A 115,343-nucleotide genomic window follows, 5' to 3' on the forward strand; every position below is an offset into this window, starting at 1 on the left:
TAAGTAATCTTGCGGTTGGAAAAGCTCTTGATCTCTCATATATTGCAGTGTTAATTGTGATTAGACACTACAATTTAACAAATCAAAAACCCCGAAAAAAGCTTTATCTAGCTAATTTCGGGGTTTTATTCTATAGATTAATACAGCTAATTACCTCTATTTTAGTGGGTTTTATTTAAAAGTGATGCCCTAAAAAAGCCGGAGAAAATCTTTCCGGCTTTTTTATTGCTGGCGTCTTTCCAGGACTGTTGTTACCTCTTCAGTATAATCTTTTGAGTAGATACTGTAGATTGATTAATAATCTTAACAAAATAGATTCCATCTTTAAGATGCGATATATCTATTGATTTTGAGCTGTCATTCCCGGCTTTATGCATTAAGCGCTGTCCATTTAAAGCGTAAATCTCTATTGAATCAAAACTTCCATCATATTTCAATGAGCCTTTACTAGGGTTAGGATAAAGGAAAAATTCGGGAGTTTGTTGTTTAGGTTTATTGGCCACGGTAACATTGGCTCTGTCAAAAACCGGCCTAATCATTACGCTTCCCTGAAAGAAAGTATTAGCTTCCCATGTGCCACTTTGGTTATAAAATAAATTGGTAGCACTGTTACTGTTTTTATCAAATCCTATAGAAACGGGTTCGTCATTTTCTTCTCTATAGCCAATAAAAATTTTGCCCCCCACATAAACCGGTCGCTCTAATATAAAACGCTGGAACTGATTGGTGCCCTGTGCAGGGTTTGCCAACACATTTTGAGCTGCAAGAATATTAGTTTCGCTATTGGTAAGCTCATCCCATACTAATAAAGTGATGTTTTTTGTACCTGCATTTTGACCTAAATTAGGGATATAAATATCAATAGCTGTCATGTAATTTTCACCAATAATGTCAAATTCCTGTGCTAGCAGGTAATTTTTGGAATTGAGCAAAATGCTAGATTCCGCTGTGCCATCATCTTGAGCATAGAAATTATGCAGCGGATAAATAGTTGATACAGTATCGTTTCTCCGGAAACTTAAGTCAGGATAATATACTGTAGTGCCATTAATGGTTTCAAAGAATAAGCTGTCTGTGGTGCCTAAGTTCAGTTGCAATTCAAGATAAACTGAATCTTCAGTTTCCTTTTCAGACAATAGATAAGTAATTAGCTGCTCTTTATTTCTTACTTGTGCTGTAAACTGAGCGGTATCTTGATTTTGGGTAAGGAAATTACCATTTATTTGAGCGGAATCAATAATCTGATTTTGCTTAAGTGTGTCAGTTAAAATCCCGAATATTTCTGTTGCAAATAAAGGATTATTCGCGTTTCCTGCCCAAAGGTTATTGTAGATAACTGTAGTAGATTGAATTTTTTCGCTTAACCATTCTTCAGTAAGGTGCTTTAGCGGTACTGCATAATAGTTGCTGAAGATGGTGCCAGGTTCTTTGGAGAATGTTCTGTCTTCGTAGGAATCGTAGGCATTATTTTGAGTGTTTACGGGAGTATTGCCTTCATTCAGATAAATATAGTCTACACTAAATACATCAAAATCTCCCGCCAAATTGCTGAATAACTGGAATTTAAACTGGAAACCGCTATGGAGAAACCTGTTTTGGTTGATAGCTTTAAAAACCTGGTTGAAGAGTACCAGCGTGTCCGAACTGTAGCCGCTGCCATTTTGCCTAAAAACTTCTTCCCATTCGTTATCGCTGTTTCTGAAACTTAAAATAAGATAGTCATCTCCATCTGGTGCTTGTTCGCCTACGCTTTCCTGCCAGAAGAAGCTTAAGAAAACATTGCTGCTAGTGGTATAGGAAGAAAGATCAATTCTTTTAGAAACCAGACTATCTGCTAATCCTTTTGCCAATATATTGGTAGAATAGGCATTGCCATTGCCGTCAAAAGCATCAAATATAGCAACATTATATGAGGGCGGTAAGTAAGATCTTGAGTTACTTACAAAGACATCTTTACCATGCAACCAGATAGTTGAATCAACGGTATATCTAACATTGGAGAAGTCATCCCAAAAGGGCAGATTGATAGTATCACTTTCTACCAAAGTATTTCTTCTTGTATTGGCTGAGTGCGATGAAAAATTTATTGGCAGTTCAGTAAGCTGAGCAATAGTAGAGCTAAGCTTAAGTAAAAAAAGAAGGATAGTAAAAGTGAATTTATATGTCATTAAGCTACTTTTATTGTTCCCGAGGTACTTCCAGTTCACTTTCTGATTTTGAAGCGACTACCCAAATATCAACTCTGCCTCCGGTTCTTACCGATTCGCCTGCATTAGGGTATTGTTGTATAACTAATCCTGCAGCTTTATCTGCTACGTCTTTTTGGTGAACAGTACCTAACCTCAGTCCGCTTCCCTGAATTATAAATTCTGCATCTTCCTGCATAGATTCTTTCAGGTTGGGCATGGAAAACGGTCTTCCTAGTCCATTACCAATCACAAGGTCAATTACAGAGCCTTTTGCTATATCGCTTCCTGCTTCTATTTCTTCACCGTCAATTTGTTGCTTTAATACTGCATTTTGAAATTCATGAGGTTCATAGATAATCTCTCCCAATTGCAAATCATAGCTTTCAAGGATCATTTGTGCATTCTTTAAAGAGCCGTCAACCAGTTTTGGCATTTTTACCAAAGGCGGATTTACCGCATTAATTGAGATATAAATTTTCCGATTCTCTTTTACTTTATCTCCTGGTTTCGGGGTTTGAGTCAGGACAGTAAAAGGAGGGTATTCTGCAGAATATCCTGAATCAGGAGTTACTTCATATCTTAAATCACGAGAAACTAAAAATTCATCCAGTTCTTGCAGTTGTAAACCTGATAAATCCGGAACTGTAATACTTTCTCCATGATTTGTAGTGGCAGGCAAATAAATGTAGAAAAATGAAGTGATAATAATAATAGCGAGGCCTATGATAATTCCTATATTAATCAATATTGCCTTTAACGAACTGTTTTTAATATTCATGTGTATGTATTTGTTCTTGCTTTGTAATAACTTATGCTATCCTGGTTATTTATTTCTAATAGAAACGTAGCAGTGTAGCTGTAAAATTTTGTTATCAATTATTTATACCGATGTTTTTTGAATCCGTTTCATACCAAATTCCAGAATTTTATCGATGAAATCATAAGGCTTGTACCCATTTATGGCTGTCTGATGAAAAATACAGGTGGCCGGGGTCATTCCTGGTAATGAATTAACCTCAATAATAATAGTTTCCGCTCTCAAATCATCATAAATTCTTACAAAAGCATCAATTCTTGCATACCCCTCAATGGAAAGCACTTCTGCCGTCTTTCTTAAAGTTTCTTTTACTTGGTTTGCCACTTTCTCATAATCTGATAAGCTTTTTGTATAGCGTGCTGGCGTAATATTCTGCCCTTCACCTGCAAGAAATTTCTCTTCCAGGCTTAACACTTCGCCACTAGCCAACGCTTCGGAAGGCTCAAATATTTCATATTGTATTTTTCCATTGGCATCAAAGTGGGTAAGTAAACCTCCTGTGATTTCCAGAAAATGTGCAGCATCTTTCTTTTCAATGAGTTCTTCCAATAAGAAAAATGTTTTTTGAGGAAATTCTTCATTTCGCTTAAGATGGAGCACATGAGCAAGCTCTTCAATAAATTGGGCTTCAGGCCGAAACATCATTCCTGCAAATGCTTCCAGTTCTTCTCTGTTTTTTATTTTTTTAACAGCTGAGCTACATCCATCATCAGCAGGTTTTGCTATGAGAGGATAACTTAGTTTTTCTTCAATTTCTTGTATAACTGTGTCTTTATTTTGATTCCATTCTTCCTCAAAAATAAGTTGATGATCAGCTACTAAAATACCATGCTTTCTCAGTTTTTCATTGGTTTCAAATTTGTTGATTGTAACCTGAGAACTTTCAACTCCGGATCCGTTATAAGGAATGCCTAGTTTTTCAAGTTCTGTCTGCACGGCACCATCCTCTCCCGGTCTGCCGTGGAGCGCTATAAAAGCGGCATCTATTTTATCTACAAGATCGCTATAAGCTATTTTTTGAAATTCAGTAATAGCATGGGCAGCATATTTTTGAGTGATGTCTTCGCATTCAAATTTAATCTGTTCTATTACCGGATGCACATGGAAATCACTCAATTTTTCTTTGATATCATCGGCATTATCCTTTAGCATGATGTTTATAGGCAACACGTATAATTCGTGTTTAGCCTCGTTACCGGTTAAAAAGATAGGAATTGGAAAATACTTAGTAGAGGAAGATAATTTCTCAAAAATATTTCTACCACTTTCTACAGAAATATGTCTTTCGGTAGAAAAACCTCCCATTATGATTCCTACGTTAATTTTTTTCTCCTCCTGTGTTTTCAGTGCCTGAAGCTTCTCATCTAATTGGATAATCATTTGCTGAATAGAGCGATGATTTTTCCCGCTCTTCAATCTTTCGGCTAGTGAGGTTCTGATAATATAACTCAAAAACTGTGAAGGATTTAGACCTATTTCTGCGGCCTGATGGAAAAAGAAAGAAGAGGGTAACATCCCCGAAGTAGTGTTGGGGTCGTTAAGGTAGATTTGTCCATCCTTACCAACAAAACCATCAATTCTGGCATATACGTTTACCTGCAATGCTTTAAATAGGCTGGAGCAGGATCTTCTGATGTTTTCTATTACATCTAAATCCTCATTAATGGGAGTAATTTTTCTGCTGATACCGGGCAGATATTTTGATCTGTAATCAAATACGTCCTTTCCTTTTCTTATTTCTGTAGGGGGTAAGGCAATAGGGTTTCCATTTTCGTCCTGGATTACAATACATGAAAACTCTTTACCTTCAATAAATGATTCAATTAGAAGTTGATCTTCCGTTTGTAAAGCTTTTAATTGAACCTCATCTTCCTGCTTATTTAGGTAGTTTATGAGCGCATCCGGAGTATTAATAAGTAGTTCATTTGCATAAACAGGTAAACCAACTCCTTCACGAATATCAACCAACCTTGCAATGAACTTAATTTTTTCTTCTTCTGAAAAGCTTTTCCACTCAGAAGGGTTAATCACCTGAATAAAGAAGCTTTTTTGAATTAAAGCTTCAAATTTACTGACATCATCGTCATTTAAAATACTTACTCCAATTGAAGAACCCTGATGTGGAGATTTAATCACCATCGGAAGCCCAATCTCAGCTTTTAATACTTCATATATCTTTTCCTTATTATTTTTATCCCAATCAGTTTTGGATAAGATCCGGCTCCTGGGAACAGCAAATCCAGATTGACTTATAAGTTGCTTCTGAGCTATTTTATTAATCCCAATTGCTGAAGGTAAAATCCCTGCCCCACTGTAAGGTATTCCATACCATTCTAAAAGACCTTGAATATTACCATCTTCACCATAAGGACCATGTAAAGCTAAAAAAGCGAAGTCAACATAGTGGGTGAGCTGATCCGGAGTTAATTTTTTTCCTACTTTAGAAATAAGTTGATCCCACTCTTCCTCTGTCAAATCAGTTAAAGAGTCCGCATAAATCTGTATAGGATTGTTTGAAGCAGGCATAAACTCCACAGGGGGATAGAAATCCCGAATTGTTCCTTTATAAATAAATTGCCAATCCAGCAGTATAAAGTGTCCAAAACTATCAATAAAAATGGGAACAGCTTCAAAAATGGATTTGTTTAGGTTGTCATACACCGTTCTTCCACCTGCAAAAGAAATTTCTCTTTCTCTGGACTGACCACCGAAAAATATACCTACTTTCATTTATATCTAATTGTTTTATTAGTTGAGGTTGGCAAGAAATGATAACCTTATCATTCTTAGTTAATTATCAATTCCTTACTCATACATATTAAGTTTTAAAAGTTATGAAAGCATCCTTTCTGTTTGAGTACTTTCATATTTTAAAGCATAAAAATACTGCTTAGCTACGGAATTCCAACGAAATTGATCATCTTGTCATCTAGCTGACTTATTCACCACAAAAGTAAGTGTTCTTTAGCACTTATCATTGTATTTAGGAAAAGGTTATCAATAGCAATGTTTTAATAGGATGGTGGAAAATAGAGGAACTATTTAGGAGCGAACAAGAAATTTAAAATTATCTTCTAACCATAAATTTTGCACTACTTCTTAAATTATCAGTTTGAATATGGATTATATACATGCCTACAGCAAGAGACGATACATCAAAAGTAAGGAATTGATTTAAGATTTTGGGCTCTTCAAAATCTAAAATTACATTTCCCTGTAAGTCAGTGATAGTAAATGAGCCTTGAGAGGCATTATCCAGATTTAGATGTAAGTTGATCCTGTCATTGGCAGGGTTCGGATATACAACAAATTCTCTGGTTCCAGCCGGGAAAGCAGGAGGAGGTGTTTGGCCTACAAAAAAGGATATATTCCTTAAATAAATATTCTGCCCATTATCATGAGAGGCTTTAAAAGCCAGTCTTATCTTTTCTTTATAAACAAAAGGGGAGAGATCAATAAATTCATTTCTCCAAACCAGCTTTTCTGATTCATTGTTTGTATAAGCTGTAGCTAGCGAGTCACCTTCTTTACTATAAATTGAAGTCGTGAAAACTTCTCCGTTTTCATCTGAAAGCAGTATTTCAAAAGCTTCACTTTGGCGGTAGGGCTTGTTATAGGCAATCTCAAAAATTAAACCTAAATAAATAACCCTGCTAACATCAAGAAGTGGAGAGATTAACCAATCCTCCTGTTGTTGAAGTGGAATAATTGAGGAGTTGCTGCTAACTACATCCAAATCCTTATCGTAAATCCAGGTGCTATTATTGTCAGGATTAAAAGTAAACCAATTGTCTCGTTCATTATTTCTTAGGGACAACCTTAAAGGGGGCAATTCAACGCTACAGTCTTCTTTAAAGGGGAAAAATATGTGTTTCTCAATTTTTTCACCCTCTTCAATAAGGGAGGTTACTACCTTTAAATTACCATTTGAGTTTCCGGTACTAAGAGGAGGGATTTCGACTCTTATGGGTTGGTCTACATAAAGTCCTTCTTCTATCTCCTCGGCATAAATTAAAGTACTACCCTCATACACTTCCACTAAAAAGGAGTTAACAAAGCTCCTGCTTGTATTCTTAACTTCTAATACACCGCTTATTGCTTCATCACAATAAAGAGAGTTGAAACTAATCCACCGGGTGGGTGTTACTTCCTTATGTGCATTAAGAGATTCAGAGATAGTAAATTTGTTCAGATATAAATTATTGGCATTTCTGTTTTCTGCCACCAGGTTAAAACAAACTGAGGAAACGTCTTTAAGATAATTCAAGTCTACTTTTATAGTATCCCAATCGAGTCTTTGAGTAGGAACGAAAGCTGTATCAACAGCATAAGCAGTAAGCATGCTTTCACTATTGCTGGAATACACCAGCTGATCAAAACTTTCTCCACAATTAAAAGAAGCGTAAATACTAAAACGGTGGGGTAGGGTATCTGCCGACTGAGAAAACACAAAGGAAAGCTCAGGAGAGTTTAGTTCTGTTAAATCAAATATTGGAGAAATTAATTGCTCTCTTTGTCCGATATTTTGTTTGTTTTCAAAAAATGGGATACCTGCATGTCCGTTTAAGATCATCCATGTATCTTCTCCATCTTCATTTCTTACTTGCCAGCTTCCAAAGCCTGAAGAAAATACCTGATTATAAGGTAAAGATTTTTGATCCAGTATCTGAACAAATTCTATTACTTTATTATTTCTAATTCTTTCATCCGGTTGCCCCTCTTCGGTAAACACCTCATAATCCAATTCGAAATTTCCCTTTTCATCAGGAGTAAAATTGATGGGAGTAAAATCCACTTCTAATGATTCAGCGGAGTCCAGTTCAGTATTAAATACAATTGTTTCTTTTACCACGTCATTCACTGATAGCACAACTTTATAATTGTTGGCAGGTAAAAGTCCCACATTTCTGATGGTAACTTTAGGTGCATAAGTACTTGTACAGCTACTGGTATACAGCTTGTTAACTCTAACTAGTGCTAAATCATTATCGAAAACAGGTGGAGGTTCCAAGCCTACCGAAGTAGTTAGGCTCAACCTTCTGGGGCTATTTTCCAAAACAGTTCTCATGCGCTGTTTCTGATCCAGCGTAAATAAATTCATGCAAACATCATCTGTGTAATCCATGAAATTCTGCACCATATCAAGTGAGCCACATGTAGTTTTGTTCAAATTACACCCTGAACTTTCCCCATTTGACTCTGGAGTGTCATTACAGTAATCATCTACAGAGCATCCACCATCACCCCAGATGTGCCTTAAACCAAAGAAATGCCCCATTTCATGCGTTAGCGTTCTACCTAAACTTTCAAAGCCCGGGCTAGATGGGTTTTCTCCAAAGAATTGATAATCAATACTTACGCCATCAATTAACCTATTATTACTTGCATCTTCCAAGCCGGGAAGATTGGAAACCGGAAACTCAGCCCAACCAAGGCTACTTGATAAATCTGCTACCCAAATATTTAAATAATCTTCTGCCGGCCAATAACTTTCGGCACTTAGAATTGCCCTGTTTGAATAACTATAGGAGGCTTTACTGCCCAGTATACGAACAATACCGTTTGTCTCGAATTCTTCCGGGTCCTGGCGGGCATAAATGAATTTTATTTCAATATTGGAAGCAAAGGGCAGGAATTGACTAAGTGTTTCGGTAGTGTCTTTATTGAGCCTGTTGAAATCTTCATTCAGAATCTCTAGTTGCCTGTCAATTCTTTCTTTTGAAATATTAGTTCCTATTCCAACCTGTTCACCTTTGTGAATTATATGAAAAACAACAGGGATTTCAACTTGTAGTTGTTGACTAGACCTTGATTGGAAGATGTTTTTCAAGGCTCTTTCCTGAACCTTCTTCTGTAACCAATTTTCAAATTCATCAGTTTTTAAAAAATGGTTTGATTTCTCTCTCTCTTCAATTAACTGTGGAACAGGGCATCTTTGGGCATGGAGAGAATAGTAATTTAGCAAGAGTAAAATAATTAAAAACCCAGTTGAATTTTTGTTAAAAAGCAAATAGGGTGTTTTACTCATGCTAAATGGTTTAAGGTTGATTTTAATAGAGGATTATTTGGGAATTTCCCTGCCTAAAACTTCCTAAAAATAATACATAATATCCTAATTTTCCTAATCTAAATAAGGAAATACAGTTTACAGAATTACTAATAAGACGTTCTCCTACCTCATAGTTTCAGGTAATTTTGCATTCGGGTCATCTGCCGAGGTTATATTAACAGCCTGTACCGAAGTAATTTCTGGTACGGCTCTCTTAACGGCTTCCTCAACACCAGCTTTTAAAGTCATAGTAGACATCGGACAGCTGCCACAAGCGCCTAATAACTCTAACCTTAACACTCCATCATTCACATCCAACACTTTTACATTTCCACCATCAGCTTCTAAATAAGGCCTAATGGAATCTAATGCTTTCTCAACTCTCTCTATAATCTCCATAAAAAATTAATTAGTCATTTCTACTTTTGTTGTTCCTGCCATATTAGCATTTCTAATAGCTATTTGCCTGGCCGCTTTTTTAGCTATTTCTTCAAATGCTTCTGAAGAAACATCATTTTTCATTGCTGAAGGATAGCCTGAATCACCACTTTCACGGATTGATTGCACCAAAGGAATCTGTCCCAGAAAAGGAATTTCATATCTTTCACTCAGCTTATATCCACCACCTTCACCAAATATAAAGTATTTATTTTCAGGAAGTTCTTCAGGGGTAAAATACGCCATATTTTCAACTAAGCCTAAAATTGGCACATTAATTTGAGGCTGTTTAAACATCGCAATTGCTTTTTGTGCATCAGCCAATGCCACTTTTTGCGGAGTGGTAACAATTAAGGCCCCAGTAACAGGAATAGTTTGCACCATGGTTAAGTGAATATCACTGGTTCCCGGAGGTAAATCAATTAATAAATAATCTAATTCACCCCAGTCTGTATCACCTAAAAATTGTTTAAGTGCAGAGCTTGCCATTGGGCCTCTCCAAACCACTGCATTATCCGGAGGCGTTAAAAAACCTATGGATATCAGCTTAATTCCATATTGTTCTATGGGAATAATTACGTTCTTGCCATTTATTTCTTTTACTTCTGGTTGCTCATGCTCACAATTAAACATGGTAGGTATCGATGGGCCAAATATATCAGCATCAATTAAACCTACTTTGGCACCTGACTGTGCAAGTGACACCGCAAGGTTAGCAGAAACAGTAGATTTACCAACCCCACCTTTACCTGAAGCAATCGCAATAATATTTTTTACATTGGGAAGTAAAGGAGCAGTACTTCTGGTTGAGGTAACATCTGAAGTCATATTAGGGAAAACCTGAAAATCAGCCCCTACATTTTTATGAATAGCATCTATGCAATCATTTTTGATAAGTTCTTTCAAAGGACAGGCTGGCGTGGTTAATACAACTGTAAAATAAATAGCATTGCCATCTATGCTAATATCTTTAATCATATTTAAACTGACCAAATCTTTCTTTAGGTCAGGATCCATCACTTGAGCTAATGCTTTTAATATATTATCTTGTGTAATTGCCATAAAATGTTTGCTTAAAAAAACTTACTTTTGCTAATCGCATTGCGAAGTTAAACTTATTCAAATTAGCTAACAATGTTAGACCGTAATTAGTTGTAAATAGCTTGCATTAAAGGCGAAAAAATCAGAGTAAATTCAGAAAATCGTTATCAGTTTGAGTTTATAACCCTTGCATAATTAACTATTGCTTAGGTTTGTTTAGACAAAGTAACTCCAACAATGAATTAAGTAATTACCAATGAATTTAAGTCAAAAAACTATTCGGGATGTACAAGAGCGTGTTGATATAGAGGAAGTAGTTTCTGATTTTGTACCGCTCAAAAAGAAAGGTCAAAACCTATGGGCCTGCTGTCCTTTTCATGAAGAAAAGTCTCCTTCGTTTTCAGTTTCTCCAAATAAAGGAATATATAAGTGTTTTGGTTGCGGTAAGGCAGGTGATGCCATTCAATTCATCATGGATTTGGAAGGGTTGAGTTTCCCTGAAGCTATTAAGCAACTGGCTGAAAAATATGGCATTGAAATAGAAGAGGATCAACTGATGCCTGAGGACCAGGTGAAATATAATGAAAGGGAAAGTTTATTCATTATCTTAAATTTTGCTGCCGAATATTTCAAGAACCTCTTACATCACCATGAAGAGGGACAGTCCATTGGTTTAAGTTATTTTAAGGAGAGGGGGTTTTCTAAAAATACTATTGAAGAATTTGATCTGGGTTATTCTCTCAATAATTGGGATGGCTTACTAAATGCAGCAAAAAAGGCAGGACATTCTGAGGAATTGCTGGAGAAAGCTGGACTTATTATTAAAAAAGAAGATAAAACCTACGATAGATTTAGAAACAGAGTCATTTTTCCTATACATTCTATTGCAGGTAAGCCTATTGCTTTTGGCGCAAGAATTTTAGTAAATGACAAAAAGCAACCTAAGTACATAAATTCTCCTGAGACTGAGGTTTACCACAAAAGCGATGTGCTGTATGGTATTTCGCAGGCCAAGCAACACATCCGAAACCTTGAGAATTGTTATCTTGTGGAAGGGTACACTGATGTGATTTCGCTTCATCAGTCAGGAGTAAAAAATGTGGTGGCTTCTTCAGGAACCTCTCTTACTACAAATCAAATTAAATTGATAGGGAGGTACAGTCAAAATATCACCGTCCTTTTTGATGGTGATGCTGCAGGAATTAAAGCCTCACTAAGAGGTATAGATCTTATTTTGGAAGGAGGGTTAAACGTTAAGGTAGTCCTTTTTCCGGATGGTGAAGATCCGGACAGCTATTCTCAGAAAATGGGAGAGGAGGCTTTTAAGAATTACCTCACTGAAAATGCTAAAGATTTCATTCGTTTCAAATCAGACTTACTGCTTCAGGAAACTAAAAAAGATCCGATTCGAAAAGCAGAAACCATTCAGGATATAGTTAGGTCTATTGCTAAAATTCCTGATCCTGTAAAGCGTGCCATCTATATTAAAGAGTGTAGTGATATACTTGAAATAGATGAGGCAATATTGGTGGCCGAGCAGAATAAGATACTACTCAGGGAAAAACAGGTTAAAGGTGATATTACACAAAGGCAGGCTAATCAATTGAGTGAAAGCTTTAGCCAGGCTCCTGAGCAGATTCAGAAGAAATATTCTCCTTTTGAGGTGGCCGCCATTCAGGAAAAGGAAAGTGTAAGACTTCTGCTTAGTTATGGAGATTTGCCGGTTGCTGAAAATACATTGGTGGTGGAGTACCTGCTTAAGGAGTTGAGTGATGCTGAATTTGTTCACCCGGTATATTCGGAGATCTTACAGGAATTTAAGTTGAATTTAGCAGAAGGTAAAATTTTGAATGAAGCTTATTTTATAAAAAATGGCTCTGAAGAAGTGAGAAAAGCTATATTTTCATTGTTTACTGATAGGTATACATTAAGTGAGAACTGGGAAAATAAGTTTCAGATTTATACAGTTCATGAAAAACATATTTTGAATGATTCAATTTATATTCATGTGCTGCGCCTCAAACATAGGGCTATTTTGCATCTTTTTGACCAGAATACGCAGAAACTTCGTGCTGCCACATCGGTAGAGGAGGAAAGTAAACTTTTGCAATATCAAATGCAGCTCAATCAGGCAAAGTTGGAGATTGGAAATCTTTTAGGAATGGTTGTGGTGAAATAAGAAGGCGTTGAACTTGATAAGTATAAATGCAGTACCACTATTTTTTGAACACTGATAGTGAGGATTCGTTAGGGAAGAGGCAGGGGACTAAAAATTAATAGTTACCTTTGTGGTTTAATAGTTTTTTAAGTTTATGATATCAGAAAATATCCCACTAGATAGTATAGAAGAAGCCATTCAGGCTATAAAAAGAGGAGAAATCATTATTGTTGTAGATGATGAGGATCGGGAGAATGAAGGCGATTTTATTTGCGCTGCCGAAAAAGTAACTCCTGAGATTATTAACTTCATGTCCAAGTACGGGAGAGGCCTCATTTGTGCTTCTATTACAGAGGAAAGATGTGATGAGTTGGGTCTGGAATTGATGGTGGGCAAAAATACAGCGCAATTTGAAACGCCATTTACAGTTTCTGTAGATTTAATTGGTCATGGAACCACCACTGGTATCTCTGCCAGTGACAGATCTAAAACCATTCAAGCTTTGGTAAATCCTAAAACAAAGCCCTCCGAACTGGGAAAACCAGGTCATATCTTTCCTCTAAAAGCTAAAAAGGGAGGTGTTTTAAGAAGAACAGGCCATACTGAAGCTGCTGTTGACTTTTCCCGACTTGCAGGTTTAATACCCGGAGGAGTTTTAGTGGAAATAATGAATGAAGATGGCACCATGGCCCGGCTTCCTGATTTAAGGAAAGTAGCAGACCAACATAAATTAAAGTTGGTAACAATTAAAGATCTTATTTCTTACAGACTGGAGCTTGAATCCCTGGTGGAGGAAAAAATAGATGTACATATGCCCACTGATTTTGGTGATTTTAAGCTGGTTGCTTTTGAGCAAACTACCACACATGAAAATCATTTGGCTTTAATAAAAGGAGAATGGGAAGAAGATGAGCCAGTAATGGTTCGTGTTCACTCTTCTTGTATTACAGGAGATATTTTTGGTTCATGTAGATGTGATTGTGGTCCGCAGTTACATCAGGCTATGGAAATGATTGAAAATGAAGGTAAAGGTGTGGTTGTTTATATGAACCAGGAAGGGCGAGGAATAGGCCTTATGAATAAGTTGCGAGCCTACAAGCTTCAGGAACAGGGAATGGATACTGTAGAGGCTAATCTTCATTTGGGTTTTAAAATGGACGAGAGAGATTACGGTGTAGGGGCGCAAATTTTGCGAAAGCTTGGAATTCGAAAAATTAAATTAATTTCTAATAATCCAACCAAAAGAGCCGGATTATTAGGATATGGCTTGGAAATTGTGGAAAATGTTGCATTAGAAATTCCACCTAATAAGCATAATGAAAATTATTTACGCACAAAAAGAGATAAGATGGGCCATACCATCCTTAAGAAAAGTTAGTTTGAAGAAGTCATTAGTCTTTATATTATTTTTATTTGGTTCAGTAGTTCTGCACAGTCAGGATTTACCTAATGAAATGTGGCATCCCGGGTTAGTTGTATTGGAAGAAGGAGACACGTTAAGAGGCCAGATTCAGTATGATTTCAAAACTAATCTGGTACAGCTGGCCATTGACAATAAAATAAAGACTTTTTCTTCTCAGCAAGTGCTTTTTCTGAACTTCCATTGCCAGTTTTTTAAGCGCTTCAGGTATTTTTATTCCATTCCCTACAGACTAAAAGGTTCTATGAACGTGCCCGTCTTCTTTGAGATATTAGCTGAAGGCAGGTTAACTTTAATGTCCAGGGAATATGTAGTAGTTGAAAGTATTAACCGCTATGGAAACCCAATGTACAGGCCCTTAGGTGTCGGGGGAACGAGGGAGATTCTCACTTATGATTATTATCTGCTTACGGATAATGGAGATATTAATTTGTATTTAGAGAAGAAAAAGGATTTACTACCCTACTTCGGCAGATATGAGGATGAAATGGCTAAGTATATCAGGAAAAATAAATTGAAAGTAGATAAGCAGCAGGACTTGGTAAGGATAGTGAATTATTATAATGAAATTGTTCAGGAGTAGCGGTTTTATGTGAGCATTTTTTTGCTCCCGATACCAAAAATTCATTAGATCACTTGAAGCAGGTATGCTGAATTAAGAGAAGTTAAAATTACAAATGAAAAGACCTTTAATACTTGTAAGTAATGACGATGGAATCACCAGTAAGGGGATTCGACATTTAGTAGAAACAATGAAAAGCCTTGGAGAGGTAGTAGTAGTGGCTCCCAACAGTCCTCAATCTGGTATGGGGCACGCAATTACTATAGGAAATACGCTAAGGTTAGATCCTACTGATATTTACGGGTCAGATGTACAGGCATATGAGTGCTCTGGAACTCCGGCTGACTGCGTTAAATTGGCAAAGCATCATGTGTTAAAAGATAGAAATGCTGATCTGATTGTCAGTGGGATTAATCATGGAAGCAATACTTCTATCAGCGTATTGTATTCAGGCACTATGTCGGCAGCAATTGAAGGAGCTGTAGAAGGAGTTCCTTCCATAGGCTTTTCATTGTGCGATTATGGGCACGATGCTGATTTTGATCATACTTTACCCTATGTAAAGGCAATTGCAGAACAGGTATTAAAAACAGGTTTGCCAAAATACACAACGCTTAATGTTAATTTTCCTCCTAAAAGAAATGAAGACTTGAAAGGTGTGAAAATCTGCAGACAGGCGCATGCCAAATGGCAGGAGGAATTCGATCAACGTTATGATCCTAATGGGAGAAGGTATTTCTGGATGGCAGGAAACTTTGTTAATCATGATAAAGGAGAGGATAATGATGAATGGGCTATTGCAAACAATTATGTTTCGGTAGTGCCTTGTCAGTTTGATTTAACAGCACATCATACCATCAGTGTATTAAATGATGAGTGGGATATAAATATAAAATAATAATTTAAACTAGTAAAGACATGGCTAAGAAGAAGGAGATAGGTTATGAGGAAGCGCTCAAATCACTGGAAGCTTTACTCTACAAAATTGAGAATGACGATATCCCGATGGATAAACTTTCAGCAATGGTAGATGAGTCAATGGAATTACTAAAAATCTGTAAAGCAAAGCTGAGAGGTGCAGAGGAAAAGGTAGAACAATCTTTTCACGAGCTGGATAATTAAGCTTTCGTAATTAGAACAAAGTCTCAATAAAATAATTTATGCCATCGATTAAAAAGTTACAGTCCCTAAAACTGTATAACACTTTTGGCTTTGATGTTTCAGCTGAATATTTAGTCATTATATCATCTGTAGAAGATCTAAAGGAACTATTTTTAACAAAGGAATGGCACTCTTACCCTCATTTGATAATTGGTGGAGGCAGTAATATTTTATTAAGAAGAAATTTTAGAGGATTAGTTGTAGTTAATGCAATTTCAGGAATTGAGGTGATCTCTCAAAATGATAACTTTACTTTAATAAAAGCAGGAGCCGGTGAAAATTGGCATCAATTTGTGCTCTACTGCATCAATAAAGGATTGGGGGGAATAGAGAATTTATCTCTGATCCCCGGAACGGTAGGAGCCGCTCCCATGCAGAATATTGGTGCATATGGAGTGGAGATTAAAGATACTTTTCATTCTTTAGAGGCTGTTGAATTAGCTACTGGTCAATTACATACATTTAATGCAGAGGATTGCCAGTTTGGTTATCGGGAGAGCATTTTTAAGCATCAATTTAAAGAGAAGTACTTTATTACTTCTGTTACTTTCAAATTGATTCCTGCAGAAAAACATGTGCTTTCCCTGGACTATGGCGCAATAAAAATACAGCTGAAGGAAGATGAAATTGAATCGCCTACCATAGAAGATGTAAGTAAGGCAGTGATTAAAATCAGACAATCAAAATTACCTGACCCAAAAGAAATAGGAAATTCAGGCAGCTTCTTTAAGAACCCTACTGTACCTAAGGAGAAATATGAAGAGCTGACAGGCAAGTATCCCGAAATACCCGGTTATATTCTTAATGAAGAAGAAGTGAAGTTAGCAGCAGGCTGGTTAATTGAGCAGGCTGGTTGGAAGGGCTACTGTGAAAACGGAGTGGGAGTGCATGCAAAACAGGCCCTGGTACTGGTTAATTATGGTGAAGGAAATGGTGAGGCAGTTGAGGAACTGGCAAAAAAAATTCAGGATTCAGTTGCTGAAAAATTTGGTGTGCAACTAAGTCCTGAAGTGAATTTTGTGTAATTTATTTGATGGCTTTCTTCTGGTTCAGTTACCTGATTAAGTTAATTATGAGTGAAACCTGTAAATTTTCGTCAGTGCCGTTCTCATCTAAATCCACAGCAATAGTTTGATCAAGCATAAGATTCATTGTGTTATCAGTAAGGTTGCTTACGCTGAAAATAATCTCCTCTTCATTATCCTCCTGAGAAATTACTAACTGATTGTTGCTGAACGAATAAGTAGCTTCTTCCTCAATATCTTCTTCTGATATGATTACTACCTTATTATCTTCACCAAACTGAATTTGAAAACTCTCAAACAGAGTGCTCGAGTTGGGGCTTAGCAATATATTAAGCAGCAGGCTTTCTGTTTCATCTAAACCCAATAATTCAGGTGGTACATCAGTAATATCAACACCATTAATTGATACATCAGGGTCTAACTCACTTATTGTCCATATACCAACAACTGTTTCAGGATCGGTATTTTTGTCTTCATCTTTGCTGCATGCCTGTAACATTAAAAGAGTGAGTGAAAATAAAAATGCACTTTTAATTAATTTTTTCATTTTATGTATATTTATATTAAATCATATGTGTAACATTCTGTAGATTTCCTTCATATTTTTCTACATCAACGCCAAATTTCTGCAAAAAGTCTAACCCCTCATCGGAAGCCAGCCCTTTATATTCTGCGTAGGAATTAAGATAAATTACCTTTTTTATCCCCATGCTAAATATAATGCGTGCGCAGGAAAGGCATGGAGATAAAGTTACATATAAAGTTGAATTTTCTACTGAAGCTTTATTTTTTACAGCGTACATGATGGCATTCTGTTCGGCATGGATGGCCAACATACAACTTCCTTTTGAATCACTTCCGCAGCCTTTGTCCGGAAATTCTTCATCGCAGTTATGTGTTCCCGCTGGTGGACCATTATAGCCGATAGAAATAATCCTGGTGTCCTTTGTAAGAACAGCACCTACGTGGCGTTTAATACAATGGGATCGTTTAGCCAGATTTACGGCTAATTCCATGAAAATATCTTCAAATTGTGGTTTTTCCATAAACAAATATAAAGCTTACTTAGTAGTAAGAAATGAAAAATTGTAAATTGCTTTCAAATATTATAAAAAAACAAATTAACCATGAAAAGAATATTAAGAACGACTTTTTTATTTTGCTTATTGGGGGGCATCTTAACTTTTGATGCACTGGCACAGGATGCTCTAAAACAAAAGCCCAGCCCGCTTGGCTTGGTTACTTATAAGTTTGAAGATGCCTATGTAAAGGTAACTTACAGCAGGCCACACCTTAGAGGCAGAGATGCTTTCAAAGAAAATTCTGAGTTGGCTCCATTAGGTAAAGTATGGAGAACAGGAGCTAATGAGGCTACTGAAATTACTTTAACAAAGGATGTTACGTTAGCAGGCAAAGCAGTGCCAGCTGGAACTTATACCATTTTTACAATTCCTAATGAAAAGACCTGGACTGTAATCCTTAATAAAGACCTGGGACAGTGGGGAGCGTATAAATATGATCCCGAGCAGGATTTTGTGCAGTTTGAAGTGCCTGTAAGTGAGGCAGAAGAGAGCTATGAGCCTTTTACAATTATGTTTGATCAGAAAAATGGTGAAGTAAGTATGCAGATGGTATGGGATAAAACTTTAGTTACTATTCCTATTGAGTTTTAATATCAAATAATATTTATATATTTAATGGAAGCTACCAATTTGGTAGCTTTTTTTATTTCTCAACAATTGGATAAGCTGTTATATGAAAATTGTTAAGGAGTTTAAAGAATTTGCCATCAAAGGAAATGTTTTTGACATGGCAGTGGGTATTATTATAGGTACTGCTTTTACCAAAGTGGTCAGTTCTTTTGTCAAAGATATTTTAATGCCTTTGTTGAGCCTTGCTATTGGAGAGGTAAACTTTACTAATTTAAGTTTAGTATTGAAGGAGGAAGTGAAAGATGATTCCGGTACTGTAGTTCAGGAATTAGTGGCACTTAACTATGGGGCTTTTATTCAATTTATACTTGATTTTCTGATTATTGCGTTTTGTATTTTTATGGTTGTGAGAATATTTAACAGGTTAAAGCGTAAGTCAGATGTAGTAGAAGTAGTTGAAGTGCCTACTCCTAAAGATATTGAACTTTTATCTGAGATCAGGGATTTACTGAAAGACAGGAAGGGATAGTAAAATGAGTAGGTATTGAAAAATACTGCTGTATATCCTTTTTCGATTTTATAACTCGTTTTTTCACCTGAATCTCACCAGATATGGCAGACAGAAAATACAATAGTTTTAAGGAGTTTTATCCTTACTATCTGACAGAACATCAGGATGCTACCTGCAGAAAGTTACACTTTATAGGCACCGGCTTATTATTTGCTATCCTGGCCTGGGTGCTTGCTACTCAAACATGGTGGGGTCTGTGGCTTATCCCTATTACTGGATATGGTTTTGCATGGGTGGGTCATTTCTTTTACGAGAAAAATAAGCCTGCTACTTTCGAGTATCCATTATGGAGTCTTGCTTCAGATTTTAAGTTGTTTTTTGATATTCTTGCAGGGAAACAACCCTTAAGCCCGCCTAACAGAAACTAACCATTGATGTACTAATACAAAAAAAACCGGACAGTTGGTAAAACTATCCGGCTTAGTATTGTTAACTCAATTATTGCTTATTTTCTTCTTCCTCCGCTACTTGCTTTTACACGAGGCCGACTTCCTGAACTTCTCTTACTGTCACCAAATCTACCTTTAAATCCGCTTTTGGCTCTTGGGCTTTCACCGCTTCCTCCAGAACTTCTTCTTCTGCGATCGCTGCCTTTTCTTTCTCCACCACCAGTTTTGGGTTCTGCCGAAACTTTTCTACCGTCAAACTCACTGTCATTCAATGCATTCATTACAGTTTTTTCATGCCGAGCCTCTACTTCCAGAAAGCTGAAATTCCTCTGAATGTCAATTTTACCAATATCAATTCCATTAGGGATTTCTTTTAATCCATTCATGAAACCAAGTAATGTGCCCGAGTTTAAATTATCTTTTTCTCCTATATTAAGGAATAAAGTAGCATAATTACCGCTCTTTCTACCACCACGGTCACCTCTGTCAGCATCTCTTCCCCCTCTTTCTCTGGTGTTCAGGTCATTAGAGTTTTTGTAGTATTCTAAAAACTTATTGAATTCTAAAGAAACAAATTTCTTAATCAGTTCCTCTCTGCTTAAGTCTGCAAACCTGTCACTAATGTTTTCCATTAATGGGTTTAATTGCTTTTCATCAACTTCAGTTTCAAGTACTTTATCAATAAAAGAAAACAATTGCTTTTCAATAACTGCTTCACCTGCCGGTACTTCACTCTTAACAAATGGCTTACCAATAATTTTTTCCAGCTGACGGATTTTGCCTGAATCTTTTGGTCCTACAATGGCAATAGAAATACCTTCTTTTCCTGCTCTTCCTGTTCTACCACTTCTGTGAACATAGGTTTCTAATTCGTCAGGGATGTTGTAGTTGATAACATGTGTGATATCAGTAACATCCAAACCTCTTGCAGCCACATCAGTCGCTACCAACATCTGTAAATGTCTTTTTCTGTAGCGCCCCATTACGGCATCTCTTTGTGCTTGTGACAAATCACCATGCAAACAATCTGCATTGTAACCATCAGATACCAAAGCATCAGAAATTTCCTGCGTTTCTCTTCTGGTTCTGCAGAAAATAATAGCATAAATATTTGGGTTCATGTCAGCAATACGCTTTAACGCCAAATACTTATCTCTTCCATTTACTACATAGTAATAATGCTCAATTTTATCAGCACCCTGGTTTCTTTTTCCAGAAGAAATCTCCTCTGGTGATTCCATATAATCGTTAGAAATTCTTAACACTTCTTTGGACATGGTAGCCGAGAAGAGTAAAGTCTGTCTGGTTTCAGGTGTGTGAGATAAAATAAAATCCAGGTCGTCTTTGAAGCCCATATTAAGCATTTCATCAGCTTCATCAAGTACAACCCACTGAATATCTTCTAATTTTAATTTTTTACGGTTGATCAAATCAACCACTCTTCCGGGAGTACCTACAACAATTTGAGCACCTTTATTCAAAGATTTTATTTGACCTTCAATGCTTGCACCTCCGTAAACCGGCAATACATCTAATTTCTTAGTGTATTTAGTAAAAGCATCAAAATCGTTAGCTATCTGAATGGCTAATTCACGCGTGGGGCATAAAATAATAGCCTGCGTTTTATTAGAGTCAGCATCAATCTGGTTAATTACCGGTAAACCAAAAGCTGCAGTTTTACCAGATCCTGTTTGCGCTAAAGCAATTAAATCTTTGTTAGTGTTTAATAAATGTGGGATTGTTTTTTCCTGTATAGGAGTAGGGTTCTCAAAGCCGATTTCTAAAATAGCTTTAAGAATTTCAGGCTTTAGGCCTAATTCTTCGAATGTTAGCATTTGTGTGTTTAAAAAATTTAAACCCAAAGCCATATATTCGAACCTTTCGACTAGCCCCGGATTTCAATATTACTGCAAAGGTAGGAATAGTTTTTCGATAAATAGCAAATGATTTCTCTAATTTATTTTTCACTTGCCTTAAACTCCTCTCCATTTATAATATAAATGGCTTTAGCAGTAACTAATAAAGCCATTATCGGTATTAATAAATAAGATATTGAGCAATAAAATGAAAGATATTTATCTCTGACTATTAGCTCATCTTTTATTCAATCAGGCAATCAACTATTTCAACTTATGTCACGACTTCTATTATTGATTATAAATACGATCACTCTTATTGCAGTAATTATTGTTAACGGATTAGCTGGTTCAGGTGCGCTTCAAGGGAAATCTGTAGGTGAAATAAGTCAAAAATATAGCTCTCTCATTACACCGGCTGACTATGCCTTCTCTATTTGGTGGTTTATTTATTTGTTACTCATCGCTTTTATAGGCTTCCAATGGTGGTCATACTACAAAAAGACTAATCTGGAAAGTATAGATCAAACAGGGAGTTATTTTTTTGTTTCCAACCTGGCCAATATGGGTTGGTTGCTTCTCTGGCTAAATGAGTATATAGGTCTTTCTGTAATCGTGATGTTTATTCTATTATTCACCTTGATCAGATTGGGTATCCGATTGAATTTGGAGATATGGGATGCTCCTGTAAGAATTATTGCTTTTATCTGGTGGCCTATTGGTATTTATTTAGGATGGATAATTGTTGCTTCGGTAACCAATGTGGCTGCTTATTTGGTTGCTATAGGTTGGGATGGCTTCCCTTTTACACCACAAGTATGGACTATCATATTAGTATTGATTGCTATGGGTATTTATTTATTCCTGATGTATAGCAGGAATTTAAGGGAATCTGCAATGGTAGGAATTTGGGCATTTATAGCAATAGCAGTAAAGCAATGGTCACTAAATACAGGAATTGCCAGCACAGCAATTGTGGCATCATTTATTTTATTGGTTGCCTCTATGTATCATGGGTATAAAAACAGGAGTACTGCACCAGATAAAAAAATGAAGAGGGGAGAGGTTTGAGAAAATTTTTTGCATTACCTAAAACAAAAAGCCACAACAAATTGCTGTGGCTTTTCAATGTGTAATGCTGAAAAGACATTTACCCTTTATAAGTCACTCTATAAATTAATCCTGCTTTATCATCACTAATAAGCATAGCACCGTCTTTAGCAATTAATACATCAACAGGTCTGCCCCATGCCTCTTGCTCTTCTTCATCCAGCCAGCCATCAATAAAGGTTTCGTAGGTAGGCTTACCATCTTCGGCCTTGTTAGATACCATTTGAATTCTATAGCCAATCTTTTTGGATCTGTTCCAGCTACCATGTTCAGCAATAAAAATCTGATTTTTATATTCAGCAGGAAACATACTGCCAGTATAGAATTTCAATCCTAAAGGAGCTACATGAGGCCCTAAATTTCTATACGGCTTTTTAAATTCTTCGCAACCTCTTAGCGTTCCGAATTCAGGGTCGGCTATCTCCCCGGAATGGCAAAAAGGAAACCCAAAATGCTGACCTTTTTCAGTAGCTATATTCAACTCACAGAAAGGTACATTATCACCCATTAGATCCCGCCCATTATCCGTAAAATACAGGTTGTTGTTTTCCGGGTGCCAGGTAAAACCAACGGTATTTCTTATACCTTCTGCAAAAATTTCGAATCCTGTTCCATCTGCATTCATCCGGGTAATACTTGCATACACATCCTCTTCAGGATTACAAAAGTTACATGGGGCACCCACAGGAACATATAATTTTCCATCTGGTCCAAATGCGATGTATTTCCAACCATGATGCTCATCCGTAGGGAATTCATCATAAACAACCGTATAGGAAGGGGGTGTCTCCAGGTTGTTTTCTATATCAGCGAATTTCAGAATTCTGCTGATTTCGGCAACATATAAATCACCATTTTTTAAAGCCACTCCATTAGGGGATTTCAGGCCTTCAGCGATTATATATTTTTTATCTGCAACACCATCATTATCTGTATCTTTCACAGCATATACTTTATCTTCTTGTCTGTTGCCAATAAACAAAGTACCACTCTCTGATAATACCATGGATCTGGCATTTGGTACTTCTGCATAAACAGAAATATGGAAATTTTCAGGCAAATTGATAGAGGCAAGTCTTTCATCACCGCTGTATTGTTTTACCTCCTGAATAGGCTCTTCTATTTCTTCTTCCGTTACAGTTTCTTTTTCTTCTGTCTTGTTTCCGCAAGACCACAGTATTGCTAAGAGTGCAATAGAATATATCTTTCTCATATGCTTATTTAAGTGCTTCATTTAAATTATAAATAGTTAATTATTGTGAGTAAAATTGAGTCTTATTCAACCTGGGAAAAGTTATTTCATAGGTTTAGCCCGCTAAACCTCTTCCGTTTCATCCATTAGTTTCTGCAGTATTTCGGCTGCAGCTTTGGCAATTACAGTACCGGGGCCAAAAACAGCAGCCACTCCTGCGTCATACAGAAATTGATAGTCTTTGGGAGGTATTACCCCACCTGCTATGATCATGATATCTTCTCTTCCTATTTTCTTAAGTTCGTTCACTAGTTTAGGAATCAGTGTTTTATGACCTGCAGCAAGACTTGAAGCACCTATAATATGCACATCGTTTTCGGCAGCTTGCATAGCTACTTCTTCTGGCGTCTGAAAAAGTGGTCCGATATCCACATCGAAACCCAGGTCGGCAAAGCTGGTGGCAATTACTTTTGCCCCTCTGTCATGCCCGTCCTGTCCCATCTTTGCGATGAGAATTCTTGGTCTTCTACCATCCCAGGCTGCAAATTTATTAGTCAGTTCCTGCGCTTTTATAAATTCATCGCTACTGCCCGCTTCTCCGGAGTATACACCTGATATTGAGCGTATGGTAGCTTTATGTCTTCCGAAAGAGTTTTCCATGGCGTCTGATATTTCTCCTAAAGTAGCCCTGTTTCTGGCTGCATCTATTGCCAGGTCTAATAAATTACCTTCTCCCGATGCAGCAGATTTTGCCAAAGCTTTGAGGGAAGCTTGTGTTTTTTCTTCGTCTCTCTCAGCTTTTAAACGTTTAATCCTTTCTATCTGAGATTTTAAAACTGCTGTATTATCTACTTCAAGTAATTCAATATCGCTTTCTTCATCTGTCTGATAACGATTGACACCCACTATTACATCTCTGCCTGAATCAATTCGGGCTTGTTTTCTGGCGGAAGCTTCTTCAATTCTCATCTTAGGAAGTCCGGTTTCAATGGCCTTAGCCATACCTCCTAATTCTTCTACTTCTTCAATGAGTTTGGAAGCTTTTTCCACTAACTGATTGGTGAGATATTCTACATAGTATGAGCCTCCCCAGGGATCTACTGTCTTGGTAATTTTTGTTTCTTCCTGAAGAAATAGCTGGGTATTTCTGGCAATTCTGGCAGAGAAATCTGTTGGCAGTGCTATGGCTTCATCTAAAGCGTTAGTATGAAGCGACTGGGTATGTCCTAATGCTGCAGCCATTGCTTCTATACAGGTTCGGGTAACGTTATTGTAAGGGTCCTGCTCTGTTAGGCTGTAGCCCGATGTCTGGCAATGGGTTCTTAAAGCAAGAGATTTCGGGTTTTCAGGGTTAAATTGTTTTACTATTTTGGCCCAAAGTAACCTTCCTGCCCTCATTTTAGCTATTTCCATGAAATGATTCATCCCTATAGCCCAAAAGAAAGAAAGGCGAGGGGCAAAGTCATCAATTTTTAGTCCTGCACTTAAGCCTGCTCTTATGTACTCTAAACCATCTGCTAAAGTATAGGCAAGTTCCAGGTCCGCAGTAGCACCTGCTTCATGCATGTGGTAGCCACTGATGCTGATAGAATTAAATTTAGGCATGTATTTGCTGGTGTACTCAAATATATCTGAGATGATCCGCATAGAAGGCTCAGGCGGATAGATATAGGTGTTTCGCACCATGAACTCTTTCAAAATATCATTCTGAATAGTGCCGGAAAGCTGCTCCGGCTTCACACCTTGCTCTTCTGCTGCAACAATATAAAAAGCCATAATGGGAATTACAGCACCATTCATGGTCATAGAAACTGACATTTTATCAAGTGGAATTCTATCGAAAAGCACTTTCATATCCAGAATACTGTCAATAGCTACTCCGGCTTTTCCCACATCGCCTTCTACGCGAGGATGATCGGAGTCATAACCTCTATGAGTTGCCAGGTCGAAAGCAACGGATAAACCTTTTTGCCCTGCCGCTAAATTTTTCCTGTAGAACTCATTAGAGGCCTCTGCTGTAGAAAAACCTGCATACTGCCGGATTGTCCAGGGCTTTTGGACGTACATAGTAGGGTAGGGGCCTCTCAAATGAGGCGCCTTTCCTGCGATAAAGTTCAGATGTGGTAAGCCTTCAATAGACTTAGCATCTAAAACGGGAGGAATGGTGATTTTTTCCGGTGTTTCCCAGGTTGCCACTTCTCCGGTCTGAGTCTGCCTGGCTTTTGGCTTGTTTAAGTTTACTTTAGAAAAATCAGGTCTCATATCTTATTTAATTCCTAAGTCCGTTAACAATTGATTTAAAAATTCTAATGTAGGGCTTTTGCGATGGATGCATCCATATATTCCTTTAGCCTTAAGCTGTTCTTCATCAGACTCCATTCCTGCAATCAGTACTTTCGCTGAACAGTTTGCTATACTTTCAGCCAGGTTTTCAGGCCGGTCTTTGTAGCATACTACGACTAAATCAGAAGAGCAATTTTGTAGGTTTTCTTTCAGATCATCCTCACTTTTTAAAATGGTTTCATCCTGAATGCCAATTCCGGCTATGCCTAAAAAGCTATAGCTAAAATCTGATTTTGCTTTTGCAACAGGGTCTGTATTAAGCAGTATGATAGTAGCCATTGGCCGCCCGGACTGACCTTTTTCTTTTACATGTTTTTCAGTTCTTGCCCGAAGTTTCTCTATATAGTGGGTAGCCCTTATTGGTTGAAGGTATTTATTAGGGTCAGCTTCCTGCTCCATAACCGGATACTCTTCTCCAATTAATTGAAAAGTATTAGCTCCAATAAAAATCTCTTTTCTTTCAGCTACAGCTTTAGCCATTGCCTGCTCATCTGCATTGATTTTTTCTTTTACATACCCGTCTTTAAATAAAGCAGAGTAGGAGCCTTTATTTTCCAATTCAAGAAACTGAGTCCAGGCTTTTTGCTCCAGAGTGTTTAAAATATTATCTAAATAATAGGTGCCTGATGTAGGATCAACAATTTTATCGAGGTAAGCCTCTTCTTTCAGTATACTTGAAACATTGAGGGCAATCCTCTTAAAAGTTTCTTTTGATTTTCCTAAGGAGGCATCATGTGGTTCCACCCATAAGCTATTGCAGCCGGCAAGAATGGCAGACATAGCTTCAGTACTGTTTCTCAACAAGTTTACATTAAAGTCCAGCACCGATTTACTTCTTTTACTGGTTTGGGCATGAATAATGATTTCATTAGCTGAACCTTCATGTTCATACGCACTCATTATTTTTAATACTGATAACTTAAAAGCTTTAATTTTAGCTATTTCAAAGAAATAATGCCTTCCGAAAGCAAAAGAAAAACTGGTGGCATTAAAAATGGAACTTGTATCCAGCTGAAGTTCAGTCAGCACATCAAGGTACTCTGTAAACTTTGAAAGTGTGAAACTCAATTCATGAACAATATTGGCACCAGCATTATGGTAAAGGCAGGCATCAATATGGAAAGATTTAAAGTGAGGAAATTCTTTGTTTAATGAGATAACAGAAGCTAATTCCTTATAACTTTTTTCAATGTCAGTGTCTACTCCTATATCACGACTGACTAAAATGTCATAGAAATAGGCGCCATTTATATTTTGTGCATTGTGTTTTTTAGTTTTAAGGAAATGAAAATAGTCTTTTATTAGGTTAAATTGAGCTTTTGTGGATTCAAATGATATGGCGCAAAATTCCGGTTGTATATTCTCTAACAACAGATTTAAATCAGGTGTCTTCTTATCGATATTAAAAATAATTCCGTCAGCCCCTTTATTAAGGGCTTCTAAAGCTTCGCTATTGGCAGCTTTTTCATCTGTAACAATAATTTTAAATTGGTTTATCCAATACCGAGGTGATAAACCTGGGTTTTCGCTTTGGAAAGGATTAGATATAAGCGGTTCAGATTGTTCTTCCGGAGTATAAAAAGGCAAAATAGGAATGCCTTCAGGCGTATCAGTTATTAAAGAGTTAAAATCTTTTCCTTTTAATCCTTTTTCTATGATTTCTTTCCATTCTGCTGCTTTGCTTTCCTTAAAATCTACAAACGGATTTACTTTACTCATACCTTTATATTTGTTTAATAGTTAAAGGTAATATAATTCTCATTTTTCTAAGAATGATAATTCTTTAAAAGGATTTTTATTTATTATATTTAACGATTAAACAGTGTGTTGAATGGGCTGAGACAAAAAAGCGAAATGAATTAATATGATTTTTTAAAGAAAATTCTTTTGATAATAGAAGATTAATTGTCCATATCTGATTTATTCCCCTGTCAAGTAAAAACGAATTTTTTTGTTCTCTATTTTTTCACCAAATTTGTCAGCCCGTTGAATATTAAGGGAATAAAAATACAATCCTACAAGCTTTTGTGTTAATGGTTAAAGACTGTCAATCAGTATGGAATAATTGTCTCCACTCAATAAAAGAGAGTGTGGGTGAACAAAGTTTTAACACTTGGTTCTCTCCTGTTGAGCCAGTGAAGTTGGAGAATAATGTATTGACTATCCAGGTACCAAGCCAGTTTTTTTATGAATGGCTGGAAGAACACTATGTACACATACTAAGAAAAGTGATTCATCAGGAATTAGGGCCTGAAGGTAGATTAGAGTATTCTGTGATTGTAGATAGGGGGAATGAAAAATATAAACCTTTTACAATCAACCTGCCTAATAATAATAAAAGTGATAAGCCAAAAGAGGTAAAGAAAGAACCTGCTTTCTCCAATCCTTTTACCTTAAATGGTGTGGATTTAAGCCAGCAGAGCTCTCAATTAAATCCTAACTATACATTTGACACTTTCATTGAAGGTGATTGTAACAGACTAGCCAGATCAGCCGGTTATGCGGTGGCTAAAAAGCCTGGAATAACCTCTTTTAACCCGCTCATGGTATATGGTGGTGTAGGTTTAGGTAAAACTCACCTGGTACAGGCAATAGGTAACGAAATTAAAAATACCCTGGAAGGTAAATTTGTATTGTATGTTTCTTCTGAGAAGTTTACGAATCAATTTATCGATGCCCTAAGGAACAATAAAATACAAGATTTTTCTAATTTTTATCTCCACATAGATGCTTTAATAATTGATGATGTTCAATTTCTAGGAGGTAAAGAAAGAACACAGGAAATTTTCTTCCATATTTTTAATCACCTGCACCAGAATGGTAAACAAATCATAATGACCAGTGATAGACCTCCGCGGGATCTGAAAGGTTTGGAAGACAGACTACTTTCCCGTTTTAAGTGGGGTCTTACTGCAGATTTACAACAGCCGGACTTGGAAACGAGAATTGCCATCATTCAAAATAAAATGCAAAGTGATGGCATTCATATCCCTAGTGATGTGATTGAATATCTTGCTTACAGCGTAGATACCAACATACGTGAATTGGAAGGGGTATTGATTTCTCTTATTGCACATGCCTCTTTAACCAGAAAGGAAATTGATCTGGAACTGGCAAAGCAGACTTTGAAGAATATCGTTCATGATATTGAATCTGAGGTAGGGATTGATTATATCCAAAAAACCATTTCTGAGCATTTTGCCGTAAAAATGGATGATTTAAAGGCAAAAACAAGGAAGAAAGAAATAGTAATTGCACGCCAGGTGGCGATGTTTTTCTGTAAAGAACATACCAATCATTCTTTAAAATCAATTGGTTATCATTTTGGTGGAAGAGACCATTCTACTGTTATTCATGCAGTACAATCTGTAAATGACATGATGCATGTAGATAAAAACTTTAAAGAACAGATGGAAGAATTGAAGAAGCGATTTAAAATGAAGAAGGTTTAAATCGCTTAATCTATTCACTATTAACCGGCTTTATTGAGTCTCACTTTTTGTTGCATCCATTCCTCTTTTTTGAATTTTTGATTGCCTTTGGTAGCTGATGGACTACTCAATATTTTATAAATTTCGGGGTGATCAGGAAATCTTTGTAGATAATTCTTCAGGTCTTCCCAGTCTGTAACCTGATCATTTTTATCCAGGAAACCATAACCCAGGTAATAACCGGCTTCTACCATAATGATACTCAATTCCTGTTCTGATTTTCCCTTGCCAATAAGAATGTAATCACTTTTTTCTGCATCGCACGCTTCAATAAACTGATCAACCTTTTTATTATGAATCTCTGCACTTTCCTTTCCTACACAAGCACCATCACATTCTTTAATTTTATAGTCGAAACACTCAGCCGGAGCCGACTGATAACCTGCCATTTTAGGACAGACATTTAATTGCTTACTTTTCTCTACCAGAAAGTGAAAAGCAGCTGCATGATTGGCAAAGCGCATTACAGTTTTCATTCCAGGTTGCTTTCTGCCAATCTGTAATCTTTTGTAACCTAGTCTGTCTTCATAAAGAAATATAGCGAATCCCGGATTATTGTTCTTTTGGGCACTGTTAAATCTGGGCCAATGCTTTCGTATTTCGTGAGACTCATGCAATAAGGCAATCAGTTCATTGCCTGTTAAGAGGTAATCCACATGATATATGTCTTTTTGAAATGATTGTTTAGTAACTTCGGCTTTCTTACCTCCAAAATGATTGCTTACTCTCTTTTTAATATCCTTTGCTTTGCCCACATAAATAATCTTATTCTTATTATTTAAGAAATAATATACACCGGGAGAATGGGGGAGCGCCTCAAAAACTTCTTTATCTAAATTTTCAGGAATATTTACATTGGTGGCGTTCTTTTTAAGCGTTTTTGATATTACATCTTCATGATCATTAGCAACTAACTGAGTAAATAACTCTGCGGTAGCAATAGCATCTCCATAGGCTCGGTGCCTATCATTTATAATAATATTTCTTTGGCTGCATAAGTTACCGAGGCTGTAGCTCTTATAGCCCGGGAAAATTTTTCTACTTAGGCGTACTGTGCATAATTTCTTCAGTTGGAGAGGAAAGCCCAACTCAGCAAAAGCTTTTTGTACAAAGGAGTAGTCAAAATTAACACTATGAGCAACAAAAATATTATCTTTAAGAAGTTCGTAGATGGTTTTTGCTTCCTCATAAAATTTGGGAGCATCTTCTACCATTGCATCACTTATGCCGTGAATGGCCTGCACCCCAATAGGAATTGCTCTCTCGGGATTAATCAGACTTTGATATTCCTTTACTACTTTTTCGCCATCATGCAAAATAATGGCGATTTCACAGATTCTGTTTCTTTCTGCGTAACCGCCTGTAGTTTCTATATCAACTATTGCGTACAAATTCTATTTTGAAAAATGCTAAAATTAGATTTACTCCGTCCAGCTCATAGGGTATTTTTTATCCAAAAACTCCTTACCCTCATTAGTGACAAACAGAGGCTTGAAAGTATCTAACATTACAGCGAGCTCTTCAGTTTCCTTTGCACCAATACTTTTTTCTACTGTGCCCGGATGAGGTCCGTGTGGTAAACCGCCAGGGTGTAAGGTAAAAGAACCTCTGTCTATCCCTTTTCTACTCATAAAGTTACCTTCCACATAATAAAGCACTTCATCGGAATCAATATTACTGTGATTATAGGGTGCCGGTATGGATTTAGGATGATAATCAAACAGCCTTGGTACGAATGAGCAAATCACGAAATTGTGGGCCTGAAAAGTTTGGTGTACCGGTGGTGGCTGATGAATTCGGCCGGTAATGGGTTCAAAATCATGGATTGATAGTGTATAAGGATACAAAAAACCGTCCCATCCTACTAAATCAAAAGGACTATGCTCATATATATAATGATGAATATAGCCGCCTTTTTTAATTTTTAAATGATACTCTCCTTTACTTTCTTCAGTAATTAATTCCTGAGGTGGGTGAATGTCTCTTTCACAATATGGAGAGTGTTCCAGCAACTGACCTAGCTGATTTCTGTATCGCTTTACTGTTTCAACAGGGCTTGCTGATTCAATTACCAGGTACCTTACTTCACCTGCATCCCAATCTAATTTGTAAATGGTTGTGCGTGGTATTACTACATAATCACCAGCCTTAATGCTTAATTTACCGAATTGTGAATACAAATGACCACTTCCATCGTGAATAAATAATAGTTCATCGGCTTCTGCATTTTTGTAATAATAATCCATGCTTCTACGGCTTGGCATACAGAGCGCCATTGAAACATCATTGTTCATCAAAAGTACTTTTCTGGCATCTAAAAAATCAGTACCTGTATTAGTGACTTTGGATGTATTTAAGTGAACCTGCTGTAAAGGGAAATCCTTATCCGGTGTAGCCCCATAAGCCACGGATTCTTTAATAGCTTTTACTCTGGTTGGTGGATTAATATGATACAGGTTGGAATAAATCCCTGAAAACCCTTCTGAGCTCACTAATTCTTCAGCATACAAACTTCCATCGGGTTGCCTGAACTGCGTGTGTCTCTTATGGGGGATATTTCCTTTCTTTACATAATACGCCATAAATTTTTATTTTTTAGCCAATGTCTCGGCTCTGTCAAAAAGTTTTAATGCTTCTTTAAAAATTTCATTTTGTTGATTAATGATAGGGTAGAAGCCTTCATTGTTCCATACATTTCTGGCTATGTAAGCCTTTGTATAGATTTTAATTAATTTTTTAGACTTTTCAAACTGGGCAGAGTCAAATTTCACATCATTGCTTTCTGCTAACTTCATCAAATCACTTAGCATTGTGTCAGTTACCTCAAAATTACTGATGTAATCTTCTTTACCCATGTTTTCCAACATCTTCTTATTTCTCTCATGGTAAGAAAAAGTGTATTGTCTCAAACTATTGCTGTAGAAAAGCTTGTTTAGGTAATCAGAATTGGCAGCAGTATCAAGCGCTACAAAGTAATCGGGCATTATACCCCCGCCTCCATATACCACCCTTCCTTTTTCTGTAGTGTACTTTAATGAGTCAGCAAATTGAATGCTATCAGCCACAAAATACTCCCCATGCTCATAGCGTTGCAGCATTTCTTTTTGATACTCTGCTGGGGTTTCTCCAAATGGTTTCTGAATTGACCTCCCACTAGGTGTATAATATTTAGAGATAGTTAAACGAAGTTCTGAGCCATCTTGTAGCGGAATTGGCATTTGAACAAGCCCTTTTCCAAAAGATCTTCTCCCAACAATTAAACCTCTGTCGTTATCCTGGATAGCTCCTGAAACAATTTCAGAAGCGGAGGCACTGCCCTCATTAATTAATACTATCAATGGGCTTTTCTCAAATATGCCCTCTTTAATAGCTCTTGCCTCTGAGTTGAATCTCTTCTCTTTTCCTTTTGTATATACTATCATAGCATTATTTGAAAGAAACTCATCGGCCATGCTAATCGCTTTATCCATATAGCCACCAGGGTTATCCTGTAAGTCCAGAATCAGTTTCTGAAGTCCTTTAGATTTTAAATCTTTAAGGGCCTCGATAAATTCTGTATAGGTAGTAGCAGAAAAACGGCTAACTTTAATGTAGCCTATCTCATCATCCACCATGTAGCTGGCATCCACAGAAAATTGTGGTATTTTATCCCTTACAATTGTGTATTGCATTGGGGCATCAGCATTCCTTCTTAAAATGCTAACTTCTACTTCACTGCCCTTTTCTCCTCTCAGATATTCATGAACCTGTCTGTTGGTTAATCCAATACCAGCAATATTTTCTCCATTTACACTAATGATTTTATCTCCTGATTGCAGGCCTGCAGATTCAGAAGGGCCACCACTTAATGGGGCCACTACGTAAAGAGTATCTTTAAAAATATTAAACTCTATCCCTATTCCTTCATAATTTCCCCTTAAATCCGCAGAAACCATTTCTAAATCTTTGGCAGGGATATAAGAAGTATGGGGGTCCAGTTTTTTAAGCATTCCCTCTATTGCGCTATTAACCAACTCCTCACTGTCAACTTCTTCAACGTAATTTTGATCTATCTGAAAAAGAATTTCTTTTATTCTGGAAATACCTTCAAGCACTGTACCTTTTGAGCTTTCAGGGTTGGCCATGGTTGCACCAATTAAAATACCTGCAGCCAGAGTACTGAAAACTATTAAAGGTAATTTCACCTGAAATGAACTATTATTTATCTTACTCACGTTTATAAAATTTTTATTCTAACAAATAACGCATAAATTTAGTAAATCGTTGAATTGAAAAGCCTTAAAATTTCAATTACCTTTGTACAATAGCTTAAATTAATAAAAGTGGAATATTCTCAAAAAAAGATAAAGGAATTAGTAGCTGAAAATTATGTTTTCGCCTCCGTTCTCTATTATCTGGGTGTGGATTATTATGAATATGAGGAGGATACTCTGGAGAAAGTATGTAATCTGAAAGGATTGCAGGTCCATCATGTAACTGATGAATTAGAGAGGATAACCTCTAACGAGGAAATAGCCAATCTGAAATTATTGTCATTTCCCATTGACCTGGTAATAAGCTACCTTAAGCACAGCCATTTCATTTTTATTAAAAAGGACCTTCCTTTTTTAGTGAAGCTCATTAATAATTCAAAATCGATGGATCCTCTCTTTGTGCCCATTGAGCAGGAGTTAAAAGACGTTTTCCCATTATTTGTTGAAGATTTCGTTCATCATATTTATGAAGAAGAAGATACACTTTTTGAGCATATTCTTCAGTTGAAGAAGATAGAAGAAAGAAAATTAAACCCTTCTACATTTTTCTATCAGAGAGCGCAGTTCAGTATGCAGAAATTTGCTATAGATCATGAAGTGCATGACGATGAGATGAAAGGAATCAGGTTTTTAATGGATCAGTATCCTATCACTCAAACCACTGAACTGAATACTAAGGTCTTGTTTTCTGAATTAGAGCGCTTTGAGGAAAAGCTAAAAGTGCATGCTAAAATTGAAAACGAGATTTTATTTCCTAAAGCTTTAATGTTGGAGAAACAGGTTAGAAAACAATTTGAAACTGTTATTCGAAGCAATTAAAAGTGGCTAGGATTTTAGCAATTGATTATGGAAATAAAAGAGTAGGGATAGCTGTAACAGACCCTATTAAAATAATTGCCTCCCCTCTGGACACTGTTCACTCTAAAGATGTTATATCTTTTCTTACAACTTACTTTTCCAAAGAAGAAGTTGAAGCAGTAGTGGTGGGGTACCCTACTAATGAAGAGGGGGAAGCAACTGATGCCACAAGGCAGGTTCAGGCATTTATTAATCTTTTCAGGAAGAAATTTCCAAATATGCCTTTACATTTGCAGGACGAAAGCTTCAGTTCTCAAATGGCATTGCAGTCAATGATTGCTGCAGGATCCAACAGAAAGCAACGGAACAAAAAGTCCGGCAATATTGATAAGGTAAGTGCCGCAATAATTTTACAACAATATTTAGAAGAAAATTAGTATGATTTACCCTATTGTGGCTTATGGCCATCCTATATTAAAGAAAAAAGCGATAGATATTGAAAAGGATGAACTTGATGTTAAAACATTGGTGGATGATATGTTTGAAACCATGTACAACGCCAATGGAGTAGGGCTTGCTGCTCCTCAAATTGGAAAGGGAATCCGATTATTTGTGATTGATACTGAGCCTATTGATGATAACGATGAGGCTAAAATTAAGCAAGCTTTTATTAATCCTGAAATATTATCTGAAGAGGGGGAAGAGTGGGCATATGAAGAAGGATGCTTAAGTATACCTAACATCAGAGAAGATGTTTTTCGTCAGGAAAAGATCAGGATAAGGTACAGGGATTTAGACTGGAAAGAGCATGAAGAAGATTTTGAGGGGTTTAATGCCAGGGTAATTCAACATGAATACGACCATATTGAAGGAGTGCTGTTTACTGATCATGTTTCTGCTTTTAAAAAGAGATTATTGAAAGGAAAGCTGGCTAATATTAGCAAGGGTAAGGTGAGTGCAGACTATAAAATGTTATTTCCTCAGAAAAAATAATCAAAATATATGAGAGAGATGTGAGAAACGTCTCATGTAATATTCCTCTTTAGATTATTCGATAATTGCAGAACTGATTATATAATTTTGGCAATGATAAGTCTAAAGTGATAACTCAAAAATGCTGGCAGCATTATTGTTATATTGATATTTTGAATCTTAGAGTAAAATAAAGCGCGCAAACAATGAATAGATTAAGGAAAGTGTTTCTCTCCCTCTCAATGGCATTTCTTTCAACCGGTTTTCTGGTTGCACAAAAAACTGCTGAGCAATACATAGATTATGGTATTAAAAAGCTCGAAAATAATGAGTTCATGGAAGCCATCGTTAGCTTCAATGAAGCCATTTCTGTGAATAATAAATCATACCAGGCATACTACATGCGGGGGAATATTAAACAGCAGTTTTCTGATGTACATGGTGCCATGAAAGATTATAACACTGCTATTGAAATAAACCCCAAGTTGACTGAGGCTTATTTTGAAAGAGGGAATGTTAAATACCTCCTGCAGGATTATTATGGAGCAATTGATGATTACACAAGAACGATTGAACTGAATGAAAATAATCTGGATGCCTATTACAAAAGAGGGCAGGCTAAGCAGCAACTTGAGGCTTATCAGGATGCCATTAACGACTGTACCCAAATTTTATCCAAAGATACTAATAATGTAGATGCCTACTTTTTAAGAGGGGTGTTAAGAATAGAGTATGGTCAGCTTTCAGAAGGTTGTCTTGATTTAAGTAAAGCAGGTGAGTTGGGCGACTTAAAAGCGTATGAAATGATTCGGGAAAAGTGCAATGATGCACGAAGCTCTCCTAGAAAATAACTCTTCAAAACTTTCAAACCGCTCTTAGGAGAGCGGTTTTTTTTATTTCTTGGTTTTTACTTTATCCCACGGCTTAATCTGCCAATAAATTAATCCTGTACTGAGATGGTTTTCTTTCTCATCGTAGAGTTTGATCTCACAGGGAATTACAACAGCATCATTTTTTTGTAAAGGCTCTTCAACTTTTTCTTTCACCCAATTAGCATCAATCGAAAATTCAGCATAGGCATTCATTTTACCTTGGAAATGATAATCCATTTCAAGCTTTTGCATAATAATGCGGTATTTCTTTGCATCCAGCTTATATAAAATCATTAAGCCAGTAGTGAATTCGGAAACGGTGGCCATAGCGCAGGCATGGATGCCCTTAATATGATTAAGATTTCTCCTTTTATAAGGAAGTTTAGTCCTTACTTTATCTTCCTGAATGCTAATTAATTGAAAACCATGAGGCTTGTTAAAAGGGATCATATAATCCAGACCTCTGTTGAGTACCCATAAATAGAATTTTGACTGGCTTGCCTTCCTGATTAGCTGATTCAGATTCATAATGTTGTTGATTAAATCGGATTGAAGTAGATTTGGTTAATAGAAGTTGATTTTAAAATGACCAATGTCGTTTAAAACCTTCTATTTTTCAAATGAAAGATTTTTTAAGTTACAAAGTAAGCGCAGAATGATCAGTTTTTGGGAGAGAGAGCATTTTACAAAGTTTAATTTTATAGTGGTAGGAGGAGGTATAGTGGGCTGCTCCACGGCTTATCATTTAGCTAAGAGATATCCTAAAGCATCCATTGCTTTGCTGGAAAGAGGTATTTTTCCATCAGGGGCCAGTACTAAAAATGCAGGGTTTGCCTGCTTTGGCAGTTTAACTGAGCTGGCAGATGATCTTCCTAAACTGGGAGAAGAAAACCTGCTGGCACTTGTAGAAAAGCGATGGTTGGGACTTCAAAAGCTCAGAAGTACATTGGGTGACCAAACCATAGATTATCAAAATAATGGAGGATATGAGTTAATAAGGCAGAAGGAGATTCCTGCGTTGGATAGGATTGATTACTTTAATCAGCTTCTTAAAAATATTTTTGCAGAGAATGTTTTTAAGGAAAATAGAAATCTGGTGAATCAGTTTGGATTTTCTTCTGAAAAAATAAACTCAGTAGTGAGTAACCAGTATGAGGGTCAAATAAATACTGGTAAAATGATGAAAGCCTGGTGGGAAATCTGTGCGCAGCAAGGAATTAAAATTTTCACGGGATGCCAGGTGACGAAAATTGAAGAACAACAGATGGTAGAGGTTGAAGTCGTTGATGCTGCGGATGGGAAACCCCTTTATTTTAAAGCTGAAAAGGTAGCTATATGCACCAATGCTTTCAGCAAACAGTTTCTCCCCAACGAAACTATTAATCCCGGAAGAGGAATGGTTATGATTACTGATCCTATTGACAAACTAAAACCGAAAGGAGTTTTTCATTATGATGAAGGCTTTTTTTATTTCAGAAATGTGGGAAGCAGATTATTAATAGGGGGAGGACGTAATCTGGATATGGAAACTGAAAGTACTTTAGAACCTGGAATTAATCCAAAAATAAAGCAAAGGATATTAGATGATATTACTGAGCTAATTTTACCTCGTCAATCTTTCAGCATAGATATGGAATGGTCAGGTATTATGGCATTTGGAAAAAATAAATCACCGCTTGTAAAAAAAGTAACAGACAAAATTGTGGTTGGCGCGCGATTAGGAGGTATGGGAGTTGCCATTGGAACTCAAATAGGAGAGGAAATACAAAGATTATTGAATGACTGATGTATAATTTTTATTATATTTCGAATTCAATTTAAAAATTTAGTCAGAAAATAGCCACATGACGGAAACGCAGAGAAAGCCTAGCTTGCTGGAAGCTTTAATACCCATCATTTTTTTAATAGTACTTCTTAGTCTAAATGTTTACTATTTTGGAGATGCTACATTAGATGGTTCTAATCAAATAGCACTGATTTTAGCAGCGGGCGTTGCAGCCATAGTCGCCTTAAGGATTGGCTACAGCTGGACTCACATGCTGGACGGGATAGTGGAAAGTATCAGTTCTGCGATGTCTTCAATATTAATTCTTTTGTTAATTGGAGCTTTGGCTGGTACCTGGCTCTTAAGCGGTATTGTGCCCGCCATGATTTACTACGGGCTTGAGATCTTAAACCCAACCATATTTCTATTTGCTGCTTGCGTGGTAAGTGCTATTGTTTCAGTGGCTACAGGAAGTTCCTGGAGTACTATAGCAACACTTGGTATTGCACTTTTAGGGATAGGCCAAACATTGGGACTGGGCGAAGGCGTAGTAGCTGGTGCTATTATTTCAGGTGCTTACTTCGGAGATAAAATGTCGCCTTTAAGTGATACCACCAATTTGGCACCTGCAATGGCCGGAACTGATTTATTTACCCACATTAAATACATGGCCTATACAACCGGGCCTACCTTTTTGATCACCTTAATCATTTTTCTGGTATGGGGCTTTATGAATAGCTCTGAAGCAGATATTCAACAAATTGGAATGGTACAGTCCGCTATCCAGACAAAATTTAATATCAATGGCTGGTTATTTCTAGTGCCTGCAGCCGTTATTGCTATGATTGTAAGAAAAATATCAGCCATTCCGGCTTTATTAATTGGTTCATTACTGGGTGGGGTATTTGCTATTATTTTTCAACCTCAGATAGTAGAGTCTATCGCAGGCGAAGCGAGTAGTTTCTTTGAGTCCTCCTATAAAGCGGTGATGCTAGCCATGTATGGAGATATTAGCATCAACACAGATAATGCAATGGTGAATGAGTTGCTGTCTACTGGTGGAATGGCGGGTATGTTAAATACTATCTGGTTAATTATGTGTGCTATGGTATTTGGGGGAATTATGGAGTCCACAAAGATGTTAAGAACAATAACAGCCTCTATAATTAAATTAGCAAACTCTACAGGGTCATTGGTGGCTTCTACAGCAGGAACATGCGTGTTTTTCAATATAACTGCTTCAGATCAGTACCTGGCCATAGTTGTACCTGGTAGAATGTTTGCGGAAACCTATAGAGAAAGAGGTTTAAAACCGGAAGTATTGAGTAGAACATTAGAAGATTCAGGAACTGTTACCAGCGTACTAATTCCCTGGAATACCTGTGGAGCCACGCAGTCGTCTGTTTTGGGAGTTTCCACATGGGTATATGCTCCTTATTGCTTTTTTAATATTATCAGCCCGTTTATGACCATCCTTTTTGCTTACCTGAATATTAAAATAAGAAGATTTACCGATAAATGAGTTTAGTTTTAGAAATTACTAAAGAAGCTATCAATGAGCTACCGCTTTGGAAGTTCGAGGGCGAAATAAAAGTTTTAGAAAAAGATGAAGATTGGGAAGAGGTAATTCCAAAACTATGGAGAGCTTCTGTTTTAGGGTTTGATACTGAAGCAAAACCTGCTTTTAAAAAGGGGGTCTATAATCCTGTTTCCTTAATTCAATTAGCTACTGAAGAGGAGGTTTTTGTAATAAGAAACCTTTTATGTGGTTTCCCTGGTGATCTTGTAAGGATATTTGAAGACCCCTCAATAATAAAAGTAGGAGCAGGCATCCGTGATGACATCAAAGATTTGCAAAAGTTAAGAAAATTTGAGCCACAGGGCTTTGAGGATATTAGCACTATTGCAGAACAAAACAATGTAAAGCAAATAGGAGCTAAAAATTTAACAGCTATTTTCTTAAATAAGAGAATTTCGAAGGCGCAACAGACTTCTAACTGGGAGAGAGAACAACTGTCTCAAGCGCAGCTGGATTATGCTGCTACTGATGCCTATTTATGCCTGAAAGTATATCAGGAGTTTCAAAAACTTGAATGGGTTTAGCGTTTATCAGGGATTTAAGAAAATAGCCTATTGTTTTCTGAGCTTAAGAGCATTGTTAAAGTGGTTTCCAAGCTTACGCGAACCTTTAATCAGTAAATTGAGATAATAGATTTTAAAAGCGTTTAAATTTTAACTACTCTTTTTTCTTCAAGTTTAATTTTATAGATGCAGGAGTAATATATTTTTCAAAGCTCATCTGCTTTCTACTACTATCACTCTCTATTTCCATCTCTGACTAAATGGTTAGGTGGCCTCTTTGTCTGTGTTTTCCGAAAGTGTATAAAATAACTTAATATTCCTGCTTAATAACTATAAGTAATTGATATTTAGATTTAATACTGGATAGAAGTTAGAAATAATCTCTAAAAATATAGTTGTTACACTAACAATTTCTTTATTTTGTTGTTTAATCCGAGGAGAGAATTATTTATATGGAGATTTCTGTAAAAAACTTTCAAAAATACTGTAATAGTCTGGTCAAATACAGCCGCAGAGAAACTATTCCTGTAAAAGTAGGTGACATCACTATTGGGGGTAACCATCCCATTGTGTTGCAGTCAATGACTACTGTTGATACAATGGATACAGAAGGGTCTATAGAGCAATCTATCAGGATGATAGAAGCTGGCTGTCAGTTGGTCAGAATTACAGCACCCTCCATTAAAGAGGCAGAAAATTTACGGGCAATAAAAGCCGGATTAGTAGCCAGAGGCTATAACACGCCATTGGTGGCGGATATTCATTTTACCCCTAATGCTGCGGAATTAGCGGCAAAAATTGTAGAAAAGGTTAGGGTAAACCCGGGTAATTATGCCGATAAAAAGAAATTTGAAACAATTGAATATACTGAAGAGGGCTACTCAGAAGAGCTTGACAGAATAAGAAAAAGATTCGCCCCTCTGGTGAAAATCTGCAAAGATCATGGCACAGCCATGCGCATAGGCACAAACCATGGTTCCTTATCAGACAGAATCATGAGCCGATATGGTGATACACCTTTTGGAATGGTTGAATCTGCTTTGGAATTTATTAGAATCTGTGAAGACATGGAATATTATAATATTGTAGTTTCCATGAAATCCAGTAATCCGCAGGTGATGGTGCAGGCCTACAGGTTACTGGTGCAAAAGCTGGATGAGGAAGGTTTAAAGCCTTACCCATTACATTTGGGTGTTACAGAAGCAGGTGAAGCAGAAGATGGCAGAATTAAATCCTCCGTAGGGATCGGCACGCTTTTAGAAGACGGTTTGGGCGATACTATCCGTGTTTCTTTAACAGAGGAGCCGGAATATGAAATACCTGTTGCCAAAGTATTAGCAGATAGATATGAAAACAGGTCATCCCATGATGCGATACCCGAAATAACTGATTGTCCTTTTAATCCCTTTGAATACGAAAAACGAGTAAGTAGAAAAGTAATAAACATAGGAGCTAAAGAAGTACCTGTTGTAATGGCAGATTTTTCTCTGAAAAAAGAAATTACTCCTGCCTCCCTTTTCGCAGTAGGTTACAATTACTCTGTCCCTCTCGATAAGTGGTCTATTTCTGACCTGGCTTGCGATTATGTTTTCACTTACAATAAAACTATAGATTTTGAGATTCCCGGCACTTTAGGTATAGTACATGAGTACAATACATGGTTAAAAGAAAAGAACAAAGACAGAAGGTATCCATTTATTAATGCTAAAGATTTCTTAGGTGGTGTAGAAAAGCATCCCTCTCTTAATTTTATCTATGCTACTTTGTCTGAATTGGATAAGTCATTAATTGAGGCATTAAAAAGTGATAAAACCACTGTGCTACTAATTGATACCTACAATGAGCATGGTATGGCTGAACAAAGGCGTCTGTTTGTAGAACTGATTCAGTCAGCATGCGATGTTCCGGTAATAATAGGAAGAGCCTACAAAGATTTATCAATTGAAAAGCTACAGTTATATGCCGCTACCGATATAGGGGCTCTGCTGATTGATGGCATGGGAGATGGTGTGTTTATAGCTGCTGAAAATTGTGGGGGAGATAAGGCTGTTAACGAGACAGCTTTCAATATTCTGCAAGCGAGTAGAACCAGGATATCAAAAACTGAATATATTTCCTGTCCTTCCTGTGGCCGCACCTTATTTGACCTGCAGGAAACTACTGCTATGATACGATCACGCACCAATCACCTCAAGGGGGTTAAAATTGGTATTATGGGTTGTATTGTAAACGGCCCTGGTGAAATGGCAGATGCAGATTATGGCTATGTGGGATCCGGAAAAGGAAAAATAACGCTATATAAAGGGCAGGAGGTAGTGAAGAAAAGTGTACCTTCTGAAAAAGCTGTTGATGAATTAATAGAGATAATCAGAAAAGATGGCATGTGGCTAGAACCTGAAACAGCCTAACGTTGTTAGCAGTTGAGAAATAAGAATATTTATGAAGAATCAGAGAGACTTAGAAAACCTGAACAAAGAGAATACCGGAAGCTGGAAAAAATATTTTCAATTAGGAGAAGTTTTTACTTATATGGGTAGACTTTTCGGGAAGAAAGATCCTAATGCCCCTTCCAACATCAATTTGAAAATGATGCACGGCATCAATAAAATTTCCATTATTATGTTTTTAATTGCTATAATTGTGATGACAGTTCGTGCAATTATGAGATAATGAATATTGAAGAGTTTCGAAATTACTGCCTTCAAAAATATGGTGCTACGGAAGAATTCCCTTTCGATGAAAACACTTTGGTGTTTAAAGTAATGGGGAAAATGTTCGCTTTGGTAGATGTAGATTTGTTTCAAAGCATTAACCTAAAATGTGATCCGGAAAAGGCCATAGCTTTAAGAGAAAGCTATGAAGCTGTAAAACCTGGCTACCATATGAACAAAACGCATTGGAATACCATTGAAATGGATGGTAGCCTGCCTGATAAAGAGATAAAGCAATGGATTAACCATAGCTATGAATTGGTGGTATCCAAATTGCCTAAAAAGTTACGGGATGAGGTGAATCAGAATATGTAGAATTCTACTCTTCTGTTCAGCTCCCGACCTTCTACTTCATCATCATTTGATGCCAGAGGTCTTTCTTTTCCTTCACAACTAATTTCGATCCTTAAAGGATTTATTCCCATTTCTGCCAATTCCTGCTTCAGGCTTTTGGACCTTCTACAGGAAAGATCAATATTAATATCTTCACCGCCAATGCCATCTGTATGTCCTTCAAGTAATATTTTTGACTGAGGGTTTGCCTCCAGCTCTTTTTTAATTTCACTTAGTAATCCATTGTATTTGTTTTGCACTTTGTCTGAATTAAACCTAAAGTAAACATTTGAGGTTATTTTAACCCCTTTGGGGCCCGGAGGGCCGTATTCCACCGATTTAGTGTTGCCTATACCTAATTTCTCTCCTATCCTGGCAAAGAAGCCAGTCTCTTCTTGCTCTGTTGCAGCAGTTTTCTCCAAAGATTGATTCTTAGTTTCGGTGGTAGTACTTGTTTTCTCAGTAATTGGTGACTGATTAATTACTGCTGCTTCTTTTACTACTTCATTTTGAGAAAGTGGTAATGTGGCTTCTTGATTAGGAGCTGAAGCTATGGCTTTTTCATTCGTTTGAACTTCATTAGAAATTAAAGGTGCCTCAATTGGTGTGGAGGCTGTAGTGCCTGCAATGCTGTTTCTTACCTTAGTTTTTGCTGCAATAATCTTATTTTTAAGCTCATCGGAAAGCGTTGCACGCCAAATATCCCGGTTGGTGGCGCCAGCTGGGTAAGAGTCATAATATAGGTATTGTAGTGTGGGATCAATCGACACGAAAGTTTCTTCAGCTGAGGTGTTAATAACACTTCCCAGGTTTTCAGGCGTAGTCCAATTGTTCCATGAGTCATCTTTTCTATGGCTCATGAACAAGTCAGCACCGCCTTTTCCTTTATGACCATAGCTTGCAAAAAACAGGGTGTTGCCATCTGTGGTAAGAAAAGGAGCGAAATCAGCTTTTTCAGAATTGATGATGTCTCCCATGCTCATTGGGGTGCTAAAAGAATTTTCCTTGGGTTGATAAACGCTGTAATAAAGATCCTGATCACCTTTACTGTCCTTTCTTTCAACAGCCATAATAATCACCTGCTCCTTGAAATTGTAATCGAAATCAACGTAGGGGCTTTTGTTATAGAATCCATCAATAGTCATGTTAGCACCTTTTTTATCTCCTTTTAAAAAGAGGGCCAATTCGGATCGCAATCCTTTATAAGATGCATTTACAAAAACCATTGAATCCCCGCTGGCACTAACTCTGACCAAATCATTCGCCTGTTTATTATTATAGGGCTCGCCTAAATTTGTTGGCTTGGTCCAAACCCCACGGGAATCGTACCTGCTTACCCAAACATCCTGAAAATCTTTGGTACCTCGTATATTATCCGGATGAAATCTTCTGTTTAGGTATAAGTCCTTACCATTATCGGAAATAACAGGCCTAACATCCTGAAAAGAACTATTTACATTTCCGGGGATTCCCTGGGTTGTAACTTTATCTTGTGAAACGGATAAATAGGGAATTAATAGACAAGTAAGATATAGATAAAATTTGCGCACTATTTAAATTTCTAATAACATGTAAATATATCATTGAATTGTAGGATAAACGAATTAATTGGAAGAAATATCACAGGTTTAAATACAAATAATCTTATTTTTCGACCAACATAGTATAACTTAGTATTAAACCAGTGTAGTTTTAAATGGATGATAGTGGATGTAAGGTTTTAGGGTTTTGGTACGGCTTATGCCAAGAGGAAATTTTGCTATCTTTGTGTTGCGTAAAAAGCTAGCTGATATAAATGTTTTTTAAGATCTGAAATGATGATAAAAAATGAACATATTTACTTAATATTATGAAAACGGCCATTTTAAGCTTATTTTTGTTTGTTATAACAATTAATTCAAATCTGCTGATGTCTCAGAACAAAATTTCTTATCTGGCCCTGGGAGATTCTTATACTATTGGGGAACTGGTTAAAGAGGAATCACGTTGGCCGGTTTTGTTGACAGAAAAACTTAACCAACTGGGTGAAAAGGTAAAGTTGGAGAAAATTATTGCCACCACAGGTTGGACAACAGATGAGTTGCTAGCTGCTATTAAAGAAGATAAGGATTTAGGCAATGCAACAAACTTTGATTTGGTAAGCTTGTTAATTGGTGTAAATAATCAATATAGAGGCTACCCAATTGAACAATACAAAAAAGAGTTTGAAGTACTTTTGAAAAAGGCGATAGAATTAGCCGGTGGGAGTACAGGTAGCGTTTTTGTTGTGAGCATACCCGACTATGGAATTACACCCTTTGCTGAAGAAAAGGGGATAGATAATAAAAAAGTGACAGAAGAATTATTGCAGTACAATACCATTGCACGCCAAATAGCGTTAGAGCATCAGGTAAAATTTTATGACATTACCCCGCTATCGTTAAAAGCTGTGAACCAACCAAAAAAATATTTAGCTGAAGATAAGCTTCACCCTTCTGCTACTATGTATACCGAGTGGGTGGATTACTTATTTGCAGGTGTGCAACAACAATTAAATAGACAATAGTTGAATCGCTTAGCCATACTTTTTATCATTTCTTCATTATTACTTGCTTCCTGCAAGGATAAAATGGTATGTGCTGCCTTTCAAAGTTCCTATATACTTGATCCTCAAAAGCAGAAGGAGCGGTTTTCCTATTTTAAAAATGATTCACTGATCCTGGAGGCCAGTGTCACTACTCATAAAACGGATATTTATGGGTTGAAGGAAAAAGAATATGGTTTCTGGAAGCAGCAAAAGCTTCTACAAATTGAGCAAAAAGATGTTTTAAGCGATGAAATGGACTCTCTCTTAGCCAATAGAGGAAAAGAGCCTGTGGTAGATTTCGACAGTCTTGAAATAGCAATGGATACGTTGCAATTGACTGATGAAGATTCAGATGCCTGGGATAATACCAAACGTTTCCATTATAATGTAGATTTTGTAAAATATATGCTTCTGGTAGGAAACGATGTGTTGCTTGCACAGGCAGCCGCCAGGGATTCAGCACAAGCGAAACAGAATAGAGAACAGTCAGCAGCAAACGACTCTACAAAGAGTGGAGGAGGCTTTATGAAGGGCTTATTTGGTGGTAAAAAAGATAAGAAGGAGAAAGATAAAGGCAAACGTAGGTCTGAGAATGAAGGTGGAGGAGAAGCCAATGAAGCTGCTGCGGTGCCTGAGGAAACCCCCACAACTGATACAGAGGAAGAAGAAGGGTAAGCTTCGTCTATCTCATTTTTAAACCCATCTCAATCTTTGTAAATAATTAATCCTATTAAATAAAAAACACCTCTCCTTGTAATCATGTAGGAAGAGGTGTTTTGAATTCTCAGCTCTGAAAGCAGGGGAATGTAAAATCAGTAGAACTACATTCTAACTCTTTTTCAGATTATTTGATTATTTAGGGTTCTCATTGGCAGTATTAGCCTCCTTATTTTTCACATATTTCTCCAGCCATTCGTGTTGTTCCCACAGCATGTGTAATATACTTTCCTTAGCACTATAGCCATGGCTTTCTTTTGGCAACATAACTAGCCTTGCGGTGGCACCTAAGCCTTTCAGTGCATTAAAATATCTTTCACTTTGCAGCGGGTAGGTACCGGAATTGTTATCAGCCACTCCATGGATGAGTAAAAGTGGGGTTTTCATTTTATCTGCATGCATAAAAGGAGACATGTTATAATAGGTTTCTGGTGAATCCCAGTAGGTACGTTCCTCACTTTGGAATCCGAAAGGAGTGAGCGTTCGGTTGTATGCTCCGCTTCTGGCAATTCCGGCTGCAAACAGATCCGAGTGGGACAGTAAATTGGCCACCATAAAGGCTCCATAGGAATGCCCTCCAACAGCCACTTTTTCCCTGTCTATGTATCCAAGGGCATCTACAGCATCAATGGCTGCTTTGGCATTGTCCACCAGCTGTTTTCTGAAGCTGTCATTAGGCTCTTCTTCTCCTTCGCCCACAATAGGAAAGGCTGCATTATCCAAGACCACATAACCTTGTGTAACCCAATAAACCGGACTTCCATAGTAAGGGTAAATAAATTTATTAGGATTAGAAGTGTTCTGCCCAGCACTGTTTTTATCTTTATACTCCCTTGGATAGGCCCACATAATCATAGGCTTTTTCTCTTTGTTTTGCTTATCATATCCCACAGGAAGATAGAGTGTTCCATCAAGGCTAAGACCATCCTCTCGTTTGTAGGTGATGATTTCTTTATGTACATCCTGCATGCTCTTGAAAGGATTATCAAAAGCTGTGACTTGCTTTAAATCTTCTTTTTTATTGATGTTTCTGATGTAATAGTTAGGATATTCATTTTGCGATTCAATCCTTACAAGTATTTCACCTTTTTTCATATCTATACCTGAATAAAGGTTTTCCAGCTTGTCAGTATAACTTGACTGGTATAGCCTTTTTTTCTTTAAATTTTTCAGGTTCAGTTCGTCTACAAAAGGAAACTGTCCTTTTTCTGAATAACCATCTCCCATCAGGTAACTGTTGCCATTATTGATTACCAGTATTGTTTCATTAAACTCATTTTTAGTGGTAACAAAGTAGCCCGGGTCGCTGTAGTTATCCTGGTAACTTCTATCCACTATAACTTTTGGCTTCTGGCTGTTGTCTGAAGGATTGAAAACATATGATTTCGTATTCCTTGTATTCCACCAGTAATCATGCGCTACGGCAATATCTTCTGTACCCCATTGTACATAGGAAAACCTATTGATCGTTTTAAACATAGGTTGACCTTCACCTTTAAAAGGAGCATCTAATTCAAAAATTTCGTCTCTATAAGGAACCTCTTTTTCAGGGTCTCCTTCATCAAGCGCTTCTGCGTAGATGAGTGTAGCAGGTTTGTCTGAGCGCCAATTCATGCTTCTTCGGCCTGTTCTTACTGCCATAAATCCCTGGGGCAAAACCTCCTGAAGTGGTACATCCATCACTTTATTCACCAACTTACCAGATTGGTCATATACATTGGTTTCGCTGGGGAACCTATAGTAGGGCACCAGGTAAGAAAATGGCTTCTTTATTTTCTCCACCATTACATACTTTCCATCAGGAGAAACAGAAACATCAGAATACATGGCAGTCGGAAGAAATGGCTTTAGATTTCCCTCTAAAGAAAGAAGTTTCAATTCTGAAAGTGCCAGCTGCTGAAAATTAAACTCATCATTTGGGTTACTTAGTAAGTCCTGATAAGTTCTGTTTTGCGCTTTTTCACCTTTACTTACTGAAATAATGGGTCCGTCAGGAATAGCTTCTTCAGTATTAATTAGCTCCTTTCTGTCGGCAGGTAGGGTGGTGACAAACAATCCGGAATTGTCTTTCTGCCACTCCAATGGATTGCCCATATTGGCATTTACAATCTCGTCAGTCAGCTTTTTGGCTGATGAAGTTTTGATGTCTAGCACCCAAACCTGCACTCCTTTGTCGGTGGTGTGGGTAAAGGCTATTTTTTGCTGATCTGGCGACCAGTTGAAATTTGCTAATCGTGGGTTTTCAGGAAGCCCTTTTACCTCAGTATTAGATGGTTTAAGTGCCTTCTTTGTTTTGATATTGTTATAATAGGTAGTTCTGCTGCCTATATTGGTTTTAGGATTAATTCTTAATCCTCCGAGCCTTAACTCTTGTTCCGATAATTCAGCGATTGATTTGTAGGGATCACGAAAAAGTAAAATTACATTTTCGCCTTTCTTATCAATTAACACAGAAGGAGCAAGAGGGGCCTCTACCAGTTCCAGTATTTCTGTAGGCGGTTTTTGGTATTTAAGACTTTCCTGTGCCTTAGCAAAAGTTGCCAGAAGCAGGAGGAGAAGAATTGGCATTAGTTTTTTCATTGTTTTTAATTTAAGGTGAAATTTAGAATAAACCTGTTTAGAATGATTTAATTTAAAGCGTTCTGTTTTAATATTCAATAGTATAGTCTTACTATTACATGAGAGGTAGCATTAGAGATTTGATTTATATCTTTTGTAGTATAGCTGTAGGTAAGAAAAGCACTTACAATGGACAGCTTTACAAGAGCTTTGCTCTTACTTCTTCGTTGCAAAGGAGGGAGGTAGGAGAGGAAGAGTAGTGACTCTGTCGGAAGCAAACCAATATTCATGAAAATTTTCAGCAGTTTTCGATGAATGATTATTTCTACACTTAGAAAAAACTTAGGTTTAAAGTTAAAATTGACAAGAGCGAGCATATTTCTTCTTGTCTTGTAAAATGTAGGAAAAGCTTATTTTAGTTTAACCAAAATAGAAAATGATACAATGCAATAACTGTAAGAATGAAGCAGGAGACGAAGTGATGATCTGCAATGTTTGTAATTATCCTATTCAGGGAACGGTGCAAGAACAAGCAGCTTTTACTGCAAGGCAAGTGATACAGAAAAGTGATGTGGAAGAATCAATTGGCAAACTTAAAAATGCACGCCTTATTTTGTATGCTGTGGGAGCGTTCTACCTTATCGGTCCTTTTACGCCTCTTATGAGTTCCGGCTCTTCAATAGTAGTGGGTATTAGCGTTTTCTTAGGGTTGATGTTTATTGGGTTTGGTCTTCTAACTTACAGGAAACCAGTAATGGCTATTGGGATTTCTCTCGGTCTGATTGTATTTTATTACATTATCCTTCTATTAATCAGCCCCATTGCTTTATTTACTGGTATTTTATGGAAAATGATCATTTTAGTAATATTGGGATATGGATTCGTGAGTGTTAGAAAATCGCATCGTATTTTAAAACAAAATACATATTTAGCTTCAATTTTAGGATTTGGGGCCGGAGGAGAAAAGGGTTAACTTGAAATTACGGAATAACAGCTTTGAAGCTAATAAAATATAGTGATATAAAATTAAATAAGAAGCTAGTAAAAAATGAAAAAAGACGCGTTCAAATTATCTTTGCCAGATGATATTACTTTTGCTCAGCTTAATGAAGAAAGAACTCGGGGAAGTAAATTTATTTTTTTCATCTATCTAATACCCCGCCCTTGGTCACCTGTAAAAAGAATATCGAGAGTTTATTTTATCAGGCCAGACGATAAAATTAGTAAAATAAATAAGAAGTATAATTTTATAACATTACTGTGGGGATGGTGGGGCTTACCTTTGGGACCTGTTATTACTTATAAAACCATCCAAAGCAATCGGACAGGCATAGATATTACTGATGATGTATATGATAATTTAGGTCAGGGAGATTTTGAAAAGAGAAAAGTAGTTATCCGAAAAGCAAGTACTATTTTTTTACAGCCATCAAAAGATATAATACAAGAATTTCTGAAAGGTTTCAAAAAGTGGGAGGAGAAAGGGGTAAAACTTACAGAAGAGCCCATTGTAGGAGATTATATTGATACAGAAGAATCTTATTATGTAATTGGTTTGAATAAATTGGATTTAGATAAATCTGAAAACATCAGAGAAGCACTATACAGATATTTCTTACCAAGGACTAAATTTGAATTTATTGATTTAAATGAAGAATCAGAAATAACTGAGAAATTGAAGATGCACGGTATAAAAATAAATATTCTTAAATCTTAAGCCGGATTAGAGGCTAAAGAGATTTCATTTTAGGTGCTCAGCTTTACTAAATCGGTGCTCTTATCTTCTCGTTGCAAACGAGGAGTAAAAATATATCTAATTGAATTAGATTGAGCTGATTAAAAATACTGCCAGAATACCATGGTTCCTATAATTGCAGCAGCGAAAGCTACAATGAGCACAGCACCTGCAGAAAGATCTTTCACTTTGCCTATCACTTCATGTTGTTGAGGGTGCAGGTGATCACACAGCTTTTCCAAAGCAGTATTGCCCGCTTCTGCCATTAACACAACGCCAATGCAGGCAATAATAATAAGCCAATGATCTGCTGTAATGCCTAATCGAAAGCCTAATGATATGGCAATGGTGGCAGCCAGTAGCTGGATTCTGAAATTGTTCTCTTCGAATAGCATATAAATACCTTTTAGAGCATATCCGTAGCTTTTTATATTCTTGTTGATGCTATTTTTTATACCTAACATTTTTAATCATCTGAAGGGTGAGAAAATAAGTGAAGCCTATGAACAAGCTGAAACCGATAATGATGCTCCATGCTTCAGGATCGCCTAACTGAACCAAAGCATCCCAAATAAGGTGATGCGGTCTTGTAAGAAGATCCCAACTGTTCCAGCGCTGCACACGGCCGAGATAAATTCCATAACTCGAGAGAATAATAATAGCAGCCATTATAAGCCGGCATTTGAACTCACTAAATGTGTTGGAAAGAATTTGTTGCACCTTGTATAAACAGTATAAACCTAGCAATAAACCCGTGCATGCCGAGGAAAAGAATACAATGATATCTATCCATTGAGCTGGGTTAATCCAGCGGTTAAGATGCACCAAATCTGTAATAAGATAAGGTGCATTGGGCCAGAATAGCAGGCAAAGACCGAATAAACCGAACTGTTTCCATTTGGCTAATGGTTTGCTCATTTCCAGCCGTTTCTGCCAGATCAGCGCGAAAAACAGAGGTACCCAGGCCAGGAATAAATTCCATACCAGGAAGAAATAGGTGTAATTTGAAGTAACGATGCTTTGAAAAGCAATTAGGCCTCCGCAAAAAGCAGTGAGTAAACAGAGCCATTTTGTGGTGGAACCAATAAATTTAATTGATGTGGAAATCTGCATATTTATAATTTTTGATGTTGAGTAAATTGATTTCTACTGAGGTAGCGATGTATATGACTTGCTTTTAATTTTTCATAGGTGAAAATGCTCCATCCCAAAAGGGCCGAGATGTCGACTGTGAAAAGTAGAGCCCTGGATTCTTTGTGAATACCTTGTGCCAGTATGAATACATTTATCAAAGCGAAGGAAAATACCATGAAAGGCAAAAAGTAATGGTACATTGCCCTTGGGGCTAAATTGAGCTTAAAATAACCATCAATACGCTCAAAGGTTCCGAAAAGAATCAAGCTGGCTATTAGAGCAATGATAGTAGTTAATACACTTCCTATTATCCAAAATACTAAAATGAAATTAGCTTCCAGAATGCTCTTTTCTTCAATGTAGGCAAGCATTAACAGAAAAATAAACATGGATAAAGGGCCTGTTTTTAGCGCTGTCTTCAGGTGGATTTTAAAAATGTCATTCATCACATTCAAGTGCTTTAAGTGTTAGATAATCCTGGTAGTTCCATGAAAGCCAACCCCTGTTCTCTTCTCTTTCTTCAAATGAACTGATTTTCTGATTCAGGGCTATCTGAGTTGCTTCAGCCAGGTAAGGATTCTGGCGGAGAGGTAATAGCTGAGGGATATTAGCATCGGAAAGCTGGATCAAATAATTGATATCCGGATTCTCACTTTTGCTCAGATTATAACGGGTAATCCAGCTATCCCAGGGAATAAAGCTGCTGATTAATAGGAGAGCGAGAGCTACCCAGCTATTAATGTTGAGAAGGTACCATGTAGTCTTTTTATTCTTCACTTTTACATAGGTAGTAAGCAGACCGGCTACCACTAAAATGATATAAACAAAAACACCAATTCTCTTATATGTTAAGCTGAATTCCTGGATATAAATAAGGTTTTTGTAGGTAATACTGGCAGCTAATAGCAGGTTTTGCGCAATCCAAACATAAGCTAATCTCTTTAAGGTGAGATGGTTTTTATAGAAATTCATATTGCCTCTGAAGTAATAAAGCAAGATGCTAATGGCCAGCACAATTGAAATAATTAGGGTGTATACTCCCTGATGCACAAAGTCGGCATGAGAAAATTCAGGATCCTGCGTAATGCCCTTCAGAAGATACTGTAAATCTGCTCCATTAAACGCCAATAGAAGTATGTTTAAAAGAATGAGTAGCGTAACAGCAGTTTTTAACTCAAACTTAAGTGCAAGGGGGTGGGTGTCCGTCAATAGTTTTCTCTTCCTGCTGATGGTATTGCCTTGTTGGGCCTGCCAGCGATTCATTTGATTTAAAGGATGATAAAAGCATATTCCTGCTAAGAGTACCCCGAGCCAAAAAGTGAATGAAATCCAATCCCATGAAATCCAATTGAAGGCATTGGAGAATAAAGGGTTTGCAGTAGCATAGAGAAGAATAAAAATAACAGCACCCACTAAGGGGATGGCTACCGCACTTACCCGCAAAACAGCTAATTGCTGGCTTTTATTTGCCTTTACATCTCCGGGATCCAAAGAGGTAGCAGTGCTGAAAAGCTTGTCGGTAATCCATATTAAAGGGGTGACCAGCACGGAATAGAGACTATTGGCCAGTAGTACAAAAACAGACTGGCTGTTTAAATTAAGGCTTGCCACTAACAATAGCGTGAAAGCAGAAAGGCTTAGTATGGCTATGGTGGAATGAAAAATGATAATAGCTATGGATGACAATACCATGCCTGAAATAAAAAACCATAAATACCCTTTGGCCTTGATTGGTTGTGAATGTTTTATAAGTAAAATAAGAAGAAGCAAAGCTGTAAACAATAGACTGTTAATCCCAAATCCTTGTTGGTAGAATAAGAAGCTACTAAATAATATGAGCAAGCCGTATCGCCAGAGGGTAGATTTCATTGTGTTTTTCATAGTTAGTATAATAGTTATTTAATCGAAAGCACTTTGTATTTCAAAGTATTTAATAAAAAAAATATGCAGTTAAATTTTATCGCTGCATATAGTGCTTAACTCTTCTTTTGTCTTTTTATCAAAATATTAATTATAGTGATAAAAATAAAAGTACTTTGAATCACAAAGTAAAGGTAACTGAAGTTTTTAAAAATATGCAACAATTGGCCAAAAAATTAAAAATAAATTGAGGGGTAGGTGTATCTTCAGAGGTGCTTAGCTTTCTCCTGTTGGTGAAAACAGCAACAAAACGGAAGGAATAACTACTACTTCACCTTTCCTTTGCCATGGCTCGTGTCTCACGAGTCATTTAGCAGATACTGTGATATTTGGCTGCCTAGTTACACAATTGATAATCAGCTTCAATTGCTCTTTATTAATCACAAATAGCCTTCCAGTTAAGTTTCGTGGGACACGAACCTAGGCGAGAGGCGAGAGTAATAAAAAAATCATGACAAAACCTGCATAGCAGTTCTCATGAGTATATGTCACCCCTAGAAGTATAATCTCCTTGTTGATGTTTTCACAAACAAGCTTTTTTTTTAAAAAACAATACTTTGCTGCAGCTAGAGTTGTTGATGAAAACACCAACGATATGAAGGTTCAAATACGCTCTATCAGGGAAAACAAAAATGACTTTGTTAGCCATTGTATGTATCTGCCATGGTTCGTGTCTCACGAGCCATTAGCAGATACTGTGATATTTGGCTGCCTAGTTACAATTGATAATCAGTTTCAATTGCTCTTTATTAATCACAAATAGCCTTCCAGTTAAGTTTCGTGGGACACGAACCTAGGCGAGAGGAGTAATAAAAAAACCAGTACAAAATCTTCATCCTCAATTCTCAAGAATGGTATGCAGCTATTCTCATCCTATAAGCATTCATAGCATTTTTACCCAGTTTTTTGGTGTAGGTATGGTTCACATAAGCTCCTGAAATAGCACCAATGCCGGGGATTAGCTGGATCAGCTTGGCCAGGTCAATATAATCGCGGTACTCCAGCTGAAAAGTTCTCCAGTCGAATTCATGAATATCGTTGGGGAGCAGTTCTTTTTGCTGTTCCCAGTCGCTCATTATTTGGAAGATGGCTTTCCGATGTTTCTGACTGGAAAAGGTTAGCTGAAAAATATGTAAAATGAATAACCTTTCTTTGTAGTCCTTTACATCTATTCCATATGCATTGGCTATTTCAAATAGCATTTTCATTTTAAGAGATAGCCACAAGGGAAAATCCGCCAGGCTGGAAAAGAAACCACCGAAGCCGGTTATAGCACCTTCAGCTGCCGAGGAAGAAGCGTAAATACTGATCTTTTTTCGGGCCAATTGTTCCACTTCTTCCAAAGTACCAAGCTGTATGCGCTGAAAAGTGGTGTATTCTGCTCCAAATAACACGCCTCTGATAATCTCTTTCACAGCTTTGGTAATGACTATGTGGACTTTTTCAGGAATGATGCCATTGATTTTATGCTGCACACCCTTAGCCATTTTATTAAGCAGGGTAGGTCTTTTACTCATTTTCATGCGCCAAACCCAGTACTCATGGTAAGTATTCAGGAAATAAGCAGCGTTTTCATCAATTTTCATAGGCTGAGCAAGTCTTTGACTTAAGGATTGGCAACGTTTAAGCTGATTGATATGTTGCCACATCCTGATTACCTTACCTCAATTGACCAATAGTACTAATTCGATCTTTTTATTAACAATCGCCATCTGCTATTATATAGTGCTTTATTTTATTCATTTATATAGCAAAAACAGTAGTCTATACTATACTTCTTGTTTTTTCAGAAGGCAGGTTGGTTAAATAGACATAAAAATACTACTTTCAGACTTTTATTAAGTGATAAGGACCAGCTTAATCGTAAAGTCAACAAAATTTATTATCAGATAATACATTTTCAAATGATAAGAAACAAACTCAAATCATTACTCATCTTTTCTTTGTTACCAACAGTCTTAGCAGCTCAATTTAACCCATGCAATGACCAGAACAGCCTCCAAGAGTTTAATTCCTCTTTCTGTACCACTGTAAAAGCACCTTTGAATTATGAGGCCAGCAATAAAGATTCAATTGATCTATTTGTTAGAAAATTTCCAGCTGCAGAAAAAAGAGAAGGATCAATTTGGTTAATTCCAGGTGGTCCGGGAGAATCAGGAGCTAGTATGTATCCTTTAATAGAACAGTTTTCCAAAATTTTCCCGAAGTTAGATATACTAGTACCGGATCATAGAGGTACCGGCCTTTCCGGAAAAATTTGCCCTGAGGAAGAATCTATAGACTCTCCTAACGGCATTAGTCTTGTTAATGAGGAATGGGGTTCATGCTTTACATATATGTATAGTAATCAAAATTATGTACAAGCCTTCTCAATCACAAATGCTGCGAATGACCTTAATTTACTGATTCAGGAACTGAGTGGTGCTGGTAAAAAGTATGTTTATGGGGTATCTTATGGAACGCAACTAATAATGAGGTTTCTCCAACTTAAAACAGTGGAATTAGATGGGGTTATTTTAGATTCTTTTGTGCCGCTGCAGGACGATAATCAGTATGACTTAAGTCAAAGATCATTTGTTACGAACGAAGTGGGGAAAGCTGTGTTGGCACATTATGATAAAGGAGCATCAAAAAGAAAGGTTTCTTTAACTACCCAAATGCAAAATATTATTCACAGATCTAAAACTGATACAGTTTTTGCTCAAAATTTACCAAAACAGGATTTATCTATCATTTTTGGTATGATGCTGGATGTTCCCAAAGTGAGAAACAATATACCGAAGATTATAAAGGCTTTATCAGTAGAGAACTTTGAGCCTCTAAATAAGGCTATAGCAGATATCACGCAGTTTTATAACAGTTATGGATCTAAATATTCAACCTCAGCCAGTTCTATACCACTTGTACAGGTAATTTCATCCTCAGAAAACAATTTGCGAATGGCGATTAAAAAAAGTGAAATAACTGCGGAATCCGAAAATCTTTTATTCACTAGTCCTTTACCAAAACTATTGGCAGAAAATTCAATGCCTACATATCAGAGAGACAGTTATTATGGAAAGGTACCTGCCAGTATGCCTCCCACCTTGATTTTACATGGAACGCTTGATCCGAAAACTCCTCTAGCAGGTGCTATTAAGCATTTTGAGAAATTGCCAAAAAATAATCGTGTCACTTTGGTAAAAGTAAAAGATGCACCCCATTTTATCGCGCTTTTTGCTCCAGATAGTTTTGAATCCGCTGTATCCAAATTTGCAAGAGGAGAGCAAATGGAAAACATAATGATAACTGATGATAATACATCTTTAAAGTAATTACTAAGCCAAATATTAACAAGTATATAAGCTCTGATTGATAGCACGTCCAAGTACATCAGCAGAGCTTTGCTTTTTTAAATGGTAGAGGTTTTAGGATTGCTTGTAGCGAGTAAAGGACACAGCCAGAAGAAAAACTAATAAACAGTACCGCCTGAAAGTGGAATTAACGAATGTCACCAAATTTCAATTCTCCACTCTTTCTAATATTTCCTATATTGTCATTTATAGTAAATATCTTTAAAATTGCTGCTACTTATAATCAATACTAATATATAGTCCTTCAATAAAATATTCTGAACCTACGCTAATATGAAAGTAAACTTATTAATTCTTCTATTGCTGATCACGCTTAACTACAATACATTTGGTCAGAATGTTAAAGCTAAAATTGATTACAAAACAGAAACAGCGGTTCCCTATTATAGTGAAAAGATGATGCAAGGAGATGATTACATGCAGAAGATGTGTGTTTTCGACTTCTATTACCCCACTAGCGTAAAAAATTATCCGACTATTGTCTGGTTCCACGGTGGTGGATTAACAAGTGGTGAACGTTTTATTCCTGAATATCTAAAAAATAAAGGCTTTGCTGTTTTAGGAGTTGGCTACCGACTTTCTCCGAATGTTGAAGCTGTTGAATGCATTAAAGACGCTGCAGCGGCCACTGCCTGGGCATTCCAGAATATTGATAATTATGGAGGTGATAAGGATTTAATTTTTGTTTCCGGTATGTCAGCAGGGGGATATCTGGCCTACATGATTGGGCTGGATAAGCAATATTTAACAGTACATGGAATTGATGCCAATAAAATTGCAGGGCTAATACCTTTTTCAGGACATGCCATCACTCATTTTACGGTTCGGCAGGAGAGAGGAATACCAGGAGAACAACCCATTATTGACGAAATGGCTCCGCTTTATCATGTCAGGCCTGATGCGCCCCCTCTACTAATTATCACTGGCGACAGAGAGCTGGAGATGCTGGGAAGGTACGAAGAGAATGCCTATATGATGAGAATGATGAAAGTAGCTGGGCATAAGAAGGTTAGAATTTATGAAATGGATGGAAATAATCATGGACAAATGATGTATCCCGCACTTCCGCTGTTAGAAAGAGAAGTTGAAACATTAACAAGGGAGATAAAGGGGGGGAAATAAGGTGAGGAACACAGGGGTTTATAAAGCTATAATAATTCCTGGTGGAATATTTTCTTCTCACATTTAACTTAATAAAATAAATCATCCGGGAGATTTCACTGTTATTAAGAGATCTCCCGAATGAATTTAGAGGATATGCTACTTATCTAAGGCTTCCTTTACAGCGTAGGACAATGATTTTGTCGGACGACCGATCAATTTCGATAAGGTATTATCTTCTGAGTGAAGATCCCCTTTGGAAGCACTTACATCCCAGCTGGCTATAGCATCTGCAATTCCTTCAGGTAATCCCATGCCTTTCAAAGCTTTGCTATATTCTTCCTCTGGCAAATTTTGGTAAGGAATATCTTTATTGCTTTGCTTAGAAATTTCTGCCGCCAACTCACTTAGCGTATAAGCTTCATCCCCAGCCAGTTCGTAAATCTTTCCTTCATGCCCATCAGTTGTGAGTACTACTGCAATAGCCTCAGCAAAGTCAGCCCGCACAGCGGATGATATTTTACCATCTTCCGCACTGCCAATAAAGGTACCCGCACTAAGCGCTCCTGAAATAGATCCGGTGTAATTTTCTGTATACCATCCATTTCTCAGGATCGTAAAGGGTATTCCTGAGGCTTTTAATAATTTCTCAGTAGCCAGGTGCTCAGCTGCAAGGCTGATAGTAGAGGAGTCTGCTTTTAAAATACTTGTATAAATAAGCCATTTCACTCCTGCCTCCTTTGCCGCTTTAATCACATTTTCATGCTGTCTGGCTCTTTGCCCAATTTCATTGCCAGAAATGAGGAGGAGGCTGTCTATTCCTTTCAAAGATTCAGCTAAACCTTCAGGCTTATCATAATCAAAAGCTTTTGCATCTACCTCTTTTATTTTCTCGGGTGAGCGAACAAGTGCCACTAAATTTGCAGCATCAGTTCTGCTTTTCAATTGCTCTAAAGCTAAAGTTCCTAGTTGTCCGGTTGCTCCGGTGATTCCAATTTTCATAATATTTGTGTTTTATTGTAATAAAGTTTGTTACATTAATAATTAAAAAAAGTCAGTGAAATTCAGCTACAAAATTTTCCAGCGTTCTGGTCCTCAGTTCATGAAGAACCAATTGATCCAGGTCGGAAAATAAGTTACCAAGATGAACATTAATGTCCTTACCTATGGGGCAGTTAGGATTTGGCAGTAAATTCTTTTTGCCAAGCACTTCTGTGTTTTTTACGGCAAGGTATACCTCGTCCAGCGTAATGGATTTGCTGCTTTTCTGTAAATAATAGCCTCCCACTTTTCCTTTTCTACTTTGCACTAAGCCTGCCTTTATAAGCACGCCCAGTTCCTTCCGAACAACTACCGGGTTTACGTTGATGCTACCCGCTATCCATTCAGAACCAAGCCATTCCCCCTCGCTATCTGCCAGGAGGGTTAATATATGTAGCGCTGTTGCAAACCTTGTGTTATTCATAATTCGTGTAAATCTAATACTTAATACTAACTGTAACAAAAAATGTTACAATTAAATTTAGTTTTTTTATTTTATCATGCATATCTCAGTGTTGAATATTAGCTAGAGAATATTAATTAGAAAAAATGCGATGTGAAATATTGAACTACATTGTCTTTGGATGATTGAGTTGCAATTAAATAAGGAAAAAATTAGCTTAGAGGTTGAAATTTAAGTATTTACGGTTTGCTGTGAGTTTCTCGCAAATGGACTATAATAAGTATAATTGATAAAACCAGATATCTTAGTTGACACATGGAGAACCAACTAAAGCCTTTTTGGAATAAGTACTTCAAATTTGATTGGAAATTGGGTGTTTTTCTATTAGCACTCATCTGTATACCCAGATTCTTTCTCGTTTTAAAAGCCAATCAAACCGGAAGTTATGGAGCCATTGGTGCCATTATGGTAGTATCTGCCCTGGTTCCTTTCCTCTTTTTAAGCAGGTTTGGGAGAAATAAAATCGGGATAAAGAAGACCAACAAAATAGGGGCCTTAATTTTAGCATTGGTTGCCGGAGTGGCCTTTAGCCTGATACTATACCTCATTGGCACAGAACTCTATGACACGTCTTATCAAAACTGGTATGTTTATATTGCTAAATCATACAATATACCAGAGGTAATATCTGCAGATGACAAACTAATATTATTTATCTCCATGGCAGGAACGGGAATGATTTTCAGCCCTGTTGGGGAAGAGTTCTTCTTCAGAGGCATTGTGCATGGTAGCTTTGCCAGGTCAATTGGTGAGAAAAGAGCCTCATTTGTAGACAGCTCAGCTTTTGCCCTCACACATATTGCCCACTTTGGGATTGTGTTTATTGATGGCGGCTGGAGCTTTTACCTCATTCCTACATTCATTTGGGTGCTGGGTATGTTTCTGGTCAGCCTACTGTTTTTTAAAACCAAGCAATTGACCAACTCCTTGTGGGGAGCTGTGCTTTGCCATGCCGGATTTAATTTGGGAATGATTTATTGCATATTTTACTTACTTTGAGTCTAGGAATTGACAAGATGTTTGAATAGAGTATGAAAATACATTTTCCGAAAAGATGAGAGCCGGAAGAAGGGGTATAAAAGCCTATACAGACAGCGGTTTTAAGTTGACCTTTTCACAGCAAAAACACCCCTATTATCCCCTATAGATAGTAGGAAAGAAATTACTTTATCACTGTTTCCATGTAGCAGAGTTTTAATTACTAGGCAAAATCTCAGATCATAGTAGCTCCCCCCTTGAGGGGGGAAGGGGGGGATCTAATTAGAATTCCAGCCGTAAACTAGCCAGCTTGACTTCTATTTGGAAGAACTTATTTTGATAGGGGTGCACCGAAACCTCAATTCTATAAGAGTTGAGGTTTTTTTCATTTAACAAAAAAACATTTTACCATTCCCACCCACTATTGGACTTCCCCGGGCCGAGGGAAGCCCTGAAATTGTGGAGGGAAGGGGTAAAAGTGCCGAGGGAAGCCTAAATGATGCCGAGGGAAGCATGCAAAGTCTCGAGGGAAACATCATAAAGCCGTGGGAACGAATAATATTTGGTTACGAGCTACGGCAGGTCAATTGCACTTGCAATGACTATTCGATCACCGTGGTCTGTGTCTCATAGACTACCAGCTTATCATTGTGCTTTTAGTTCTGTGTGCCACAGACCTTGGTTTAAATCATGGTTAGTCTCCCTAAACAAACTTCTCCCTCAAAAAAAGTATCAATTGCTATTATTCTCGTATTATTGCGGTCTGTTTTTGTAAAATATAATCTTTAAAAATATGAGACTCATTCCCAGGCTACTCTTCATTTTATCAGTCCTTAACATAGGCTGCCAAAGTAAAAGTAATCAAGAAGTAATCGTCAATTATACCAACCCGGAAATTGAGTATTGGGGTAGAATAGATTCTACTGATGAAGGCACCAACCTCTACTGGTCAGGTACCTCCATAGAAATGAATTTTGAAGGGGAATCCATTCACGCACTGCTACAAGACGAAACCGGAGATAATTATTACAATATAATCATTGACAATAATGAGCCAGTGCTTCTAAGGCCGGATACTACGCAACAGTACTATCAATTAGCTTCACAACTGCCCGAAGGGGCCCACTCAGTCAGGATTTTTAAGCGTACGGAGTGGGACAGAGGCAAAACGGTTTTTGCCGGGTTTAAGATAGAGGGGAATGCCAGCGTATTACCAAAACCGGCACCCAAAGAAAGAAAAATAGAGTTTTACGGAAATTCCATTACAGCAGGTTACGCAGTGGAGGATACTTCTGGAAGCGACAGGCCGGACAGTACTTTTACTAACAATTACTTAAGCTACTCAGCCATTACAGCCCGCCACTTTGATGCGGAATATCAGGTGATTTGTAAAAGCGGCATCGGAATCACCATTAGCTGGTTCCCTTTAATTATGCCTGAAATTTATGACAGACTGGACCCAAATGACTCTACCAGTCAATGGAATTTTTCCAGGTTTACACCTGATGTGGTGGTGATCAACCTGATGCAGAACGATTCATGGCTTGTTAATTTACCGGAAAGGCCGGAATTTAAAAGTAATTTCGGAGACACAGCACCGAGTGATGAGTACATTATTGATGCGTATCAGCAATTTGTGGCAGATATAAGAGGCCACTATCCTGAAGCCGATATCATCTGTGCATTGGGTAATATGGATGCCACTCAGGAAGGATCAAAATGGCCGGGCTATGTCAGTAAGGCCGTAGCTAATTTAAATGATCAGCATATTTATATCCATTTCTTTCCTTTTAAAGAAACTCCAGGGCATCCCTCCATTGCAGAACAGGAAGCAATGGCCAGCAGTCTTATTCAGTTCATTGATGAAAATATCAATTGGTAAATGGAAAGTTAATCACATAGTGTACCGCCATTGCGAACGCAGTGTGGCAATCTTAGCATTAGAATGACCTAATGTTATAAGGAACATACGTTTAGTTTTGGAAAGATTGCTTCGTTCCTCGCAGTGATGTTCTAATTGAATTTTCTATGCGGAAAATCCCCCTGCCCCCTTTTTAAGAAAGGGGGAGCGATCTAGTGAGAATTTACATTATTCTTTTAGGTATATCAAATTTTTCGTTCATTGCGAAGGAAGCATGACTGAAGCAATCTTGTTGATTGAAAGAGATTGCTTTGTTGCGGCAGCAATGACTATTCGATCACCGCGGTCTGTGGCTCACAGACTACCAGTTTATCGTTATGCTTTAAGTTCTGTGTGCCACAGACCTTGGTTTAACAGACTTAATTGAAAGTTAATCACATAGTGTATCGTTCATTGCGAACGCAGTGTGGCAATCTTAGCATTAGAATGACCTAATGTTATAAGGAACATATGTTTGGTTTTGGAAAGATTGCTTCGTTCCTCTCAAATGACGTTCTAATTGAATTTTCTATGCGGAGAATCCCCCTGCCCCCTTTTTAAGGAAGGAGGAGAGATCCAGTGAGAATTTACACTGTTCTTTTAGACATCAAAGGCCCCTAAACAAACTTCTCCCTAAACTGTAAATTGAACATCCCATAGAGCAGGCAAAGGGCACTGGCCACCATCAGGTACAGTCGGTTTTTGAAAATAATGGTCTGCCAGATGAACTCACTCATGTCACGAGGTTCTGAAAAAGGGTTGAGGAAGACATTATAAACATTGTATTGCAGGGGTTCTGCAAAAACAAAGAAGATAAAGGATACAATTACAATGACAATGGCAGTGCCATTCCCATTTTTAATCAATGTAGAAAGCATAAAGGCCAGCGAAGACAGAAACCCGATAGGGAAGAGGACTTGCCCCACCATAGGCAGTAGGCTAAATCGATACAAAGTCATATTGGCAATGCTACCCAGTACCAATAAAATGACGCCTGCCACGCCTATGGCCAACACAAAGCGCACCAGCCACACTTTATAACGGTAATTGGGAATGCCAAAAATGGTTTCCAGCATTTTGGAATCATCATCATTCTGAATGCCATAGGCCATAGGGTAGAAGATCAGCAGCAAGCCTGGGAACACCAGGAAGCCGTAAACTACTGCCTCATTAAATTCCGGGTCCTCAAAAATGGTGATCATAATGATGAAACCAAAGAACAGAAATGCCGCCAGCACAAAGTAGACGAATTTGTTCGCGAATATTACCTTTACGTTGTAGGTGATGAGTCTGTAGAGGAGTAGTAAGTAGCTTTTCATGTTTAATTGGTCTTGTGTTTTCTATATGTAAAATCCCCCTGCCCCCTTTTTAAGAAAGGGGGAGAGATTCAGTGATAATTTACGCTGTTCTTTTAGATATATCGAATTTTTCATCATTACGAGGGAAGTATGACCGCGGCAATCTTGTTGATTGAAAGAGATTACTTTGTTGCACTCGCAATGACTATTCAATCACCGTGGTCTGTGGCTCACAGACTACAAGCTTATACATTGTACTTTAAGGTCTGTGAGCCACAGACCTTGGTTTTGTTTCTATCTGAGAATCCCCCTTACCCCCTTTTTAAGAAAGGGGGGGGAGATCGCGTTTCAATTTTTATTTATTTAAGTTCGTGTTTTTCTATACTTTCAAAGTTTTAATACTTGTCTTTACTATTCCCTTCTTTTAAAAGAGAGAAGGGCTTGCCAGCCGTTGGCTGGTTGAGTTCTAAAGCTAAAGGTTCTTATTATTCTTCACTCCGGTAGCTTTCTTAGCTCACTCCAATTAATTCAGTCCATCCTTTTTCAATGTATTATAAATTTTTTAATTAAACGTAAATGTTTCGTCATTGCGAAGGAAGCATGACTGAAGCAATCTTGTTGATTGGAAGAGATTGCTTCGTTGCACTCACAATGACTATTCGATCACCGTGGTCTGTGGCTCACAGACTACCAGCTTATACATTGTACTTTAAGGTCTGTGAGCCACAGACCTTGGTTTTGTTTCTATCTAAGAATCCCCCTTACCCCCTTTTTAAGAAAGGGGGAGAGATCGCGTTTCAATTTTTATTTATTTAAGTTCGTGTTTCTCTATATTTTCAAAGTTTTGAATTTCGTCCTTACCTTTCCCTTCTCTTCACAAAAGAGAAGGGTGGTGCCCACTAGCGGGTGACGGGATGAGTTCAAATCCCCCTTTGGAGGACTATAGGGGGCTTCTACTCTTCATCAGCCACAAATACGCATCCTCCAGGTTGGCACGCACATGCACGGCATCAGCGCGCGGTTGCTTATCTGCTAAACATTTCACCCTAATTTGCTCTCCTTCCCGCATATGGTGCACAATCAGGTAATTCTCCTTTTCCACCTCAAACTGTTCAGGTGAGAGATGAAATTCCCAAACCTTATCATCAGCCAATTCCGCCATGGTAGTCGGGCTGCCGATGTATTCAATATTACCGGAAATCAGCACCGCCAGGTTATTACAGCTGCTGGCTATATCTTCAATAATATGGGTAGAAAATACCACAATCCGCTCACGACTGAGCTCCACCAGCAGGTTCCTGAAGCGGATTCGCTCCAATGGATCCAATCCGGCTGTAGGCTCATCTACCACCAATATTTTTGGCAGGTGCAATAGGATTTGCGCAATACCGATCCGCTGTTTCATACCACCTGAGAACGAACCGATTTTCTTATGCTGATGCTCATCCATATGCACCGCTTTTAGTACGTATTGCACTCGCTCTTCCCGTACATCCTTTTGGCTGATTTTGCGCAAAATTGCCTGGTAGTCTAAAAACTCATAAGGCGTCATGTTTTCATAGGTACCAAAAGCCTGCGGCAGGTAGCCAATCAGTCCCTGCAGTTCTTCCCTGCTGAGGGTGGTATCATGACCATTGATCCAGATTTTGCCGTAGCTTTGGTCCATAATGCCACATAAAATCCGCATAAGCGTAGTTTTTCCGGCACCATTAGGACCTAATAAACCAAACATTCCTTGCTCTATGGTTAAACTCACGCCTTTTAAAGCTTTAAATTGAGGTTTCTTCGGTTTTACAAAGGGAATAGATAGCATCAATTTATAGTATAGCCTACGGACTTTAGCAAAGCGGCCTTTAATTTCATCTATTACCACTTTATGGTTGGAAAGTTTTCGTGACATCCGCACAAGAAATAAGCCGATAAACCAAAGCATTATCAGGAATACACCCACACCTTTCGTATTGATATCACTGTAGAGGTAAACAGCACTTATTACAGGAAAGCCCCAATACAGAACAGCATGCAAGAAGCTCATCAGCCTTTTTCTTGTTGGTACCAGCTGTGCGGCATCATTAAAGATTGAAAGGAGCAGGGCATGCAGGGCAATCATAAAGAGCAATTGCCAGAAAGCTTTATCCAGAAAGAAATAGACAAAATATACCAGAAAAGTGATTAGAGCCCCTTGCCAGATCAGGTTTTGCAGCATGATTTTGCCTGACACAGGTTCCTCATTTCGCGCTTTAAATAAACGTTTATTGCCTTTCCACTCCCGCAGCCAGCGTTTGTCCCTACCATACACCTTGGTCAGGTTCTGGATTTCAATATGCATGGCTTCATCAGGGGCTACCATTTTGGCATTAGCCTGTCGCAATGAGGTCATGATAAAATAAGTGCCTCCGGGAATGAGGAGCACAGCGGTAAGGAACCAGATCACCTGCCATAGCATTCCTTCTATTGAAAGAAAGATAAGCATTGCTATGGCTACCATCAATATAATCTGCGCGAGCTTAATGCTTGTTTTAAGATTTCTGAACCAATCCAATACGCTTTCCAGTCCGGCACTCATGGTAGGTATGTAGATGAGTGTGAGAATGGTGGCAAAAGCCAGTCCGCCCATAACCGTTACCGCAAAAGGTTGCCCAATGCTGGTTACATACTCTGCATCTCCCAAAGCCAAAGGCAGCATGGCCACAAAGGTGGTAATGGAAGTAATGAGTATTGGCCGGATACGGGAAATCCCACTGATCATCAATGCCCTGTACTTATTATAGCCTTTTCTCCTGAGGATACGGGAATAATCGATCAGGATGATGCCGTTGTTAACCACTACACCGAGCAAAATGAGGAAGCCTATCAGCGTATTGGCGTTTAATAAGGAATTGCCAGTAAAAGTCAGCCCCAGGAAAGCACCAATGCCTGCCAGCGGAATGGAGAACATGATCACGATTGGGAGGTACAAGGACTCAAATACAGCAGCCAAAATCATGAAAATGATAACAATGGAGGCAAAAATAAAGAAGTATAACTCATCGTACAGGCCTTCATCATGGATAACATCTACCACCATGCCTGATGGCACATTGATTCCACTCACTATCTGGTCAATTTCCAGTCGGGAAGATTGCAGCAGCGATTCGGATTTTAGCACTTCATCAATAAAATTATAAGTGATTTCAATGCGTTTTTCCTGGTTTAAGCGGGTAATGGTGCTTTCCCCTGAAGAGTAAATTACTGAGCCAATATCAGATAGAGAGTGCGCCACTCCGGTGCTGCTGGTAATGGGCATTTCCCGCAGGTCTTTCATTTCTTTAGCGGCTCGCGTGGTTTGGTTTTGCGTTTGAATGGTGATCTCGAATTCCTCACCACCACTCACAAATTTGGAGCCTGAGGCAAAGGAGGGTTGAAAATCATTCAGGCCAATGGCTACATTTTGTTGCGTGATGTGATTCGCACTCATCCTTTTTTGGTCAAAACGAATATGGGCCTCCGGACGCTCCGGGCTAATATTCACATGGCTATTTTCGATAGATTGTAAACTGCTTACATAGCTGTTGATATCATTGGCTATCACCTGCATCAGTTCAAAATCCTGTCCTTTGATGACGATCCGTTCAGAAGCTGAACCAATGCCCAGCATGCGTTCAAAATCTGAGGAGGCAGAGCTTGCTGCACCACTTTGTCCTACACCTGTTTGCGGAGGCTTGTTGAGAGAAATCTCCAGGTCTTCAAAGTTTTTAGCAATGCCGGTGAGCTTGTTTTGTATGTCAGCAACTGAGATGGTATCCAGATCTTTAAAACCTTCCACCAGTGAAATACTTAAAACAGCATCGCCTTCGGAAACCTGGCTGATCACTTTGTCGACCACTGGAATTTCCATCACCTTTTCTTCAATTTTTTGCACCCGCAGGTCGGTAGAAGCCAGTGTGGCACCTTGTGGCATGGTAACAAACAAATTCATTTCTGTTTTTTCCACATCAGTGGGGCCTGACAAACTTACGAATAAGCTGAGCCCAATGGTGACAAAAAACAGCACCAGTCCTCCAATCACCGTCAGCAAAGGTTTCCTGAAGCAGGATTTCAAAATCACTACATATTGCTGAATCATGCGCTGCCGGATAGAAGCATTTTTGATCAGTGGTGCTTTTTCTTCGTCATCTTTATTAATGGCGGCATGTGCCAACATAGGGATTAACACCAGGGCTACCACTAAAGAAACCAAAAGCGTGGAAATGATGGAAATGCCTATATGTGTCCCTATCATGGTCACCAGGAAATTGGAGGAGAAAATAAAGGGAAGAAATACAGTTACTGTTGTTAAGGTAGCGGCTACTACTGAGCGTAGTACTTCTTTGGTGCCATCCACTACAGCTTCCTCTTTTGGTTTTTTATTCACTACATTCCGGTAGATGTTTTCCAGCACTACTACGCTGTTATCCAGCAACATGCCTATGGCAAGTGCCATGCCTATAAGTGTTAAGCTGTTAATGGAAATACCTGCTGCATAGAAGAAATTGAAAGCAGTATATACTGAAATAGGAATAGCCAGTGCAATGCTCAGAATAAACTTCATTCTACGCAGAAATACCCACAAAACAAAAATAGCCAGGAGTCCTCCGCTAACGGCCAGGTTCTTGATCTGATCTATATTGGTAGTCATCTGCTCCGCTGAATTTCTTTGAACCACCAACTCCACATCCAGTGCTTTCAGGTCTTTGTTAATGGCTTCTATTACTTCCAGTGTTTCCTCTGAGAGCGCAATCAGATTGGCTTGCGTATCCTTGGATAGCCTAATGGAAACAGCATCTTTTCCGTTGACGCGGCTGAGCGAGGTCTGCTCCTTTACTCCGAAAAACACATCAGCCACATCGCTCAAAAGCAATGGCCCTTTCTCAGACACCACCAGACTTTGGATGTTTTTGATGTCTTTTAATTCGGCAGTAACATTCACAAAAATCTGCTGTCCGTCCCTTTCTATTTGCCCTACAAAGGCACTTTTGTTGGAGTTTTGCGATAACACATTGCTAATAGTGTTAGGTGTAATGCCATTGGCCTCACAAATTGCATCATTCATGATGATTTCAACAGTTTTTTCACGTCCACCAAATACTTCCACGCCTCCGATTCCATCAATATCATTTAAGCGGTTGGTGATGTATTGGTCGGTTACATTCCTAACCCGATCCACGCCACCGCTGCCTAATACCTGCAAATCCATGAAGGCATTGGTAAACTGCTCGGTGTCTATTTTGACGATGTTGACCATAAAATCGGGTGTGAGATCAGACTTTATAGCACCTACTTTTTGCTCCAGTTTAAGGTAAGCGTACTTAATATTCACTCCCTTCCTGAAGGAAATAAAGATCATTCCCTGCCTGCTATCAGCATTGGAGGTAATTTCTTCAATGCCCTCCAAGGTGCTAATGGCACTTTCAAGCGGTACAATAGCCTCACGTTCCATGTATTTTGGATCCACTTCCGAGGTGGAGGCTACCTGTACAATTAATACAGGCAGTTCCACATTAGGGAAAAGCTCTACCGGCAATTTATTGTAGGAAATGTAGCCCATTACAGTGAAGCCAATAAATAGCATCGATACCAGGACTTTCCTTTTAATGATAGTATGTAATAGTCCTTGTTTACTCATGTGAGGGGGTCGTTTTTACGTGTTTATTTCCTCTGATTTTACTGATAAGGTTTTCAATACTTTCATAGAAGCACGGGATAATCACCAGTGTTAAAATCGTGGAAGTCACCAACCCGCCAATTACAGCTATGGCCATAGGAGCGCGTAATGCTGCACTTTCTCCAAAACCAAATGTCAGTGGCAGTAAAGCTAAAATAGTGGTTAGACTGGTCATAAGAATAGGCCTGAACCTGCGTTGTGCAGCATCCAAAATTGCTTCCCGCAATGCCATGCCAGCTAATTTATTCCTGTTGATGCTGTCAACCAGTATAATCGAGTTGTTCACAGCTATTCCCGCCAGCATGATGATACCGATTAAAGCCATCATGTTTAAAGGCATTCCCAGGATGAAAAAAGCCAGCAAAGCACCTACACATGCTAAAGGGATGGTTAAAAGGATGGTAAATGGATGTAAAAGCGATTCGAACTGCGAAGCTAACACCATGTAAACCAAAAGCACCGAGAGAATCAGTGAGAAAGTAAGGTTGTCCATCGACTCCCTTCGCTGTATTTCCTGACCTGCCACTTTAATCTTATATTGTGGAGGAACCGCAATTTTTGCAAAGGAGTCATCAATAGATTTCACTATTTGGTCATAAGGCTGATCAGGATTTACCCGTGCACCTATGGAAACCATGCGGGTCTGGTTTTTCCTGTAGATGGAGTTGGCAGCATATTGCACACTTACAGTGGCAATTTCGCTTAGAGGAAATTCCCCCTGGCTGCTTTTTATTCTCATATTTTCCAAACCTACCAATGAGATTTTAGGCACTTTGATCATGATATCCTGCATTTCTCCACCTCGCTCCAGCGTGCCTGCCTTTTTGCCTTCCAGCTGATCTTTAATTTGAGTGATCACATGATCAATAGATAAACTCATTAAACCGGCCCTGTATTTATCAACGTCCACCTGAATTTGTGGAATCCCTTGCTCGAGATTGGAAACCGGTTCATAAATATTGTTGTTGCTGCTCATGATAAGCATTACTGAATCTGAAAGCATGCTTAGCGAGTTAAAGTCGGCACCACTTACTTCCACCATAAGTGGCATTTGTTCATCACCCACCACTGCATTCAATGCACTTTCATCATTCGAAAAACTGGCTTCTATACCTGGTATTCCATCAAAATAGGTGGAAAGGGAAGAGGTGACACTTGCAATATCCAGCTCCAAATCTTCCCTGAAGATAAGCTTTAGGTTCGCCTTATTTTCATCGTACACATTTTCATTTTCTATGCCTGACTGGTTTTTCTCAGGACCAACATGCGCATATACATGTTCCAGTTGACCTTCAAAAAGTAGCATCAACTGGCCTTCAATCTGCTCTACTGTAGAGGAGGTTCTGGAAAGTGGCGTGCCATTAGTCAGGCTGAGGTCTACAGAGATGGCTTTAGTGCCTGCTTGTGGCATGTATTCACTTCCTATGATGTCGATGAGTTGATATGAAGCTGCTACCAACAGGAATGAAACTACAATCAGAGCGATTCTGTAGCGAAGCATTTTATCAAGAAAGTTTCTGTAGGCTTTATATTTTAATGGTTTTTCTTTCTGTTTAACAGTGTCCTTGCGGAAGATTTTTGTAAAAAGCATGGGAATAACCAGAATGGCCACTGCCAGAGAGGAAATTAAGGAAAAGGCCACTGTCCAGGCCTGGTCTTTAAACAATTCTCCTGAAGGACCCTGAAGATAGACAATCGGCAGAAAAACAACTATTGTAGTAAGTGTGGAGGCTGTAATAGCACCACTTACCTCGCTGGTTCCCTGAATGGCGGCATCCATCACGCTCAGACCTTCTTCCCGCTTCCTGAAAATGGCTTCTACTACTACAATGGCATTATCCACCAGCATACCTGCACCTAATGCCAGCCCGCCAAGGGTCATCACATTTAATGTTAATCCATTGAAATACATTAGGTTGAAGGTGGCAATAATAGAAATGGGAATGGCGATACTGATAATGAGAGTGGAGCCCAATCTACGGAGAAACACAAACAAAATAATCACTGCAAAGAGGGCTCCGTAGAGGCCTGAATCCTTCACTTCATCAATAGCTCCATGTATAAACCTGCCCTGATTTTGAATGATGACAAATTCATAACCGGGAATAGATTTTTTCAAATCTTCCAGCACCTCTGTCAGTTCATTTACTGCACTTACTGTATTGTATTTGGTCTCTTTAAAGATGGACATGCCAAGGCTTCGTTGCTGGTTCACCCGAACAATGCTGTTAGCTTCTTTGTCCATTATTTTCAGGGTGGCTACCTCTCTTAAAAGCACAGGCACCTGATTGGCTGTTGTTGTTGGCTGAGGAGCTGCAGAAGTTTGAACGACTTCAGCGGCTCCCCCTGTGGGTGAAGGGTTTGCAGGGTTTGCTGTATTTTCCTGATTGGTGTAACCCACCACTAACTCTTCCAAATCTTCCGGATTTTCTATAATGCCGAGGCCTTTGATTACATATTTTCGGCCTAGTTCCTCAATAAAGCCACCGGAAACATTCCGGTTGTAATTTTGGATTTTAGCCACTAAATCATCTACCGTGAGGCCATAAGAGGCTAGCAAATTGGGGTCTGTTTCCAGAATTATTTCCTTTTCCTGCTCTCCTGAAAGGCGAACTTCTGCAATTCCCGGCAGTCGGATAATCTCATTTCTGAAATTATTTTCTGCCACCTGGCGTAGTGATTCCGTATCATTGGAATTAGGGTTATAAAGGCCTAATACCATGATAGGGGTGGCATTGGGATCGAATTGAGAAATCACAAATTCTTCTATTTCCTCATTCATATTAAAGCTGGAAAGGGATTTTTGAAGATCCAGAAAAGCTTCGTCCATATCTTTGCCCCAATCGTATTGAACAGTCACCCGGCCATAGCCCATTTGGCTGATGGAGCTTACTTCCATTGCACCATTCTGCCTGATGGCTACCGATTCTATAGACTCAATAAACTGCTTTTCAATTTCTGAAGGAGGTTTAATCCCGGCCTTTAGTTCCACGAACAAAGTGGGATTTTTTAAGTCAGGGAATAATTCTATGGGTAGTTTCCCAAACGAAATGGTACCTAATAAAATGACGGCCAGTACCATCATCAGGATGGAAATGGGGTAGGATACGGCCAGTGAGACTATCTTTTTCAAATTACATGGGTTTAACTAATGGGAACATTACTAATTTTATATCTGAGAAGTGTGTTATTGCAATACACTTACTTTGCTCTTATTTCTCAGCGTTTCAAAGCCACTCACAACTAACCTGTCATTGATTTTCAAGCCGCTCAGCACTTCAATTTCATCCATTGTTTCCAGACCTGTAGTGATGGCTTTCTCCGTGGCGATCCCGTTTTCTACTATAAATACCACTTTTGCATCCTGCCGTGAAATGACGGTTTCTTTAGGAATTACAATGGTGCTGTCGCGTTGCTCAGATAAAATGGCAGCTTTTATGAACATACCCGGGCGCAGCAGGCGTTTGTCATTATTGATTTGCAGTACGCTTTTAAAGGTGCGTGTATCCGCATCAATAATGGGGGAAATTTGACTTATTCTGCCTCTGATAGTGTCTTTTGCAATGTTGTAGTTAGTGATTTGAACCAGTTGATTCAATGTAACTTCTGCCAAATGCTTTTCCGGAAGCTTTACATCCATCAAGAGCTTTTCATACTCCATCACCTTGAATAGCTCCGATCCCTGCTCAATTTTAACGCCATCAGTGTGGTAAGGCAATTCTACTATTACGCCCTCAAAAGGAGCTCGTACCACCATTTTAGCCAATTGAATTTCTGCATTTTCGTAAGAGTACTTTGAATTCACATATTGAATGGAGGCATTTTTTAGTTCAGTTTCGGTAACGCCTCCTTTGTCATATAGCGATTTTTGCTTTCGTAGATTATTATCTGCTAACTCCAGGTTGAGCTTTTTCCCTTCTACTTGTTGACCATTAACGAACTCCTCATTCTCAATTCTAATCAAGATCTGATTTGCTTTAACTGCATCTCCCAGTGCAAAGGGTTGGCCCGTAGCCGGATTTTTTTGCAGACGATAAATACCTCCCAGCTCAGCTTTCATGGTGCCTTCTTTGGAAGAATACACTGTGCCGGTAGTTTCAATAAATCGGGAAATACTTTGCGGCTTAATGCTGACCACCGAAACCGGAATCTTTATTTCTGTCTGAATACTCGACTGTTCCTGATTACATGACCAGAGCACGGTGATGAGCAGGAGAGGAGAGATAAATTGTAGTAGCTTATTCATGTTGTTTAATTTAAGTAGTGAGTATCATTTATTAAGTATCAAGTAGTGAGTAGTGAGACATGAGATTGATTTTTTAAAGATTTACTATTACTAATTTTTAAGTCCATTTCTTCTCTATTCTCTAATATCTAGTATCTAGCATCTAGTATCTAGCATCTAGTATCTAGTATCTAACATCTAGCATCTAACATCTAGCATCTAGTATCTAGAATCAAGTATCTAATTTCTTATAAGGACCGGTTCATTCTTCTCAAAATCGTAGAGTGATTGAATTTTAAGGTTCAGTAATTCCATTCTATAATTAATGAGGGCATCAGCCAGGGCACTTTTCTTTTCGGAAAGCTGACTTTGGAACCTGTTCAGATCAATGCTTGTGAGGTCTCCGTTTTTGTAGCGTTCCAGGTTAATATCGTAGGTCAGTTGCGCATTTTTGATGTTTTGTTCTGCAATGCCAATCTGGTTTTCCAGGTTTTGTAGGTTTCTGTAAATTTTTCTGATATTGATGATGATATTATTTTCTTCCACCTGCAAATCCACTTTGTTAATTTCCAAATTGGCATTGGTAGCATCCATTCTGGCTTTATTTTCACCCCAGTCCCAAATAGGAATGCTGAAAGAGATGGCTATTCTGGGGTTTACGCTAGGTGTTTCGTACACTTCAGGAGCTCGCACATTGTCGCCAAAAACCCCTAATGATAAGCCGATAGCCCCTTTGAACTCATTTAAGGATTTCGTGCGGATCAATTCAAACTGAGACCTTTCAATATCAATGCTTCGCTGTCTCAGTTCCATTCGGTGCTCCAATCCGTGCTCTATGGCTTTTCTTAAATCCACCTTTCGGGTCAGAAAATCGATGTCTACTATCACACTTAACTCTTCTTCCAGGCTGAGCCCCAACAGAAGTTTAAAATCATCTGCTGCATTGCTCAACAGTACTTCATTGTTTTCTACTGTTGATTTTGAAGTGGCCAGATTCAGTTCTGCCTGGTACAACTCTTCTCGCGCCAAAAGGTCGGCTTCCACTTTATTTAATGTGATTTCATAACTGATCTTTTGGTTCTCATACTCATCTCTTGAGATTTCCAGGTTGTTTTGACGCTGGTAAAAATTATAGAATGATTGCGTTACATTTTGCTCCAGGCTTAGCAGCTGGATTCCGTTACTGATTTGAGCATTTTCCAGGTTGAGCTCCAGTTCCTTCAATTGAAGCTTAGTCCTGTTATAGGTGAAAATAGGCTGGTCCAACTGCAGGTATAAATTATTGCTGTAGGTTTTGGTACGGAGATCCTGAAATTCAGAGTAATTATCGCGGTAGCCAAAACGGTTAATCAGAGAGATAGTGCCATCAGTGGCTACGATTGGTTGGCTTACGGATAAATTAGCAAAGGAATTATAATCTTCAATGGTGTTCCAACGGGAAAACAGATCATTGAAATTACGGTTCCGGTTATAATCAAAAGGAGTAATATCCAGCGCAAACCGTGATTTTAATGCGGCTCTTTGTGCATCCAGACTCCTTTGGTTGCTGTAAAGGTTCAGCATCGATTTTTTGATGGTGGGGCTACTCTGCTGGGCAATTTCGATAGCTTCTTTCAGTGTTAGTGTGCGTTGTGCCATCAATTGCTGAGACAGGAGGCAACAGATCATGATCAGTTTGCCATAAACTGCAAGTCTTTTCATTTTATTTAATTGATTACTTTTCATAATTTTCATTGCTTAACCCATTTAATAGCATCTGCATAAACTGTTCTCAGCTCACATTCATCAGTGAGTGAAACACTGCCTCCCTTTTGATTGAAGTAATAGGAACCCAGAAAATTCCAGCCCGGCTCTGCGTTAGATATGTTATAGGTGATATTATCCTCTCCATCAGCGTGGTGAATAATGAAGTGGTAGTAATGCTGCTTGTTACTGCTGTTATTTCCTGTGAATTCATTTTGGTTTTTCCCCTGCATATAGGTGTAGAGGTCGTAAAAACCTTCTTCTTTTATGTCAGGAGTCCATGTAGCTATTTTTTCTCCGTTTCCTGAGCGGGTGAAGTGGGCAGACCTGATTACAGTGCCATAAAATTCTGATCCTGTGGTGGGCAGCCATTTTGAAAAGGGGCGGTCCCAGCTGCCGTAATATTTTTGATTGGTAGTTTTCCTGCTGTCAAGGTAAGCCTTTAAATAGGTAGGTTTTATTGGGCTGAAACTACTGAATGCGGAATCTTCATTATCCACTATAATTTCATAAATATTAGGTGCTTTCTCTGTTGTAATTATCCTTTCACCTTCAAATAATTCGCCTCCTTCACGCTTGCTTAAAGTGCCTACAGGTAAAGTAATTACTGAAGGGATGTTTCTGGAAATAATTGTATTAAAAGTGATGTTATCCGGCTTTTCATCCAAAACAAAACCTAGTAATTTGGTTTCTCCTTTTTTTATCACTGAAAGTTGTGCAGGAATCTCATTTTGTTCGGTCACATTCACTTTGTTACGGTAGTAATCCTCATCGTCTGCAGTGGCTCCAGAGGTAAATTTCACCTCAATTACGCCATCATTATTGCCGGAATTTCTGATTTCAGCCAATACCTGGTAGCGCTTTCTATCTCCATCTAATACTTCATATTTTTGAAGGCTAAGGATTTCAAATGCAGGTTGAGAAGTTTCAAAGTACACCTTCTTAATAATCGGATCAATATCCATCTGGAATTCAGTGATAATAGCCTTCCTTAGCGATTCGTAACTTGTTAATTGGTGTTGATGTTGATTTACCCAACTGTACAAAAAGTCTTTGAAATTATTTTCACCTATCAATTGGCCAATATATGTGAAGAGGTATTGACTTTTTAAGGACACTGATTTCTGAATTTTGTTAAATTTTGCTTCCGAGAGAATTTCATTAAGGGAAGACTCCCTCATTAGATTGTTACATTCCTCAGTAAAGGATATGCCATTTCTATTTCTGGAATAATCTGCTTTTGCTTGTTTTTCATTTTGTAAATAAGTAGCAATGCTACGATTCAGCAACGCCCATTCTTTGCTCACTATACCGCTGTTGTAGGCATAATAATTAGGGTAGATTGAATAATCTGGCTCATCTTGACGAAGGCCTTCAAAGGCATAATCTGCCCCGATTTGCTTAGTAAAAACCTTTTTAATCAAATCATTGAATACATTGGCTTGCTTTTGCTTTTCAGTTAAAACCTGATTCTGACGTTTGGCCTGGCTGTTCATATCCCGCAATTGCATTCTGAGGTCAAACTGACGGATATCGCTTCCTTTTTCAGGCCAATAAACTGTTTCCGGCTGCAGGTAGGCCTGGTGGCTTTCATAAATTTTATTGTAAGTAGCAAACTGAAGTGGCGTTTCAACAAATTGTAATCTCTTAAAAGGATAGGAGAGATTCTGAGCATCCTCATATTCATTGGCCAAATCAGTAATGAGATAGCTTAAAGTGTCAGAAAGCTGATCGAGCTGATTTACAAAGAAATCGCTGTTTCTATAATGGTAGAGGGAATATTTTACGCTGTCTACGGTGATTTCCTTTTTCACATAATCACCCACTGCAAGTGAAATTTGGGGTAAAGGATACTCTGGTTTAAACTGGTAAACATTTCCGTTGATGACAGGCTCTCCTTGCGAGATGGCCATTTGACCATTGGAAGTAGTCACTTTCAATTGAAATTCAGGAAATGATAGTCGGTCTTTAGTTACGGACTTTCTGTTATAGCCAATCTGTGTGTCAGGATACCATAGTACATCTTTCGTAAGCAAAGTATAATCTGCCTGTAAAAAGGAATACTTCTTTTGCATGGAAAACATAAAATAATCTCTTGCAGCTTCGTATCTTTTCTGATCTACCTCTAAATGGGCTGCTGATTGTAAAATATCACCATGGTACTTTATTAATACTTTTACCTCCTGATTTGGAGCAATGTTGAGCTCATCAAGTGATACTATATGGAAGTTTTTATGTGCTTTCTGAGTACTACCATTTAGTACAACTTCTTCTACCTTAAGCCCCGGGTTCAGGGTGAAGTAAATCCGGCTAAGTACTTCATCGGTATTATTTTTTACCAGCATTTCCGAAGAAGCATTTATTTCATCTTCTATTAGCTCAATCTCAATAGCACTGGAAAGGATAGTAATATTGGGAACTTCTGCCCACTGTCCATTTAGCGCAACCATATTCTGTCTTAGTTCAATCGGATTTTGCCGCATTTCATAAAGCCTGAGCATCATAAAGGAAGAAGCGACTAATATTGCCAAACCTAGCACTCCTGTTACCATTCTGGCACTGCGGTGGCTGGGAAGGCGATCAATGAAAAATGCTGTGATAAAGAGTAAGGCAATGCCTGTAATTAAGTAAAAAGATCTCTGCAACAAAGCGAATTCCAGATCAGCAAATCCTGAAATATCAGAGATGAACATGGGGAGTCTGAAGGCCATGAAATCAAGGATATTGGAGAACTCATCAAAATAGTAGATCAATTCTACACCAGCTACTCCCAGCAATAAAACGATGGAAATGGGCTGGTTTTTGATCAGCGTAACCAGTAAAAATGAAATTCCTGCCGTGAAAACAATGGTGGGAATGCTGGTGAGTAAAGGATAAATGATATACGCCCATGGCTGGAAAGTGGTATAAGGACTGGTGAGGTTGAAAGCCAGCGATAAGGCAACAAATACTAAGTTTAAAAGAAAGAAAAGCTTAAAGAGTGCCAATGCTTTGCCAAAAACATAGTCAAGGTTGGTAATAGGTCTTACAAAAAACACCTCATTGGTATCCACTTTTTTATCCTTTTTAATCAGACCTGTCGCCAAAAATATTACTGCAGCTACTTGTGGTATGCTGATAAGCGTAAGGCTTGCATAAGGCATCAACCAACTGTTAGAAAGAAAAGCCCATCTGGGTACATCTGCCTCAGAAAATACTGCGATATTGAAAATAGTGAGAAAACCAATGCCTGCAACAGCCAGAATTCTGAAAAACCAGTTTCTCCAAAGTACCTTTGATTCAAATCTGGAGATGGTCAATATGTTTTTGAGAGAAATCATACCAGTGAAACTCCTAGTTCATTTTCCATAAAATAGACATAAGCATGCTCCAGGTTAGGATTGGCATGGCTCGCCTTTGGGTGTGGTTGTTCAGTAGCGATTAACTGAACTTCCCATTTACCATCGGTGGGGATGGTAGAAACTACTGAATATTTTGTTTTTATGAGGTTGAATTCCTCATCATCCAAAAGTGCCTGCCATACATGCCCGCGCACCTGATCGATCATTCCTTCCGGAGATCCTTTAAAAGCTACTTCTCCTTTGTTGAGCATAGCCATATTATGGCAGGTACTGCTGATATCTCCCACAATATGGGTAGAAAGTATAATGGTTACGTCCTGCTGACTTAAGTCGGAAAGGATATTACGGAAACGAATTCGCTCTTCCGGATCCAGCCCTGTAGTCGGTTCATCAATTACCAGTAACTTAGGATCACCTATTAGGGCCTGGGCAATTCCCAGTCTTCTTTTCATTCCTCCGGAAAGTTTGTTGGCCATTCTTTCCCGTACATCTAACAAACCCACCTGATCCAGCAGTTTGTTAACTTTGATCGTGCGGTCCTTTTTCTTAAGGCTGGTTGCTAACTGTGCTGCATAATCCAGAAACTCCCAGGTTTTTAGCTTTGAGAAAAAAGTAAAATCCTGGGGAAGATAGCCCACCATTCTTCTAATCCTCTGCCTATGTTCGTTAATGTCCAGTCCATCCATTAAGATAGTACCTGAAGTAGCTTGTTGCACTGTAACAAGCACACGCATAAAGCTGGATTTGCCTGCACCATTGGGCCCTAACAGCCCAAACATGCCACTGCCAATCTGCAGATTTACATTGTTTATGGCTTTATGTCCATTTGGATATACCTTTGTGAGTCCTGTAATTTCTATGTTCATAGTATTCTCAATTGGGCGTAGTTTGGGTGTTGATCCAAATATTTAATTTGTATCTTTCTGGTTATAAGAAGTTTATCTCTTTGTTTTGTTACAGCCTAAATAGAATTTTATTTTTAATATAAATCCAGACGGCTGCTGTCATCTTTTTTCATTCGAATTTCCTGTGTGTCACCCAGGTGCAAATAAGATTTGTTTGAAATAGAACCTTCCAAAACCTTGATAGCTGCATCGCTTATTACTTTTGAACTATCAAGCTGCACATTCAGCAGGTCAAGCTTCATCCCTTCAATGTTAAGGCTTCCTTCATTTGAAGCTTTGATATTCAGCTGACTTATTTTGTTATTGCCAAGCATCCTTATCCATCCGGAGTTAAGCATAATAGCCAATGATTCCTGATTTAGTGAATCAATTCTCATACCCGGACTATTTACCGTCATGCCTTTGAAAAGATTTTTATCTACATAAAGAGTAATTTTGACTCTTTTATTTTCACTCAATTCAGGAGGTGTTATTGTAAGGGTATCACCAGATATACTGTAATTTATTTTTTGAATTAAGTCGCCAGATATACTTCGCACTTCCAGCCTTGCTTTACCCGATCCCATCACATCAATACGATGATTCATCTCAGGTAAAACAAGGTAAGAAAAGCTTTCTACATCTACAGTTTCTTTTATGCTGTTGGAATCATCGAACCTGTTCAGGTCGCCATTCAGCCTTATTTCAGTGAAAGCCGCTATCATATAGACCAATATCAGTCCGAAAAATCCTATAAGTACCTTATTGCTTAACTTCATGATGCTGAATTTATGTTGTCTAAATGCTTCTTAAGTTCGCTTGAGGTAATTCCTAACAAGTCTGCTTGTTTTAATACCTCGGGCAGCACTTTATTAAAGAAATCTTCTCTTTTGCTCTTGAGGATAATTTGCTGGGCATCAGGATTTACAAAATACCCAATACCACGTTGGTTTTCAATTATTTTCATGGTCTGTAATTCACTATAGGTTCTCATAATAGTATTTGGGTTTACACCCATTTCTGAAGCCAGCTCCCGCACTGAAGGTATTTTTTCCCCTGCAGGAAATTCACCGCTTACTACCTTGTCGGTAATAGTATCTGCTATCTGAAGAAAAATGCTTTTGCCATTTTGAAACTCCATATTATACCTCCTTTTCTTTTAACTTTCGGTATGCCACAAACAACATGACTACAATGGCAAGAATAGCTGCACAGGCAAAAAGCCGAAATGCACTATTGGTATTTGTGGGAGTCAGCCACAGGGAGTCGTTGATGTTATATTTTGCAACTCCTAATTTTTCCAGAGCAATATAAATTACACTCGAATAGCCAATAATGATAATTGCTAGAGAAAATAAGGTTTTAACCAACGGTTGTTTGGAAAACATAGCACCACCTGTAAATGCTAAGATAAAACCTAACATCACCAGCGATGCTATAAATGAAACAAACCAAAATAAGGATTTTTGTATATCATTGGGAAGTATGAAGTCAAAAGTGCTTTCAAATCCCACTGGGTAAAATTTTTCAGTGGTAAAAAGGGTGAAAAAATATCCTTCCAGATGAAAAGTAATCCAGTAAAGAAGAGGAAGCAAAATTAACATTAAACCAATACGAATAAATAGTTCGAAAACGAACTTTTCCAGTATCGATGCCGGCAACATCAGGTAGTTAATAGTGCCTTCTTTTGAGCGAAAGGCAGGAAATGAATAGCCAACATATAATATGCCAAATATAGCCACAAATGTGAATAGCAATTCCCTAAATATTTCAGCATCATGAGGCACTCTGTCATTACTCATCTGAACCAGTGAAAGCACAATGAATATCACACCAACATAGGCCACAATAGAGAATAATAAAAGTTTGTTGCTATGAATAAAATGCTGTCTGCAAAGCAGAAGAAATCGTTTGCCGTTAAAAATATTACTGGACATAATCTTTCATTTTTTCTGTGCCATGAGAGATGGCATTAAACAATAATTCGATATCAACATTGGAACCTCCATTAGCTTGCGGTGTAATGACTTTATACCCTCCGGGCACCATTTCACTATATAGAATATTTTCACCTTCTGGCGAAGAAGAGGTGGTGAAATTCAGCAGTGCAGAAATGTCAAAGATATCTTTCTGCATAATGAATTTTCCATTTTCAAGCATCAGTATCCTGTCGATCAGGTTTTCAACATCCTTTACCTGGTGGGTGGATATGATTACTAATTGGTCTTCATCAAGCGAGCCTGCCACCACCTTTCTAAAAACACTTTTGGAGGGGATGTCGAGTCCATTTGTCGGTTCATCTAATACCAGCAGCCTGCATTTGGTAGAGAGTGCAAAAGAAATCAGGAACTTCTTTTTCTGTCCGTAGGAAAGTTTTTGTAAACTTTTCGTTTCAGGCAGTTCAAAATCACTGATGAGCTGCTGTAGTAAAGTCTGGTCAAAGCGAGGGTAAAAGCCGGAATTTGCTTTTACATAGCTGCCGATTGAAACGCCTGGTATGTAAAATTCCTCAGGTAAAAAATAAATGTCCTGAAAGAGGGAGGGCTGGCGTTTAGCAGGTTCGTGTCCCATAATGTTCACTTTTCCCTCGGTGGGGAAGAGCAAGCCTACCATCAACTTAAGCAAAGTGGTTTTACCGGCACCATTTTTACCGAGCAGTCCTGCAATGCTTCCTGCCTGTAATTCGCATTCCAGGTTATGGAAGAGTGGCGGCTGCTTTTTTGAATATTTAAATTCTAAATTTTGTATGCTGATCATATCAACTGATTTACTGTACTACTTAACTAATACACTACAATGGTAAAAGATAGATTTGACTATTCCAAAAATAAATGGAAGAATTATTGATTTTTTTTGGAAAGGTGGTACATAACCATCCTAATGTTAATTAGTACTTTAGTTCAAACTGAATTAAATGCTCTTTTTTTAATGGCATTTTAATAGTGAGGTAAATCTTAATTTTAAGTAGATAATAATTGAACAGATTAACGTTATGAACCCAAAAAATCCACAAATGAAAACCCTAGTTATCTCCTTACTTTTATCCTGTTGTCTCATTCGGCTGAATGCCCAGAACTATGAAAAAGTAATCTTTAACAAAAACATTGAAAATGGTTACTATTTAGCTGTAGCGCCTCAGGCTGAGATAACAGGCGTTCTTGTGCTTTTACCCGGTTTTGGACAGGCTGTAGAAAGTATTTATCCGGAAACTAAAATTCATAATGTGGCTTACCTTCATGGTTTATTAACAGTAGCAATTGCTGGTGGCAATAAATTGTATGCTGATGAAAATGTTACAAAGAGGTTAAATGATGCCTTCCTTCACATTATTGATAAATATGCAATTCCTAAAGAAAAGTTTGTGATAGGAGGCTTCTCGGCAGGGGGTACAATCTCTCTTCGGTATGCAGAATATTGCTATGAAAAACCGTCAGAAGCAGCTATTCAGCCACAAGCTGTCTTCAGCGTGGACTCTCCAGTGGATTTATTCGGTATATGGGAATATTTTCAAAGAGAAATTAAAAAGAATTATTCCGAGGCAGGGGTGGGGGAAGCCAGGTATGTTTCTGAAATAATGCTAAAGGAAATAGGAGACCCTGTCAATGATAAAGCTAAGTATGAGGAACTAACACCTTTCAATGCCAATTTGGAACAGCCCGGTAATGAAAAATTCCTTAGTAATATTGGTGTAAGAGTATACCATGATGTTGATATCGTATGGCAATTGAAAAACAGGAGAAGAAGCTTGATGGATACCAATTCATTTGCTTCTTCAGAATTGATTAACAGGCTTTTATTAATGAACAATACAAAAGCTGAATTTATGCTGGCAAAGCAACCCGGTTATAGAAGCTCAGGACTCCGGCACCCACATTCCTGGTCTATTGTAGATGAAGTGGAGTTGATCCAATGGGTGAATGAAATGCTGAAATGAGTGGTTAAAAACAGTTGATAATGTATTTTTTACTGAGTGTTAATATTGAATAATAATACTTTTGATTATTCTACATGTTGAATTGGCTTAATAATAGTTGAGTAAATCATCTATACAAGCACATATCCAAATAGAAAATAAAAAAAACATAAAGTTTTTTTCTCATCCATTTGGAATTACCAAAAAATATTAACAACCTTTGTTCAATAATTCATGAGTAATACAAGCAACATATCAACAGCAAATGCTAACGGCCTTTTTCAAGTAGCCGCTCCTTCTGCTATGGTATTGTCTCTATTGAATTTTTCTGTCCGTCCTAGCCTTAGGACATTCAGGCCCTAACGGGCTTTATATTTTATGGTGCCTTACGCAGGTGCCGATTCTCCATCGTATTATTTTCTTCATTTAGCTTAACAAGTAAGTTTACTATTTCACATTTTAATTTTTGATATTTCGATCAATGAAAAATCATCAAAATGTAATCATTAGCATTGCTAATGAGCAACATATCAAGTTTTCTAAAATGATTGCGGACGAAATGGCTTCCTCTGCAGCGGCACGTGGTACTGGTATCGCGCAACGCACCCCTGAATACATCCAATTAAAAATGGAAGAAGGGAAAGCTGTTATTGCACTTACTAAAACAGGTGAGTGGGTTGGCTTTTGTTATATTGAAGCCTGGGGTCATGGCAAGTATGTTGCCAATTCCGGCTTAATTGTTTCTCCTCCTTACCGTGGCACAGGTGTGGCAAGCAGCATTAAGGAGAAAATATTTGAGCTTTCCCGTAAAAAATATCCTGAATCCAAAATTTTCGGACTCACTACAGGCCTTGCGGTGATGAAAATCAATTCAGAGTTAGGTTACGAGCCTGTTACTTACTCTGAACTAACAGATGATGAAGCTTTTTGGAATGGTTGCAAAAGCTGTGTAAATTATGAAATATTAATGGCTAAGGGCAGATCAAACTGCTTCTGTACAGCTATGTTGTATGATCCTGCATGGGAGAAAAAGAAAAAGCCAAAAAAGACGAAGTGGGGCAGACACTTTGAAGGAGAATACAGCCTTTTTGAAAGATGGATGCGTATTAAAAAGAAAGTATTTCTGAGAGAGAAAAAAGGAGGAGCTTCTGCAAATAGCAGTGGCAACCAAAAGTCAAAAATGAATTTCTTTCAAATGATCGGTTCCTTTTTTAGTTTTTGAAGTCTTTCAAAGCATAATAAGATTTTAATGATAAAGGAATTTCCCCCCTTTTCCAAAGGGGGCAGGGAGATTCTTCAAAGTTGAAATAACATTTTAAGCTATAGAATAGTGGGAATATTTTAAAAAATGGTAATCTAAATTTTAGAAATAACAAAAGTAATCCCTCTTGGTCCCCCTTTATTAAGGGGGAGGGATCAGATACAATTTGTAATAGTCTTCAATAAAATTTAATAGAGTAATAATTAAATTCTTTTTTACAGCAACAAACCATTAAAAAATGAATAAAAAAGCATTAGTGGCCTTTAGTGGCGGATTAGATACCTCTTATTGCGTACTCCAACTCAGTAAAGTGCTGGATTATGAAGTACACACCATCACAGTAAACACCGGGGGATTTGACCCCGAAGAAGTAGCTAAAATCGCACAGAGGGCTAATGACCTCGGCTCAAAAAGCCATAAAACTGTAGATGTTACTCAGAAGTTTTGGGATGATTGCCTGAAATACCTGGTATTTGGCAATGTGCTCAAAAACAATACGTACCCACTTTCTGTAAGTGCTGAGCGAGTTTTTCAAGCCTTGGCTATTGCGCATTATGCCAAGGAAATAGGTGTTAACACCGTGGTTCATGGAAGTACAGGAGCTGGTAACGATCAGGTACGTTTCGACATGGTTTTGCAAACTATCATTCCCTGCATTGAAATTATTACTCCTATCCGAGATAATAAATTATCCCGGGAGGAGGAGATTCAATTTCTTAAATCCCACAACGTTGAGATGGATTTTGCCAAAGCCCAATATTCCATTAACAAAGGAATCTGGGGAACCTCTGTAGGAGGGAAAGAGACTTTGAACAGCAGGGAATCACTGCCGGAGTCAGCTTATCCTACTCAGGTGAGTGAAACAGTTGAAAAAAGCATCAAAATTACTTTCAACAAAGGAATTCCAGTAGCTCTGGATGATCAGAAATACGAGCATCCGGTAGATTTAGTGCAGGCGCTGAATAAAATAGGAGGTAGCTATGGGATTGGAAGAGACATTCATGTGGGTGATACCATCATCGGAATTAAAGGAAGAGTAGGTTTTGAGGCGCCTGCTCCGGTTTTATTGATCAAAGCGCATCATTTATTAGAAAAACATGTGCTTACACAAAATCAGCTGAGCTGGAAGGAGCAATTGTCAGTGTGGTATGGTAACAGATTGCACGAAGGACAGTTCTTGGATCCGACCATGCGCAACATTGAGAAATTTCTGGCAGATACACAGGAAAATGTTACTGGTGATGTGTGGGTGAAGTTATACCCTTACAGATTTGCCGTAGAGGGAATTGAATCCAAATATGATTTAATGTCCAGCGAGTTTGGTAAGTATGGTGAAGAAAATACAGGCTGGAGTGGAGAAGATGTAAAAGGCTTTACCAAAATTTTCGGCAACCAGACTGCTATTTATCATCAGGTAAAAAATAAAGCAGATGATTAAAGCAGGAATTATCGGGGCAGCCGGTTATACAGGAGGAGAATTAATCAGAATATTGCTGAATCACCCGGAAGTTGAAATTGCTTTTGCAGTAAGTGGTAGCCAGGCAGGCAAGAAGATCAGTGCAGTGCATCAGGATTTATTGGGTGAGACGGAGTTACAATTTGTGAAGGAATATCATTCTGAAATTGATGTGTTATTTCTTTGTGCTGGTCATGGAGCCGCTAAAGATTTTCTGACCAAAAACGAAGTTTCCGAAAAGGTTAAAGTAATTGATTTAAGCCAGGATTTTCGTTTAGGCGAATCAATCAATGGAAGAGAGTTTGTTTATGGTTTGCCGGAACTCTACAAATTGGACATTAGCAAAGCAGAAAATATAGCCAATCCGGGTTGTTTTGCCACGGCCATTCAATTGGGTTTATTACCAATGGTAAAGCACGGCCTGGTGGCGGAAGAGGTGCATACTACTGGTATCACAGGATCTACAGGTGCGGGAGTTTCCTTATCCGATACCAGCCATTTCAGCTGGAGAGTTAATAATATATCAACCTACAAAACCTTTGATCATCAGCATCTTAAAGAAATTAATCACAATTTTGGTAAATTGGGTGATGCAAAACCTGATATACTCTTTGTGCCCTACAGAGGGCCTTTCACAAGAGGAATCTGGATTACTTCTTATTTCAAAACTGATGTTACCCTTGAAGAGGCCCTGAGGATTTATACTGAATTCTATCAGGAGCATCCTTTTACTCATATCACAGAGGAGGAGCTGGATTTAAAGCAAGTAGTTAATACAAATAAGTGTTTTATCCGTTTGGAAAAAAAAGGATCACAATTAATTGTCAGCAGTATTATTGATAACCTGTTGAAGGGTGCTTCCGGCCAGGCTGTTCAAAATATGAATTTGATGTTAGGATTTGAAGAAAGCACTGGATTGAAGTTAAAGGCCACTGGTTTTTAGTTGAGTATTCTATTACTTTGATCTTTAATAATGCTTATAAATTATTAATTAGAACGAAATCAAATACTATAAATTGAAATCACTCTGAATACTTTACCTTCATAATCTGTTTTTTGCACTGTGAATAACAAATCGTTACTAAAGACGAAAGCGGGTGACCCGACAAAAAGGCGGGCTGAGGGTGGTATTTGAAGCGTGGAAGCCAGCCAAAGGCTGGTCAGCCTCTGGCTGACATCTTTTTCTCTTGATTTTCCCCAAAGGGATGCCTTTGGCATTGCATCTTTTTGATTAAGCAAAAAGAAAATAAGAAAAATATAGATGTTGAAGTGGTTATTATATTGTGAAGTTGACAAGAAGATGGTGAGTACGAAAATGAAGGTTACATAAATAAACCAAATTCTATAATAAATTATTTATCCGATAATCGATAAAACTAAGAACATTAATGAAAAATTTCACTTCAGTACATGATGTCCCTGACCTCCCCAAACTTTTACAAAAAGCACTGGAAATCAAGAAATATCCACTTCAAAACACCACACTAGGCACCCACAAAACTTTAGGGCTTATTTTTCTGAATCCCAGCCTCCGCACAAGAATGAGTACGCAAAAAGCAGCTTATAATTTGGGCATGAATGTGATAGTAATGAATATGGATAAAGATTCCTGGGCACTTGAAACAAGAGAAGGTGTAATAATGGATGGGGATAAAGCTGAACATGCAAAAGAGGCTGTAGCAGTGATGGGAGAGTATTGCGACATTATTGGCGTAAGAAGTTTCCCCGGCCTTAAAGATAAGGAAGCAGACTATAGAGAAGAGATGCTCAACATTTTCCTGAAATATGTGGGCATTCCTGTAGTAAGCCTTGAGTCAGCTACCCGACATCCCCTGCAAAGTCTGGCTGATTTAGTGACCATCGCTGAGTTAAAGAAAGTGGAGAAACCAAAAATTGTGTTAACATGGGCTCCGCATATTAAAGCTTTGCCGCAAGCTGTTCCTAATTCTTTTGCAGAATGGATGTTAGCAGCGGATCATGATTTAACCATTGCACATCCTGAAGGGTATGAATTGTCTGATGAATTTACAAAAGGAGCCACAATTGAACATGATCAGTCAAAAGCTTTGGAGGATGCAGATTTTGTGTATGTAAAAAACTGGTCATCTTTCAAGGATTATGGTGCAGTAAGTAATCGCTTTCCCGACTGGACATTTGATCATAAAAAGCATCAATTAACTGCAGAGGCTAAAGTAATGCATTGTCTTCCTGTAAGAAGAAATGTGGTAATTGCAGATGAAATCCTAGATGGCCAGCACTCAGCGGTGATACAACAAGCCGGTAACAGAGTTTTTGCTGCTCAGGCTGTTTTACAAACTATGCTGGAAGGGATGGAGTGATAAATAGATTTACTAACACATTTTAGCCTTTAAAGGGCAAAAGATTAGCAACTAAGGGTAAAACCCCTGGTTAAAAACTAAACCTAAAACCAATAATGAAGCCACTCAAGATTATCAAAATAGGAGGGAACATCATCGATGATACATCACGATTACTATCTTTTCTAAAAGACTTTTCCGCTATTTCAGGAGCAAAAATCCTCATTCATGGAGGGGGGAAGATCGCCTCCGAACTAGGAAGTAAAATGGGGATTACTGCAAATATGCATGAAGGGCGGAGGATAACTGATGAAGCCACGCTGGATTTGGTTACTATGGTGTATGCAGGATTAATTAATAAAAATGTAGTGGCCAAATTACAGGCGCAAAATTGCAATGCCATGGGTTTTTCCGGGGCAGATGGTAACCTAATTACTGCCACAAGGCGGCCTGCAAAAGAAGTGGATTATGGCTTGGTAGGAGATGTGGCTATTTCCGGAGTGAACACCAAAGTGATTTCAGGACTGCTTAATTTAGAATTGATTCCTGTATTTTCTCCTATTACGCATGATGGAAAGGGGCAGCTCTACAATACCAATGCCGATACTATTGCTTCCGTGTTAGCGATGGCATTATCAGAGATGTTTGAAGTGGAACTCATCTATTGCTTCGATAAAAAAGGAGTACTGGAAGATGTCAATAACGATGATACGCTCATTAAAGAAATAAATACAAGAAATTACAATAGCTTAAAAGAGAGTGGAGCCATTGCCGATGGTATGCTGCCCAAGCTTGAAACTGCTTTCCAGGCACTTAACCATCATGTAAAGGCAGTGCGAATAATGCAGGCGGAAGAAGTAGCTAATTCTAATGCAGGCACACTTATCGTAAAGTAATGGAACAAAAATACTTACAACTTCTGCAGGAACTCATCAGAACCCCCTCTTTTAGCAAAGAAGAGAAAGCTACAGCAGATTTATTGTGCAATTTTCTTGAAAAGGAAGGAGTAAAAGTAAATCGTTTGGTTAATAATGTGTGGGCGACTAACCTTCACTTTAATCCGGAAAAACCTACGGTATTGCTTAACTCACATCATGATACGGTAATGCCTAATGCTGCCTACACACGAGACCCTTTTTCTCCGGATATTTTAAATGGGAAATTATATGGTTTGGGAAGTAATGATGCAGGTGGAGCTTTAATAGCTTTGCTGGCAACTTTTCTTCATTTTTATGAAGCGAAAGATCTCAATTATAACATCATTTGGGCCGGCACGGCTGAAGAAGAGATTTCAGGGAAAAATGGTATGGAATTGCTTTATCCTCAATTGCCAACTATCGAATTTGCTATTGTTGGTGAGCCTACTTTAATGAATATGGCTATTGCTGAAAAAGGTTTGATGGTACTGGATTGCGTAGCAAAAGGAAAAGCAGGACATGCTGCCAGGGAAGAAGGAGTGAATGCTATTTATGCAGCAATGGATGATATTCAGTGGTTTAAAAGTTTTCAATATCCTGAAGTTTCGGATTTCCTTGGTCCGGTAAAAATGTCTGTTACTATGATTCAGGCAGGTACTCAACACAATGTTGTGCCGGACACCTGCAAATTTACAGTGGATGTACGTACCACTGATCAATACAATAATGTGGAGGCTCTGGAAATTATAAAGGAAAATGTAAGCTGTGAAGTAACCCCGCGCTCTACAAGGTTGAAACCTAGTTTTATTCCCCCGGAACACGCCATTGTTAAGTCTGGCTTATCTTTGGGGAGAACTACTTACGGAAGCCCAACCACTTCTGATCAGGCATTATTAGATGCTCCATCACTTAAAATGGGACCCGGAGATTCAGCCAGAAGCCATACCGCAGATGAATTCATCTATCTGAAGGAGTTGGAAGAAGGCATAAACTTATATATTAAATTATTGGAAAAGGTAGTAAGCTAGTGCGCGCTATCAAACTATAGAGATATGAAAAAAATGAATAAAATCTGGCAAAAAGCCACTGATAATGATTCTTTGGTGGATCAATTTACAGTAGGACAGGATCGTGAACTGGATCTGGTTTTAGCTCGATTTGATGTGCTGGGATCGATGGCACATATTACTATGCTGGAAAGCGTTGGATTGCTCACTTCCTCAGAGTTGGAGGCTTTACTGGATGGGTTAAAAACTATATTATCTGAGATTGAAGATAACAATTTCACCATTGATGATGGAGTAGAAGATGTTCACTCGCAGGTGGAAGGACTGCTAACAGCCAGGTTGGGTAATGTGGGGAAGAAAATTCATAGCGGACGTTCCAGAAATGACCAGGTTTTAGTTGACCTGAAGCTCTATTTCCGACATGAAATCTATGAGATTTTCTCTGATGTAGAATTGCTTTTCAATCAACTGATTTCACTGGCAGATCAGCATAAAGCTAAATTGATGCCAGGATATACGCATTTACAACTGGCAATGCCTTCATCTTTTGGCCTCTGGTTTGGTGCTTATGCAGAAAGTTTGCTGGATGATATGGAGATGATGCTGGCTGCATGGCGTGTTTGTAATAAAAACCCGTTAGGGTCAGCCGCTGGTTACGGTTCTTCATTTCCCTTGAACAGAAAGATGACTACTGAACTTTTAGGTTTTGAAGATCTTAATTACAATGTGGTGTATGCACAAATGGGAAGAGGGAAAACTGAAAGGATTTTAGCTCAGGCTATGGGTTCAATAGCCCAAACACTAGCTAAAATGTCAATGGATGTTACTTTGTTTTTAAATCAGCATTTCAGCTTTATTAGTTTTCCGGATCATTTGACAACCGGATCAAGCATTATGCCACATAAAAAAAATCCTGATGTTTTTGAACTCATCAGGGCCAGGTGCAACCAACTTTCAGGTTTATCAAATAACATTCAAATGGTGACGCAAAACCTCCCTTCAGGTTACCACAGAGATTTGCAACAGATTAAAGAAATGCTTTTCCCGGCCATTGGAGAGTTAAAAAGTTGCTTGAAAATGATGCATTATATGTTGGAAAATATCACAGTAAAAGAGGGGCTTTTGACTGAAGATAAATTCAAGTATCTATTCAGTGTGGAAGAAGTGAACAGACTCGTTTTATCAGGTATTCCTTTCAGAGAAGCGTATGTGCAGGTAGGTTTAGCCATCGAAAAAGGTGAATTCAATCCGGAGCGGCAAGTAAAGCACAGCCATGAAGGAAGTATAGGCAATTTGTGCCTCCCGGAAATTGAAAATGCTTTTCAACAGCTTAAATCGGACTTTGGATTTGAAAAAGTAGAAGAGGCTTTGAAAACATTGGCGGAAAAATGAAAGTATTTTCTGATATTATTGAGGGTGCTGATGATAAGTACTGCACTGTTCGATAATCAAATAATATCCCGATCGTTCGGCACAAGTCTTGCTAAAACCGAGCGGGCTGGTTGACAAAAAGGCGGGGAGCGCGTTGAATTGTAGCATGGGAGTCCGTCAGCTGACGGATCTTGATTTTTTGAATCTTTTTGATCAAGTCATCACAGTTATTGGAACTGAACTTCAAATGAGATAACAGGACTTTTGCTATATTAGAAAATAGAGCTAGAGCTGATTAGTTTTCTGCTTACTTACATCTGTGAAGCTGTCCCCTAGAGGGGACTACAGGGGTGTTTTGGAGCAACATAGAAATGGCATCAGTTGAGAAAATAGAATCTTGTTATATAGTAGCAAAAAGATAAAGAATAAAATTTTGTTTAAACTACCTTAAAGTGTAATTGAAACCTCAATATTTAGTAAAATTTCTCTTTTTCAAAGCTTTATACTTAGTTTTAAAGTTTAAGAAACATTTATTAAGGTCAGTATATCTAGTTTTTGAATTCAATTTCATTTTCCATGAGTAGCTTATTGAAAGAGGAGTGATTTTAAATCACCCTTCTTTCAATAAATCACAAGACTCTACGTCTAACTCAGTCTCCACAGTATAATGTTCAAAATTGTAATTTTTAAGCAGCCTTTTTACATCTTGTTTTACTTGGAGGTAGTCAGAAAATTGACTGATATTCTTGAGTTTTATATGAGTTGTAAATACATGTTTCTCTCCTTCTAAAGACCAAATATGTGTAAGATGAATAGAAGCGATATTCTTAATTTGAAGAATTTCTCTTTTCAATTTTTCCAGATCTATATCCTTAGGAGCTCCCTGTAAAAATATAAATAGTGTTTCTTTCAATCTTTTTATCACGTTGTACAATACATACAAGGTTATTAAGAGTGAAAGTGCAGGATCCAGATAATGAATGTCTTTGAATTTCAGTACAATAGCCACAATCAAGACGGCCACCCATCCTAAAACATCCTCAAGTAAATGCCAGGATACTACTTTCTCATTCATTGACTTTCCGCCACTTAGCTTATAGGCGGCAAAACCATTCACTAAAACTCCTACGATAGCAAAAATGATCATGCCTTCCGCATCTGAATGTTCCGGCTCTAAAATTCTTCCTATAGCTTCATAAATTACATAAGTTGAGCCCAGAATAAGTACCAGGCTATTAATAAGTGCCCCTAATAGTGAAAACCTGGTATAACCGAAAGAGAAATTCTTGGTAGCCCCTTTTTTTGATTTGTGATGGAGATACCATGAAGTGCCTAATGAAAGGCTATCCCCCAGATCATGTACCGCATCGGACAAAATGGCTACACTGTTAACATAAAAGCCACCTATTATCTCAAGGATTGTAAAACCCAGGTTAAGAAAAAAGGCTATCTTGAGGTTTTTGCCTGACTGATTGTCGTGTGAGTGATTATGAGACATATTAGTTTATTGCTTTTTCATCATTTCTGCTAAGTCAGCTGGAATTTTCATCGGTTTTAATGGAGGAACATTCGCTCCGCCTGTATTGCCCACAGGAATAGTGCCTACAAAAGATTTTACACCGCCTACCAGCAATCGCGGGATTTGCCCTACTATTTCTTTAAAGTTTTTAATCCTGAGCCCAAACAAAAGCATTAGCCAATGCACATAGGTATGCTGTGAGGGGTAAGCCTGACCTAGTATATGTGCTCTTTCGAGATGATTCCATGAGCCAGATAAATCACCTTTTAACCAGGCGTCATCACTTTTTGAGAGTTCATTTTCGAAATGTGATTTTAAATGAGGTGGTATAAATATGTTAAATTTCATAGCCTTTTATATTTGCTTCAAAGGTAAGCATCAAAGGCTTGCAATGGTATTGCATTTTAAGCAGCGCACTGGTCGCAGATACCATTTACTAAGAGATTTACTTCCTTTTGAATAAACCTTTTGGGTAGATGAATGTCGGGTATATCAAATTTTTGCAGACAATAAGTTTTATTGCACTTTTCGCAATGGAAATGAATATGTGAATCGTTATGTTCTTTAACATCACAAGCAGCTTCACAAAGAGCAAATTTTGGAGCACCTGAGCCATCATCAATGCTATGTACCAAACCTTTCTCTTCAAAAATCTTCAAGGTTCTGTACAGCGTTATTCTGTCAGCAGGATAAAAATCATCATATAGTGCTTTTAAGCTTATAGCTGCTGAAGTTTTATTTAAGTGATTTAAAACCAGCATTCGCATAGCTGTAGGCTTAATCTGATGTTTTAATAGTCTTTGTTCTAATGCTTCATTTGTCATTCCTACAAATTATGAATATCTAAAGAGATAATAAAGAGGCGATAATAAATTAATTCCCTTACATAGTATTCTGTTAAGTAGTGTACTTTGTTTCACAGATGCAGTAACTTTTGCTTTACAAATCCTATGTTTATTTTATGCAAATAATTGAACTTACAGGTTCTCAGAGCGGTTTCTAAATTATACTGAATAAGATTTTAAAAATAAAAATCTTAAAATCAGATAGATATGAGTGGTTAGAATGGTTAGTAAAATGTTTTTGGCTTACTAGTTTTAGTTTAAGGGGAGTAGTGATAATTAGAATAATGCCAGCTAAGTATAAAAGTTCTAAAAAAATCCGGGAATTGTTAAGAAGCTATTTCTGTTAACTAGGCAAGCACGTAGCTTACACATTAAAAGCAATTTTTTTAATATTAAATTACAATTTTTTTTTAAAAATTAAATATTGCCCCTATATTTGAATAACAGGTTCACAAATAAGAAAAGTATGAAAAAGTTAGTGTTAATAGTTTTGGCAGGTTTGTTTCTAGGTGCATGCGCACAAAAGACTTGTCCTACTTATACCTTCAACGATTTAGACAGCAAAGACATCACTGTAGAAAATAAAATATAAAGAAAGTACACCTTTATTCGGTGTACTTCTTCACATCTTTAACGGTGATTTTATCATCACTTAAAATCACCAGTCTTTCAACTACATTTCTTAATTCCCTAATGTTTCCGCTCCAAGGATAAGATTGTAATTGTTCTAAAGCCGCTTTTTCAATTTCTTTTACCTTGGCTCCTTGCTCATCGGCTATATCTGCAAGAAATTTTTCTACTAATTCAGGAATGTCTTCTTTTCTTTCTTTTAAAGGAGGAACCTGAATTTTGATGACACTTATTCTGTGGTATAAATCTTCCCTGAACTCATTTTTCTCTATGGCTTCTTTCAGGTTTTTATTAGTAGCAGCAATAATGCGGACATCTACTTTAATTTCCTTTTCACCTCCAACGCGTGTTATTTTACTTTCCTGCAATGCGCGCAAAACTTTCGATTGAGCGGCAAGTGGCATATCTCCAATCTCATCTAAAAATAAAGTGCCGCCTGTAGCTTGCTCAAATTTACCAATCCTCTGCTTAATAGCGGAAGTAAAGGAGCCTTTTTCATGTCCAAACAACTCACTTTCAATCAATTCTGATGGGATGGCAGCACAGTTTACTTCCACTAATGGAGCCTTGTTTCTTTCACTTTGCTCGTGAATTTGTCTTGCGACAAGCTCTTTTCCTGTACCATTTTCGCCCGTAATTAATACACGTGCATCAGTAGCAGCTACTTTTGCAACAGTTTCTCTCACATCAGCCAGGGCGGGGGAGGAGCCTATCATTTCGTATTTTTTAGAAACCTTTTTACGGAGTGTTTTAGTCTCTGCAACTAAAGTAGACTTGTCTAAAGCATTTCTGACAGAAACCAATAAGCGGTTTAAATCTGGTGGTTTTGAGATAAAATCGAAGGCGCCTTTTTTAGTAGCTTCCACAGCGGTATCAATAGTACCATGTGCTGAAATCATGATGAATGGAACATCAATGGCTTTATCATAAACAGCATTGAGCAATTCCAAACCATCCATTTTCGGCATTTTAACATCACACAGCACAAGGTCAAAATGCTGGCTTTCAATCTTTTTTAAGCCTTCAGCACCATTAGCGGCTTCTTCTATTTCATATTTTTCGTATTCCAGTATCTCCTTCAGCGTTTGCCTGATACTTACTTCATCGTCAATTAAAAGTATTCTTGCCATAAGTTAAAGTTAAAATAAAATTGCAAGCCTATAAGCCGGGTTCTGTAAACCAATGAATAAATCCACCGGAACTCCTATCATTTATCTAACGCAGCCTACCCCTTTTCACCTGTTGTTGTCGAACAGCAACATTTCGGACGAGCAGCCCTTATTCTCTTCCAGAATTTCTTCGGACGAGAGGCAAAAATGTATGTGGCCTTACAACCCGAAAGGTTTACCATGCATTCTGGTATTACTACCAAAAACGGTGAGCTCTTACCTCGCCTTTTCACTATGACCTCTGAAGAGTAGCAGAACTACTCAACTAAGGCTACATTTTTTCTGTGGCACTTTCTGTTTCCGATCCATTACCAATCAGAACCCTGTGTTTCCACAGGTACGGTGCTCTGTGTTGCCCGGACTTTCCTCCCCTGGAAAACCAGAGGCGATAAGACAGCTTGCAATTTTAGTATGATTTTTTAAATACCAACAAAAATACAACCAATTTTGGGGATAGCCTTAAAAGTGGTGTTTTTTTATAAAGGTGCCTATTGGATTGTTAAAGCTTAACGCTTTAATGTACATCCTGACCTGTTAGCTTATGTTCCCAGGCATCTGCCACAATAGCAACTTCTTCAATAATACTTTTTAATCCATTTTCTGTGGCATTTGCTAAATAGGTAGCTGCCTCAACACGGATAAAATCATCCAGCAGTACAAACCTTGTAGCAGTAAAAGTGGCATTAGCTCTCACCAGGCTTTCTAAATTAATAGAGGGAGTATAAGGACATACCTTGGAAGTGAATTCTATGCTAGGCATATTAGTGATTTCACTATTTTTTTTAGTACCTAATACAGCCTGATACCTGTTGCTGCCAAGTGGAAAAATAACCACTGATTTATTAGTGTCATATTCCTGGTACTGCCCGCCAATTTCATTGGCGTAATTTTCCATAAATGTGTTAAAGTCCATAGCTCCTTAGTTTTAGGTTAAAAAGTTGATTAGATTATTAAATTAAAGTTTTTTTATTAATAATCTAATAAAATTCGATGAAATAAAAAGATTAAGCTATAGATAATACTATTTTCAGGCCTGGATATAAACTAACCAATTAAGCGTTTATTTAATTTTTACATGGGTTGCACCGTAACCAAATTTCTCTTTTTTGGCATCCTTAAAAAATTTGATAGCAGTACTTTCTGATAATATTTTATGAATATTATTCTTCAAAATTCCATTACCTACTCCATGGATGAAAACTATTTCCTCTAAGCCAGCCACTATTGCCTGATCTAATTTATTCTCAAAAGTAGAAAGTTGGATTCTCAGGATTTCATCTTTCGGCAATTTCTCATAATTAGGATCAATAGCTTCTATATGTAAATCTACTTCAGCTTCAGCAGCCCCTCCCTTTGTTGTATGATTTAACTTTTCTTCTTTATCTTCAAAAAAGCTGTTTTTGAGTTTATCTGCATCTAAGGATAAAGGAGTTATGTGGCTACTTTGTGACTGACTTAGTGGCACTAAGTATCCTTTTTTGTTCAAAAGGGCAATTTGTTGCATTTCTTTTTGAAAATGCTTGGGTTTGATATTTAAAGTGATTTTTTCAGGTCTGCCGGGAATGGCCCACTTAGCTGTTTCAGCAAGTATGGTAATAGAAAGTGGTGGCCAGGTATTGATGTGGTCAAAGTTTCTTTCAGTTATTTTCAGATAGCTTTGACCAAATAATTTTTCAGCAATCAGCGTTTTTTCTTCGTTCCTGGAATTAATTTCATTAGCCATTACCAAAAGGTCATTATCCGTAAGGTTTAAAAGATAAATACTGCTTAGCTGATCATTTAAAGGGATAATTGCAGCAAAATAGCCTTTAATTCCTTCTGGTGCGTTAGGCTTTTTAGGCATGTTCGCTGTTTTCTGACCTACACTTTTCTGATCAGGCAGATCAAATGATGTGCTTTCATCAGCTGAAATTATCACTAATTCAGATTGAAGAACAGGAATGGCAAAACCGTCTTCAATTTCTACTTCCACTAAGGATCTATCTAACATTCGAGTTATTTTTCCTTCTTCCTTACCATGCAAAAATCTTACGCGATCTCCTACTTTCATATCTCTTCAAATTCAAAATTTAATTAATAAGTTATTCTGATTGTTTATAGCCATACCGAATGTTTACGGTAGTTTAAGATTGGCTTAAAAATAAACGGGATGTAAAATTACTTTGTTTTCACTCCATTCCAACGTAGGAAATGGTATTTTTATAAGGTTAGCTATATAAAAGATTGTTTGAAGCCATTTTTTTTGCGTTTCAATCTTACTGAAGTCCACATCTAAACTTAGAAACATCTGTCTTTTTGCATGGTAACCATTGAGGCTGTTCGTTTCAATATCACCATAAACCATTTCTTTACCGCTATAGCCTAAGGAAAAGGCCAGCCAGTCAGGAAATACATTCTTTTTGCTTAATAAATTAAAGTTAGCAGATAGCCAATAAGTTTGTCCATTATAGTCTTTTAACCATTGTTCGTAGAAGTTGTGACCAAGAGTATTTGGCCTTAATTCCGCATAGGAACTGGGAGAAAATGAGAATTTAGGATGAATGTAATTCTCCTCCCAAATTAGCTGTTGAAATGGAAGAAAAGCACCTATGGAATTCGCTACAAAATCTCCCCATGAGGCTCCATAGTCTGCTGAGAAGCCATCCAGAATTTCTATAGGTAACATCATGCTTGTGCTGGCTATCCCGCTCCATAGTAGTGCCTTTTTCTTTGAAACTCCTGCTTTCTGAAATAGAATAGCATTGGTGTTACTTATATGGTAAGCTGTGAATGCATGACCAGCTTTATCCATTTGAAGCCATTGATTATTATCATTAAAAAAAGTGAAAGGCTGCCTCTCACCACTGCCATACCAAATGAAGCCTAACCCGACCATAGTGCCCGTATACACCACCGTTTCCGTCAGAATTAACTTCTTCAGCATTCTTCTGTTGAGACTATCCTGACCATATAATGATAAGCTGAAAGAGCAGAAAGCTACAAGCAAAAATAAGTTTCCGGATACCCTGAGTTTCATTGTCCAAAAGTAAGCAAATTTGCGGCTAGCATTTTATCTTTTGGTGAGCAATTAAATAGAGCTTATTAGTCAATTACACGAGAATCAATGATATGTGACTGAAAGTCAGTAATAAATGATTAGCCAATATGTAATCTAATTTTAAATTTTAGATTCTAATATAAGAGATGAAATGGCAAATCTGCTTATTTCAGTCCAGTGCTTTTTTGTAGGTATCCAATGCTCTTTGACGAGCGGATTTATGCTCTACCATAGGTTCAGGATATTTATCAGTGCCGAGTTCAGGAATCCATTTTTTAATGTACTCTTTATTTTTATCAAACTTGTCGGTTTGGCTGTAGGGGTTAAAAATCCTGAAATAAGGCTGGGCATCGGTACCAGTACCGGCAGCCCATTGCCAGCCTCCATTATTTGATGCTAATTCATAATCAAGCAATTTTTCGGCAAAATAGGCTTCTCCCCATCGCCAATCTATCAACAGGTGTTTAGTAAGGAAACTGGCGGTTATCATTCTTACCCTGTTGTGCATGTAACCCGTGGTGTTGAGTTCACGCATGCCTGCATCAACAATTGGGTAACCGGTCTTCCCTTTACACCATTTTTTAAACTCTTCTTTATCATTTCTCCACGGAATAGCATCATACTTTGATTTAAAAGCGGTATCCACTACATGTGGGTAATTTCCCATAATCATACTGTAGAAATCTCTCCAGATCAGTTCATTTAGCCAGGTGTCATTCAGTGCTTTCGCTTTTTCTACAGCCTGTCTGATACTGATAGTGCCAAAACGAAGGTGAATACCTAACCTGCTTGTGCCATTTTTTGCGGGGTAATCCCTGATCTTATCATACTTTTCAATTATTTTCTCAGGATAGTTGTTCTGAGGAATTTCCACATCGCTTTTTTCAAATCCAATAGATTTTAAGCTGGGGAACTCAGGACTGAATTGATGAAATATTGTTTTTCCCATGCTTACTGAATAAGGATGTGTATGGCCTGATTGTAATTTTTCCATCCATTTATTTTTGTAAGGAGTAAAAACTTTATAGGGCTCATCAGATCCATTTACCACCTCTTCCTTTTCAAAAATTACGTGATCTTTAAAATCGTAAAAGCCAATCTCATTTTTCTTAAGCAGTTGCTCTACTTTTTCATCGCGCTCTTTCGCGTAGGGCTCATAATCTCTATTTGTGTATACATTTTCTACAGGGTAATCTTTTATCAATTGCTCAAATATTTCTTCCGGTTTTCCATGCTTTACTAACATGCCTGACCCTACCTTATTCAGTTTAGCGTGCATGTCGCTTAAAGTGTCATGCAAAAATTGTACGCGTGCATCTTTTTTATCCTGAAGGTCATCCAAGATATTGGTGTCAAAAATAAAGAGGGGAAGCACAGGCTTACCTTCATTCTGAGCATAGTGCAAGCCTGTATTATCAAAAAGTCTTAGGTCTCTTCGGAACCAGAATAGAGTGATTTTGTCCACAATAAAAGTTTTAAAAATTAACTATGATAGTTAACCGCTGAGGGGGGTGATAGTTTGTAAATATCAGGAATTTTCATCTTCCTCTCTTACAACTGCTTCAGAATTAGGCTTTACAGGCTCATCTTTCTCTTCTTCCGGTTGGCTTTCATCTTTAGGTTCTTCTTTCTGCTTATTTCTCTCAAATATTTCCCGAAGCTTATTAAAACTGGTTACATGCAGCAAACTGACCCCTGTGCTGGTTGAAGCAGTATTGTTGAGCCTGTCTAATGTGCTAAAGTTGGTTCGGTTATAGATTTTTACCCTTAATTTGCCATCTTCAGATAGCAAATATTCCACAGACCAGTCGCCCAGAATTCCTAAAATCTCCTGGTTAACATCATCGGTGGCTCCTTGAGTGAAACCACCATCTCGAGTTACTCTTAATCTGCCATCCAGAAAACTATAGGATAATCTTAACTGAAATGTATTAAACTGTTCCTCATCAAATGAGCCAAAATCTACATCAATTTCAAGGTTTTCATCAATTTGTGTCACCCAATAGCTTAACTGGTTAGAAAGGAATTCACTCACTGAATTACCGACTGATCCACTTACTGCAAATGAAGCGCGTGGAGAAAGCCTTCTCAAGATCAATAAACTAAACACCTGACGTTTTAATTCCTGCTCATCGGATGCCAGTTCAGCCTTAAAGGCTGCCATCTCTGTTCCTAATGATAAAGGTTGTCCGCTTTCATTAGTAATATTATCAGGATAACCTGTAATACCAATGTCGAAATCTACCTGAGGCTTTAACAAATCCCCTTTCAGTTCCAGCATTACCTGGGCAGGATACCTTCTCTTGAGTTCAGGAGCACTGCTGTAAACAGTATCTATAATAGGGAGCAGGGATACATTTTGTTCGTAAATGGCATCAATATCTAAAATTCCACCATAAGGGTCGCCTTCCCAGGTTATTTTACTTCCCGGCTGAATTTTAAACTCTTTGTTAATGATATTATAAAGTGTGAAATTATAACCTCCTTCAGTCAGAGTGAAATCCCCTAACATCGTGAAAGAACCATTGGTGTCAATATTTAAGCTTACATCACCATTACCTCTTCCTCTGATAATATCTCCGGATTTTATATCGAAAATGATTTCAGCATAAGCTTCAGGAGTAATTTCAATATCCAGGTTAAGATTAATACCAGTAACATTAACAGCTTCTACTTTTTGGAAAGTATTTGTTTTTTTATTGGCAGTGTCTGACACATTAATGAAATGAATGAAGTCTTCCTGCTCCACGCTGGAAGTACTTTGTACAGGAATAAAGAGCTTAGTGCCTTTTTCAGTACGCGCATTGGCCTCTATGGTTAAATTTTGAGTAGGACCAATAAAACTTACGCTTCCTGTAGCAAATGCATCGCCATAAAATAGTTCATTGTCATTTACAGTAGTATTTAGCACCTTAAAATTATTCATTTGGCCTCTCAAATTGAGAGATAGGTCAGTAAATCCATCATGCAGTAAATCACCAGATAAATAGGCATTGTTTCCTTGCTCATCCAGTAAGGCTATATTTTCTAAAGCTATCTTATCCTGGTTAAAACTTACGTTTCCTGAGAATTTATAGAGGGTATTAAGATAGTTAACCCTTAAAGCACCATCGGCAACTGTTCCTGTTCCATTTATTACAGGATAGTTCAGATTTCCGGTAATTTGAAAGTTTCCATTGACCCTGCCTCTTATATCAGAGAAAATAGTATTAATAAAAGGTTCAGCTATAATAAGATTGGCCTCTTTTAGTGAAGCATTGAGGTTGAGGGAGTTTTGTTCTACACCTGGCGAATAGGTACCTTGAATGAGTACAATTTCTTTGCCATTTCTATTTACCACAAAATCCATTTGCATTAAACGTTCCACCGCCTTCCATTCTGTTACCCCACTAATATTTCCGATCAGAAATTCATCGATGTAAAAGTCTTTTACATTTACGTCACTATTGATCAGGAACTTATCCTGATAGCTTTGAATGCGAACTGATCCGTTTATAAAACCTCCATAGTCTCTATCCACCAGCATGCTATTCACATTCTCTATATTAAAACTATCTATTTTTATGTTGAGGGCTTTAGTAGAATCACTTGAAAGTTCACCATTCAAAATAATGCTTTGATTTTCGGTATAAATTCCAAAATTCTGAAACAGGTATTTTCCATCTGTTAAAGTAGCCAGGTTATCATCTTTAAACTGCCAGGTATTGTTAAGTGCCTCAATTCGTGATTGAGTGATTTCAATAGTTGTAGTGTCAGTAAGAAACCGAATGTTGCCGGCTAAATCTAAATTGTTTTCAAATTGAGGTTGTTGTAAATAGCCACTGAAATTAATAGTGTTTCCCTTCCAAACCAACTCAGCTTCAATGTTTTCTGTTGAGAGGTTTTCTCCAAATTGCTGCGAACGGGAATAGACATACCCCATTCCCAGCACATTTTTATCTTTGTGATCTTTGGAAAAAGTAAGGTCTACTTCATTATTTTTAAATGACGAGTTGTTATAATTTAAGGAGTCAATTTTAGAGGTTAAGTTAAAGATACTGGTTTGTCCGTTGGTAAAACTTCCTATTATGTTGGTGTTGGGCTTTATATAGAGTTCAGGAAGGAATAACTTTATCAGCGGATTGATTTTTTTCAGATTCAGATCATAAAGCACCTGATACTTTTCATATTGTTTATCAGAATCTAAGTTTGAGTAATATTTTTCGAGCTCCTCGGCATCATTTCTTATATTCATCTGAAATTCTTTCACCATCGTGCTAATGTCTTTTTGCAGCTGGCTGAATAAATAAGGGCCATTTACTGAACCTGTGAGTATATCGGAATCAATAAATAGTTGGCGATAGTCATTTTGTTTATTGGTGTTGATGTTCAAAGTGTCAAGCGTGAAAACATTTCCGCCATACTTTGCATAAACGTTCCGAAGAAACGCCTGCCCCTCTATACTATCTAATTTAATTCCACGACCATCAAGTGTGCCAGAGGCTTTAATGATTAAATCATCATCAGTAATATTTAATGTTTTAAGATTAACCGTATCCAGATCAGCCAAAACATTGATGATATTTTTATTATTTCTCAGGTCTATTGAACCTGTCATTCCCAATTTAAGAACAGGATCATTTATTGTTATCTCTCCGTTAAAAAACTCCTTTCCATACTGCGCATTTGTTTTAATATTCTGGTATTGATAACCATTAATTCCCAGAAGATTAATATTTGCTTTTAGCTTGAGGTTTGCTGATTCCAATGTTAATCCCTTACCGTTAACATCACCAGTCATTTGAATTTTTTGAACCAGTGTATCATTTTCCAATAGGGCTCCTAAATTGAAATTATAAGTGGAAATGCTACCGCTGTATTCAGTTTGCGTAGCGTCATCATTAATTTTAAGGTTAACATCTGATTCTACCCGGCCAAGCTGAGTGTTAAAAACACCATTTGCTACAAAGTCATTGGTAAAGCCTATAAAGTTTCCTGAGAAGTCAATGGTGCCAATGGTTCGCACTTTACTAACCGCAAGAGTGTCATTGATGTATTGCCTAATATCTTCCGGTGCAATTGTAGCATTATTCAGATTAAAATTGATAAATGATTCAGAAATTTCCGGTAAGCCATCCATTTCCAACCTTCCACTTAAACTGCTTCTTTCCCCGAAAGTAAGATCCAGATTTCGGGCGGTAAAATTTTTCACTTTACCTTTAAAGTTGGTACTGATTACTACTTTTTCATTATAGCGGTTCAAATAAGGAGCAAAATAAGCTAAATCCCTGGCATAAAGGGTTGTGTTTTTTAAATCTGCTACCACGTTAACTGAATCAACAAAGTAGGAAAGGTTAGGCATCCCATTATAGGTAAAAACTATAGAGTCTTGGATAATGCTTTCATTGATTTCTAATTTTAATTCGGTGAGGGCTAACTTACTTTGAGAAATTTCGAATTGAGTCTTGATATTTTTCAGAAATAAACCTGAGGCAGAATCTACAGCACTTAGTTCTTCTACCCGCATCTGGATAGTATCTCTTCTGCTGGAAAAATCATAAACATTTCCGTTCAAGTCATTTAAAATAAACTGATTGTAATTAAAACCTTCCGGAATGCTATCCTGGTCATTATTGATAATTCCAAGCTTTACATCTTCAAGCACTATATGCTGAATAAGCAGGTTCTTTGGCTGACTGCCTGAGGAAGATGAACTGGTGGTAAGTTCCCGTATTGCTTCAATCAGGTAGTCGATGTTAAAATAATCATCTCCCTTATCTTTAATTAACATTACCCGTGCACCTGAGAGTGTTACATCATCAAAAAGGATGCTTTGAGCGGTAATCAACTGCTTGATGTCATAATTGACTAAGAGTTCATTAATACTGATAAACTGGGCTTTATCTTTATTTTTAATATCAAGTTGGCTGATTTTAATTTGATCGAACCATTCAATATTTATACGGTCTATCGTAATTTCATAACCCAATTCTTCACTCAGGTAATTACTTCCCATTTTTGCAACCCTTGTTTGCACATAGGAAGATTGCATGGCCAACACAATAAAGCTGAGTACAAAAAACAAGATAAGGAATAGCCACAAAATTACTTTTGCAATACCTTTTTTAATACCTTGCGTTAAATTTTCTTCCTTCTTCAATCTATGGACTTAACTATTTTAGCTATTGAGTCATCTTGCGATGAAACCTCTGCTGCTGTCATTCAAAACGGGAAAGTACTTAATAATATTATTGCTACACAATCTGTTCACGAGAAATATGGGGGAGTAGTTCCTGAGCTTGCTTCGCGGGCTCATCAGCAACATATCGTTCCCGTGATCGATCAAGCGCTTTCCTCTGCAAATATAGGTAAGAAGCAGCTAAATGCAGTGGCTTTTACGCAAGGACCTGGATTATTAGGTGCTTTATTGGTGGGCAGTAGTTTTGCAAAATCCTTGGCCTCAGCTTTAAAAATACCATTAATTGGCGTAAACCATATGCAGGCGCATATTTTAGCTCACTTTATTGAAGAACCGAAACCAAAATTTCCTTTTTTATGCCTTACTGTAAGCGGTGGGCATACGCAAATAGTAAAAGTAAAGGATTATCTGGAGATGGAAATATTAGGGGAGACGCAGGATGATGCAGTAGGAGAGGCCTTCGACAAAATAGCTAAGATTATAGGGCTTCCTTATCCCGGTGGGCCAATGATTGATCGTTATGCTAAAGAAGGAAATCCGCACGCATTTCAATTTCCTGAAACTGAAATGCAGGGATTTAATTATTCTTTCAGTGGAATTAAAACTGCTGTTCTTTATTTTCTTCAAAGAGAAACGAAGAAGGATGAAAGCTTTGTGAAAGATCACCTGAATGACATATGCGCCAGCGTGCAACATAGATTGATTACTACTTTACTCCAAAAATTAAAGAAAGCCTCTAAGCACACAGGTATTAAACAAATAGCCATTGCAGGAGGAGTTTCTGCCAACTCTTACCTAAGAAAAATGCTGCAGGAAGAAGGAGAGCAACTTGATTGGCAGGTGTATATTCCTAAGTTTGAATATTGCACTGATAATGCCGGGATGATTGCCATGACTGCGCACTACAAATACTTGCAACAAGATTTTTTGGGGATGGATGCCTCCCCGCAACCCCGGATGAAATTTTCGGTTTAGATAAATGTATGAAGAAAATTTTTAGTAGTGGAGACAAAAAGGTTCATTCTTTCATTGTTAAGGCTGAAGATATAGCAAAATTTGAAAAGCAAGCAGTGCATCAGGTGTGTGCTACATTTACCCTGGCAAGAGAGATAGAATGGTGTACCAGGCTTTTTGTTTTAGACATGCTTGAGGAAAATGAAGAGGGAATTGGTACTATGCTTACCATACAGCATCAATCACCTGCATTAATTGGAGAACAGGTAATAATAGAAGGCTATTTTGAAGCTATTGAGAAGGGGGAAATTATCTGTAACTACATTGTTAAAATAAAAGACAGACAAATTGCAACAGGTAAAACAGGTCAGCGCATTTTACCTAAAGAAAAAATCAAACAAATTTTTGATAATGTTGTAAGTAATTAATTGATTTTACACAAAATTCAGTTTTTAAAAACTAACTATAAGTTTAAATTGAGGATCAGTAGAAATAGTTTATGCTACTTTCAGAAATAGACTATTTTTATCCTTTAGAATATAATTTTTATGACCGATAAGAAAAATTTTAGTACTTCCATATTAGTCAAGAATAAGAAAGCCCGATTTGAGTATGAATGGCTTGACACTTACACTACCGGTATAGTTCTGCAAGGAACTGAAATTAAGGCTATCCGCTTGAATAAGGTGAATTTGCAAGAGTCCTATTGCTATGTGCACAGGGGGGAAGTGTATGTGAGAGGCTTACACATAGGCCAGTATGAATTGGGAACTCATTATAATCATGAGGAGAAACGTGAGCGGAAACTGCTCCTTAAAAAGCAGGAAATAGGAAAAATCAGGAAACGAATGGAAGAGAAAGGCCTGACCTTAGTACCTACAAAACTTTTCCTTAACAGCAGAGGCCTGGCAAAACTGGAAATTGCACTTGCTAAAGGAAAGAAAATACATGATAAGAGAGATAGTATAAAAGATAAGGATATAAAGAGAGAATTATCAAGAATGAAATTGTAATGGAATGTCTTTTATTGAATGAAAACAAATAGGTTATTTATTGCTTTTCTTAAATAGGAAAGTGCTTTTAATAAAAAAGAAAAGGACACCAAATTGTAATATTGAACATGATTGAAACAGGTCAGAAAGGAATTAGCCGATTAAGTGTTATACCCGTAAGAAAAGCTGCTTCTGATACATCAGAAATGGTAACTCAGTTACTATTTGGAGACCATTACGAAGTATTGGAGCAAAGTGCTAACGGAAAATGGGTAAACATCAAAATATGTTTCGATAAATATATCGGCTGGATTGATGTGAAACAATTTCATGCTATTTCCAATGAATATTATGAGCAGATTAACCATTCTGATTATAAAATATGTACGGATTTGACCGCTTCTATATTGTATCAGAAGAGTTTATTGCCTGTTACAATCGGAAGTATTATCCCTATTTCAAATAATGAAATATTTAAGATTGAAGAACATTTAGGTTTTAATGGAGAAGCAAAAAGCTTAAGTGCCAGAAGAGACTTTGAATACTGCAGAGCAATTGCCATGAAGTATTTAAATGCCCCGTATCTGTGGGGCGGAAAATCTCTATTTGGAATTGATTGCTCCGGGTTTACCCAAATGGTATTTAAAATTTGTGGCTATAATTTATTAAGGGATGCGGCAGAGCAGGTAACGCAGGGAAAAGGAGTAGCTTCTTTAGCGGAATCACGTCCCGGTGACCTCGCTTTTTTCAGAAATGAAGATAAAAAAGTAGTTCACGTAGGCATTTTACTTGAAAATCAGACAATTATTCATGCTTCTGGCAAAGTAAAGGTGGATTTAATTGATGAAAATGGTATATTCAATGTCGAACAAAAACAGTATACACATTATTTAACAGATATAAAGCGGTTTTTAGCATGAAATAAGTGGTGAGGAAAGAAAAAGATGCTGTTGTTACTATCAAAAAATAATAAGCAATAGCAGAGATCTGAGGGTAAAGAATATTTTTAGTCATTAAGGGTACCAGAATTTCATGCGGCTTTAGCGGTTTTTAAGTTGTCACTCAAAAGTAAGTAGGTACACATGAAAATAGGTAATAAGCGCGCCCTGGTTCTTAATCAAGATTTTTCACCCATTACTGTATGCAATATACAAAAAGCATTTTTGTTGGTGTATCTCAAAAAAGCGGAGTTAGTTGTAACAGATGAAATGCTTAAACTGAGAAGTATCAATAAAGCTTATCCTTTTCCCTCTGTGATCCGATTGATAAGTTATGTAAGTATGCCTTACAAAGGTGTAATGCTAACCAGACAGAATATATTTAAAAGAGATGCCCATACATGCCAGTATTGTGGTGTTAGTAAAGACCTCACTTTAGATCATCTTATTCCTCGGTCCAAAGGCGGAAAGTCATCCTGGAATAATTTGGTTACAGCATGCAAAAAGTGTAATGCCCGAAAAGGAGATGCCAAACCTGAGGAGAGCGGAATGAAACTCATGCGAATGCCTTTTAAACCTAGTTATGTGATGTTTATCAGGGATTTTTCGGGTACCATTAGTGATGGCTGGCTGCCATTTCTTAAAACAAAATCAATGCCTGTGTTAAAAGAGGGTTAGTAAGAATCCTAATTAGTAATTTACTTCACTTCTTGAGTACTGATTGTGGCTATGCTTATTTTATCATTCTTAATTAAACTATGATTTTAATGCTGCGTAAGGGTAAATTAAAGAAATAGAATTACTCAAAACAGCTTAATTATACTACGCAATAACATGTTTAAATTGTACACTAAAATTATTCAAATCTTTTATATGCTTCTTCTTTTTGTGGGTTTTTCTGCTTGTAATTCAGCTGAAAACAGGAATGAAGAAAATGATGAAGTGCAGGATGCCGATAAAACCGAAATGATGGAAGATGAGCATCAGATGGATCCCAGCGAAGGTGAAATGATGGAGGAAGAAGATGATTCCTTACAAACTAATGATGAAGTAGGAATTATGTAAAGAAGCAGGTATGGCATTAGGTTGGGTGTTTGGAGTTCTTTTAATAATCATAGTGGTCGCTTCAATTTTGGGAAGAGGCAGATCACGTTAGTTTTTAACTAGGTGTTTGCTATGGGTCATGAAACTAAGGAGAAAAATGGCAAGACAGTTGGTGAGTTGGGATAAGGGATAATGTGGTTCTTTTTAGCGACTATTATAGAGTTGCTTTACTTCCTCGGTCAAATTCATATGAATTTCTATCATTTACTGGCAGGAATAATTGGTTTTTATATCACTTAATAAATTTTATCGAGGAGGTGAAATGTTAAAAGATATAAGAAAATCCAACCCCCGGAGAGCCACAAACAGAAGTACTTTTAATTGACTTCATCTCTCCTTGGGAAACTCCAAAGTAAAACTTGTGTTTAATCAGGCCTGCGATAATATACCACCTGCCTGAATAACCAATAATATCAGTTTTTTCGTTTGCTTAAAGCTTTCTCAATATTTTCCAGCCCCTCAACAAATAAAGTCATCTGACCTATGATTTGTGACATCCTATCAGAATCTCCTAAACCTTTGATTTTGTTATTCTTTGTAAAAGTCTCTTTTATTGTACTCCAACGCCTGGCTTTTTCTTCATCTAAATTATCCATGAGTTCTGCTAATTTTAAGAGGTTAGCCTCAGCGTCCGAGGTGAGTGTCTGTGATTCATTTTGATAATGATCCAGCAATAATTGAAGTACCTCTTTCTCTTTCATGATGGGAACTACCTGACTCATCAATTTATTCATATCCCTGTAGGATCCTTGAAGCTTAAAAGGTGGCTCTGTTCTGTAGTCATCGCTCATGGCAGCAGAACGGATATATTCACCATTTACTTTAAGTACTACATCCCTGACATGCATAATTTTCTGCAGTACTTTAATGCAGTCCTGTATTTCCTGAGGAGATAGATTTCCTTCTAAAGCAGGTAGTGATTGCTCATTATTATCAATATAACTGACCAACTTGTATAGGTTTTCCATACCATACTGAGTGATGGATTTGAGATAATCATTAGAGGTTAACCCATTCTCTATCAAGCTTAGTCTAAATAAATCAGCTTTGTTGCTTGCTGTGTCACCTAAATTGTAAATATCTGCTCTATTGGAAAGCATATCCGGAATCTGGAATTTATCACCACTTTCAGTGTAGGGGTTTCCTGCCATCACCACACAGAATCTTTTACCTCTGAAGTCATAAGTTTTAGCTTCTCCATTAAAAACCCCCTCTATTTTTCGTTGCCCATCTGCAAGAGAGATGAATTTTTGTAAAAACTCAGGGTTACAATGCTGGATGTCATCCAGGTAAAGCATTACATTGTCACTCATCTCAAAAGCAAGGTTTAACTTTTGTAACTCTTGTTTAGTGGCTGCATTTTTTGCTTCTCCAGGGTCAACAGAGGTTATCTCATGGCCTATCGATGGGCCATTTATTTTCATAAAGATCAAGCCTAACCTATCAGCCACATATTCCATTAACGTAGTTTTACCATAACCGGGAGGGGAAATAAGTAATAACATGCCTGATCTGTCGGTGCGCTTATCATTGCCATAAGCCCCTATCTGCTTTGCGAAGTTGGAACCAATAAGTGGAAAATAGACCTGGTTGATCAATTTGTTCCTTACAAAAGATGTAAGCACCTGTGTCTGAAATTCATGTAGTCTTAGTGAACGTCTTTTTACCTCAATAAGGTGATGTTTTAGTTCCTGCAATTGTAAATAGCGAGGTTTTATGTAGCTGACAAAGTGATTTAAACGTGCACAGAATTCATGATAATCCAGAAGGTAGTAGCTTTCTTTCCCTTCTTCTGATGAATGTGTGATAGATTTGAGCCCTTCTATTTTCTCCTGAGCTGATACCGATTGAACGTATTTAGCATCACTTGCATCAGTCATGATAAAACCGGCTACTTCGTCTATAGTAGATTCAGGAACACTTTTACCCGTTGAATCCAAAAATGTTATTACCCATTGCCTGCATAAGTGCCAATATTCTGCTATATGAGCTTTCAATTCCTGCTGTGCATTCTGAAAGCCCAGGTCTGCATTTTTCGACTTTAACTCTTTTTGAAAAGCTTTTAGAATATCAAATGCTACTTTATCAATTACAAAGCCATCAGTTACCTGTTCTTCCGATAAATATATTGCAGCTTCTTTTACATTTGTATGTTCAAAAAATTGATGCTCCGTAGCAAAATACTGAATAGCTTCGGTCAGCTTTTCAATTAAATGTGCATGTTCTTTAGTGTCGGGAAATGCCTGTTTTAGTAGGTTTACTAAAACAAACTGTTTTTTAAAATACGCTTTTTTCTCCTCGCTTGTAAAATGCCAGAACAATTGAGCTAAAATTCGTGTATCAGGAGAAAACCTTAAAAGGCCTAAGTCGCTGTGCTTCTGAAGTAAATTTTTTAAGATCAGAAGGGCGTCATGGTCATGCACACCTTTTACGTAACCTTCACCATAATTGGCTGCTGTGTATTCGTTAATTTTCTCTTTCAAGCTTAGGTCAGTGAGTTTTTGCGTACTGTTTAATGATTTAAACAGTTGCCAGGCTAAATATTCAGCTCTTTTTACTTCCTTATTTTCAGAAGGTAATTCTTGTTCCCAAACATCTTTTAAATCGTAAAGCGTTGTAGCATCAATAGGTTCATAATAAGAGGTACCTGTTAAGTGATAGAAGTACTTCTTGTCTTTTATTATAAGAGTCAGGTCAAGCTTCTGGCTGTTTACAGCAAATCGATGTGCTCCCAGTTTAATAATATTGTTGCCTTCCTCAAAAAGTTCTTTCTTATCTTTTAGAGCACGAAGCGTTTCTTGTTTTAAAACCTGTACCTGATTAGCAAGATCTTCAGACTTAGCCGAGTCACCAATTTTTTCGAGTTGTTCTGCTACACTTCTTACTTTTTCGATCATCAAATCCGAAGCAAAGTAGCCATTAATTTCAGTTTCGTTGCTAAAACTTGCTGCTCTGGACTTAATTCCCTTCAACATTCTTTCCGCTGAGGCAAATAGTGATCCAGCTCTTTTATTTCTCGATTCTGCAAGGTTATTCTTTTTAGCTTCAAAAGCAGCATAAATACTTTCTCTTTTCTCCCCAATTAGCTCAATAAAATCATCATAATCTACGAATCTGCCTTCAAGTTCTTCCAGTTGTATGTATAACTTTGTGAGAAAGTCGTCACATTTCTCCGGAGAGGTGGCCAATTCAAGGTAGTTTACAATGGATTGCTCGAAAAGCGTCATTTGCGCTTGAAAATCAGCCTTCGCTTCCTTTTCACCAATGCTTTTTCGTTTATTACTTAAAGCAATTCTTTGTTGATTAAGCTGGGCAAAGATTAATGAAATATTTTCAATTATCTGGGTAGAGTGGGAGGTGTCTTCTACTTTCAGGTTATTAACAATATCTATTAACAGCTCTAACTGGATGGAAAGTTGATCAAAGTCTTTTTCCAATGCTCTTGCATCTATTACTTTGGTAAGTTTGGAGACTGACTCTTCCAGCAAGGCCATCTGACTTTGGTAATACTCAAGTGCATTATCTTTTAAAAGAAATTGAACGCAAGCGCTGGCTAAGTCATCCGCTCTTGAGGCAATTTGTTCTTCCAGCGATTCCACCTTTTCCAGATCAATGTACCTAAGTGTTTTGAGCCCTATTATTTCTCCTCTAATACTTCTCATTTGTGACAAAAGTGAGATATACTGCTCCAGGGTGTCAAAATTTGCGCTCTTAGTGCTGAAAAGTATTTTCTCTACCTTCTTACTGGTTTCGGCAAGTGTGGCATTTGTTTTATTTCGTATTTCTACTACTTTTTCAAACTCGTCTATTGCAGAGACGGCAATTTCCTTTACTTCTTTAATAGGCTGGTGCAGCCCATTAGGTGAATCATTTTTTAACCAGAAATAACCATCCAGTATTCCCTGGCTTCTTTTCTCAATGTCTTCATAGAGCCCGTTGTAGCTATCCTCTTTACTTAAAAGTACAACCAGTTCCTGGATTTCCGCCATTGCATTCACTATTTGCCGGTTACCAATTTTGTAAAGCTCATGGTCTTTAAAGGCATCATTAGGAATCAGCTCTTTAGTGTAGGGTGTTTGCCAAATTTGTATGAGGTGGGTTTTGCCCGGTTCTTTTTCGGTATTGAAATAACACATTTCCCCTTCAGCAAAAAGTGTATATCCATTACAGAAAATTGGCGTTTTTACAGTTTGCTCTATTACGTTGTATGAGAGAATAACAAAGTCATGATTTTTTTCTTCATAGAATACAAAGAGATAATCTTCCCCGTTAGGGGACTGGATTTTTCGCAAAAACTTAACACCCTCAATTCTTCTGTCAAATATTTTGTTTTCACCTGTTTGAAGATAATAACCATTTGAAAGTATAATCCCCTGATCATCAGGAAGTAAAATTCCTGCATCTTTCAAAGTATCAACCCTCACCACTTTTTTTACTCTGTTGTTGAAAATAAAATACCTGTCATCTTCCAGGTACGGTCTTATTTTTAGTAATACCAGATTGCCCAGATCGCAGTAAAAGAAGCTTGCATCATCAAGGGATTGGTCTCTTTGCTCTACCTCTTCACTATAAATACCTTGCCCATCTTCGGTATTGTCTTCTATCTTTATGGTTAAGGTGCCGTTTACTGTTTCTACAAAAACCTTATCGGCTATGGAAATATGTGGGTTCTTTCCAGTTCTTTGCATATCGCGCGTAGCCTTCTTCCATTGAAACTCATGTTGCTCTGGAAATTTCACTTCAGCGGCACTTCTGGAATCAACATAGGTTAGCTTTTCATCTTCAATCAGCCATTTGTAAGCTTTTATATCAGTCGGGCTATCAGAAAGCTGAAATACCATATACAGGAAGGTGCCACTTTTATAGAATCTCGAAAACCGTGTATTTCTATAGAATTTATAAAGGTTTTGTAGCTCATCAGAGAAAGTAGCATCCTGAATAATATCTAATGAAAGAGGATGAAACTCATTATTCCTGAATTGAAATACACTGAATACATCATTGATTTCTAGTGCGGTTTTCAGGCCTAACCTGACATTATAACCAAAGAGACAGATGCTGCCGATTGATATAATATCTCTGGCAAGGCAATTATGTTCTGTCTTAATACGAACATTGGATAAAAGTTTAAATTCTACCGCACCAAATATTTGCTGACGTTCTTCATTTAGCTTCTTTAGCCTATCCAGCAAGCTTTCTTTTTGTTCCTGTAAGCGACCTTGAATGATTTCGTATGTTCCTTTTTCAATAGAATTATCCATAGTAAGAGTAGTGTGTTTGAGAACACCTTTGTGTTTAGCCCTGGTCAGTTTTGGAAATCAACAGTTTAGTAAAAGACGTCTACGGATTAATTTGTAGACGTCTTTGATATAGTATATGAAAGCTCAAGCTCTCTTGAGCTCCGCATTCAATTATTTCAACTTCTTTTGTTCTACGCTAATGCCACTTACAAATTTGCTGATGTTAGACAAAAAGTCTTTATCCTCATCACTGGCTTTCATTTGAACTCTTGCAATTAATGTAGCAATAGAGAGGTTTTTGATATCCTCAGAAGTAATTCCGTACTTAATAGCCATGTTTTTAACTTTCTCAATCAAGTCAGGGCTATTTCCATTCTCACCATTGCCACCCAAAAGGGCATCTTTAAAATGAGTGATGGTTTGGGAGTTATCTACTAATTTATCAATACCTTTTCCGTTTGATACCTGTCTTATAAGGTTGTCAAAGAAAGTGTTGTCTCCACCCACTATATCTATTTTAGCGGTTTTGAAGGCTTCAGCAAGCACTGTTGCCTGGGCATCAGCTATATCTTTCTGGATATGAATTCCTGCAAGCTCCACTTC

At 37.8% G+C, this 115,343-nt stretch carries 92 protein-coding genes and 1 other RNA gene (1 of these 93 running past the window's edge); 44 read left to right on the forward strand and 49 right to left on the reverse strand.

Annotated elements, in window-relative coordinates; genetic code table 11:
* Positions 1-251 precede the first annotated feature (251 nt).
* The 6 genes from IEV85_RS07000 to IEV85_RS07025 all read right to left on the reverse strand — a co-directional run bounded on the left by IEV85_RS07000 (position 252) and on the right by IEV85_RS07025 (position 10,555).
* On the reverse strand, positions 252-2,168 hold the full coding sequence (locus IEV85_RS07000; RefSeq protein ID WP_188461637.1) for a T9SS type A sorting domain-containing protein: 1,917 nt from the start codon (positions 2,166-2,168) through the stop codon (positions 252-254).
* 10 nt (positions 2,169-2,178) lie between these two features.
* Complete coding sequence (locus IEV85_RS07005) at positions 2,179-2,967, reverse strand: PASTA domain-containing protein (RefSeq protein WP_188461639.1); 789 nt, start codon at positions 2,965-2,967, stop codon at positions 2,179-2,181.
* 102 nt (positions 2,968-3,069) lie between these two features.
* Entirely contained in the window at positions 3,070-5,736 is a 2,667-nt protein-coding gene (locus IEV85_RS07010) for a D-alanine--D-alanine ligase family protein (protein WP_188461642.1), read from the reverse strand.
* A 337-nt stretch (positions 5,737-6,073) separates the two neighbouring features.
* Positions 6,074-9,034, reverse strand: a complete 2,961-nt coding sequence (locus IEV85_RS07015; RefSeq protein ID WP_188461644.1) for a M43 family zinc metalloprotease — start codon at positions 9,032-9,034, stop codon at positions 6,074-6,076.
* 144 nt (positions 9,035-9,178) lie between these two features.
* A complete protein-coding gene (locus IEV85_RS07020; protein WP_188461646.1) occupies positions 9,179-9,454 on the reverse strand; it encodes a NifU family protein in 276 nt (91 codons plus the stop codon).
* A gap of 6 nt (positions 9,455-9,460) precedes the next feature.
* Positions 9,461-10,555, reverse strand: a complete 1,095-nt coding sequence (locus IEV85_RS07025; protein WP_188461648.1) for an Mrp/NBP35 family ATP-binding protein — start codon at positions 10,553-10,555, stop codon at positions 9,461-9,463.
* 235 nt (positions 10,556-10,790) lie between these two features.
* Here IEV85_RS07025 and dnaG point away from each other — a divergent pair, with 235 nt between their 5' ends.
* From dnaG to murB, 6 genes are all read left to right on the forward strand, one after another.
* Positions 10,791-12,713 carry a DNA primase gene (gene dnaG, locus IEV85_RS07030; RefSeq protein WP_188461650.1) on the forward strand — a complete coding sequence of 641 codons (1,923 nt, stop codon included), beginning with the start codon at positions 10,791-10,793 and terminating at the stop codon, positions 12,711-12,713.
* A gap of 133 nt (positions 12,714-12,846) precedes the next feature.
* Positions 12,847-14,070 (forward strand): bifunctional 3,4-dihydroxy-2-butanone-4-phosphate synthase/GTP cyclohydrolase II, encoded by a 1,224-nt coding sequence (locus tag IEV85_RS07035; RefSeq protein WP_188461652.1) that lies wholly within the window; start codon positions 12,847-12,849, stop codon positions 14,068-14,070.
* Between the two features lies 1 nt (position 14,071).
* Complete coding sequence (locus IEV85_RS07040) at positions 14,072-14,695, forward strand: hypothetical protein (RefSeq protein ID WP_188461654.1); 624 nt, start codon at positions 14,072-14,074, stop codon at positions 14,693-14,695.
* Positions 14,696-14,789: 94 nt separating this feature from the next.
* Positions 14,790-15,572, forward strand: a complete 783-nt coding sequence (surE, locus tag IEV85_RS07045; RefSeq protein ID WP_188461656.1) for a 5'/3'-nucleotidase SurE — start codon at positions 14,790-14,792, stop codon at positions 15,570-15,572.
* 20 nt (positions 15,573-15,592) lie between these two features.
* Entirely contained in the window at positions 15,593-15,796 is a 204-nt protein-coding gene (gene xseB / locus IEV85_RS07050) for an exodeoxyribonuclease VII small subunit (RefSeq protein WP_188461659.1), read from the forward strand.
* A 38-nt stretch (positions 15,797-15,834) separates the two neighbouring features.
* Positions 15,835-16,860, forward strand: coding sequence for a UDP-N-acetylmuramate dehydrogenase (gene murB, locus IEV85_RS07055; RefSeq protein ID WP_188461661.1), 1,026 nt, complete (start codon positions 15,835-15,837; stop codon positions 16,858-16,860).
* A gap of 28 nt (positions 16,861-16,888) precedes the next feature.
* Here the strand turns inward: murB and IEV85_RS07060 are convergent, their stop codons facing one another.
* Together IEV85_RS07060 and IEV85_RS07065 are read right to left on the reverse strand one after the other, a co-directional pair.
* The gene (locus IEV85_RS07060) at positions 16,889-17,407 is read right to left on the reverse strand and encodes a hypothetical protein (RefSeq protein ID WP_188461664.1); all 519 of its coding nucleotides are present in this window, start codon (positions 17,405-17,407) and stop codon (positions 16,889-16,891) included.
* 16 nt (positions 17,408-17,423) lie between these two features.
* On the reverse strand, positions 17,424-17,906 hold the full coding sequence (locus IEV85_RS07065) for a deoxycytidylate deaminase (protein WP_188461666.1): 483 nt from the start codon (positions 17,904-17,906) through the stop codon (positions 17,424-17,426).
* Positions 17,907-17,987: 81 nt separating this feature from the next.
* On the opposite strand from IEV85_RS07065, the gene IEV85_RS07070 reads away from it, so the two are divergent.
* The 3 genes from IEV85_RS07070 to IEV85_RS07080 all read left to right on the forward strand — a co-directional run bounded on the left by IEV85_RS07070 (position 17,988) and on the right by IEV85_RS07080 (position 19,451).
* Positions 17,988-18,533, forward strand: a complete 546-nt coding sequence (locus IEV85_RS07070; RefSeq protein WP_188461668.1) for a DUF2911 domain-containing protein — start codon at positions 17,988-17,990, stop codon at positions 18,531-18,533.
* Positions 18,534-18,615: 82 nt separating this feature from the next.
* The gene (gene mscL, locus IEV85_RS07075) at positions 18,616-19,041 is read left to right on the forward strand and encodes a large-conductance mechanosensitive channel protein MscL (RefSeq protein WP_229712528.1); all 426 of its coding nucleotides are present in this window, start codon (positions 18,616-18,618) and stop codon (positions 19,039-19,041) included.
* Positions 19,042-19,124: 83 nt separating this feature from the next.
* Entirely contained in the window at positions 19,125-19,451 is a 327-nt protein-coding gene (locus IEV85_RS07080) for an Mpo1-like protein (protein WP_188461670.1), read from the forward strand.
* Positions 19,452-19,528: 77 nt separating this feature from the next.
* Here IEV85_RS07080 and IEV85_RS07085 read toward each other — a convergent pair whose 3' ends face one another.
* Positions 19,529-21,307: a DEAD/DEAH box helicase gene (locus tag IEV85_RS07085; protein WP_188461672.1), complete on the reverse strand. Its 1,779-nt coding sequence runs from the start codon at positions 21,305-21,307 to the stop codon at positions 19,529-19,531.
* Between the two features lie 297 nt (positions 21,308-21,604).
* Between IEV85_RS07085 and IEV85_RS07090 the strand changes: the two genes are divergently transcribed.
* A complete protein-coding gene (locus IEV85_RS07090; RefSeq protein ID WP_188461674.1) occupies positions 21,605-22,399 on the forward strand; it encodes a hypothetical protein in 795 nt (264 codons plus the stop codon).
* Between the two features lie 79 nt (positions 22,400-22,478).
* On the opposite strand, the gene IEV85_RS07095 is transcribed toward IEV85_RS07090, so the two are convergent.
* The 3 genes from IEV85_RS07095 to IEV85_RS07105 form a co-directional block, all read right to left on the reverse strand.
* On the reverse strand, positions 22,479-23,651 hold the full coding sequence (locus IEV85_RS07095) for a DUF7133 domain-containing protein (RefSeq protein ID WP_188461676.1): 1,173 nt from the start codon (positions 23,649-23,651) through the stop codon (positions 22,479-22,481).
* A gap of 102 nt (positions 23,652-23,753) precedes the next feature.
* Positions 23,754-25,892: a methylmalonyl-CoA mutase gene (scpA, locus tag IEV85_RS07100; protein ID WP_188461678.1), complete on the reverse strand. Its 2,139-nt coding sequence runs from the start codon at positions 25,890-25,892 to the stop codon at positions 23,754-23,756.
* Positions 25,893-25,895: 3 nt separating this feature from the next.
* Positions 25,896-27,692 (reverse strand): methylmalonyl-CoA mutase family protein, encoded by a 1,797-nt coding sequence (locus IEV85_RS07105; protein WP_188461680.1) that lies wholly within the window; start codon positions 27,690-27,692, stop codon positions 25,896-25,898.
* A 314-nt stretch (positions 27,693-28,006) separates the two neighbouring features.
* On the opposite strand from IEV85_RS07105, the gene dnaA reads away from it, so the two are divergent.
* Positions 28,007-29,425, forward strand: a complete 1,419-nt coding sequence (dnaA, locus tag IEV85_RS07110; RefSeq protein ID WP_188461682.1) for a chromosomal replication initiator protein DnaA — start codon at positions 28,007-28,009, stop codon at positions 29,423-29,425.
* Between the two features lie 20 nt (positions 29,426-29,445).
* On the opposite strand, the gene IEV85_RS07115 is transcribed toward dnaA, so the two are convergent.
* From IEV85_RS07115 to IEV85_RS07125, 3 genes are read right to left on the reverse strand one after another with little or no spacing between them, the layout of a single operon-like run.
* Entirely contained in the window at positions 29,446-30,855 is a 1,410-nt protein-coding gene (locus IEV85_RS07115; RefSeq protein ID WP_188461684.1) for an exonuclease domain-containing protein, read from the reverse strand.
* Between the two features lie 30 nt (positions 30,856-30,885).
* Positions 30,886-32,046 (reverse strand): homogentisate 1,2-dioxygenase, encoded by a 1,161-nt coding sequence (locus tag IEV85_RS07120; RefSeq protein ID WP_188461686.1) that lies wholly within the window; start codon positions 32,044-32,046, stop codon positions 30,886-30,888.
* A 6-nt stretch (positions 32,047-32,052) separates the two neighbouring features.
* The gene (locus tag IEV85_RS07125) at positions 32,053-33,678 is read right to left on the reverse strand and encodes a S41 family peptidase (RefSeq protein WP_188461688.1); all 1,626 of its coding nucleotides are present in this window, start codon (positions 33,676-33,678) and stop codon (positions 32,053-32,055) included.
* A 108-nt stretch (positions 33,679-33,786) separates the two neighbouring features.
* On the opposite strand from IEV85_RS07125, the gene IEV85_RS07130 reads away from it, so the two are divergent.
* The 4 genes from IEV85_RS07130 to IEV85_RS07145 all read left to right on the forward strand — a co-directional run bounded on the left by IEV85_RS07130 (position 33,787) and on the right by IEV85_RS07145 (position 36,338).
* The gene (locus IEV85_RS07130; RefSeq protein WP_188461690.1) at positions 33,787-34,536 is read left to right on the forward strand and encodes an iron-sulfur cluster repair di-iron protein; all 750 of its coding nucleotides are present in this window, start codon (positions 33,787-33,789) and stop codon (positions 34,534-34,536) included.
* A gap of 2 nt (positions 34,537-34,538) precedes the next feature.
* Positions 34,539-34,952, forward strand: coding sequence for a Holliday junction resolvase RuvX (ruvX, locus tag IEV85_RS07135; protein ID WP_188461692.1), 414 nt, complete (start codon positions 34,539-34,541; stop codon positions 34,950-34,952).
* 1 nt (position 34,953) lies between these two features.
* Positions 34,954-35,508: a peptide deformylase gene (def, locus tag IEV85_RS07140; protein ID WP_188461694.1), complete on the forward strand. Its 555-nt coding sequence runs from the start codon at positions 34,954-34,956 to the stop codon at positions 35,506-35,508.
* Between the two features lie 185 nt (positions 35,509-35,693).
* A complete protein-coding gene (locus tag IEV85_RS07145; protein ID WP_188461696.1) occupies positions 35,694-36,338 on the forward strand; it encodes a tetratricopeptide repeat protein in 645 nt (214 codons plus the stop codon).
* Positions 36,339-36,380: 42 nt separating this feature from the next.
* Here the strand turns inward: IEV85_RS07145 and IEV85_RS07150 are convergent, their stop codons facing one another.
* Complete coding sequence (locus IEV85_RS07150; protein WP_188461698.1) at positions 36,381-36,887, reverse strand: DUF4442 domain-containing protein; 507 nt, start codon at positions 36,885-36,887, stop codon at positions 36,381-36,383.
* Between the two features lie 127 nt (positions 36,888-37,014).
* On the opposite strand from IEV85_RS07150, the gene IEV85_RS07155 reads away from it, so the two are divergent.
* The 6 genes from IEV85_RS07155 to IEV85_RS07180 all read left to right on the forward strand — a co-directional run bounded on the left by IEV85_RS07155 (position 37,015) and on the right by IEV85_RS07180 (position 43,232).
* Complete coding sequence (locus IEV85_RS07155; protein ID WP_188461700.1) at positions 37,015-38,145, forward strand: NAD(P)/FAD-dependent oxidoreductase; 1,131 nt, start codon at positions 37,015-37,017, stop codon at positions 38,143-38,145.
* A gap of 58 nt (positions 38,146-38,203) precedes the next feature.
* The gene (gene nhaC / locus IEV85_RS07160) at positions 38,204-39,646 is read left to right on the forward strand and encodes a Na+/H+ antiporter NhaC (protein ID WP_188461702.1); all 1,443 of its coding nucleotides are present in this window, start codon (positions 38,204-38,206) and stop codon (positions 39,644-39,646) included.
* Positions 39,643-40,227: a 3'-5' exonuclease gene (locus IEV85_RS07165; protein ID WP_188461704.1), complete on the forward strand. Its 585-nt coding sequence runs from the start codon at positions 39,643-39,645 to the stop codon at positions 40,225-40,227. Before nhaC ends, IEV85_RS07165 begins: the two co-directional genes overlap by 4 nt.
* 431 nt (positions 40,228-40,658) lie before the next feature.
* On the forward strand, positions 40,659-42,614 hold the full coding sequence (gene ispG, locus IEV85_RS07170; protein ID WP_188461705.1) for a (E)-4-hydroxy-3-methylbut-2-enyl-diphosphate synthase: 1,956 nt from the start codon (positions 40,659-40,661) through the stop codon (positions 42,612-42,614).
* Positions 42,615-42,645: 31 nt separating this feature from the next.
* The gene (locus tag IEV85_RS07175) at positions 42,646-42,876 is read left to right on the forward strand and encodes a DUF6728 family protein (protein ID WP_188461708.1); all 231 of its coding nucleotides are present in this window, start codon (positions 42,646-42,648) and stop codon (positions 42,874-42,876) included.
* Complete coding sequence (locus tag IEV85_RS07180; RefSeq protein WP_188461710.1) at positions 42,876-43,232, forward strand: MmcQ/YjbR family DNA-binding protein; 357 nt, start codon at positions 42,876-42,878, stop codon at positions 43,230-43,232. Before IEV85_RS07175 ends, IEV85_RS07180 begins: the two co-directional genes overlap by 1 nt.
* On the opposite strand, the gene IEV85_RS07185 is transcribed toward IEV85_RS07180, so the two are convergent.
* Entirely contained in the window at positions 43,220-44,800 is a 1,581-nt protein-coding gene (locus IEV85_RS07185) for an OmpA family protein (RefSeq protein ID WP_188461712.1), read from the reverse strand. The two genes, IEV85_RS07180 and IEV85_RS07185, sit on opposite strands and share 13 nt — an antisense overlap.
* 359 nt (positions 44,801-45,159) lie before the next feature.
* Here IEV85_RS07185 and IEV85_RS07190 point away from each other — a divergent pair, with 359 nt between their 5' ends.
* Together IEV85_RS07190 and IEV85_RS07195 are read left to right on the forward strand one after the other, a co-directional pair.
* Positions 45,160-45,795, forward strand: a complete 636-nt coding sequence (locus tag IEV85_RS07190; RefSeq protein ID WP_188461714.1) for an SGNH/GDSL hydrolase family protein — start codon at positions 45,160-45,162, stop codon at positions 45,793-45,795.
* The gene (locus IEV85_RS07195; RefSeq protein WP_188461716.1) at positions 45,796-46,491 is read left to right on the forward strand and encodes a hypothetical protein; all 696 of its coding nucleotides are present in this window, start codon (positions 45,796-45,798) and stop codon (positions 46,489-46,491) included.
* Between the two features lie 177 nt (positions 46,492-46,668).
* On the opposite strand, the gene IEV85_RS07200 is transcribed toward IEV85_RS07195, so the two are convergent.
* Positions 46,669-49,113 (reverse strand): prolyl oligopeptidase family serine peptidase, encoded by a 2,445-nt coding sequence (locus IEV85_RS07200; protein ID WP_188461718.1) that lies wholly within the window; start codon positions 49,111-49,113, stop codon positions 46,669-46,671.
* A gap of 415 nt (positions 49,114-49,528) precedes the next feature.
* Here IEV85_RS07200 and IEV85_RS07205 point away from each other — a divergent pair, with 415 nt between their 5' ends.
* Positions 49,529-50,065, forward strand: coding sequence for a hypothetical protein (locus tag IEV85_RS07205; RefSeq protein ID WP_188461720.1), 537 nt, complete (start codon positions 49,529-49,531; stop codon positions 50,063-50,065).
* Between the two features lie 75 nt (positions 50,066-50,140).
* The gene (locus tag IEV85_RS07210) at positions 50,141-50,809 is read left to right on the forward strand and encodes a hypothetical protein (protein ID WP_188461722.1); all 669 of its coding nucleotides are present in this window, start codon (positions 50,141-50,143) and stop codon (positions 50,807-50,809) included.
* A gap of 119 nt (positions 50,810-50,928) precedes the next feature.
* Here the strand turns inward: IEV85_RS07210 and IEV85_RS07215 are convergent, their stop codons facing one another.
* The 5 genes from IEV85_RS07215 to IEV85_RS07235 all read right to left on the reverse strand — a co-directional run bounded on the left by IEV85_RS07215 (position 50,929) and on the right by IEV85_RS07235 (position 55,467).
* Complete coding sequence (locus tag IEV85_RS07215; protein WP_188461724.1) at positions 50,929-51,291, reverse strand: diacylglycerol kinase family protein; 363 nt, start codon at positions 51,289-51,291, stop codon at positions 50,929-50,931.
* The gene (locus IEV85_RS07220) at positions 51,272-51,940 is read right to left on the reverse strand and encodes a DUF1361 domain-containing protein (protein WP_188461726.1); all 669 of its coding nucleotides are present in this window, start codon (positions 51,938-51,940) and stop codon (positions 51,272-51,274) included. The genes IEV85_RS07215 and IEV85_RS07220 overlap by 20 nt, the downstream gene beginning before the upstream one ends.
* A 2-nt stretch (positions 51,941-51,942) precedes the next feature.
* Positions 51,943-52,407 carry a hypothetical protein gene (locus tag IEV85_RS07225; RefSeq protein ID WP_188461728.1) on the reverse strand — a complete coding sequence of 155 codons (465 nt, stop codon included), beginning with the start codon at positions 52,405-52,407 and terminating at the stop codon, positions 51,943-51,945.
* Complete coding sequence (locus IEV85_RS07230; protein ID WP_188461730.1) at positions 52,400-53,842, reverse strand: DUF4153 domain-containing protein; 1,443 nt, start codon at positions 53,840-53,842, stop codon at positions 52,400-52,402. The genes IEV85_RS07225 and IEV85_RS07230 overlap by 8 nt, the downstream gene beginning before the upstream one ends.
* Before the next feature lie 884 nt (positions 53,843-54,726).
* The gene (locus tag IEV85_RS07235) at positions 54,727-55,467 is read right to left on the reverse strand and encodes an EcsC family protein (protein WP_188462262.1); all 741 of its coding nucleotides are present in this window, start codon (positions 55,465-55,467) and stop codon (positions 54,727-54,729) included.
* A 318-nt stretch (positions 55,468-55,785) separates the two neighbouring features.
* On the opposite strand from IEV85_RS07235, the gene IEV85_RS07240 reads away from it, so the two are divergent.
* Complete coding sequence (locus IEV85_RS07240; RefSeq protein WP_188461732.1) at positions 55,786-57,195, forward strand: alpha/beta fold hydrolase; 1,410 nt, start codon at positions 55,786-55,788, stop codon at positions 57,193-57,195.
* 312 nt (positions 57,196-57,507) lie between these two features.
* The gene (locus IEV85_RS07245) at positions 57,508-58,356 is read left to right on the forward strand and encodes an alpha/beta hydrolase (protein WP_188461734.1); all 849 of its coding nucleotides are present in this window, start codon (positions 57,508-57,510) and stop codon (positions 58,354-58,356) included.
* A 138-nt stretch (positions 58,357-58,494) separates the two neighbouring features.
* Here the strand turns inward: IEV85_RS07245 and IEV85_RS07250 are convergent, their stop codons facing one another.
* Both IEV85_RS07250 and IEV85_RS07255 read right to left on the reverse strand, forming a co-directional pair.
* On the reverse strand, positions 58,495-59,337 hold the full coding sequence (locus IEV85_RS07250) for an SDR family oxidoreductase (RefSeq protein WP_188461736.1): 843 nt from the start codon (positions 59,335-59,337) through the stop codon (positions 58,495-58,497).
* 52 nt (positions 59,338-59,389) lie between these two features.
* Positions 59,390-59,800: an Rrf2 family transcriptional regulator gene (locus IEV85_RS07255; protein WP_188461738.1), complete on the reverse strand. Its 411-nt coding sequence runs from the start codon at positions 59,798-59,800 to the stop codon at positions 59,390-59,392.
* A 294-nt stretch (positions 59,801-60,094) separates the two neighbouring features.
* Here IEV85_RS07255 and IEV85_RS07260 point away from each other — a divergent pair, with 294 nt between their 5' ends.
* Positions 60,095-60,838 (forward strand): CPBP family intramembrane glutamic endopeptidase, encoded by a 744-nt coding sequence (locus IEV85_RS07260; RefSeq protein ID WP_188461740.1) that lies wholly within the window; start codon positions 60,095-60,097, stop codon positions 60,836-60,838.
* 772 nt (positions 60,839-61,610) lie between these two features.
* Positions 61,611-62,699 carry an SGNH/GDSL hydrolase family protein gene (locus IEV85_RS07265; RefSeq protein WP_188461742.1) on the forward strand — a complete coding sequence of 363 codons (1,089 nt, stop codon included), beginning with the start codon at positions 61,611-61,613 and terminating at the stop codon, positions 62,697-62,699.
* Positions 62,700-63,334: 635 nt separating this feature from the next.
* Here IEV85_RS07265 and IEV85_RS07270 read toward each other — a convergent pair.
* The 11 genes from IEV85_RS07270 to IEV85_RS07320 all read right to left on the reverse strand — a co-directional run bounded on the left by IEV85_RS07270 (position 63,335) and on the right by IEV85_RS07320 (position 82,648).
* Complete coding sequence (locus IEV85_RS07270) at positions 63,335-64,036, reverse strand: hypothetical protein (RefSeq protein ID WP_188461744.1); 702 nt, start codon at positions 64,034-64,036, stop codon at positions 63,335-63,337.
* A gap of 919 nt (positions 64,037-64,955) precedes the next feature.
* A complete protein-coding gene (locus IEV85_RS07275) occupies positions 64,956-69,659 on the reverse strand; it encodes an efflux RND transporter permease subunit (protein WP_188461747.1) in 4,704 nt (1,567 codons plus the stop codon).
* Entirely contained in the window at positions 69,652-72,831 is a 3,180-nt protein-coding gene (locus IEV85_RS07280; RefSeq protein WP_188461749.1) for an efflux RND transporter permease subunit, read from the reverse strand. Before IEV85_RS07280 ends, IEV85_RS07275 begins: the two co-directional genes overlap by 8 nt.
* Positions 72,832-72,885: 54 nt before the next feature.
* Complete coding sequence (locus IEV85_RS07285; RefSeq protein ID WP_188461751.1) at positions 72,886-73,944, reverse strand: efflux RND transporter periplasmic adaptor subunit; 1,059 nt, start codon at positions 73,942-73,944, stop codon at positions 72,886-72,888.
* Positions 73,945-74,163: 219 nt separating this feature from the next.
* A complete protein-coding gene (locus IEV85_RS07290) occupies positions 74,164-75,657 on the reverse strand; it encodes a TolC family protein (protein ID WP_188461753.1) in 1,494 nt (497 codons plus the stop codon).
* Positions 75,654-78,986 (reverse strand): golvesin C-terminal-like domain-containing protein, encoded by a 3,333-nt coding sequence (locus tag IEV85_RS07295; RefSeq protein ID WP_188461755.1) that lies wholly within the window; start codon positions 78,984-78,986, stop codon positions 75,654-75,656. Before IEV85_RS07295 ends, IEV85_RS07290 begins: the two co-directional genes overlap by 4 nt.
* On the reverse strand, positions 78,983-79,873 hold the full coding sequence (locus IEV85_RS07300; RefSeq protein WP_188461757.1) for an ABC transporter ATP-binding protein: 891 nt from the start codon (positions 79,871-79,873) through the stop codon (positions 78,983-78,985). The genes IEV85_RS07295 and IEV85_RS07300 overlap by 4 nt, the downstream gene beginning before the upstream one ends.
* A 113-nt stretch (positions 79,874-79,986) precedes the next feature.
* Positions 79,987-80,670, reverse strand: a complete 684-nt coding sequence (locus tag IEV85_RS07305) for a hypothetical protein (protein ID WP_188461759.1) — start codon at positions 80,668-80,670, stop codon at positions 79,987-79,989.
* Positions 80,667-81,032, reverse strand: coding sequence for a GntR family transcriptional regulator (locus tag IEV85_RS07310; RefSeq protein WP_188461761.1), 366 nt, complete (start codon positions 81,030-81,032; stop codon positions 80,667-80,669). Before IEV85_RS07310 ends, IEV85_RS07305 begins: the two co-directional genes overlap by 4 nt.
* 1 nt (position 81,033) lies before the next feature.
* Positions 81,034-81,828, reverse strand: a complete 795-nt coding sequence (locus IEV85_RS07315) for a hypothetical protein (protein ID WP_188461763.1) — start codon at positions 81,826-81,828, stop codon at positions 81,034-81,036.
* On the reverse strand, positions 81,818-82,648 hold the full coding sequence (locus IEV85_RS07320) for an ABC transporter ATP-binding protein (RefSeq protein ID WP_188461764.1): 831 nt from the start codon (positions 82,646-82,648) through the stop codon (positions 81,818-81,820). The genes IEV85_RS07315 and IEV85_RS07320 overlap by 11 nt, the downstream gene beginning before the upstream one ends.
* A 256-nt stretch (positions 82,649-82,904) precedes the next feature.
* On the opposite strand from IEV85_RS07320, the gene IEV85_RS07325 reads away from it, so the two are divergent.
* From IEV85_RS07325 to argC, 4 genes are all read left to right on the forward strand, one after another.
* A complete protein-coding gene (locus IEV85_RS07325) occupies positions 82,905-83,825 on the forward strand; it encodes an alpha/beta hydrolase (protein ID WP_188461766.1) in 921 nt (306 codons plus the stop codon).
* A gap of 460 nt (positions 83,826-84,285) precedes the next feature.
* On the forward strand, positions 84,286-85,026 hold the full coding sequence (locus IEV85_RS07330) for a GNAT family N-acetyltransferase (protein ID WP_188461768.1): 741 nt from the start codon (positions 84,286-84,288) through the stop codon (positions 85,024-85,026).
* Between the two features lie 277 nt (positions 85,027-85,303).
* Complete coding sequence (gene argG / locus IEV85_RS07335; RefSeq protein ID WP_188461770.1) at positions 85,304-86,503, forward strand: argininosuccinate synthase; 1,200 nt, start codon at positions 85,304-85,306, stop codon at positions 86,501-86,503.
* Positions 86,496-87,464 (forward strand): N-acetyl-gamma-glutamyl-phosphate reductase, encoded by a 969-nt coding sequence (gene argC, locus IEV85_RS07340; RefSeq protein ID WP_188461773.1) that lies wholly within the window; start codon positions 86,496-86,498, stop codon positions 87,462-87,464. The genes argG and argC overlap by 8 nt, the downstream gene beginning before the upstream one ends.
* 59 nt (positions 87,465-87,523) lie before the next feature.
* Here the strand turns inward: argC and IEV85_RS07345 are convergent, their stop codons facing one another.
* Entirely contained in the window at positions 87,524-87,739 is a 216-nt protein-coding gene (locus tag IEV85_RS07345; protein ID WP_188461774.1) for a hypothetical protein, read from the reverse strand.
* A gap of 170 nt (positions 87,740-87,909) precedes the next feature.
* Between IEV85_RS07345 and IEV85_RS07350 the strand changes: the two genes are divergently transcribed.
* From IEV85_RS07350 to argH, 4 genes are all read left to right on the forward strand, one after another.
* On the forward strand, positions 87,910-88,860 hold the full coding sequence (locus IEV85_RS07350) for a Rossmann-fold NAD(P)-binding domain-containing protein (RefSeq protein WP_188461776.1): 951 nt from the start codon (positions 87,910-87,912) through the stop codon (positions 88,858-88,860).
* A gap of 95 nt (positions 88,861-88,955) precedes the next feature.
* Positions 88,956-89,735, forward strand: a complete 780-nt coding sequence (gene argB / locus IEV85_RS07355; RefSeq protein ID WP_188461778.1) for an acetylglutamate kinase — start codon at positions 88,956-88,958, stop codon at positions 89,733-89,735.
* A complete protein-coding gene (locus IEV85_RS07360) occupies positions 89,735-90,784 on the forward strand; it encodes a M20 family metallo-hydrolase (protein WP_188461781.1) in 1,050 nt (349 codons plus the stop codon). Before argB ends, IEV85_RS07360 begins: the two co-directional genes overlap by 1 nt.
* Before the next feature lie 33 nt (positions 90,785-90,817).
* Positions 90,818-92,155 (forward strand): argininosuccinate lyase, encoded by a 1,338-nt coding sequence (gene argH / locus IEV85_RS07365; protein WP_188462264.1) that lies wholly within the window; start codon positions 90,818-90,820, stop codon positions 92,153-92,155.
* A 589-nt stretch (positions 92,156-92,744) separates the two neighbouring features.
* Here argH and IEV85_RS07370 read toward each other — a convergent pair.
* The 3 genes from IEV85_RS07370 to IEV85_RS07380 are packed head-to-tail and all read right to left on the reverse strand — an operon-like array spanning position 92,745 to position 94,477.
* On the reverse strand, positions 92,745-93,632 hold the full coding sequence (locus IEV85_RS07370; RefSeq protein ID WP_188461783.1) for a cation diffusion facilitator family transporter: 888 nt from the start codon (positions 93,630-93,632) through the stop codon (positions 92,745-92,747).
* Between the two features lie 6 nt (positions 93,633-93,638).
* On the reverse strand, positions 93,639-94,001 hold the full coding sequence (locus IEV85_RS07375) for a DUF3703 domain-containing protein (RefSeq protein WP_188461785.1): 363 nt from the start codon (positions 93,999-94,001) through the stop codon (positions 93,639-93,641).
* A gap of 56 nt (positions 94,002-94,057) precedes the next feature.
* Positions 94,058-94,477 (reverse strand): Fur family transcriptional regulator, encoded by a 420-nt coding sequence (locus IEV85_RS07380; protein ID WP_188461787.1) that lies wholly within the window; start codon positions 94,475-94,477, stop codon positions 94,058-94,060.
* Between the two features lie 487 nt (positions 94,478-94,964).
* On the opposite strand from IEV85_RS07380, the gene IEV85_RS25050 reads away from it, so the two are divergent.
* Positions 94,965-95,090, forward strand: coding sequence for a putative periplasmic lipoprotein (locus tag IEV85_RS25050; RefSeq protein WP_262892137.1), 126 nt, complete (start codon positions 94,965-94,967; stop codon positions 95,088-95,090).
* Between the two features lie 13 nt (positions 95,091-95,103).
* Here IEV85_RS25050 and IEV85_RS07385 read toward each other — a convergent pair whose 3' ends face one another.
* From IEV85_RS07385 to IEV85_RS07415, 7 genes are all read right to left on the reverse strand, one after another.
* Positions 95,104-96,258 (reverse strand): sigma-54-dependent transcriptional regulator, encoded by a 1,155-nt coding sequence (locus IEV85_RS07385; protein ID WP_188461789.1) that lies wholly within the window; start codon positions 96,256-96,258, stop codon positions 95,104-95,106.
* 15 nt (positions 96,259-96,273) lie between these two features.
* Positions 96,274-96,702: RNase P RNA component class A (rnpB, locus tag IEV85_RS07390), an RNA gene on the reverse strand.
* Between the two features lie 109 nt (positions 96,703-96,811).
* Positions 96,812-97,210, reverse strand: coding sequence for a hypothetical protein (locus tag IEV85_RS07395; protein WP_188461791.1), 399 nt, complete (start codon positions 97,208-97,210; stop codon positions 96,812-96,814).
* 147 nt (positions 97,211-97,357) lie between these two features.
* Entirely contained in the window at positions 97,358-98,347 is a 990-nt protein-coding gene (locus tag IEV85_RS07400) for a Smr/MutS family protein (RefSeq protein ID WP_188461798.1), read from the reverse strand.
* Between the two features lie 84 nt (positions 98,348-98,431).
* A complete protein-coding gene (locus IEV85_RS07405) occupies positions 98,432-99,313 on the reverse strand; it encodes a DUF2279 domain-containing protein (protein WP_188461800.1) in 882 nt (293 codons plus the stop codon).
* 190 nt (positions 99,314-99,503) lie between these two features.
* On the reverse strand, positions 99,504-100,799 hold the full coding sequence (locus IEV85_RS07410; protein ID WP_188461802.1) for a cryptochrome/photolyase family protein: 1,296 nt from the start codon (positions 100,797-100,799) through the stop codon (positions 99,504-99,506).
* A gap of 63 nt (positions 100,800-100,862) precedes the next feature.
* Entirely contained in the window at positions 100,863-105,473 is a 4,611-nt protein-coding gene (locus tag IEV85_RS07415; RefSeq protein ID WP_188461804.1) for a translocation/assembly module TamB domain-containing protein, read from the reverse strand.
* 3 nt (positions 105,474-105,476) lie between these two features.
* On the opposite strand from IEV85_RS07415, the gene tsaD reads away from it, so the two are divergent.
* The 6 genes from tsaD (at position 105,477) to IEV85_RS07445 (ending at position 109,461) form a co-directional block, all read left to right on the forward strand.
* Complete coding sequence (tsaD, locus tag IEV85_RS07420; RefSeq protein ID WP_188461807.1) at positions 105,477-106,487, forward strand: tRNA (adenosine(37)-N6)-threonylcarbamoyltransferase complex transferase subunit TsaD; 1,011 nt, start codon at positions 105,477-105,479, stop codon at positions 106,485-106,487.
* 8 nt (positions 106,488-106,495) lie between these two features.
* The gene (locus tag IEV85_RS07425) at positions 106,496-106,894 is read left to right on the forward strand and encodes a thioesterase family protein (protein WP_188461810.1); all 399 of its coding nucleotides are present in this window, start codon (positions 106,496-106,498) and stop codon (positions 106,892-106,894) included.
* 120 nt (positions 106,895-107,014) lie between these two features.
* Positions 107,015-107,479, forward strand: coding sequence for an SsrA-binding protein SmpB (gene smpB, locus IEV85_RS07430; RefSeq protein ID WP_188461815.1), 465 nt, complete (start codon positions 107,015-107,017; stop codon positions 107,477-107,479).
* Between the two features lie 107 nt (positions 107,480-107,586).
* Positions 107,587-108,378, forward strand: a complete 792-nt coding sequence (locus IEV85_RS07435; protein ID WP_188461817.1) for a C40 family peptidase — start codon at positions 107,587-107,589, stop codon at positions 108,376-108,378.
* Between the two features lie 162 nt (positions 108,379-108,540).
* Positions 108,541-109,074 (forward strand): HNH endonuclease, encoded by a 534-nt coding sequence (locus IEV85_RS07440; protein WP_188461819.1) that lies wholly within the window; start codon positions 108,541-108,543, stop codon positions 109,072-109,074.
* A gap of 195 nt (positions 109,075-109,269) precedes the next feature.
* Positions 109,270-109,461: a hypothetical protein gene (locus IEV85_RS07445; protein ID WP_188461821.1), complete on the forward strand. Its 192-nt coding sequence runs from the start codon at positions 109,270-109,272 to the stop codon at positions 109,459-109,461.
* Between the two features lie 452 nt (positions 109,462-109,913).
* Here the strand turns inward: IEV85_RS07445 and IEV85_RS07450 are convergent, their stop codons facing one another.
* Positions 109,914-114,761 carry a DNA repair ATPase gene (locus IEV85_RS07450; RefSeq protein ID WP_188461823.1) on the reverse strand — a complete coding sequence of 1,616 codons (4,848 nt, stop codon included), beginning with the start codon at positions 114,759-114,761 and terminating at the stop codon, positions 109,914-109,916.
* A 150-nt stretch (positions 114,762-114,911) separates the two neighbouring features.
* On the reverse strand, positions 114,912-115,343 hold the end of the coding sequence (locus tag IEV85_RS07455) for a flotillin family protein (RefSeq protein WP_188461825.1). The gene runs 1,596 nt beyond the window's last position; only the last 432 of its 2,028 coding nucleotides appear in the window; the start codon falls outside the window, past its right edge; it ends in the stop codon at positions 114,912-114,914.

The organism is Marivirga lumbricoides (assembly GCF_014636295.1).
Taxonomy (GTDB): domain Bacteria; phylum Bacteroidota; class Bacteroidia; order Cytophagales; family Cyclobacteriaceae; genus Marivirga; species Marivirga lumbricoides.

Excerpts from the sequence above, each read along its gene's own strand:
- IEV85_RS07270 (WP_188461744.1), bottom strand. The coding sequence starts at position 64,036 with ATGAAAAGCTACTTACTACTCCTCTACAGACTCATCACCTACAACGTA.
- argB (WP_188461778.1), top strand. The coding sequence starts at position 88,956 with ATGAAGCCACTCAAGATTATCAAAATAGGAGGGAACATCATCGATGAT.
- IEV85_RS07265 (WP_188461742.1), top strand. The coding sequence starts at position 61,611 with ATGAGACTCATTCCCAGGCTACTCTTCATTTTATCAGTCCTTAACATA.
- IEV85_RS07090 (WP_188461674.1), top strand. The coding sequence starts at position 21,605 with ATGTCACGACTTCTATTATTGATTATAAATACGATCACTCTTATTGCA.
- def (WP_188461694.1), top strand. The coding sequence starts at position 34,954 with ATGATTTACCCTATTGTGGCTTATGGCCATCCTATATTAAAGAAAAAA.
- argC (WP_188461773.1), top strand. The coding sequence starts at position 86,496 with ATGATTAAAGCAGGAATTATCGGGGCAGCCGGTTATACAGGAGGAGAA.
- IEV85_RS07400 (WP_188461798.1), bottom strand. The coding sequence starts at position 98,347 with ATGAAAGTAGGAGATCGCGTAAGATTTTTGCATGGTAAGGAAGAAGGA.
- IEV85_RS07245 (WP_188461734.1), top strand. The coding sequence starts at position 57,508 with ATGAAAGTAAACTTATTAATTCTTCTATTGCTGATCACGCTTAACTAC.
- IEV85_RS07015 (WP_188461644.1), bottom strand. The coding sequence starts at position 9,034 with ATGAGTAAAACACCCTATTTGCTTTTTAACAAAAATTCAACTGGGTTT.
- IEV85_RS07065 (WP_188461666.1), bottom strand. The coding sequence starts at position 17,906 with ATGGAAAAACCACAATTTGAAGATATTTTCATGGAATTAGCCGTAAAT.
- IEV85_RS07440 (WP_188461819.1), top strand. The coding sequence starts at position 108,541 with ATGAAAATAGGTAATAAGCGCGCCCTGGTTCTTAATCAAGATTTTTCA.
- IEV85_RS07240 (WP_188461732.1), top strand. The coding sequence starts at position 55,786 with ATGATAAGAAACAAACTCAAATCATTACTCATCTTTTCTTTGTTACCA.
- IEV85_RS07205 (WP_188461720.1), top strand. The coding sequence starts at position 49,529 with ATGATACAATGCAATAACTGTAAGAATGAAGCAGGAGACGAAGTGATG.
- IEV85_RS07260 (WP_188461740.1), top strand. The coding sequence starts at position 60,095 with ATGGAGAACCAACTAAAGCCTTTTTGGAATAAGTACTTCAAATTTGAT.
- IEV85_RS07250 (WP_188461736.1), bottom strand. The coding sequence starts at position 59,337 with ATGAAAATTGGAATCACCGGAGCAACCGGACAACTAGGAACTTTAGCT.
- IEV85_RS07350 (WP_188461776.1), top strand. The coding sequence starts at position 87,910 with ATGAAAAATTTCACTTCAGTACATGATGTCCCTGACCTCCCCAAACTT.
- IEV85_RS07235 (WP_188462262.1), bottom strand. The coding sequence starts at position 55,467 with ATGAAAATTGATGAAAACGCTGCTTATTTCCTGAATACTTACCATGAG.
- dnaA (WP_188461682.1), top strand. The coding sequence starts at position 28,007 with ATGGTTAAAGACTGTCAATCAGTATGGAATAATTGTCTCCACTCAATA.
- IEV85_RS07435 (WP_188461817.1), top strand. The coding sequence starts at position 107,587 with ATGATTGAAACAGGTCAGAAAGGAATTAGCCGATTAAGTGTTATACCC.
- dnaG (WP_188461650.1), top strand. The coding sequence starts at position 10,791 with ATGAATTTAAGTCAAAAAACTATTCGGGATGTACAAGAGCGTGTTGAT.
- IEV85_RS07300 (WP_188461757.1), bottom strand. The coding sequence starts at position 79,873 with ATGAACATAGAAATTACAGGACTCACAAAGGTATATCCAAATGGACAT.
- IEV85_RS07215 (WP_188461724.1), bottom strand. The coding sequence starts at position 51,291 with ATGTTAGGTATAAAAAATAGCATCAACAAGAATATAAAAAGCTACGGA.
- nhaC (WP_188461702.1), top strand. The coding sequence starts at position 38,204 with ATGACGGAAACGCAGAGAAAGCCTAGCTTGCTGGAAGCTTTAATACCC.
- tsaD (WP_188461807.1), top strand. The coding sequence starts at position 105,477 with ATGGACTTAACTATTTTAGCTATTGAGTCATCTTGCGATGAAACCTCT.
- IEV85_RS07005 (WP_188461639.1), bottom strand. The coding sequence starts at position 2,967 with ATGAATATTAAAAACAGTTCGTTAAAGGCAATATTGATTAATATAGGA.
- argG (WP_188461770.1), top strand. The coding sequence starts at position 85,304 with ATGAATAAAAAAGCATTAGTGGCCTTTAGTGGCGGATTAGATACCTCT.
- xseB (WP_188461659.1), top strand. The coding sequence starts at position 15,593 with ATGGCTAAGAAGAAGGAGATAGGTTATGAGGAAGCGCTCAAATCACTG.
- IEV85_RS07000 (WP_188461637.1), bottom strand. The coding sequence starts at position 2,168 with ATGACATATAAATTCACTTTTACTATCCTTCTTTTTTTACTTAAGCTT.
- IEV85_RS07325 (WP_188461766.1), top strand. The coding sequence starts at position 82,905 with ATGAAAACCCTAGTTATCTCCTTACTTTTATCCTGTTGTCTCATTCGG.
- IEV85_RS07285 (WP_188461751.1), bottom strand. The coding sequence starts at position 73,944 with ATGAATAAGCTACTACAATTTATCTCTCCTCTCCTGCTCATCACCGTG.
- IEV85_RS07180 (WP_188461710.1), top strand. The coding sequence starts at position 42,876 with ATGAATATTGAAGAGTTTCGAAATTACTGCCTTCAAAAATATGGTGCT.
- smpB (WP_188461815.1), top strand. The coding sequence starts at position 107,015 with ATGACCGATAAGAAAAATTTTAGTACTTCCATATTAGTCAAGAATAAG.
- IEV85_RS07200 (WP_188461718.1), bottom strand. The coding sequence starts at position 49,113 with ATGAAAAAACTAATGCCAATTCTTCTCCTCCTGCTTCTGGCAACTTTT.
- IEV85_RS07405 (WP_188461800.1), bottom strand. The coding sequence starts at position 99,313 with ATGAAACTCAGGGTATCCGGAAACTTATTTTTGCTTGTAGCTTTCTGC.
- IEV85_RS07070 (WP_188461668.1), top strand. The coding sequence starts at position 17,988 with ATGAAAAGAATATTAAGAACGACTTTTTTATTTTGCTTATTGGGGGGC.
- IEV85_RS07450 (WP_188461823.1), bottom strand. The coding sequence starts at position 114,761 with ATGGATAATTCTATTGAAAAAGGAACATACGAAATCATTCAAGGTCGC.
- IEV85_RS07035 (WP_188461652.1), top strand. The coding sequence starts at position 12,847 with ATGATATCAGAAAATATCCCACTAGATAGTATAGAAGAAGCCATTCAG.
- IEV85_RS07175 (WP_188461708.1), top strand. The coding sequence starts at position 42,646 with ATGAAGAATCAGAGAGACTTAGAAAACCTGAACAAAGAGAATACCGGA.
- IEV85_RS07210 (WP_188461722.1), top strand. The coding sequence starts at position 50,141 with ATGAAAAAAGACGCGTTCAAATTATCTTTGCCAGATGATATTACTTTT.
- IEV85_RS07145 (WP_188461696.1), top strand. The coding sequence starts at position 35,694 with ATGAATAGATTAAGGAAAGTGTTTCTCTCCCTCTCAATGGCATTTCTT.
- IEV85_RS07230 (WP_188461730.1), bottom strand. The coding sequence starts at position 53,842 with ATGAAAAACACAATGAAATCTACCCTCTGGCGATACGGCTTGCTCATA.
- IEV85_RS07275 (WP_188461747.1), bottom strand. The coding sequence starts at position 69,659 with ATGAGTAAACAAGGACTATTACATACTATCATTAAAAGGAAAGTCCTG.
- IEV85_RS07315 (WP_188461763.1), bottom strand. The coding sequence starts at position 81,828 with ATGTCCAGTAATATTTTTAACGGCAAACGATTTCTTCTGCTTTGCAGA.
- scpA (WP_188461678.1), bottom strand. The coding sequence starts at position 25,892 with ATGAGACCTGATTTTTCTAAAGTAAACTTAAACAAGCCAAAAGCCAGG.
- IEV85_RS07060 (WP_188461664.1), bottom strand. The coding sequence starts at position 17,407 with ATGAAAAAATTAATTAAAAGTGCATTTTTATTTTCACTCACTCTTTTA.
- IEV85_RS07020 (WP_188461646.1), bottom strand. The coding sequence starts at position 9,454 with ATGGAGATTATAGAGAGAGTTGAGAAAGCATTAGATTCCATTAGGCCT.
- IEV85_RS07120 (WP_188461686.1), bottom strand. The coding sequence starts at position 32,046 with ATGGCGTATTATGTAAAGAAAGGAAATATCCCCCATAAGAGACACACG.
- IEV85_RS07255 (WP_188461738.1), bottom strand. The coding sequence starts at position 59,800 with ATGAATAACACAAGGTTTGCAACAGCGCTACATATATTAACCCTCCTG.
- IEV85_RS07320 (WP_188461764.1), bottom strand. The coding sequence starts at position 82,648 with ATGATCAGCATACAAAATTTAGAATTTAAATATTCAAAAAAGCAGCCG.
- murB (WP_188461661.1), top strand. The coding sequence starts at position 15,835 with ATGCCATCGATTAAAAAGTTACAGTCCCTAAAACTGTATAACACTTTT.
- IEV85_RS07225 (WP_188461728.1), bottom strand. The coding sequence starts at position 52,407 with ATGAATGACATTTTTAAAATCCACCTGAAGACAGCGCTAAAAACAGGC.
- IEV85_RS07345 (WP_188461774.1), bottom strand. The coding sequence starts at position 87,739 with ATGCCAAAGGCATCCCTTTGGGGAAAATCAAGAGAAAAAGATGTCAGC.
- IEV85_RS07220 (WP_188461726.1), bottom strand. The coding sequence starts at position 51,940 with ATGCAGATTTCCACATCAATTAAATTTATTGGTTCCACCACAAAATGG.
- IEV85_RS07395 (WP_188461791.1), bottom strand. The coding sequence starts at position 97,210 with ATGGACTTTAACACATTTATGGAAAATTACGCCAATGAAATTGGCGGG.
- IEV85_RS07095 (WP_188461676.1), bottom strand. The coding sequence starts at position 23,651 with ATGAGAAAGATATATTCTATTGCACTCTTAGCAATACTGTGGTCTTGC.
- IEV85_RS07310 (WP_188461761.1), bottom strand. The coding sequence starts at position 81,032 with ATGGAGTTTCAAAATGGCAAAAGCATTTTTCTTCAGATAGCAGATACT.
- IEV85_RS25050 (WP_262892137.1), top strand. The coding sequence starts at position 94,965 with ATGAAAAAGTTAGTGTTAATAGTTTTGGCAGGTTTGTTTCTAGGTGCA.
- IEV85_RS07150 (WP_188461698.1), bottom strand. The coding sequence starts at position 36,887 with ATGAATCTGAATCAGCTAATCAGGAAGGCAAGCCAGTCAAAATTCTAT.
- IEV85_RS07010 (WP_188461642.1), bottom strand. The coding sequence starts at position 5,736 with ATGAAAGTAGGTATATTTTTCGGTGGTCAGTCCAGAGAAAGAGAAATT.
- IEV85_RS07295 (WP_188461755.1), bottom strand. The coding sequence starts at position 78,986 with ATGATTTCTCTCAAAAACATATTGACCATCTCCAGATTTGAATCAAAG.
- IEV85_RS07080 (WP_188461670.1), top strand. The coding sequence starts at position 19,125 with ATGGCAGACAGAAAATACAATAGTTTTAAGGAGTTTTATCCTTACTAT.
- IEV85_RS07330 (WP_188461768.1), top strand. The coding sequence starts at position 84,286 with ATGAAAAATCATCAAAATGTAATCATTAGCATTGCTAATGAGCAACAT.
- IEV85_RS07190 (WP_188461714.1), top strand. The coding sequence starts at position 45,160 with ATGTCTCAGAACAAAATTTCTTATCTGGCCCTGGGAGATTCTTATACT.
- IEV85_RS07155 (WP_188461700.1), top strand. The coding sequence starts at position 37,015 with ATGATCAGTTTTTGGGAGAGAGAGCATTTTACAAAGTTTAATTTTATA.
- IEV85_RS07165 (WP_188461704.1), top strand. The coding sequence starts at position 39,643 with ATGAGTTTAGTTTTAGAAATTACTAAAGAAGCTATCAATGAGCTACCG.
- IEV85_RS07290 (WP_188461753.1), bottom strand. The coding sequence starts at position 75,657 with ATGAAAATTATGAAAAGTAATCAATTAAATAAAATGAAAAGACTTGCA.
- IEV85_RS07025 (WP_188461648.1), bottom strand. The coding sequence starts at position 10,555 with ATGGCAATTACACAAGATAATATATTAAAAGCATTAGCTCAAGTGATG.
- IEV85_RS07305 (WP_188461759.1), bottom strand. The coding sequence starts at position 80,670 with ATGAAGTTAAGCAATAAGGTACTTATAGGATTTTTCGGACTGATATTG.
- IEV85_RS07375 (WP_188461785.1), bottom strand. The coding sequence starts at position 94,001 with ATGAAATTTAACATATTTATACCACCTCATTTAAAATCACATTTCGAA.
- IEV85_RS07105 (WP_188461680.1), bottom strand. The coding sequence starts at position 27,692 with ATGAGTAAAGTAAATCCGTTTGTAGATTTTAAGGAAAGCAAAGCAGCA.
- IEV85_RS07445 (WP_188461821.1), top strand. The coding sequence starts at position 109,270 with ATGCTTCTTCTTTTTGTGGGTTTTTCTGCTTGTAATTCAGCTGAAAAC.
- mscL (WP_229712528.1), top strand. The coding sequence starts at position 18,616 with ATGAAAATTGTTAAGGAGTTTAAAGAATTTGCCATCAAAGGAAATGTT.
- IEV85_RS07385 (WP_188461789.1), bottom strand. The coding sequence starts at position 96,258 with ATGGCAAGAATACTTTTAATTGACGATGAAGTAAGTATCAGGCAAACG.
- IEV85_RS07085 (WP_188461672.1), bottom strand. The coding sequence starts at position 21,307 with ATGCTAACATTCGAAGAATTAGGCCTAAAGCCTGAAATTCTTAAAGCT.
- argH (WP_188462264.1), top strand. The coding sequence starts at position 90,818 with ATGAATAAAATCTGGCAAAAAGCCACTGATAATGATTCTTTGGTGGAT.
- IEV85_RS07360 (WP_188461781.1), top strand. The coding sequence starts at position 89,735 with ATGGAACAAAAATACTTACAACTTCTGCAGGAACTCATCAGAACCCCC.
- IEV85_RS07370 (WP_188461783.1), bottom strand. The coding sequence starts at position 93,632 with ATGTCTCATAATCACTCACACGACAATCAGTCAGGCAAAAACCTCAAG.
- surE (WP_188461656.1), top strand. The coding sequence starts at position 14,790 with ATGAAAAGACCTTTAATACTTGTAAGTAATGACGATGGAATCACCAGT.
- ispG (WP_188461705.1), top strand. The coding sequence starts at position 40,659 with ATGGAGATTTCTGTAAAAAACTTTCAAAAATACTGTAATAGTCTGGTC.
- IEV85_RS07425 (WP_188461810.1), top strand. The coding sequence starts at position 106,496 with ATGAAGAAAATTTTTAGTAGTGGAGACAAAAAGGTTCATTCTTTCATT.
- IEV85_RS07380 (WP_188461787.1), bottom strand. The coding sequence starts at position 94,477 with ATGACAAATGAAGCATTAGAACAAAGACTATTAAAACATCAGATTAAG.